We start from the raw sequence: 115,343 nt of genomic DNA, 5'->3' as shown, positions 1-115,343 counted from the left end.
TCCATGACAAATGTGCAGGGATTACGATGTCCGTACATAATGCCTAATACATCATATTTTCCTTGATGATTAGGGTACATAACATAACCGCCCTCTTCCGGAAGATTCTCCACTCCATAAATTTTGGTAGAAATTCTGGCACTTTTCATCAAAGTACGCACAATCTTTAACGCATATACGTACTTATCTCTCTCAGAATATTTCTCTGGATGTTTTGTCATTTTTCGCATGGTTCTTATAAAAGCAGGACCATTTTTTAAGTTTGTAATAATAGCAATTAAAAATCTAAGCATATCTACTCCCTACCTAGGAATAGATTATCAGTTATCAGTATTAAAAGCAAATAACGAGCTTAATGATGCAATTGATAAATTTTATAAAAGTCAGTATCAAAATCTACCACATCCATTTTGTATCCTAATGAATCAAAATAGTCTTCTACCTCACTATCTTCTATTTTTTCCTTTCGAACATAGAGAGTGTAATCATCGTTTTTATCAATCATGGATCCAATATCAGATATGTGATTAGAATCCATCTCCAGGATGTTTGGATGTTCAAAATTTGTCTCGACCTCATAATTTACAACTTCGTAATCAACATCAAGAACAATCGCATCAGTATTTTTGCATGTGGCTTTATATGCCAGTCTGTCAGCTGAATCATATATATAATATGGCTCAATATTTTGATGCCAGTATCCACACATGAATAAAACAAGACAAGTTAATAATACAGCACATATATTTTTATTCTTAATAATAAATATCAATGCCTTATAAATGAAAAATACTATCATAATTGAAAAAATAGGCATAACAGGCATGATATATCGATCTACAAACCAAGGCACCGAGCATGCTGCAATAAAAAAATAGAACAGCGCTGGCACAAAGCTGTAAACCAAAATAACATTTCTTTTTGATACAACCTTTTCCTTAATATTATGACTGTGAATCATGCTATAAGCATAGAACATGACAACAATTACTGATATAAGGATAAAGCAAAGGAACAATTTATTGTTATTAGCAAACATTCCCTTTATAACTGATGTTCTGTAACTGTATATTCTTCTGATAATACTGCCACCAGAAAGATTTCCTGTGACATCATGACCTCTGTCACTGAAAACTACATGCATAAGGAAAAATGGCCATACAATGAGATAAATCACTCCAGTAACCACATTTCCTATAAAGTACTTTTTAATAGATGCCTTTTTCATATACATCACAATAATTGTAATGATAAATAAAGGTACAATATAAAATAGAGCAAAATACTGTGTAAACATAGCCATAAACTCAACTACACAGATTTTTCTAAAGATGTTGGAGCTAAAATCGAAACCAGACTCATACCATGAAATATAAAGATAAACCAACATGATACACCACATGGTAAGTAAGGCATACATTCTGAATAAAGTAGCGCTGTTTATAAATTCAAAGCTAAGGCCATAATACATGGCAGAAATCAAAGCCAACACTCTACTGCCAAAAACCTTAACCGCAATAAGGTACATGAAAATACATGCGACGATTAATGCAAAAATATTAATAATCAAACCTATAGTATAAATACTAAATTTGGGAAATATAGAAGATAATAAATTCAAGCACGTATAATAGAAAGGTGGATGCACATCCCCCGCATTAATAAGATACGCACTAAAAAGATTAAATTTACTACTCTTTGATGCAGTATATTCATCAAGAATTTCAGAATGACTCACCCAAGTGTTTATACCTGATATATCACTTTTGAGCTGAGCCGAATAATCAGAAACAGAACCATTGCGAATAACATCTAAAACAGTACCTATATGGATAACACCATCATTTGCAAACTGGAATGAAATAGCCTCATCAAGGTTCAATCCACATTTTTCTTTAGAAATAAATACGGCGTGCAATAATACAATAACTACACAAATAAATAATACCTGAGATATAATTCTCTCTCGATTTTTCATTGACACATAACTCCCTTAAATTACTAGCTAGGTTATTATATCAATTTATGTAATATTATGAAACTATTAATCGCACAGAAATTAAATATTTCTATAATTCATTATAAGAAGTGTATTCAATCACAATATATTTGCCTGCAGTAATCTTATCCCCATCAATATGATTAAGCTTTTTGATGTTATCAATAAAAGCTTCCTTATCAGAAAACTCAGGAGTCATAAACTGATCTGCAACAGTCCATAATGTGTCACCTGACTGAATCTCATAGCTGGTGTAATATGTATAAACTGGGCGGCTGTTCTCTGCTGCTGCCTTGCTGCTATGAAGCATGAACCCTATGAAAAACGAAACAATAACAGTAGCTACAGCTAACATAATCTTTCTGTTTCTAACTATTCTCTCAGCTTTTGTATTCTTTCTCATGACCTCTCCTCCATCAAAAAGAAAAATATGTTCGAAAACATCTGTTCTGAGTTAAACTATAAGGCACAAACATTCGTTTGTCAACACATTTTTCGAACAAAATTTCGGAAAATGTGTTTGCAAAACTATGTTCCGTATGATACTCTAAATATAGATTAAAAGTGAAAGGAGATTTTCATATGGCATATGGAAAAATATCTGCTAAGCAGCGTGAAATTCTCGAAGTTATAAAAGCTGAAATTTTAAATAGAGGCTATCCACCTACAGTTCGTGAGCTTTGTGATGCATGTAATCTCAAGTCTACATCTTCTGTCCACTCTCATCTTGAGACACTTGAGAAGAACGGCTATATCAAGCGTGATCCTTCAAAGCCACGTGCTATCGAAATCGTAGATGATAGTTTTAATATGGTACGCCGTGAGGTGGTTAATGTTCCTGTGGTAGGAAAGGTTGCTGCTGGTCAGCCACTTTTAGCTATTCAGAATATTTCTGAATACTTCCCTATTCCTGCAGAACACATGCCTAATCAGCAGTCATTCATGTTAAAAGTTCAGGGAGAATCTATGATTAATGCTGGTATCTTGGATGGCGATACCATTTTAGTAAAACAGCAGGATACCGCTAAGAATGGAGATATGGTTGTAGCGCTTGTTGATGACAGTGCCACAGTAAAGACTTTCTATAAAGAAGATGGTCACATTCGTCTTCAGCCAGAAAACGATAATATGGACCCAATCATTGTAGATAATTGTTTAATTCTTGGTAAGGTATTCGGAGTATTCCGCTTCTTCTAAATTGATACAAAAAAGGACGACCCTTTTGGTCGTCCTAAATTTTTATAAATCTTTTGCATCAATTAAGATTCCATCTTTCCAAATTCTCTCTAAATCATAGAATAATCTATCTTCCTCAGAGAAAAGATGAACAATAACATCCTCGTAGTCCATAAGTACCCAGGTACTCTGTCTGTTACCTTCAATTGACTTTGCGTGAATCCCCTGCTCATAGAGTAGTCTATCTACTTCATCCTGCATTGCATTAAGCTGACTCTGGTTAGAAGCTGATGCAACAATGAAATAATCAGCCATAATACTGATATTTGAAATATCAATAGCCTTAACGTCAATTGCTTTTTTATCATCAAGTGCTTTGCAAACAATCTTGGCCATTTCTCTTGCGTCCATAGTTTACCTCTTTTCTTTCATGTACTGTTTGTAGTAATTATATGTATCTACAGTGGTAGGATCTACCATATCAGAATTATTATTCAAATATGCTACAGAATCTTCTAATATCATGTAAACACATTCATCTAAATCCGTATAAGCCACGGACCTAAGAATATCTAGTCTAGGCTGCTTATCTCTTCCTGGTTCAATGTAATCAGCTACAAAGATAATCTCATCCAACAAGTTCATGTTAGGACATCCTGTTGTATGAACTGTAATTGCATGTGCAATCTGAGGATCAAAAACATTATACTTTGTCGAACAAAAATGTGCTCCAACCTTGCCATGAAGTAAATGCGGATATTTTCGTTCAATATCGCTGATTGGAATATTATTGCTTTCGCAAATATTTAAACGCTCTTCATCAGAAATACATTTAGCAGAATCATGAAGCATTCCAGCAACCATTGCTGTATATGCCGGATAATTCCATTTAAGAGCCAGAGCATAGGCTGTGGTAGCAACACCTAATGTATGTATATATCTACCTGGTTTAAGGGCTTTTTTCATCTCCTCTGATAATTTCAAAATGTCATCATAAGAGTAAGTATACTTGCTATAAAGATTATGATTAATAATGTACAGAATAACCTCAGTTCTTAGGCAATCCCTAACCTTTACATCATCATAAAAATCTGCCCTAATTTTTGAAGATGAAATCTCATTAGCTTCATAATCAATGAGACCGAACTCTCCCTCAAATACTTTCCTATATTCGTCTATTACTTTGCTCAGTAAATCAAAATCATCTCCCAGTCTTGGTGCAACCAAAATAGTCGCAGTTTGGGAAATTATTTCAGGATTAACCCAGTCCTTAAAGTTTAACAGACTATCGCTACCCATAATAAAGAATATATCATCCTTAGGATGTTCATTCTTTAATTCTGTCATAGTAATGTAGGAATAGCTTTTACCCGCGCGGTAAATCTCCCTGTCGTCGATAAATAAATCTTTTTCATCTCTTATAGCAAGCTCCACCATTTCCAGTCTGCAAATATCTGCAACAGATTCTGCAGTATTCTTATGTGGTGGAGTGCCTGCAACCAAAAGATATACTTTGTCAAGGTTATACTGTTCAAGTGCAGCCTTAGCTATTTCGATATGTGTGTTGTGAATTGGATTGAATGTCCCGCCATAAATACCAATTCTCATGATGTCTCCTTACTGAGGAAGCTTAATTGTAGGCTTCTTCGCTGCTCTATAAAGAATGATCTTTCTACCGATTACTCTGACAACCTCTGAATGAGTACGCTCAGAAAGAACCTGTGCAATCTCCTTTGGATCATCAAAGCAATTCTTTAAAACATTAATTTTAATAAGCTCTCTTGCCTCGAGCGCCTCATCAACAGCATTTGTATACTCTGGAGTAAGTGAAGCCTTGCCAATCTGTAAGATTGGATTCATATCAGCTGCAAGAGATGATAAATATGCTCTCTGTTTATTAGTCATTTTAATCTCCTAATTACTTGTAATAATCAAACACAAGGCCATACATTCTAACTGTATCACCTTCCTGGATACCCTTTTCCTCAAGTTCCTTTAAGATGCCCTGCTCTTTAAGGAAATTCTGGAAGAACAAGAAGCCCTTCTCAGATTCAAGATTAGTGTAACCAAGCATTTTTTCGATACGAGGACCTTCAACAACATAGTCGCCCTCATCGTTAATCTCAACAGTGTATGGCTCCTCGCTAAATGCACGGATAGTTGGATCAAATTCCTGTTCATAAACGATAAGCTCGTCATCGCAGGTATCAAGAAGTCTTACAACCTCGTAAAGAAGCTCTTTAAGACCTTTACCACTAACTGCAGAAATAGGATAAACCTTTATACCTTTAGGCTCAAATTCAGCTCTTAAGGCTTCTATAACCTCGTTAGATTCTTCACCGATAACATCCATCTTGTTAGCTGCAATAACCTGTGGTTTCTTAAGAAGCTCTGAATCATAGGCTTCAAGCTCTGCTGAGATAGTCTTAATATCCTCAACTGGATCACGACCTTCAACAGAAGCGCCATCAACCATATGTATAATAACCTTTGTACGTTCAATATGGCGAAGGAATTCATGTCCAAGTCCGATTCCCTCTGAAGCGCCCTCGATAAGTCCTGGAATATCAGCAATAACAAATCCGTTTATATCATCAACATCAACAACACCAAGATTTGGAGAAAGTGTTGTAAAATGATAATTTCCAATTTTAGGCTGAGCGTTAGTTACACGTGAAAGGAATGTAGATTTTCCAACATTTGGATATCCAACAAGACCTACATCAGCAATAACCTTAAGCTCAAGAATTACTTCAAGCTCGATGGCATCAACACCTGGCTTAGCGTACTTTGGAGCCTGCATAGTAGATGTAGCAAAATGCTGATTGCCAAGGCCACCCTTACCACCTGGAAGGACAATCTGACGCTTGTTATCACCAGACATATCTGCAATAACTCTTCCACTTTCAGCATCCTTTATAACTGTGCCCTCAGGAACTTTAAGGATAAGATCCTCGCCATTCTTACCATGACAATTATCCTTTCCTCCTTCTTGACCATTTTCAGCAGCAAATTTACGTCTATGACGGTAATCTACTAAAGTATTGAGACCTGGATCAACTTCAAAAATAACGTCGCCACCTTTGCCACCGTCACCACCATTTGGACCACCATTTGGTACATATTTTTCACGGCGGAAGCTAACGTGACCGTCGCCACCTTTACCTGACTTTATAATAATTTTTGCTCTATCAGCAAACATAGATTTCTCCTCAAATTTAAAATTGACCCGACTTACGTAATGTGAGTCGGGTCAAATGATTACTGTTCTACTGGATAGACAGAAGCCTGCTTCTTGTCTCTACCTTTTCTTTCGAAACGAAGTACTCCATCAACTAAAGCAAAAAGTGTATCGTCTCCACCGAGACCTACATTGTTGCCTGGAAGAATCTTTGTACCACGCTGTCTGTAAAGAATATTGCCAGCCTTAACGAACTGACCGTCTGCTCTTTTAGCGCCTAATCTCTTAGACTCTGAATCTCTACCGTTCTTTGTAGAGCCTACACCCTTTTTATGAGCGAAGAACTGAAGGTTCATCTGTAACATGTCTTACACCTCCTTGTATTGTAATGAAATATATTCATCACCGTATTGTTTTTGAATTTCGTCCAAACCTAATATCATAGAATCAAGCAATAGCTTTGATTTATCCGAAATACCATCCGAGAATGCCATGGCCATATAACCACCATCCTCGGCAGCTTCACTAGAAAAAGCATCATCAGTAAACTGTTCAATACTATTAAATGTATTAATAACAAGAACTGATACAGCTGCACAAACAATATCCTGACCGTGATCAGCATATCCTGCGTGACCTTCAAGTGAAACATTAACTATTTCATTATTATGTCTGGAAATTACTACGCTAATCATAATTAGCCGTTAATCTTTTCGATCTTAACCTGTGTAAATGACTGTCTGTGGCCATTCTTCTTATGGTAACCTGTTTTTCTCTTGTACTTGTAAACGATTACCTTCTTACCTCTGCCTTCCTTAACAACAGAAGCCTCAACTGTTGCGCCTGCTACTGTAGGTGCACCAACCTTGAGTTCCTTGTCGCTAACAGCAAGAACCTGATCAAAAGTAACCTTCTCACCAGCCTCAACGCCGAGCTTTTCAATGGTAATGATATCGCCTTCAGAGACTTTGTACTGCTTACCACCTGTTGCAATAATTGCGTACATGGTTTGTTCCTCCTTTTTATCATTACTCGCCAGTTTCGGTGGTGCTTCGGAATGAAACACACTTTAAAAACCACACTGAGCGGCATACTCAAGTATATTAACACAGGATTTTTACTACGTCAATCTAAATTGTTCATAAAACTTAGAAAATTTATATATCCTCTAATCTATCTGATGAACGTCACCAAGATGCTTCTTAAGGTAAGCATCCAATGAAGTCAAATTCTTACCATTTGCTTCTCGAATCTTTTTCACCTCATCCTCAAGACAGTGTCTGCAGGTGCGTCTAAGATCCTCCTCTTCATTCTGTGCAAACCAGTTATTAAACTGCTCATCCAAATCAGCATCCTTGTGAAAGCGAAATTTACTAAGCTGTAATGTAAGCTGAGATGTAGAACGGGTTCTCACCGAATCCTTAGCATCCTCTGTAAGCGTAATTTCAGGAAAATCCTTGTTATACTTAACGATTTCCTCCTCAGCAATTTCCTCTGCCTTTTTTTCTACAACCTGAATGATTTCATTAATATCCATAGCTGCACCCCCGCAGATAAGTGATTAATCCCACAAATTTCTGAAGCCTTCATACTGCCATAAACCTGTATTATTATCTCTGGCAGTTCTCATAAGAGCCTGTAAACAATCATCATGTGCCACAGTAGGCTCATATCTTTTTGCTACTCCATACCCATTCTCCACGATTATAGCATTAACCATTGAATTTTCTATGTTCTGCTCATCAAAGGTGTTAGACACGTCTTCTAACCATACATAAGCCAATGTTCTATCATACTGGTCATCATCATCCACATCATATTCCAAATATAACATATCAGTTTTAGAAAGTAGCTCCTTAGTATAATCGCTTGCCATTACACCATACTCATTGTTACGTTCTTCCTCGGCTGCGACAGATTCCGGAGTATCAATACCAATCATTCGAACACGCTTCTGTTCCCCTAAAGCATCCTCTACAATAATCGTATCTCCATCTACAGTTCTGACGAATTTTACTGCATCCAAATTTGAATCCTCATAACTATTGACACTGTTGTATACCTTCGGACCACTACATCCAATTAAAAAAATGAAGAATAGTATTAAAGTTCTTCGCAATTTCTTATTTTTCATAAATAATTTTTCTCTTTCTGTCTCAATATTAAAGCATTATAGAATTATAGGTGAAAACAATCTTGATCGTGTTATTTCCATTAGACCTAGATTAGTAAAACCATGAATAGTCACATTAGAATAATCATCTTTAAAAGCATCCTTCGCAATTTCTATAAGCTTATCTTCTTCCTTGTTTGATACTTTTAATAAATCAATAATAATTATTCCAGAGATTGAGCGTAATCTAAGTTGCGCCGCAATTTCTTCTAATGCCTGTCGATTTGTTTCCATAGGTGAACCTTTGCCACCATTCTTTCCGGAATTAACATCAATAACGGTCATGGCCTCAGTAGATTCAATAACAATATTTCCACCATTTTTTATATATGCAACTTTTAACGTTACATTATCAAGTAGCTTTGTTAAATCAAACAATTGCCATAAAGAAAATGATTCATCTGTGTAGGCTCTTATGTTTAGATTTTTAGAAATGATTTCGTCTAAATCGGATACTATCTCGCAATCCTTATCCGCAAATTTTTCAATAAAGAAATCTATAAAATCTCTATAACCTGATGTAGAATTATCCTTTATGAAATTGCAGGAATAGGGCTTTGTTCCTTTTTTATCCTGACTAATTTGAACCAAGAACCTATCACTTTGACATACAAGCTTTTTATCTGAATGTCTTTCAATAAAGAAATCCGGCTTTAACTTACGTTTCTCAATAAACCCTTTATCCCCTGTAGAAAGTTTCAATATACAAGCATCAATATCATTTAAAACCTTTTCAACTGTAGCCTCACATACGACACCGACTTTGGTGACGTCAAGATTAAATATATCTAAAGGTTTATCTTTTTCATCAAAAGAAACAAGGAGCCGAAGCTCCTTATCTAAATATATTCCTTTTGTAATTACGCATTTTTTAATGCTCATCACCAATATCTCCTAAAGAAATTAAGGAATCTGGCTCACCAGTAAACATATCCATTCTTCTTATATCAAGTGAAAGCTCATCAAATTCTGGCAATCCGATGAATTCATGGAAAGCCTTAACAACTAATTCTGGCTTAATATTATCTGTGCTACCGCTTGAAAGAAGGAGGTCATATTCTGGTTTACCTTCTTTAATAATTAAATTGAAACGGTAGATAAGAGGCTTTAAATCAAGCTCTCTTTCACCCTTTTTAGTCTTCTTAACAATATTAATGCTAGAAGCTTCATCAAAGAATCTTTCCTTTAAATCGATAATATTATCGATGTAGCAGGCGTCATCCTTTGAATCTTTATAAGTTACAACGTAGCTTGCAGCAGTAACTGCAGACATACATTTTTCAGCGGAATCTGGAAGATATTTGAAACCAATAATCTCAAGGCCTTCAACCATATTATCATTTAAAGCCTTAAGGGCTGATGCAGCATTAACCTTTTCCTTTAAATCAATATCCATGTACTCACCTTCAGAGGTAAGACCTACACCAAGTGGTGCTGCAAATGACATGATCTGATGTGGATTAAAGCCTTCTGAATATCTGATTGGAAGCTCTGATCTTTTAACCGCCTTCTGGAAAAATCTCATAAGGTCCAAATGACCTACATATCTCATTATGCCTGTCTTGGCAAATTTAACTCTAACGCGCATTATGACATACCCCCGATCCAATAATTCCTGCACCACAACCGTTGCAGCTCATTTTACAATTAGGAGTAACCTTAGCGTTCATAGCGTTGTTCCACTCTCTCTTAAGGAAATCCTTAGTAACGTGACAATTAATGAAATCCCATGGTAGAATTTCATCTAAATCACGCTGACGGTATGCATAATAATCTATTGAAATATTATTCTTTTCAAAAGCAGCAAGCCACTTATCGAAATCAAAGTATTCACCCCAGGCATCAAAGAAACATCCGCTCTTATAAGCATCTAAAATAGCTGGGCAAAGACGTCTGTCTCCGCGGGCAAACACACCCTCAAGAACAGTAACATCAGAATGATGCCAGTTATACTTAAGCGACTTCTGATTAAGCTGGGCCTTCATCTCGTCATTAACAACCTTGGCACGACGCAAGTACTCTCCAGCCTCGTACATTGGAGCCCACTGGAATGGAGTAAATGGCTTAGGTACGAAGAATGATGTAGAAATAGTAATCTGGCAACGCCCCTGACGCTGTTCCTTTGGAACAGTATCGTAATAAGCCGCAGCCACCTCATTAGCAAGCTGTGGAATAGCCTTCATATCCTCGTCTGTCTCTGTAGGAAGACCAAGCATAAAGTAGAACTTAACCTTGTTCCAGCCACCCTTAAATGCAAGTGTGGCACCACCGATGATATCTTCTACAGTAAGACCTTTGTTAATTACATTACGCATTCTCTGAGAGCCTGCCTCAGGAGCAAATGTGATACTTGATTTTCTAACATCCTGAACCTTTGACATAACATCAAGAGAAAATGCATCGATTCGTAAAGACGGTAATGAAACATTAACTCCCTCTGATAAGCAATCATCAATAAGGAAATCCATAAGCTCACCAAGAGCATGATAATCACTTGATGAAAGTGAGCTAAGGGAAATCTCCTCGTGACCTGTAGATGCAAGAAGCTCTCTTGCCTGCTCCTTAAGAACGTCTACAGACTTTTCTCTGTTTGGACGGTAAATCATACCAGCCTGACAGAAACGACAGCCTCTGATACAGCCACGCTGAATCTCGAGGACAACTCTGTCCTGAATAGCACGAACGAATGGAATAAGCATCTTTGTAGGATAGCTTGAAGAATCCATATCTTTTACAACCTGACGGTCAATTACAGCTGGAACATCATCATAAATAGGCTTAAAGCTTTCAATTGTTCCATCAGATTCCTTATAAGTAACCTCGTAAAAAGCTGGTACATAAATTCCTGGAATCTTTGCTGCTGCTCTAAGGAAAGACTGACGGTCAAAGCCCTTTGCCTTGTGTTCTTTATATAAGTCGAGAAGAAGTGGATAGCTGGTCTCACCCTCTCCCACGTAAACTAAATCAACAAAATCAGCGATAGGCTCTGGATTAGTGGCACAAGGACCACCCACAATAACGATAGGATCATCGTTTTCACGATCCTTAGACTCTAAAGCCACACCAGCCAAATCAAGAATCTGAAGGATATTGGTGTAGCACATCTCATACTGAAGTGTCATACCAATGAAATCAAAATCCTTGATAGCATCCTGTGATTCTAACGCAAAAAGAGGTATATTACGCTCCTTCATCAGATTATGTAAATCTGGCCATGGCGAATATACCCTTTCACAATATGTATCCTCACGCTTGTTAAGCATATCATAAAGGATAGCTATACCCAGGTGAGACATACCTACTTCGTAGACATCAGGGAAGCACATAGCAAATCTGATGTCTACGTCAGCAGGATTCTTTTTCACACTATTAAATTCGTTGCCGATATAACGTGCAGGCTTGTCAATCTGCATCAAAATATCGTCAGGTAATGCAAGTTTTTTCATATAATAATTTTATCTTTGAGCAAGCTCAGATGTAATATCTTCCCAGGTAACTCCTTTGGCAACCATAAGAACCATCATATGATACAGGAAGTCTGAAATCTCATATTTGGTCTCTTCAGAATCAGGATTCTTGGCTGCAATAACAATCTCTGTAGCCTCTTCACCCACTTTTTTAAGAATCTTATCCAATCCCTTATCAAAAAGATAATTCGTGTATGAACCTTCCTTAGGATTCTTCTGACGGTCAGCAATAACTGCATAAACATCCTCGAATACCTTAAGTGGATTACGCTCAATATACTCCTTTTTTACTATCTCATTGAAGAAGCAGCTAGGTGCACCAGTGTGACATGCCACTCCAACCTGAGAAACTTTCGCCAAAATAGTATCAAAATCACAGTCCGCAGTCAATGACTTGACAAACTGGAAATGTCCGCTTGTCTCACCCTTAACCCAAAGAGACTGTCTTGAACGAGAGTAATATGTCATCTTGCCTGTGCGAATTGTAGTATTGAAGGATTCCTCGTTCATGTACGCAAGCATAAGAACCTCGCCTGTCTGGAAATCCTGAATAACTGTAGGCACAAGTCCATTTGCATCTGGCTTTAAATCTGACCAAGCAAGCTTAGGCTCAAAGTTATCCATCTTAATACCAGAATCAGAAAGCTCGCTCTTCATCTGCATGATATTGAAATTAGTATCATTAATAAACTGTCCAGAAATACCACGGATCTGGTCTGATTTTAGCACCTTAAGTACTTTATCAAGATCATACTCATCTACCTGAGCAATATATGGAATCTCAGTAATGTTCTCCAAGCCTTCTAGAAGAGAAGTGTTCATGATAAGTAACTCATGAATATTGCTTGGAAGAAAATCCTTTGTCTTAAACAGGAAATCAACTGTAGAAAGACTTACCAGCATTTTCTGGGCACCAAATCTGGCACTGGCTTCCTTAATCAGGTCAATGGTCTCAGGCTTTGATCCGTTAAGAATAACCTCTACACATCCAGCATAGAGAAGCTTCTTAACATCCTCGAGACGCTTAATGTTTCCTCCGCCAGCTGTCTTAACCTGTACATTACGGTTAATCTCTCTGATAGCTAGGATGTTTTTCTCATGTTCCTCGTCATCAGTAGATAAATCATAACAAATAATTTTATCTATACCGCTGTCATCATATACTGATGCCAGCTCAAGTACATCCTTTTTTACTTCAAGATCAGTAGGGCTCTTTACCGCCATACCATCCTTGATATAAATAGTGGCAACTATGTTTTTGTGTTCCATGTCAAGTCCTGCTCCTTTAAATTAAATTGAACCCTTTGTTGTCATTGTGGAATTATTAAGTCTTGGGTCAATAGTTGTAGCCTCGTCCAATGCTTTGGCAAATGCCTTAAACATCGCCTCACACATATGATGTGAATTTCCCGGTGTAAGAACCTTAATATGTAAATTCATTCCTGCTGAATAAGAAATAGCATAGAAAAATTCTTTTACCATCTCGGTATCCATGTAACCAATTTTTTCTGTAGGGAATTCAGCTTCAAAAGATAAATATGGTCTGTTACATAAATCCACAGCAACAAGCACTAAAGTCTCGTCCATAGGAAGGATGCAGCTGCCATAACGCTTAATCCCAAGTTTACCCCCGCAGGCTTTTTTGATTGCATTGCCAAGCACTATTCCTGAGTCCTCAATAGTATGATGGCAATCAACCTGTAAATCCCCCTTTATTGATGCAGATAAATCAAAGAGACCATGTCTTGTAAAAGCGTCAAGCATGTGATCAAAAAAGCCAATGCCTGAGCTTACCTGACACTCACCTGAACCATCAATTGAAAAATCGATGGTAATATCTGTTTCTTTAGTTTTTCTGGCAACCTTTGCCCTGCGTTCCTCTGACATAATTTCACCTAATTATTTATAATTCCCACACCTTTAATTATACCGAAAATACGAATTTAATTAAAGGATGGTAAACTACACAAAATGAGCTTTTAATTTTATATAAATTTCCCTTTTATATGATTCTAGATATCTTCAAAACGAACCTTGATTGAGTTTGCGTGTGCTGTAAGCTGCTCGTTGTTAGCGAACTTTACGATATCAGGATATACCGCCTCAAGAGCCTCTTTTGAGTATGAAATAATACTTGATTTCTTAATAAAATCATCCACTGAAAGTGGCGAGAAAAATCTTGCTGTACCGTTAGTAGGAAGTACATGATTTGGTCCTGCAAAATAGTCTCCAAGCGGCTCTGAAGAATACTGTCCAAGGAAAATAGCACCAGCATTTTTCACGTAAGTCATAGTCTCAAAAGGATTAGCTGTCACAATTTCTAAGTGCTCTGATGCGATAGCGTTTACACAGTCAATGGCATCCTTCATATTGTTCGCGACGAGTAAATATCCAAAGTTATCAAGTGACTTTTGAATAATGTCTTTTCTCGAAAGTATATTTACAAATCTCTCAATTTCCTTTTCAACTTCATCAGCCAGCTTTTCCGATGTTGTAACAAGAATGGCAGACGCAAGCTCATCATGCTCTGCCTGCGATAATAAATCGGCAGCTACATATGTAGGATTAGCAGTCTCATCTGCAAGTACTAAAATTTCTGAAGGGCCGGCAATAGAATCGATAGATACATAACCAAATACAGCCTTTTTTGCAAGGGCTACAAAAATATTTCCAGGACCAACAATCTTATCAACCTTTGCAATCGACTTTGTACCAAAAGCCAATGCTGCTATTGCCTGTGCGCCACCACATTTATAAATTACATCTACCCCCGCTTCGTTGGCTGCCACAAGAGTGCTAGGATTAACTTTTCCATTTTTGTCGCATGGGGTTGTCATATAAATAGTTCCAACACCTGCAACTTTGGCAGGCATTACGTTCATCAATACAGATGAAGGATATACTGCTTTTCCTCCTGGAACATACACACCAACCTTAGCAAGAGGTGTTATCTTCTGACCAAGAATTATTCCCTCTTCAGAAGAAAACCAGCTATTTTGCTTTTGCTTTGCATGGTACTTTTCAATGTTTACAAGAGCTTTACGAATAACCTCTATAAGCTCTTGTGGAACAAGATTATAAGCTTCTTCAATCTCCTCTTTTGTAACAACAATATTATTTTCATTTATATCCGCACCATCAAACTTCTTCGTATATGCGAATATTGCCTCATCACCATTTACTCTAACGTTATTTACAATCTCATTAACGGTAGCCTCGTACTCTGTGTACTGGTTTGGGCTACGTTTAAGAAGTGTCTCCAAAATATTATCTATGGTGTTTGCTGTAAGCCTAAGCTTTCTCATTTTCAAGTGCTCCCTTCAGCTTTTCAATAAGCTCTGTAATTCTTTCATATTCCATCTTCATAGACACCTGATTTACTACCATTCTGGCTGAAAGTGGACATACCTCTTCAAGAACCACAAGTCCATTTTCTCTAAGAGTAGAACCCGTCTCTACAATGTCTACGATAACCTCAGAAAGTCCAACAATAGGTGCCAGTTCGATAGAACCATTCAACTTAATAATCTCAACTGTCTGATTTTTTGTGTTATAGAAATGATCCTTTGCAATACGAGGATATTTGCTGGCAACACGGATAAGCTCATGGTGCTTCAATAACTCAGCAGCTTCAGCTGGTCCACAGACACACATTCTGCACTTTCCAAAACCAAGGTCTAATACCTCATAAATATTGCGGTTCTCTTCAAGGATGGTATCCTCTCCAACCACACCGATATCAGCTGCGCCATACTCCACATATGTAGGAACATCAGGACCTTTTGCAAGGAAGAATTTAAGCTTTAAGTCCTCATTTGTGAAGATAAGCTTTCTTGTATCAGGATCTTTCATCTCCTCGCAGGTAATTCCAATACTTTCAAATAAAGCAAGTGTTTGTTTTGCAAGTCGTCCCTTTCCAAGGGCAAAAGTTAAATATCTGTCACTCATATTATTGTCTCTCCAATGCTAACATCAGCTGGTCAACGGTAATAGCAAAGCCAATGGCAGGTGAATCCTTGCCGAATAGGCTAAGTAGGGAGTCATAGCGGCCACCCTTTACAAGTGGTTCACCAACGCCGTAGGCATAACCTGTAAAGATAATGCCTGTATAATATTTGTACTCAGAAATCATTCCAAGCTCGAAGGAGATAAAATCCATCACCTTGTTTTTATTAAGTAACTCATAGAGCTTTGTAAGATACTCTAATGCATCATAAACCTTCTTGTATTTCTTTGCCTTATCCATATAAGGCTTCCATTCTGTAGGCGAATTTAAAATCTTTCCAGTAAGATCAAATAAATCAATAAGGCTTTTTGATACGCCTGCACTTTCAAGTAATTCCTTTGCACCAAAGAAATTCTTGTTTGAAATAAGTCCTACAAGCTTTTCTTCCATGTCCTCTGAAAGATTAGCTGCGTCAATAAGTCCTCGAACAATATCAAAATGACCTACACCAATTTCAAATTCCTTAAGTCCACTTTCTTTTAAAGCGTTGACAACAATGGTAAGAATTTCTGCATCAGCATCTACAGAGCTGTCTCCAATAAACTCACAGCCTGCCTGTGTACTTTCCTTTAAACGTCCCTGAAGGCTATGATAGTTAATAAATACATTTCCCTCATAAGAAAGCTTAACAGCCCCATCTGTGTCAGAAAAATACATTGCTGCAGCTCTTGCAATAGATGGTGTGATATCTGGTCTCAAAACAAGTGTATTTCCATCTCTATCAAAGAACTTAAACATTTCATTAGACTCACATGAACCTACTTCTCTTGAGAATGTATCAAAATATTCAAAGGTAGGTGTGGAAATAGGTGCATAGTTATACTTTTTAAAACATTTTCTAAGATTGTATAAAGTATCAAGTCTACGCTCATACTCACTGTTGTAAATGTCTCGAACACCCTCTGGTGTATGTAAGGTTAAATTTTTCATATTAGTTACCTCATGGGTTGAATTCACTTTAGTCTGCTAATGTAATAAAGTAACAATATCAAAAAACAGCCACAAAGTCAACCTTTGCGACTGCTCAAATCAATATTAATCATATCAAGGTACGGAACCAAAAGGTTTGGCTTTGTCTGAAAGAAGAACTTTTCATCAAGCTCTTCTATCCTAAAGCTCTTCCTTCCTCCCTCTGTCATTCTGTCCCAGAAAGTCTTTAACTGGGCATATGTAAGATAATAATAAATATCTCTTTCACTAAAGAAAATAAGGATAAAGGCAAGCCCATCCTGAGCTTCCCATTTGCCCATGAAATCTATCTGGTGTTGATGAATGTTCTGAAGAGGGAAGGTATCTTTGTTACATTCCTTTGCGTCAAAACAAACGGGAATTCCCTGAATCGCTCCTACATAATCGACAGTAGATTTCTGGTCAAAATACGCCAGTGTAATATGACCCTTTTTATCCATATCGATAGGCGTAATAGGTGTAGGGATTTTCTGAATCAATGCCAAGCCATTCTCTTCATATACCTCATTGGTCTTATTAATAAACTCCTCGAAGGTAGATCCTCGAAGCCCCCTTGATTTAAAAGTAGACATTAAACTCCTCCGGCTCTTTTGCTTCAAAATAGCTTCCGTCCTCAAATTCAATAGAGAAGGCATGAAGAAGCTGAGATTTTACATTAAGCCTTTTGTTTATATTCGCATTTCCGTATTTCATATCACCTAAAATCGGATGACCAATTGATGCCAGGTGTGCTCTAATCTGATGAGTTCTACCAGTAATCAGGTGAATCTCTAAAAGTGTAAGGTCATTATCCAAATGCTTTATAGGACTGTAAACTGTTTTAATTGGCTTTGCATCCTTTTTTTCTTTATCAAGAATCGTAACCTTGTTAGTGGCCTCATCCTTATAAAGGAATCCATCAATGGTCTGTGACTCGGTAATATTTCCAAGAACAATAGCATGATAAAGCTTCTTACAGCTACGCTCCTTTAGAGCCAGACCAAGGTTCTGGGCTGTCTTAAGATTCTTTGCAAAAAGTACAATGCCAGAAGTATTTCTATCAAGTCTGTTGCAGATACTAGGATGAAAATGCTTAAAACTCTCTTCAGAAAGCTGACCCGTTTTTATCATGTAAGAAATAGCCATCTCATTGATAGAAACCTCTCCATCAGAATCCTTCTGTGACTTGATTCCAGATGGCTTATTAATAATAATCATATCCTCGTCCTCATGGACAATATTAATGTTATTAGGCGCCTTGGAAATAGCCCCATACAAAGGATCTGCCTGGGTTGCACCGCTCATCTTTTCAAAGGTCTCATCTGAAAACCAGATTTTAACCACATCACCCGTATTAAGTTTTTCTGAGCCATCAGCCTTTTTATCATTTAAAGTGATATTCTTTTTTCGCAGCATCTTATAGATAAAAGAAGTGCTGGCCTCAGATAAAACTCTCTTTAAATATTTATCAAAACGCTGATTGCTATTTGCGTCGTCTATTCTTAGTTCTTTCATTTGAAGTCTTTTTATTCTTATTATTTTTATTTTCTGTTGGTCTTACATTTTTACCATTAGATTTCTTATTCTGAGCATTTCCTGATTTGTTGGCTGGCTTCTTATCAGAATGATTCTTAGAGAAATCCTTACCCTTTATCTTTCTAGGAGGGATAAGACACTCATCACCAAAACCAATCAAATCCTCTCTGCCGGCCTTCATAAGAGCCTCTTTAACAAGGTCATAATTTTCATGTCTCTTGTACTGGATAAGAGCTCGCTGCATAGCCTTCTCATGCGGATTCTTACATACATAAACAGGCTTCATATCCCTAGGATCTATCTCTGTGTAGTACATGGTAGTAGAAATTGTACTAGGTGTAGGATAAAAATCCTGAACCTGTTCCGGAGACAAATGATGATCACGCAAGTACTCTGCCAAGGCAATAGCATCATCTAGCGTAGAACCCGGGTGAGAACTCATTAAATAAGGCACCAAATACTGCTTTAAACCAAGTTCTTTGTTAATCTTCGCATATTTATCGCAGAAAGCATTATAAACGCTTATATCAGGCTTTCCAAGGTAACTAAGTACATTGTTAGAAATATGCTCTGGCGCTACCTTAAGCTGACCACTGATATGGTATTTGCAAAGATCTCTTAAGAAAGTATCGTCCTTATCGTACATTACATAATCGAAACGCACACCGGAACGAACAAATACTTTCTTTACCCTTGGAAGCTTTCTAAGCTTAGTTAAAAGCTCCACATATTCCTTGTGGCTAACCTGAAGGTTAGGACACTTTGTAGGGAACAAGCACTGTCTATTAGTACAAACACCCTTTTCCATCTGCTTTTTGCAGGATGGATTTCTAAAGTTTGCTGTAGGGCCACCTACGTCATGGATATATCCTTTAAATTCTGGATCCTCGGTGATAAGCTTTGCTTCCTCAATAATAGATTCCTGACTTCTTGACTGGATAATACGACCCTGATGGAAAGTAAGTGCACAGAAGTTACATCCTCCAAAACAGCCTCTATTACTGATGAGAGAAAACTTTACTTCCTTGATAGCAGGAATTCCACCATCCTTCTCGTACATTGGATGATAGGTACGCATATACTCGATAGCATAAACATCGTCCATCTCCTGTCGTGAAAGAGGCTTCTGAGGTGGATTCTGAATAACATACATCGCACCATCATAAGTCTCCACCAATTTCTTAGCTGTGAAGGCATCCGTATTTACGTATTGAGTATAGAAACTTTTTGCATAAGTTTTCTTATCAGCTTTTATATCCTCATAAGATGGCAACATAATTCCGTCCTCAGTAAAGGACTTATCTCTTGTCTTATAGACAGTACCATCAATATAAGTAATATCCCTAACATCCATACCAGATGCAAGACAATCTGCTATCTCAACAACAGAACGTTCTCCCATTCCATAGGAAATGATATCAGCTCCTGAATCAAGAAGGATTGAACGTCTAACCTTATTAGACCAGTAATCATAATGAGCAAGTCTTCTAAGGGATGCTTCGATTCCTCCGATAATAATAGGCTTTGTCTTATAAGTATGTCTAATCAGGTTACAATAAACAATCGTAGCGTAATCCGGTCTAAGTCCAGCCTTGCCTCCTGGAGAATAATTATCGTATTCTCTGTGATGCTTAGAGACACTGTAATGATTAACCATGGAATCCATGTTTCCAGCTGACACAAAGAATCCTAATCTTGGCTCACCAAGAATATTAATTGAATTATCATCTTTCCAGTCAGGCTGAGGGATGATTCCTACGGTATAACCATGTAACTCTAATATTCTACAAATAATTGCAGCTCCAAAAGAAGGATGATCAACATAAGCATCACCGCAGACATATACAAAATCAAGCTGCTCAATGCCTCTTTCCTTCATATCCTTTTTAGAAACTGGTAAAAACTGTTGCATAAATACCTCTTAAATAATTAAGGCATCCAACCTGTGGATGCCCCTAAATTTTGATGATTACTCTTTATTAAAGAACTGATCTGGAATATCAAGTGCTGGAATATCTTCCTCCTCATTTGAATGAGCAGCCTGAATAGCTGGTTCCTCTGGTGTAGCTACAGGCTCAGCTGTCTGGACACTTGCTGGATCAGAATTACCTTCATTAATTGAATCTGGAACAAGTGACGCTCTGTTAGCATCTACAGTATCCAAATATGTCTGCATTGTAGCAAGGAAGGTCTCGTTACGATTTCTAGTAGTCTCAATGGAGTTAGCAAGGATAGTCTGAATATTTGCAAGAAGCTCATCCGTATATGCGATAGCTCCCATACGAATGTTGTTTGCATCCTCAGTAGCTCTGTCAATCTTCTCCTGAGCATTCTTCTGAGCTATAAGAATTACTTCATTTGCCTGAGCATATGCCTGTTGCATAATCTGGTGCTCAGAAACAAGCTCATTAGTCTGAATCTGTGCTTTGCTGATAATCTCATCAGCCTTAGCTTTTGCATCAGCTAAAATCTGCTCTCGATTGGCAATCATGCGCTGATATTTCTTTATCTCATCAGGAGTCTTTGTTCTAAGTTCCTGAATTAAAGATTCTAATTCATCTCTATTAACAACAATTTTGCTTGTTGAAAAAGCTGTTGGCTTACAATCATCAATATAAGCTTCAATCTCGTCGATAATATCTTCTATTTTACTTGCGTTTGGCATGATATTTTACTTCTCCTTGTTTTTTAATTTGGCTTCTATGAGAGGTATAACCTGAGCTGGCACGAATAGGCTGATATCTCCCCCGTAAGACGCAAATTCCTTTGCGACTGTAGAACTCAAATAAGAATACTTTAAAGATGTTGTCATAAACAACGTTTCAAGCTCAGGATACTGAACCTTATTTGACTGAGCTAACTGAATTTCATTTTCAAAATCAGTAACCGCTCTAAGGCCTCTGATAATAACCTGCGCATCTTTTTTCTTAGCGAAATCAACCAATAATCCTTCAAAACACTCAACTTTAACGTTATCTAAATTTTCAGTCAATTCCTTTATCATACTAACACGTTCGTCAATGGAAAACAACGGATTTTTTTGGTTGTTGTTGAGAACGCCAACAATTAATTCATCGCATAATTTACTTGCTCTTTTAATAATATCCAAATGACCAAAAGTAATTGGATCGAAACTTCCTGGATAAATTGCTCTTTTCATTTTACGCCTTCTTCAAAAAAATATGTTTATTAGTCTTATAGACCTTCTCTTTAGTGATTGAATAGCCTAAATCTGAAACATAATCAAATTCTGTTTCTATGCTGGCCTCAACAATAATAACTGTGTTATCAGAAATATAATCTCTGGTAATAAGAGCCTCTAAAACCTGCTTTTCGATAAGCTTATTGTATGGAGGGTCCATAAAAACTATATCAAAACCATCGGCGCATTTTATTCTGCTAAGAGCAGAAAAAACATCTTCATTATAGACTTTTGAACAATCCTCAAACTTAGCCTTAGCTATATTATGATTAATACAGCTAAGAGCCTTCTTATCCTTTTCAACAAATACAGCTTCTTTTGCACCTCTACTAAGTGCCTCTATACCCATCTGACCACTTCCAGAAAACAAATCTAAAAAGCAGCAATCAGGAATATCAAAAGCTATCATATTAAAAAGTGTCTCTTTTATTCTGTCTGAGGTTGGTCTGGTATCAAGTCCTTCTGGAGTCTCAAGAACCATACCTCGTTTACTACCGGATATTATTCTCAAAGTTATTCACCTAATTTATTAATACATTCTGAAAGAAGCTGAAGAGCTTCTTTAGTAGCTGCAGTACGGACTGTGGTTCTGTCACCTTTGAGATGAAGTTCCTTGACGGTACATTCATCATCTCCGTATGCACAGCCAATATAAACAAGACCAACCGGTTTCTTAGGAGAACCGCCACCTGGACCTGCAATTCCTGTAGACGATAAACCAAAATCTGCCTTAGCCTTTTTTCTGACCCCTTTAGCCATCTCTAATGCTGTTTCATAACTGACAGCTCCATGGGCAATAAGTGTGGATTCTTTAACTCCAAGATTTTTCATCTTTGCTTCGTTTGAGTATGTAACATACCCTTCGTTAAAGCAGTCTGAAGCACCTGGAACATCCACTATAGTACTGGCAATCATGCCACCAGTACATGACTCAGCAGTGGCTACAGAGTAGCCACCACCTGACAATGTGCTAATAATAGCATCAACATCCATTATTTCTGCTCCTTAAGCACATCAATATTCTGATAGATATAAATTACAAGGGATAAAATTGTCATGATGAGTGCAACCCATTTGAAGATTTCACCAAGAACAGTAAGCCATCCAAATGGAAGATTTGCTACTAAAATAACAATCATAATCATCTGTGTTGTTGTTTTGATCTTACCAAAAATGTTTGCTGCAATAACAAGACCATTTTCAGCGGCAATAAGTCTGAATCCAGAAATGATAAACTCTCTTGCAATGATAATGATTACATACCATGCAGCGAGCTGCTTTGTCTGGATAAGACAAATCATGGCAGAACAAACAAGAAGCTTGTCTGCAAGTGGATCCATAAACTTTCCAAAGTTTGTTACAAGATTGTATTTACGTGCAATCTTGCCGTCGGCCATATCTGTAAGTGATGCTGCGATAAAGATAAGGTCAGCGATGATTCTAAGTGCTGTGATTTCTGGATTAATAAGCAGAAAGAACACAAAGAATGGGATCATGATAACTCTTAACAGTGTTAATTTGTTTGGTAAATTCATAACGCTACATCTCCTATCAAATCATATTCATCAAAACTTGTAACAGTCACATCAACAAACTGACCGCTTACAAGCTCGGTGTCACTATTAATAAAAATGAAGCCATCTACAGATGGAGTATCTCGATAAGTACGTCCGATAAACACACCATCCTCAGGAAGCTTTCCTTCAACAAATACAGGAATTGTTCTTCCAACATAGTTCTGATTGTTGGACATCGAAATGTCCTTCTGGCAAAGCATAACTTCGTCCTGCCATTTATGCTTTAAGTCTTCGTCTACTTGATTATCCCATGTGGCAGCCACTGTGCCATCTTCCTTTGAATAAGCAAAAGCACCGAGTCTGTCAAACTTCATGTCCTTAATGAACTGAAGAAGCTCCTGATGCATTTCCTCAGTCTCACCTGGGAAACCGCAAATCAAAGTGGTACGAAGTGAAATATCTGGCATTGCTTTTCTTAAACGATCAGCAATATTCATAATATCAGCTTTGTTAGTCTTGCGTCCCATCTTTCTGAGAAGCTCATCATTACAATGCTGAATAGGCATATCTATGTAGTGACAAATCTTTGGCTGAGAAGCCATACACTCTATAAGCTCAGCTGTAATTTCTTCTGGATAAGCATATAAAATACGAATCCATTTAAGGTCTTCTATCTCACAAAGCTTATTCAAAAGCTCTGGTAAAGATTTCTTACCATAAAGGTCCATTCCATAAACTGTGGTCTCCTGTGCAACAAGAATAAGCTCTTTTACACCGTCAGCTACAAGCTGTTTAGCCTCGGCTAAAATCTGCTCCATTGGAACTGAACGATAATCGCCTCTAATATATGGAATGATACAGTAGGTGCATCGTTTGTTACAACCTTCTGCTATTTTAAGATAAGCGAAATGTCCGCCTGTTGTAAGGACTCTTCTTCCGTCCTTTGGAAGACCTGTAAGAGGCTTTTTATAAACAGGCTTTTCGCCATTTTTTTCGAGGACTTTATTAATTGCATTAATCAGCTCATCATAGGAATTTGTTCCAATGATAGCATCTACCTCTGGAAGGTCTGCAATAATCTCATCTGTAAATCTCTGAGCAAGACATCCTGTAACAATAAGTCCCTTGAGATTGCCCGTCTCTTTGTACTGGCCAAGGTCTATAATGTTCTGGATACTCTCCTCCATGGCATCAGCAATGAAAGAACATGTATTTACTACAATGATATCAGCCTCAGCCTCGTCATCACAAATTGTAAATCCCTGCTCCATCAAATCACCAAGCATGTGCTCAGAATCAACCAGGTTTTTATCACAACCAAGAGAAACAAATAAAACTTTCATAAAAATTAGTTATTAACTTCCTCGTTTAAGATTTTGATAGCACCGTCATTAAGCTCATTTACAGCAATTGAAAGTGGCTTATCACCCTTCTGATACTTGATAAGTGGATCTGCTCCGTCGATAATCTGACGTGCACGCTTTGCTGTAGCAGCAACGATTGTATAACGTGAGTTAACTACTGGCTCCTCACCAACCTCAACGTTCTCATTAACCTTTTCCATAAGTTCTACATAAGATGGATGTATCATAATTAATTACTCCTTTCAAACATCTTTAATTCGTTTTTCATATCATTGATGGCTTTAGTATTTCTCGAAACCTTGAAATGTTCAGCCTGAATTATATTATGAACCTGATCTACAGCTTTCTCTAAAGAATCATTTACAATCAGGTAATCATACTGGTCCATATACTGAGATTCCTTGCAGGAAATAGCAAGTCTCTGAGAAATAACCTCAGGAGTCTCAGTGCCTCTGCCAACAAGTCTGTTCTCTAATTCTTTTGCAGAAGGTGGCATTGTAAATAATAACAACGCATCTGGATACATCTCCTTAACCTGGAGAGCTCCCTGAATCTCAATTTCAAGAATAACATCCTTTTTTTGCTCAATAAGCTGTTCTACATAAGCTCGTGGTGTGCCGTAAGAATTACCATTGAAGGTAGCATACTCTAAAAGCTCGTTATTCTTAATCATATCATCAAACTCTTCTCGAGTTTTGAAGAAATATTCTCTGCCGTTCTTTTCTCCAGCACGAATGCCTCTAGTTGTAGCAGAAATTGAAAGATTATAATCATTAGGGTGTGCCTCAAGCAGATGCTTCATAATAGTCCCTTTACCAGCTCCTGAGAAACCAGAAAGAACTATAACAAGCCCTTTATCATGCATCATAATCCGAATCCTCCTTCGTGGAATTTTCTATTATTCTCCCCGCTATTGTATCCGGCATTAAAGCTGATAAAACTACATGCTGGTCACAAACAATTACACATCTTGTACGTCTTCCCTGTGTAGCATCAATAATTGTACCCTTCTCCTTTGCATTAGCGATAATGCGTTTTGCTGGCGCAGAATCTGATGTTACCATGGAAACGATTTTTTTGCTATTAATAATATTTCCAAAACCAATATTTACGAAAGCCATAATTATTCTATATTCTGAATCTGCTCCCTAACTTTTTCTATAAGAGTCTTAAGAGTAATACCAATGTCTGCAATTTCTACATCAGTAGACTTTGAAAGAATGGTATTGGCTTCACGATTGAGCTCCTGTGCAAGGAAATCAAGCTTACGTCCAACCTCTTTATCCAAATCAAATACTGAGCGTGTCTCAGCTACATGACTCTTTAAACGAACCATCTCTTCGTCAATGCAAATCTTATCTGCATATAACACTACTTCCTGAGCGATTCTGTTCTCGTCGATTTTGGTATCCTCTAAAAGCTCATGAACTTTTGTAAGAAGCTTTGTTCTATACTCTTCGATAATCTGAGGACTTCTCGCCTCAAGCTTATCAACCAAAACAAGCATCTCGTCCATCTTAGCAATCAAATCTGCCTCAAGACGATTTCCTTCGGCAATACGAGCTTCGATAAACTGCTTGATACAATCATCAAGTGCTTTAAGTACAAGCTCCTTTAGGCTATCCTCATCAGCCTCCATCTCCTCAAGCTCGATAACATCTGGAAGACGTGAAATGCTGCTAGCCTTCATATCATTATCAACACCAAGCTTTTCAGCCATTGCTGAGATAGATTCATAATACTTTAACGCAATTGCATCATTAATAGATACCTGATAGCAGGCATCTGAATGCTCGTTAAGAGTAATATAAACATCTACTTTTCCCCTGAAAATACTCTCGCTGATTTTATTGCGAACTGTGCTCTCTAAGAAGTTGAGCTTCTTAGGAAGTTTGATATTAAGATCAAGATATCTGTGATTAACAGACTTCATCTCAATGGTGACCCTAGCGTCACTATTTTCGGCAATTCCTTTGCCATAACCTGTCATGCTTCGTACCATGTGAGTCTCCTTTTGGCTATGTATGTCGCAAACTATCCCACATTTACATAGTTGTTTTTAATTATAATTAAAGATACAATAATAGTCAATTATAGATTGAAAGGACTTAGATTTTATGGCACTTGACGGAATTTCTATACACTCATTGGTTCATGAATTTAATGAGAATCTTTTAAATGGAAAAATCAATAAAATATCTCAGCCTGAAAAGGAAGAGCTATTGATTACTATAAATACTCAAAATGGAAACAAGAGACTTTTAATTTCAGCAAACGCTTCTCTCCCATTTATGTACATAACAGCTGATAACAAGCCTGCTCCTGCCACAGCCCCAGGCTTTTGCATGTTACTCAGAAAACATATTGGTGCAGGACGTATTATTGAAATCTCTCAGATGGAATTAGAGCGAGCTGTTCGTTTTAAAATCCAGCACCTTAACGAAATGGGTGATATCACTTTCAAATACCTTTACGTAGAAATCATGGGCAAGCACTCCAATATCATCTTCTGCAATGAAGACAATATGATATTGGATGCTATCAAGCATGTACCTTCATCAGTCAGCTCTGTACGAGAGGTACTTCCAGGACGTGAATATTTCATTCCTGCCCAGGAAGGTAAAATCAATCCACTCACTGTTTCTGAAGATTATTTCAAAAATACCGTTTTAAAGCGAAGTGAATCAATTTTCAGAGCGATAATGTCCTCTTTCATCGGTATCAGCCCTACTATTGCAAACGAAATCTGCTACAGAGCAGGTATTGATTCAGATGCCAGCTGTGCATCACTTTTTGATGAACATAAAGATTCTTTATATAAAAGCTTTTCTGATTTAATGAACGATGTTTCTACAGACAATTACAATTACAACATCATAATGGATGAATTAAAGGGCGAGCCTGTAGAATATGCTCCTGTAATTCTTACTATGTATCAGGACAAGACTCCAAAAAGCTATGACAGCATGTCAGAAGTATTGGTTGAGTTCTATGCTAAGAGAAATCAGTACACCAACATAAGACAAAAATCCTCTGATTTAAGAAAAATCATCTCAAATCACATAGAGCGAGCTTCTAAAAAACTTGATTTACAGCTCAAACAGCTTAAGGACACTGATAAGCGTGATAAATACAAACTTTACGGTGAGCTTCTTCACACCTATGGATACGAAGCCAAACCTCAGGATAAATCAATCACTGTAATAAATTATTACAACAACGAAGAACTAACTATTCCGTTAGATCCAGATTTTTCTGCTTCTGAAAATGCCAAACGATATTTTGATAAATACGCAAAGCTAAAAAGAACAGCCGAAGCTCTTGATACCTATATAGAACAGTCTAAGCAGGAACTGGAGCTTTTAAAATCAATTGAAACTTCACTTAACATCGCTGAAACCGAAACAGATTTAGCAGATATCAGACGAGAGCTTTCCGACCACGGATTCATAAAAAAGCACTCTGGTAACAAAAAAGAAAAAGTCAAGAAGAGCAAGCCACTACATTTTGTCGACGATAATGGCTTTGATATCTACGTTGGAAAGAACAATTATCAAAATGATGAGCTCACCTTCAAATTTGCTACTGGAAACGATTGGTGGTTCCATACAAAAAAGATTCACGGAAGTCATGTTATCGTGAAAACCAATGGTAAAGAGCTGCCTGACAGTTCTTATGAATATGCAGCAGAGCTGGCTGCTTACTACTCTTCTGGAAGAGATACCGATAAAGTAGAAATTGACTATCTCCAAAAGAAGAACGTAAAAAAGCCCGCCAGTGCTGTGGCAGGCTTTGTAGTCTATTACACAAATTATTCGATGGTGGTTTCTCCAACCTTAGAGCACGTAAAACTGATTAGCCAGGAATAAATTCAAGGTGGACCTTAGATTTGGATGGTTGTCCAGTCCAGGGTCCTCTTTTAATATATCGTCTACATCATTAGAGGCCATCTCAAGCTCATCAGCATCCTGATAAATATCAGCAACTCTGAAACTAAATTCTCCACTTTGTCTCACTCCAAACATATCGCCAGGTCCGCGAAGCTTTAAATCCTCTCTGGCAATATAAAAACCATCGTTTGACTTAAGCATTATATTTAGTCTTTCAGACTGCCTATCGTCGGCGCTGCCATTCATAAGAATACAATAGCTCTGGGCATCTCCTCGTCCCACACGGCCTCTCAGCTGATGAAGCGCCGCCAGACCAAATCGATTGGCATTTTCAATCATAATAACAGTTGCATTAGGAACATTTACGCCAACCTCAACAACGGTAGTAGAAACTAAAATCTGAGTCTTATGTTCTGCAAAATCTGACATCACCTGATTCTTCTCAGCAGGTTTCATTTTTCCATGCAAAACACCTATTTCATATTGATCTTTAAAATAGTCCTTCAGCTTCTTACTGTAATCAGTAACATTCTGTGCCTCTGTAGTTTCAGAAACTTCTACTAATGGGCAAATAATATATACCTGGTGCCCCTTTGCAATCTCGTCTGATACAAATTTATAAGCTGTTGGTCTCATACTTTCCTTAATGACGCAGGTTTTAATAGGCAATCTGTTTGCAGGAAGTTCCTTTATCGCCGATACATGCATATTTCCGTACAAAATCATTGCTAACGTTCTAGGAATCGGTGTGGCTGACATTACAACAATATGAGGATGATTTCCCTTGGAAGAAAGCTTATCTCTTTGCTGCACACCAAATCTATGCTGCTCATCTGTAATAACTAAGGCCAGTTCGCCAAAGGTACGGCCTTCAGAAATCAGTGCGTGTGTACCAATAATCAGACAAGCGTCATTTTCGTCAACCAGCTTTTGCATAGCTTTTTTCTCAGAAACCTTCATAGAGCCTGTAAACAATGCTACTGGTATATCCAGCCCTGCTTCTTTAACCCAATTTACAAAGGTTTCATAATGCTGCTTTGCAAGAACTTCTGTTGGTGCCATTATCGCCGCCTGATATCCTGATAAAGCTACATCAAGCATAGCAAGAAAGGCTACTATAGTCTTTCCACTACCAACATCTCCCTGTATAAGTCTTTGAGTCACAAACTCACCTGTAAGGTCAGATAAAATATCCTCTAAAACTTTGGACTGATCATTAGTCAATGCAAACTTCAATCCAGCTCTAAACTCATCTGTTTCTTTATGATGATTAATATCGAATTCGTTTGGAAAGGAAACTGCCCTGTCTTCCTGCAATCTGGAATTAAGGATAATAAAGAACATCTCCTCATATGCAAGGCGTTTTCTGGCAGCCACTAAATCCCCAAAGGTATCTGGAAAATGATAGGTATTTATAGCCTTTGAATAAGACATGAAACCATTCTTTTCCTCTAAGTAATCTGGAAGCCTGTTATCAGGTATCTTACAGTGTACAAGAGCCTCCTTAACAGCCTTAACCACAGTAGTGTTACCAAGTCCCTTAGTAAGAGGATAAATTGGCTGAATCTGTTTTCTAAGATCAACATATTTTTCAGGCTCAAATATAGCAGGCTGAGACATTTTAAAACGCCCCTTATCAAAGATTAATCTGCCATAAAATATATAAACCTTTCCCGGCTCAAAAGTCCCTTTAAGATAATTGGAATTAAACCAAACTAAATCTACAGGAATATCTCCAGAAAAAGCTGTAGCTGAAAGCACATCCATTCTACTTTTCGAACGGAAAGCTTTTGGGGAAGTTTTGATTCTTCCGGAAATACTAATTAATGAATTGACACTATCCTTATCAGGTGTCTGTGGTTCTGGATAAACTAAATATGTACGTGGAAAAAAAAGGAGTATATCCTCAATGGTATATACTCCTAACTTATTTAAATATTTAGCTGTCTTTTCGCCAACGCCTTTAATAGTGTCTACTGGTGACAACATTTCCATTACATTTACTCCACTGAAACAATGTAAGCGTAAACAGCCTGACCACCTTCGGAAATCTCTACCTCAAGATCTGGGTATTTCTCTTCGATTTCCTTACCAAGTGCTTCAGCCTTTTCCTGATCACTGCCTTCACCCCAGTAAATAGATACTACAGCAGAATCTTCAGAAACCATCTCATCGATCATCTCCTTGAAAGCTACAGAAATATCTGCATTTACTGAAAGAAGTCCTGAATCACCCATGCCCATCCAGTCGTCCTTTGTGATTTCCTTATCGTCAATCATAGTGTCACGGACAGCATAAGTAACCTGACCAGTCTTAACATTCTTGATTTCCTCAGTCATGTTAGACTCATTATCCTCAACGCTTGCATCTGCATCGAAGGAAATAAGAGCTGTAATTCCCTGTGGAATAGTCTTTGTAGGGATAACTACAATCTTCTTATCCTCGCAGATTGCTGCAGCCTGATTAGCAGCAAGGATAATATTTTTATTATTAGGTAATACAAATACAGTCTTTGCATTAACCTTTTCTACTGCGCTAAGAATATCATCTGTACTAGGATTCATAGTCTGACCACCTGGAATCATGTAGTCACAACCAAGCTCAGTAAAGATAGATGTGAGACCTTCGCCTGTAGCAATTGAAACAAAGCCCATTTCCTTAGCTGGCTCTGATGGAGCAGCCTTAGGCTCTTCCTTTGTCTCAGAAGCTGCCTCGTCACCAATCTTAATATCACTAACGCTTCCTACTGAAAGCGCCTGAAGCTTAGACTGAATCTCCTTAATCTGATATGTAGCAAGTGGCTTATCAGTCTCAATAACGAACTCAACAGTAGTCTTAACCTTTTCAGCTGTCTTAACAACAACTTCTCCAGCTGCTACTGGCTCGTAATCAACCTCTTTGCCAATAAGAGCATCATAAGCACCCTGAAGTACGCAAACAAGTCCCTGTCCGCCAGAATCTACAACGCCTGCCTGCTTAAGTACAGGAAGCATATCTGGTGTCTTTGCAAGAACATCCTCTGCTTCAGCAATAACAGCCTCAGCAAACTCAACGATATCGTCAGTCTTGCCCTTCATTTCCTGTGCCTTATCAGCTGCACCTCTGGCAACAGTAAGTATTGTACCTTCCTTTGGCTGCATAACAGCCTTGTAAGCTGTCTGTACGGCCTTTTCAAAAGCCTCAGCTAAAATATCAACTGTAACCTCATCGTAATTTCCCATGACCTTTGTAAGACCACGGAAAAGCTGAGATAAAATAACACCTGAATTACCTCTGGCACCACGAAGTGAGCCAGATGAAATAGCCTTTGCAACCGTCTTCATATCTGCATCCTTAAGCTCAGAAACAGCATTTGCTGCAGACATGATAGTCATTGTCATATTGGTACCTGTATCTCCATCAGGTACAGGAAAAACGTTTAATTCATTTATCCACTCTTTTTTAGCTTCGAGATTCTTTGCTCCCGAAAGAAACATCTTTGCTAACAAAGACGCATCGATAGTTTGGATCTCCACTATAATATTGCCTCCTTAGTCGATAACTCTTACGCCCTCAACATATATATTAATCGTATCTACATTTAATCCTGTAAATGATGATACTTTGTACTTAACTGTCTCCATGAGATTCTCAGCTACAGCCTCAATGCTTACACCATAAGAAACGATTACATGGAAATCAAGTAATATAGCGTTATTTTCGTTAATAGTAACGCTGATACCATGATTTAAGTAGTCCTTCTTCAAAAGCTTAACCAAGCCGTCTTTCATATTAACAGCCGCCATACCTACAATACCGAAGCATTCTACAGCAACTGAACCAGCATAGGTCGCAATTACGTCTGTGTCTATAACAATCTTACCAAGTTCTGTTTCCATTTGACCTTGCATAAAACTTAACCTCCAAATTCGCATATTTCTTCATGATGAATAATTATATACTAATCTGAGAAAAAATAAAAGTCACCCTTTCGAGTGACTTTCAATATCGTGTCATGTAAGATTAAGCACGCTCAACCTTGCCAGAACGTAAACAAGAAGTACATACATATAACTTCTTAGGTGTTCCATTCACATTACACTTAACGGACTTCACATTAGACTTCCACATATGATTGGATCTTCTATGAGAATGGCTCACATTGTTACCGAAATGAGCGCCTTTTCCACAAACTGCACATTTTGCCATGATTGCACCTCCTTGTAATATATTTCAAAAACCAAGTTGCCTCTGATTAAGCAACAAATGGATTATAGCAAAGCAAATTAGAAATTGCAATCATTTTTTCCTAAATAAATACTAATTATTGCTAATTTCCCAAATAAGCCTTGAAAACATCAGCTGCCAAAGGGGCCGCATACTTGCTACCATAGCCGGCTCCCTCCATAATAACAGCTATCGCCAGCTTCTTTCCATTATCATTAATTGCGTAGCCAACAAACCATGAATGAGTAATCTTTTTATTTTCAGTATACTCAGCTGTTCCTGTTTTGCCGTATACCTTTAAATCGCCGAAATTCACCTTTTCTGCTGTTCCATCTGTAACAACAGCTTCCATATACTCTTCTAATAGTTCTGCCTCCTTAGAAGACATAATCTGACCATATAAAGCAGGTTCCGTCTCAGAAACCACTTCCCCATCGTCACTAATGATTCTATCCACCAAATAAGGTTCCATTAAGGCTCCATCATTTGCAATGGAAGAAACCAACATACACATATGAAGCGGTGATACGGTAGTTTTGCCCTGACCTATAGCCGTCTGGGCTACAATACTTTCTTTTGTATCTTTATTTATTTTAAATTTGGAGGCTTTAGCCCCGTTCAACATTGTAGGCAGTGATTTATTGAAAAGTAAATCTTCTGCTGTAGACTGGAATATATCCCTATCGAGCTCCACTCCAATTGATGCATAGGCACTATTGCAGGAATTAGAAAAAGCCTTAAGCAAATCTTCTTGTCCATGAGATTTATTACCACTACAGTGAATGGTGTAATCATCCACCAAAAACTTTCCATCACACTTATAAGAAAAATCAGAAGACGAATTACCATCTCTTAAATATGCTAACGTGGTAACAATCTTAAATGTAGACCCTGGCGGATACGCTCCATTGGCGGCTCGATTCAAAAGAGCTGAATCTCCTTTTTCAGTATCATTTATATCATCCCAGTATTTATCGATAGTATTTGGATTGTAGTCAGGTTTTGACACCATGGCAACAACCTTTCCTGTTTCAGGATCTATTGCAATAACGGCACCATCAAACATACCAAGTCCATCATATGCAGCTTTTTGCGCATCATAATTAAGAGTGGTATAAAGGCTGTCTCCCATACTTTTTCTGCCAGTAAGACTGTTATTTATCTGATCACTAAGTGAAATATGTGATTTCAATAAATCAAAAGAATAAGACGACTCCAGCCCAGCCATACCATGACCTACATATCCAACTGCATGTGAAAACAGCCTCTCATCTGGATAAACTCTTACCTCATTTCCTTCGTCATCTTTAGTTGTTTTTGCCATTGCCCTGCCATCAGCAGTATAAATTGGTCCCCTTACAACATCATCCGCAAAAACAGAAAATCTGGAGTTGTAGGAATTATATATAAACTCTCTTGAGTCAAATAACAAAAAGCGCAAAAAATAAACTATCATCGAAATAAAAAGAATTCCAAAAATGACAGCCACCACATATATTTCTTTACGCACTGATTTTTTATTGTGATTATTAGTCATATCTTCTTCGGCCTTTCGCTGTACGCCACAAATCTTCTGAGCATTCAGCTATAAAAAATCCTATAAACATTGATAACAACGAGCTTCCACCATAACTTATAAATGGAAGTGTGACACCAGTAGATGGAATAAACTTAATAACACCACCTATATTAAGCACTGTCTGAATACCAAAAATAACGGCAATACCGCTTACAACCAGCATATAGAAACTGTTGGAACAACTAAATGCCATGTTAAGAATCATAATAGTTGAACACATATAAATAATTATAAGACAGGCCGCTACAACGGCGCCCATTTCTTCTGAAATAGCCGCAAATATAAAATCTGAAACAACAACAGGAATCTTCGCTGGCATACCGTTATTAATTCCAGAGCCCAGCCAACTACCGGTGCCTATCGCAAACAGTGACTGGGAAATTTGATAGCCCTGATTATCTACTACCGAAAGTGGATCCAGCCATGCTACAAATCTTGTCTGAATATGCGGGAATGCATTAAAGGCTATTATTCCTCCAACTATCGCTCCACCTATTTCTAAACCAAGTAAAATATAATTTTTGTAGGCTATAAAAGTAAGGAAAACATAGGCTACAAGGAATATCAATGCTGTTCCCAAATCTTTAGAATGAACAAGCACCAGCACATGAGCCGCAGCTCCTAAAGTAGAAAATAAATAGCCTCTAAAATCCTTGAAGGTAACAATACATCCTGCGATAAAAAACAGATATGTAAGTTTTACTAATTCACTAGGCTGAATACGAATTCCCAAAACATTAAAGGAAAGTCTGGCACCGTATTCCACATTACCTATAAAACTAATAGCAAGCAATGCCATAATTCCTATGACCGCGAACGCCAATAAATAACGGGATATTTCTGGAATTTTTCTAAGAATATAGATAACAGCCACAGCCATAATCAAAGAAAACACGCCATTAATTAGCTGTCTAACTGATTTATCAATATTTAGTCTTTCGATGGCCACAAAGCTGAAGCAAAGCATCAAAAGAACATTATTAATCAGTGCCTTAGAAGCAGGCACTGATAAACTGTTTAATAATATAGCGGTGATAACCAAAAAGCCCAGTTGAAAAACCGCCAAAAGAATAATATTGAAATCTTCCTTTGCAAAATACAAAACAGCAACAGAATTGCAAAGGAATAAAACTATCATTACCGCTTGAATTGTAGTAAGTACACTACTAACCGCCTCACTAAATTTAGGCTCAAAAATCTGAAGCAAATCTATGATAGTAAATATAATAATGTATGAAAGTATAGTAATTCTTGAAAAAGAAGTAATTACGCTAACCACTCTATTCTACGCCTCTTTTTAAATGTCCTTTTGTGTAATCTTCTTTGATATGAACTAATTGATTATTGTTAAAAAAATTATCGTATATACGAAGTATCTCCTGAGTTTCTTTAAAATCTTCAAGAGTGAAATCAAGTCGAAATTCCTTGACTCCAAGATCCAACAAATCAGCTTTCAAATCAAACGCAATATACTTCTTGCTATTATAAATAGTGTTATAACAATAATCGCAGTTACATTTAATTATGTGATTCTCATTCTTTCTGTCTACAAGAGTCACCGTGCCGTTATTTTTCTTGCAGCCTACAGTATTTTTAATAGTGCAGTTGGCTGTAATCATCATCGGAATACGACTGTAAACTATCATCTGAGAATTCGCATTATCTCTATGCTTAAGCTCTTTAAGGGAAAGCTCATAAGAAATGCAATCTCTGTTTAATCCAAGATTTCTATATCCCTTAATGCTTCGATTATTAAAAGTATAAAGTCTATGATCAAGAATTACCTTTTCAAAAGGATATCCCTTCTCTTTTAACCATCCAAGTTCATCAAAAGATGCTGCTATAACTCCTGCAGCTGATTCTGGAATTGAAATATTGGTATATTCTGCTCTTAGGATTGGAGGTAAATAAATATATAAATCTCCATCAAAAAGATTTCTTGCCTCGTTATATAAATTTGTTGGAACAGCTATCGACTTTATAAAATCAAAGCCAATGACCGCTTTAAGCTGTTCAAGGGTAGAAACCGTAACAAAAGTGTCCTGGCTCTGGAAAATATTACCCTTAAAGGACATTTTTTCAAAGTCATTAATTGTTGGCTTAGAAGAATTGCCGGAAATATTAAATAAAAGATTTTCAACAGCTTCCCTTCTGGCATTCTTAATTACTGATACAGGAAGGAAAATATCTTCATCTGCATCAATATCAAGCTTAACTAATTCAAAAGGTGTGTTACCAAGTCCAGCAACTGCCTTTTTAATATCCTCTTCTGTAGTAGGCTTCTTGCTAGCCTTTTCTATTACCTGACCAAAAGCTTCGCCGACCTGTCCATTATTATCGTAAAAACGAACTGAAAATTCTTCACCGAGCAAAGCTTTAACTCTACAATCCACTTTAATTTTTGATGAATTTTCGTAAGCAGGCTCTGTTTCAGTTTTTGTATGTGATGGCGCCTCAAAGGTAATCATATCTGGTCCATTATGCTTGTGCATATATAAATCTGTAAAACCACTACGATTACCGTAATCAAGAAGCTTCTGAATATCCTCCTGGGAAACAGAATAATTACGAGCGCCCTTATATAAATATTCATCTAAATAATGTCTGTAAACACTAACCACTCCTGTAGCATAAGAAAGCTGCTTCATACGTCCCTCAATCTTAAAGGACATAACACCAGCTTCAATCATCTCGGGAAGGTAATTGATTGTGCAGAAATCCTTTGGTGAAAGGATATAATTTCCCTTTTTATTAAGCTTTTTGCCATTTTCATCAAACGCATCATATGGCAAACGGCAAGGCTGTGCGCAGCGGCCTCTATTACCTGAGCGACCACCTATAATAGATGACATAAGACATTGACCTGAATAACAAACGCAAAGAGCTCCGTGAATAAAGCTCTCAATCTCAAGATCAGGGCACATCTCATGTATCTTTGAAATCTCCTGACAAGAAATCTCTCTTGCTGTAACGATACGTGCTGCGCCCAAATCTTCTAATAGCTTTGCACCATATCCTGTACAAGTGCTAACCTGAGTGCTCACGTGAATATGAGTATCTGGAAAATATTCTCTGATAAAATTAAATACACCAAAATCCTGAACTATAAAGGCATCGATTCCATTTTCAACGTATGCACGTAAATATTTATATAAATCGCCTTCAATCTCAGGATTTTTAAGCAATGTATTTACAGTAAGATAAGCCTTTTTCCCACGTATATGAGCGTATTTAATTGCTTCTGCAGCCTCCTCTATAGAGAAGTTCTTAGCGTAAGCTCTGGCGCCAAATAAATCGCCACCGAAATAAACGGCATCCGCTCCCGCATCAACAACTGCTTTAAAAATTTGCAAATCACCTGCTGGTGAAAGTAATTCTAATTGATTCATAAATTTCCTTTACTATTTATAAAAATAAAAACGAGTCCCTATGAAGGGACTCTGATTAGTTGTCTGATAACGAACCTAGAAGAGCATCCTCTAGGGAAGCCTCAAGCTTTGTCTTATGAAGAAGAAGCTCTTTGTTCTCCTTCTCAAGCTTTGCAATAGTCTCTTCTAATGTCTCAGTTTTCAGCTGAGCTGAAATTAAATCATGCTTAAGATTATATATTTCTTTGTCACGAATATCTAAATCTGACTCCAGAGATTCAACCTGTGTTTTGGCTTTGAAGTAGTCGTCAGCAATATTCAGCTCTAGTAATGTTGCTTTAAGGTCAGCTGAAATACGCTTGTATCCATCAATTGAATTAAACTCATCAAGCTTAGAATTGATGTAATTAGCTACGCGCTGAAGGTATTCCTCCTCCTCGTAACCACTTAACGTATATACTTTTCCGCCTATAAGCACCTTTGCGCTTTTTTCGGAAACCATAACGCATCCTCCCGTCAGAATTTCATGTTTAATTATATATTTCTTTAGGCTTAAAAACAAGTATTTTGGCTAGTCTAGATAACATTTTCTGGGACCGGCATATTGAAATGTTCATATGCAACCTTCGTGGCTACTCTGCCCTTTGGCGTGCGAATTATAAGACCATGCTGTAAAAGATATGGTTCATATACATCCTCTATTGTACCTGAATCTTCACCAACTGTAGCGGCAAGATTATCAAGTCCTACTGGACCGCCATTAAAACGCTCAATAATAGCAAGCAGTATATTTCTATCGTTATTATCAAGTCCTAATGTATCTACCTCAAGAGAATCAAGAGTGGCAGAAGCTACCTCCTTTGTAATCTCACCATCATAACGAACCTCCGCATAATCTCTTACGCGCTTTAGGTATCTATTGGCAAGACGAGGAGTTCCTCTAGAACGAAGAGCTATCTGATATGCGCCCTCATAATCTATTGGAGCATTAAGCTTTGCCGCAGAAGCTGTGACAATAGTAGAAAGCTCCTCTGGAGTGTAATAATCCATATGTCCAATGATTCCAAATCGATCTCTAAGAGGTGCAGAAAGAAGTCCCGGTCTTGTAGTAGCACCAATTAAAGTAAATCTAGGAAGCTTTGTGTGAATTGAACGGGCTGTAGTGTCTTTACCCATAACAATATCTACAGCAAAATCCTCCATTGCTGAATAGAGAGTCTCCTCTACAGGCTTTGAAAGACGATGGATTTCATCAATAAATAAGATATCTCCATCCTTAAGAGTCATGAGCACAGCTACAATCTCGCCTGGGATAGTAATAGCTGGGCCAGAGGTAACCTTTATATTAGAACCCATCTCTCCTGCAACAATCCCTGCAAGAGTAGTCTTTCCAAGTCCTGGAGGGCCATATAAAAGCACATGATCCAAGGCATCCCCACGATTCTTTGCAGCCTCAATATAGATTTTCATATTTTCCTTGACCTTAGTCTGTCCGATATAGCCATCAAAAGACTTTGGTCTAAGAGCATTATCATTTACAAGATCTTCATGACTTGCTATTGTTGATGTAATTTGTTTATTTGATAACATTGTAAAACTCCCTGAATTTTTGGTAAAATTCTCTATCCTATAAGAATGACATCTGTTTAAGTGTGTCACTCAAAAGCTGCTCTGTAGTGGTAGACTCGGTGATTGTCATTTTATCGAGAGCACGGGCTGCATTGCTTGCAGAATATCCAAGTGATACCAGTGCTTCAAGAACTTCTTCCTTAACAGAAATAACAGGAATAGAGCTCTTCTTACCTGATAAATCAGAAGTAATCTTAGCTTCAAAGGCACCAATAATATCAACCTTATCCTTGAGATCAATAATGGCACGCTCTGCTGTCTTTTTGCCAATTCCAGGACATGCAGCAAAAGCCTTAGCATCTTCTCCTGCTACAGCAAACTGAATATCACTAACTGTCATGTTACTAAGGATAGCAAGGGCTCCCTTAGGACCAATTCCACTAACTGAAAGAAGAAGCTCAAACATCTTAAGCTCCTCCTTATCATAAAATCCATATAAAGTAAGAGAATCTTCTTTTGGAATGAGCTTTGTATTAAGCTTTACTTCTGAGCCAATATTTGGCAACTGCCTGATTGTACTCATAGATGAGCTAATAGCATAACCCACTCCATTATTCTCTATAATAACAATATTCTCATCAATATCTGAAAGTGTGCCGCGAACGTAAGCAAACATACACTCTCCCCCTTGTTGTTTATTCTGAGATTTCTCCTATGAAGTAGAATCCCTTACAACAGTTTAACCTAACCTTAACGATTTTTCCAATCATAGATTCATCTCCTGGGAAATGAACAGTTACGTTGTTTGCAAGCTTACCTGAAACAAGTGAAGCATCCTGCTCGTTAACCTCTTCTACAAGAACCTCCTGCACAGTTCCCTCTAAAGACTTAACCTTATCATGGCCATGCTTCTGAACAAGGGCAAGAAGTCTGTCGAAACGATCCTTTACAACATCCTCTGGCACCTGATTCTCCATAGCCGCTGCAGGTGTTCCTGTTCTCTTAGAGTAGATGAAGGTAAATGCTGAATCATAGTGAACCTTATCTACTACATCCATAGTATCAAGGAAATCTTCCTCTGTCTCACCAGGGAAACCGACGATGATATCGGTAGTAATTGCTACATCAGGAATACGGGCACGAAGCTTCTCAACCAAGCCAAGATAGTGCTCCTTTGTGTAGCGACGATTCATCTTCTTAAGGATTTCTGTGCTACCTGACTGAAGAGGAAGATGCATGTGATGACAAACCTTATCACATGTAGCCATAGCCTCGATTAATTCATCAGATAAATCCTTTGGATGAGGCGTCATGAAACGAATACGCTTTAATCCCTCGATATCATTTACCATACGAAGAAGGTCTGCGAAAGTAACCTTTTCCTCAAGACCCACACCGTAAGAGTTAACATTCTGTCCAAGAAGCATTACCTCTACAACGCCATCAGCCACAAGACTCTTAATCTCCTCAACGATATCCTCAGGCTTTCTAGAACGTTCACGTCCACGAACATAAGGAACGATACAGTATGAGCAGAAGTTATTGCAGCCAAAGCTGATATTTACACCAGACTTAAATGGGTATTTACGAGAAATTGGAAGGTTCTCTACGATTTTGTCGGTATCCTTCCAGATATCAATAATCATGCCCTTTTTATTGAGAAGTGCTGTAGTAAATAACTCTGCAAATTTATAGAGATTGTGTGTACCAAAAATAAGGTCTACGAACTTGTAATTAGCTTTAAGGTGCTCAATAACTGTAGGCTCCTGCATCATACAACCGCAAAGACCAATCATCATATCCTTATTCTTTTTCTTATAACCGTGAAGGATACCAAGATGACCATAAACCTTATTATTAGCATTCTCACGTACTGTACATGTATTGTAGATGACAAAATCTGCATTCTCATCCTCTGTCTCCACATAACCAATCTGCTTTAAAATACCAAGAAGCTTTTCAGAATCTCTGGCATTCATCTGGCAGCCAAAAGTAGTAACACAGCAAGTAAGCTTACGTCCCTTTTCCTGCTCCTTCTTAGCTACAATCTTCTTTGCTTCCTCAATAAAATAATATTGACGCTCTGGCTCCTGATTTGGAGCATTGTTTAATAAATCTGTAATACTCATTTAAAAATCCTATCTTACTTTCTAATCTGACCATCGCCATAGATGGTGTATTTATAACTTGTTAATGCAAGTAGTCCCATTGGACCTCTTGCATGAAGCTTCTGAGTGCTTATTCCAATCTCAGCACCAAAGCCAAATTCAAATCCATCAGTAAATCTGGTGGAAGCATTTACATAAACACAGGCTGCATCGATTCCACTTAAGAATTTCTCTGCGTTTTCCCTATCATTTGTGATGATAGATTCAGAATGACCTGTATTATATTTATTGATATGGGCGATTGCCTCATCAACATTTGAAACTGTTTTTACAGAGATAATGTAATCCAAATACTCTGTAGCAAAATCCTTTTCTGTAGCTGCATCTGAGCCTTCCATAAAGGCTCTGGATTTCTCATCAGCAAATATCTGCACGCCATGTTCTCTAAGCTTGGAATTCAAAGCTGGAAGAAGTTTTGGCGCTATCTGTTCATTGATTACAAGAGACTCGCAGGCATTGCAAACTCCAATACGCTGAGTCTTAGCATTTTCGATAATGCTAATAGCCATATCAATGTTAGCATCATAATCTACGTAAATATGGCAATTACCTGATCCAGTTTCAATAACTGGAACAGAAGCATTTTCTACTACTGACCTGATAAGACCAGCACCGCCTCTTGGGATGAGCACATCAATGTAATCATTCATGCGCATCATCTGATTAGTAGATTCTCTTGTAGTATCTTCTATAAGTGTTATGGCATCCACTGGAAGACCATTTTCCTTTAAAGAAGCCTTTATTACCTTAACTATAGCTTTATTTGATTCTAATGCGTCACTGCCACCCTTAAGGATAACAGCATTTCCGGTCTTAAAGCAAAGTCCAAAGACATCCGCTGTAACATTAGGTCTGGCCTCGTAAATTACACCTACAACACCAATTGGAACAAGACGCTTTTTTATCTTCAGTCCATTAGGTCGGTCAAATTCTTCAGTAATCTTTCCGATTGGGTCTTCAAGCTCTACAACAACTCTAAGACCATCAGCCATTCCTTTGATACGGCCTTCGTCAAGCTTTAAGCGGTCCAAAAGTCCTTGATTAAGTCCTTTTTTCTCGCCGTTTGCCATATCAATAGCATTGGCACTTATAATTTCAGAGCTGTTTTTCTCAAGTGCGTCTGCCGCGGCAAGAATAGCTTTGTTTTTAACCTCAGTGGAAAGTAGTGCAATCTCGTATTTAGCTTCTTTAGCCTTTGCTGCAAGTTCAATTAATGTCATAGCCTTTTCTCCTTAAGATGCGCCTGTCAGTAACTATAATATCCATTGGAACATCATGCTCCTCTGGGATTATTTCATTATTAATCTGAGAGTTGAAGCAAAGACCAATTTTTGTCACATCACTATTCTGATGGAAAAATCTGTCGTAATATCCCGCTCCATAGCCCAGTCGATTAAGGTTAGTATCAAAAACCAATCCCGGCGTAAATACGACGGTAGCACCATCATTATTATAAACCGGAAGGTCATCATTAGGCTCCATGATGTCGTATGCACCCAGGTGAAAATCTGTAGAAAGATTAGAAACCCTTCTAAAAATCAATTGGTGATTTTCCTTATCAGATACTGGGAAATACAATTCTTTCCCTTTATCTAAAAGATGCTTATACAATAAAAGTACGTCCACCTCTGAGCCAAATGGATAAAAGCATAAAAAAATATTAGCTCTTTCAAAATCAGATTCTAAAAGAGCTTTTAAACTAATAACGATTTGTTGAGATAGGAACTGCCTGTCAAAGGTTGCAATACTATCTCTCATTAATTTGTGTTGTTTTCTAAGATTATTATTATTTTGACTTCTTTCCATATTTTTCGCCAAGGTTTTCTACCTTGCCATTTTCGTCAACAATGTCAATGTTATTGAGCTGCGCACGAACATTTCCTTTGATAGCATCGATATATGCTCTTCTAAGCTTTGCCTGCTCTTCCTTTTCTGCATCAGTAAGACCTTCTGCCTTACTCTTGTGATATAATTCGTTGATTCTTGCAATATCTTTCTCTGTAATCATTTTAATCCTCTAATAAATCTAAGACTCGGACATCATCACGTTTATTAGCGATAAACAATGTGCCCTTATCCTTATTCTCAAAAATACGATGTATATTACCGATGTGTGCTCCGTTAGTAATAACCATATCTGCGCCACTGTAAGTAGCAATCTGAGCTGCTCGAAGCTTCGCAGTCATACCACCTGTACCAACATTTGATGTGCTTTCCTCTGAGGCCATACCCATAACAGCATCCAAGTCCTCAACTATAGGAACAAACTCCGCATCTGGGTTTGTATTAGGATTGTCTGTATAAAGACCATCTATATCTGAAAGCAATATAAGAGTATCAGCCTTAACAAGGGCTGTAACGATAGCTGAAAGGGAATCGTTATCGCCAAACTGAATCTCGTGTGTGGCAACAGTATCATTTTCATTAACAACAGGAATAACGCCAAGTGCAAAGAGCTGCTCGAAGGTGTTACGGGCATTTTCTCTAGACTCTGGGTCAGTCATAGTCTTCTTAGTCATAAGAATCTGACCAGCCCGCTGATTATACTCAGAAAAAAGCTTCTGATAAACCGACATCAAATAAGCCTGCCCAATGGAGGCACAAGCCTGCTTTATAGCCAGGTCCTTAGGACGATCCTTAAGACCAATGGCATAACGACCAACTGCGATGGCACCAGATGAAACAAGACATACATCCTTGCCCTGAGCTCGCAAATCACAAAGTTGTCGAACTAAACGCTCCAGCTTAGTGTAATCAATGTTACCTGTAGCTTCATGTGTAATAGTGGATGAACCAACCTTAACTACAACACGCTTCTTCTTAGTAAAATCATGTCCGTACATAGCGCTTCTCCTATTTATATTCCCCGATATCATACCACTTACCATAACGTTTAGGCAAGAGAAATCAGCGCCATCCTAGTATAACATGCTCCCGCAAGCCAAGTTTATTTTTGGCGCAAAAAACCCTTAGCTTAATTTGCTAAGGGTTTTACGATTTATAAAATTATATGTCTTGGACAAACTTCGGCGCACTTACCACAGCTTGTACACTTGCTTTGGTCGATGTGAGCAAAGAATCCATCTACTGTGATTGCACCAGCCTCACAAGTCTTTTCACACTTGTGACATCCTATACAACCAACCTTGCAGACAGCCATAACATCCTTGCCCTTATCATTATTGTGACAACGAACTGCATGTCCTGCTTCGTAAGGGATAAGCTCGATAAGATGATTTGGACAAGTTTCAACGCACTTACCACAAGCCTTGCAGGCTTCCTTGTCTACTACTGCAACTCCATCGATGATGTGAATTGCATCAAATGGACAAGCCTTTACACAAGAACCAAATCCCATACAACCATAAGAGCAGGCTTTAGGTCCACCACCTGGAACAAAGGCCATTGCTTTACAATCTTCTACTCCAGTGTAATCGTAAAGCTGAGTAGCATGATCACATGTACCATGACACATTACAAAGGCAACCTTACGACCACCTTCCTCTGCCTCAACTCCCATGATTTCTGAAACTAAGGCAGCTACTAGAGCTCCACCGACAGGACAACCATTTACAGGAGCCTCGCCCTTTGCAATTGCAGCTGCAAGACCAGAACATCCGGCATATCCGCAACCACCACAGTTATTTCCTGGAAGTACTGCAAGTACAGCCTCCTCCTTAGGATCAACTGCTACCTTAAATTTTTCAGAAGCGAAACAAAGGAAAAATCCAATAATACAACCGGTAGCGCCAACAATGACTGCTGCCAAAAAAATTCCTGCAATACTCATACGTCAGCCCTCCTTATATTACTCCTGAGAATCCAAGGAATGCCATTGCCATAAGTCCTGCTGTTAAAAGAACTATAGCTGAGCCCTTGAAAGTCTCTGGAATATCGTTGTATTCAATTTTCTCACGAATACCAGCCATGATTACGATGGCAATTGTAAAACCAACAGCAACACCGAAACCATTTATAACTGATTCGAGAATATCGTAGTTGTTAGTTACGTTATTGATGGCTGTGCCAAGAACAGCGCAGTTTGTAGTAATCAAAGGAAGATATACACCAAGTGAATTATAAAGTGATGGCACATTCTTCTTCAAAACCATCTCTACAAACTGAACCAGTGCAGCAATTACAAGGATGAATACAATTGTCTGCATGTATTCAAATCCAGTAGGAGCAAGAATAAATTTGTAAATAAGCGAAGCAACAAAAGACGCTATCGTAATTACGAATATAACTGCTCCTCCCATGCCGGCTGCTGTCTCTACTCTTTTAGAAACACCAAGGAATGGGCAAAGTCCAAGGAACTGAGAAAGAACAACATTATTTACGATTGCTGATGCAACCAATAATAGAACTAAACCTGTAAAATAGCTCATTATTTATCCTCCCCCTTTCCTTCAATATCATCTGCATAAGAAGAATCAGATCCTGATTTTTCTACATCTTCAACATTCTTAGCATTTGCAGTATGCTTTACCTCCTGCTTAACCATCTGTGGCTTTGCCACATCCTTAGGATTAACAGGTGGAAGCTCTTCTACATGATGAACTAATGACTTTCCAGTGCATGCACTTGAAAGTGAACATCCAGAACAGTCACCAGCAAAGCATCCCTGAACAGCTGGCAGTGGCTTGCCTTTTGCTTCCATTCTTTTACGAATAATATTCATTATCGCAACAAGGAAACCAAGTACAAAAAATGCTCCAGGAGCCAAACCAAACAAAGTAATGTGATAATCATTCAAGGCTGCAATATTATTTCCAAAGAATGATCCATTACCTAAGATTTCACGAACCATACCGATAAGGGTAAGTCCAACAGTAAAACCAAGTCCCATACCAATGCCATCAAACATAGATGGTATAACAGGATTCTTTGATGCGTAGCTCTCAGCACGTCCTAAGATAATGCAGTTAACTACAATAAGTGGAATATAGATTCCAAGTGATTCATATAATGAAGGGGTAAAGCCTTCCATTAAGAACTGTACGATTGTAACGAAGGATGCAACAACAACGATGAAGGCTGGCATTCTTACTCTGTCAGGTATGAGATTTCTAAGAGCAGAAATCATCATATTTGATAGTACAAGTACAACAGTTGTAGAAAGACCCATACCGATACCATTGATAGCTGATGTGGTAACAGCAAGTGTTGGACACATACCCAACATCAAAACGAAGGTAGGATTTTCTTTCCAAAGTCCGTTATATAATCTTTCAAGATACTTATTCATTTGCTGCACCTCCTACCAAATAATTGAAGTAGGTAACACCTGCATTTACACCATTTGTTACAGCCTTTGAAGTAATTGTAGCTGCAGAAATGGCATCAACCTCAGAAGATTTAGATGCACCATTTTTTGTAACTGTAAATATCTCTGCTTTTCTATCCACAAACTGTGAAGAGAAAGTACCATCGCCAGTATCTCTGGCTTTCATACCAAGACCAGCGGTCTCAGAAATACTTGTAATAGAATATCCATTAATCACACTTTCATTGGTAATACCCATAGAGAAGGTGATTTTTCCGCCATATCCTGCTGATGAGGTAACAGTGATAATGTATCCAACCTGATTACCATTAACGTCCCAGGCTGTTACACAATTATCAATTGTATCATCAGTATAGCCTGCTTCATGCACTATCTCAGTAGCCTTTTCAGAATCGAATCCCTCTAAAGGCTCATAGGCCTCAGCAGTAGAATAAACTGTCTGATATGCCTTTGTAAGGGCATCCTCCTGAGCTTTTGCTATAGGTGCTTTTGTTATTTCATAAACCAAACCAAGTGCAAAGCCTGCAACAACAGTAATACCTGTAAGAACCAAAGCATCTTTAACTAATTTATTCATTAGCCTTCACCTCCTTTGGTTTTCTCTCACGTTCAATGCCGAAAGCTCTTGGAACAGTAACTCTTTCGATAAGAGGAACAAGAAGGTTGCTAAAGATAATCGCGAAGCTGACTCCTTCTGCACTGTTACCAAAAATTCTGAACAATCCGGTAAGAACACCAAGGCATATACCAAATATCACCTTACCCATAGGTGTAATTGGTGAGGTTACATAATCTGTTGCCATGAAGAAGGCACCAAGCATAAGTCCACCACCACAAAGGTGTGCAACAATGTATGTAGTGTCAAAACCATGACCACCAAATAAAACGATGAATACAACAAAACTTAAAATGTAAACACCAGGAATTGTTAAATCAATTACTCCTAAAAGAATAAGGATAATAGCTCCAATTAAAATACAAAGAGCACTTGTCTCACCGATAGTACCACCTGTACGACCAATAAGCATATCAAGCGTATTAACCAACTCGCCATTTTTGAGACATGCAAGAGGTGTAGCTCCTGCGACACCGTCATACTCAAAATGTGTCATTGTAGCGGCAAAAGAAATAACAAGGAATGCTCTACCACCAAGTGCTGGATTCATAAAGTTCTGTCCCAGACCACCAAACAGCATTTTAACTACAACTATCGCAAATACGGAACCAACTACTGCCTGCCAAACAGGAAGTGTGCTTGGTAAATTAAGTGCAAGTAAAAGGCCAGTAACTGCAGCACTCAAATCCTTGATGGTGCTCTTTTTACCAACTGCCTTTTCAAATAAAAATTCTGAAAGTACACATGTTAGAATACATACTGCAACTAGTAATAATGCTCTAAGGCCAAAATTTATAATACCAAAAATCGTTGTTGGCATAAGGGCAAGGATTACATAAAGCATGATACGGCTTGTATCGTCTTTGGCTCTAACATGTGGAGATGAAGAAACCTTATATAAATTGCTCATGTTTTGCCTTTCCTTTCTACTTTTTTCTCTTATCTGCCAGAACCATCTTCTTCATGGTCTTTATTGCTTGAGCTAAAGGCTGGCGAGCTGGACATACAAAACTGCAGCTACCACATTCGATACACTCAAGACCATACCACTTTTCAAACTGTTCCTTATCACCATGATCAGAAAACTTAGAAAGACGAGAAGGAATAAGATTTTCAGGACAAGCTTCTACACATCTGCCGCAATTAATGCATGCAGTAGTCTCGAACTTAGAAACTTCATCCTCAGATAATGCAACAAGAGCTCCCGATGTTTTTGTAGTAGGTACATCAACATCCATAAGAGCAAAGCCCATCATTGGACCACCTGAAATAAGCTTTTGTGGCTCACGAACATATCCTTCTGCAGCTTCAAGTATTTCCTTGTAGCTTGTACCAATGCAGATACGGAAGTTACGTGGTTCCATGATTGCATCACCTGTGATAGTGAAAATTCTATCCATAACAGGCTTGCCCTCTACTACTGCTGTGTATACAGCATTGATAGTGGCAACATTATCAACGATACAACCTGCATCAGCAGGAAGCTTCTTTGAATTTATCTCTCTACCCGTGCAGGCTTTGATAAGCTGACGCTCACCACCCTGAGGATATTTTGTCATAAGTGGAACTACCTCGAGACGAGGTTCTTTTTCACAGAGCTTTGACAAAGATTCGATAACATCATTCTTATTATCTTCTATTCCAAGAAGTCCCTTTGCTTTTGGAAACAGCTGAAGAATAATCTTCATTCCTGTAATGAGTTTTTCAGGCTCTTCAACCATTGATCTGTAATCAGATGTAAGATATGGCTCACATTCTGCACAGTTTGCAATGATGAACTCAATTTTTTCTGGATTGTTTGGAGAAAGCTTTACGTGAGTAGGAAATCCCGCTCCACCCATACCAACAATTCCAGCGTCCTGAATCTTCTTAATGAGTTCCTCTTTAGAAAGCTTTGTATAGTCATCACAACCTTCAAAGCCTTTCTCAATGAATTTTCCATCGCTTTCAATTACGATGGAGTTTACCATGTCTCCAGTAGGTACTCGCCTAGGCTCAATCGCTTTTATCTTGCCTGATACAGAAGAATAAATAGGTGCAGAAACAAAACCACCCGCATCAGCAATCTTCTGACCTCTAAGTACAGTATCGCCCACTGCAACGCAGGCTACTGCTGGCGCACCAATGTGTTGTGACAATGGATAAACCATTTCTCCCTGTGGCACTAAATCCTTGATAGGCTTTTCCTTTGAAAGTTCCTTGCCGTCATAAGGATGAACACCACCTTTGAATGTCTTAAGGCCCATGTACTTTACCCCTCTTTTGAAAATTTGTTTCATAACACTTAACTAAATTGTATCATTTTGCTGGAAACAAAAGATAATTATTATCATTTATTTTGTATATTTTTAAGTACAAAAATGGTAAAGTAGTTGTGTTGTTTGTGCAAATCATAATAAAAAGGACGCTTTATATGGAAATTATAGAATATAGCTATGACATAGATAATATCAGCTACTCTTTAGATAAATATTTCGATGAGAACACAGTATTTTTCGATATAGAATGTACAGGACTTTCTCCTAGAAAATCCTTCATTTACCTTATCGGATATGCGGTAAGACTTGGAAATAAAATAACTATCACACAGCTTTTAGCAAACAATGAAGCTGAAGAAATAGATGTATTAACAAAGTTTGAAGAAGTACTGGATTGCTACACCACCTTACTGGGCTTTAATTCTACAAGATTTGATGAAGCATTTATCGTAGAAAGATGTAGAAAATATAAGCTCAACACGAAGATTAAAGCTAAGAAACATATAGATATGTATCTTACAACTACAAAGGCAAAATGTCTTTTAGATTTACCAAATTATAAGCAAAAAACTATAGAAGAATTCTTAGGTTTACACCGAGATGACAAATATAACGGTGGCGAATTAATCCCAGTGTATCAGCACTATTCACTTATGGGCGATAAGGAATCAAAAGACCTGATTTTGCTCCATAATTATGAAGATATAAAAGGCATGATATATATTTCAGATATTATGGCATATGCGGATTTACTTAATTCGGATATACGATATGTTAGTCAGGAAAGTGATGGAAATAAGTTGAGATTTGAAATGGAAACCTCTATTAATCTGCCTAACTCCATCAATAAAATTCGTGAATACGGAATGTATATAATAAAAGGTAACCGTATTTACGTTACATTAAATCTATTTAATGGTTCGCTTTTTACCTTCCTGCCAGACCACAGGAACTATTACTATCTCATTAACGAAGATATAATTGTTCCAAGGTCTATTGGTGAAAGCATCGACAAGAACTGTCGCAGACCAGCTCAGAAAAGAGACTGTAAGGTTGCTGCGGAGGGAACATTTTTATCTTTACCAAAGGGTATAGATGTTGGAAGCACCCGCACCTTCCGGGAAACCTACGAATCCAAGGAATCCTTTATTTCCGTAGAGGATATAAGAGAAGATATCTTGCTGAAAATTACCAGATATATGTTAAAGCATTAAAAAAACATCCAGTAGTCGACAATCTCTGAGTTTTACTCAAGCGAAGCTTTCTTCATCTGAGCGGAGTAAAATTCAGGATTGTCGGCGTAACTGGATGTTTTGTAAATTTATTATACTTTCTCGTAATAGAAGGAATATCTTCTCTTATATCCAAGTTCTTTGTAGTCTATTACTTGTTCTGTAGATCCAATGAAAAGGATTCCACCTGTTCTAAGGGATTTGCAGAACTTGTCATAAACCTCTGTTTTAGCCTCATCAGTAAAGTAAATCAATACATTTCGACATACAATCATATCGTAGTTTGTAGGATAAGCATCTCTTAAAAGATTATGTTCCTTAAACTCTACACATTTTTTTACTTCATCACTAATCTGATAAGAACTTCCAACCTGTGTAAAGAATTTCTTCTTCAAATCAGCTGGTACATTAGCAATACTCTTGGCACTGTAAAGTCCTACCTTTGCGGTTGCAATAACCTGTTTATCCAAATCAGTAGCAAAAATCTTAATCTTATTAAGAGGTATATGTTGTGACAGACACATTACTAAAGAGTATGGCTCATCACCTGTAGAACAGGCAGCACTCCAAATTTTAAGGTTCTGTCCTGACTTTTTCATAAGCTCTGGAATAAATTCCTTGCTCATAAGCTCCCATTGCTCCGGGTTTCTGTAAAACTCAGATACATTTATTGTCAGGAAATTTACAAATTCGTCAAAGACTTCCTTGTCATTTTTAAGTAGCATTACATATTCATGATATTCCTTGCACTTATGCTTTGTTACAAGTGAATCGATACGACGGCGCATCTGCTTCTCCTTGTAAGAGCTAAGGTCTATCTTTGTCAAATCATGTACTTCTTTCTTGAATCCTTCGTAATTATCCATATAACACTCCTTAATCGTAAAGATTGCTAATCAAAGATATACATCACCACTTTGAATAGATTCATTATACTGATTATTTGTGTATTTATTGTTATATTTCTACGAAGAAATAAAAAATAAGACCTGGAACTAATCCAGGCCTTATAATAATCAATTTTATTCCTCTGAAGCAGCTACTTCTTCGATGTTAACATCAGCAACCTCAGCCTCGTCAGCCTCAGCTGTCTCTGGCTCAAGAAGCGCCTTCATTGAAAGGCTAATCTTCTTCTCGTCATCGTTGAACTCAACAACCTTTGCCTCGATATCCTGTCCGATTGAAAGTACATCAGAAGGCTTCTCAATACGATCCTTAGAAATCTGAGAAACGTGAAGGAGTGCATCAATACCAGGTGCAAGCTCTACGAAAGCACCGAAGTCCTTCATACGAACAACCTTACCCTTAACAACAGAGCCTACAGCGTACTTATCTGCAGCACCATTCCATGGGTTCTCATTATCAAACTTGCAAGAAAGTGCAATCTTGCCGTCCTTGATTTCCTTAACAAATACCTTAATTGTATCTCCAACATTAAGTGTCTTTGTAGGATTCTCTACACGACCCCAGCTCATCTCTGAGATGTGAAGAAGACCATCAGCACCACCTAAATCGATGAATGCACCAAAGTCCTTAACGTTCTTAACTGTTCCTTCGAATTCCTGTCCAACAGCAATCTTAGACATAAGCTCTTCCTGAGCCTTTGCTCTATCAGCAACAAGAAGTGTCTTTCTGTTACCAATGATTCTACGACGCTTTGGATCGAACTCTGTAATAATAAAGCTAATTTCCTGACCCTGGTACTTTCCAAGATCCTTCTCATATACGTCTGATACGAATGAAGCTGGGATAAATACTCTAGCTTCGTCAACAACAACTGTAAGGCCACCCTTAAGAACCTTATCAACAGTAGCTGTAAGAACTTCACCGTTCTCAAATGCCTCTGCTAATCTCTCATTACCCTTTTCCTGAACAAGTCTCTTGTAAGATAAGAGAACCTGGCCCTCGCCATCATTTACCTTTACAACAATAGCTGAAAGTGGGTCGCCAACCTTAACAACTGTAGTAAGATCTACGTTTGACTCGTTGGTGTACTCAGAACGTGTAATAATACCATCTGACTTGTAACCGATATTTAAAACGATTTCATCAGGCTTAACACTGATAACAGTACCGTCTACGACCTCTCCATTGTGTATAGTTTTAAATGATTCCTCTAGCATTTGTTCAAAACTCATTTCTGACATTTCTTTTGAACCTCCTCGATAATATTGTTTGGGGTGGAAGCCCCTGCTGTAATACCTACACTTTCAATGGAACTAAGGCCAGAAAGCTGCAAATCATCAGCTGTCTGTATATAGTAAGTATCGTTGCATTTTGTTTTGCATATCTCATACAATTTCTGCGTGTTAGAAGAATTCTTACTTCCAATGACTATCATAGCATTTACTTTGGAAGCGATTTCAGCCGCTTCAACCTGTCGCTTATTAGTCGCATCGCATATTGTATTCAAAACAATAATATGATAACCTTTTTGCTTTATAATTTCAACTAATTCTTGAAATTTATTATGATTGAAGGTGGTTTGCGACACAATACAAATACTCGCATGAGTATTAACTGAAAAATCCAAAGCCGCCTTTTCATCAGGGATTACAGTGTAATCTTCGCCGTTAATCCAGCCTACAATCCCTCTAACCTCAGGATGATCTGGGTTTCCGATGATGACAATATGCTCACCATTTTTCGAGTGCTCGTCCACTGCTCTATGAATCTTTTTAACAAAAGGACATGTTGCATCAATAATTGTATGACCCTTTGCTTTTAAATCTTCTTCCACAGCTCTGGTAACACCATGAGAGCGAATGATAACTGTACCTGCAGGATAAACTTCGTTAGAATCCTCCTCCATTACCTTTACACCATTTGCCTCAAAGCCCTTAACAACTTCTTCATTATGAATAATTGGGCCATAAGTATATAAAGGTGCAGCACCTTCACTGATTTGTTTTTCTACAACATCTACTGCTCGCTGAACTCCGAAGCAGAAGCCTGCTGACTTGGCTAAAGTAACTTTCATAAATTACCTCTATTTATTACATAAATTAATAATTGCTTCAACAACCTCATCAATAGTCATATTTGAGCTGTCTACTAAAGATGCATCATCTGCCTGCTTAAGTGGGCTGATTTCTCTGTGACTATCACGATAATCACGTTCCTCAATATCCTTTGCAATCTGATCAAAGTCTGCTTCTAATCCCTTAGCTACAAGCTCGTCATAACGTCTCTTAGCTCTGCACTCTACTGAAGCTGTAAGGAAAACCTTAACATCTGCATTAGGAAGAACTACTGTACCGATATCACGTCCATCCATGATAACATCTGTAGTCTTAGCAAGCTCCTGCTGTAATGCAACAAGCTTTGTTCTTACTGGTCCGTAAACAGATGTAGCGCTGGCCATGTTTCCAACCTCTTCTGTACGAATGAGACCTGTAACATCCTCTCCATTAAGAATTACGTGCTGAGCGCCATCTTCATATTTAATAGAAACGTTAATATCATCAACCACTGAAGAAATCTTTGCCTCATCATCCTTTGCGATATTAGAACGAAGGAAGAATAAAGCCATAGCTCTATACATAGCTCCAGTGTCTACATAAACATATCCTAACTTCTTTGCAATAGCCTTAGCTATTGTAGATTTGCCAGCACCAGCTGGTCCGTCAATTGCAACATTCATTGCCATAATAAATTATCCTCCAAAATCTTATATTGATAACCCGGCCAAATAACCAGTAGACCAGGCAATTTGTAAATTAAAGCCTCCTGTAAAGGCATCTAAATCAAGCACCTCTCCAACGAAGGAAAGACCATTTATATTTTTACATTTTAAGGTAGATGGGTCAATATCTTTCACAGAAACTCCACCCTGTGTCACAATGGCTTCATTGTAATCTCGAAGCCCTGATATTGTGAATGGAAAAGCCTTGAGCAAATCAAGAAGCTGACCTCTCTCTTCCTTTGTGACAGAATTGATTTGACGACTGTCATCAAAATCCATAATCTCAATAAAAACAGGAACCATGGAACTTGGAAGTAACCCTCTAAGCACAGAGCTCAAGTGCTTATTCATGTTTTCATTGAAATCTCTTAAAATTCTGTTTTCAAGCTCCTCTCTTGAAAGAGCTGGCTTTAAATCAACAACAGCTTTTAGACTGCCCTTCTTTTGAAGAGTTTTTCCTATTATAGAGCTGGCAGATAAAACCAAAGGACCACTTACTCCAAAATGAGTAAACAGCATTTCGCCAAAGCTGTCATAAAGCTTTTTCTTTTCATCAAAAATTGTAAGATTAACATTTTTAAGGGCAAGTCCCTGCATAGTAGGAATATACGCTTCTTTTGTATTCAAAGGAACAAGAGCTGGTCTTGTTTCTGTAACATTAAGCCCTGCCTTTTTCGCCCATTTTAAACCATCACCAGTGGAGCCTGTAGTTCTGTAAGATAAACCACCAGTTGCTACCACCACGTGGTCGCAGTCCATCTTAGTACCATCCTTTAAAAGGACACCTGTCACAGTATCCTTATCAATAATAATATCCTGTACTTCGGTATGAAGCTTTACTTTTACTCCATATTCCTTAAGCGCTTTTTCCAAAGCCTTAGTAATATCGCTGGCATGATCAGAAACTGGAAATGCCCTGTTTCCTCTCTCTACCTTTGTAGGTGTACCATTCATCTCAATGAAATCTATCATAGATTCTGGACCAAAGGTATATAACGAGCTATATAGAAACTTTGGATTACTAACTATATTCTTAAAGAAATCCTCTATATCACAAGCATTAGTAAAATTACATCTACCCTTTCCTGTAATATAAATCTTCTTACCTAATTTCTCGTTTTTTTCAAGAAGTGTGACTGTATGCCCACACATCCCCGCAGCATACGCCGCCATCATTCCTGCAGCGCCACCGCCAATAACAATAACATTTGCCATTAAGATTCTCCTGGATAGAACATTTTTATAGAATCATCAACCATATCAATTTCATCATTCTCATAAAACTGATATTCATTCCAGACATTCTCAACCATTTCAAGAGTGTCTGCCACCTGAGCCTGTCGGCGATTACAAAGCTCAACAATAAGAGCATTAATAACAGACAATGGTGCAACCAGCGAATCAACAACTGAATGCATATCACTTTCTGCTATAAGATTGCAGGAGCTGTAAAGGTTCATAGGCGAATGTATAGAATCTGTAATCGTAATTACATTAGCCTGTCGGTTATTTGCAAACTCCAATGCCTTTAAAGTACGCATAGAATATCTAGGGAAAGATATTCCTATAATACAGTCCTCCTCACCAATATGAATCATCTGCTCAAACAGTTCTGATGCAGATGATGTCTGAAGATTAACTACATTATCAAAAATAAGATTTAAATAAAATGATAAAAATGATGCAAGTGGAGCACAGGAACGAATGCCAACTACATATATTCTTCTTGCTTTAAGCAAAGTCTCAACTGCATTGTAAAATGCAGCCTCATCCATGGATTCCATGGTGTTTTTAATCTTCAATGCATCAGAAGAAAGCACCTCACGAAGGACTCCATTTTGTTCGATTCCACCCTTTGTAATCTCTACTCTGTCAGTGGTATTGAGCTTACTTCTAACCATAGCCTCTAATGCCTGCTGGAATTCAGGATAGCCACTGTACCCAATGAATGAAGCAAATCTAACTACAGTAGACTCAGAAATACCAATAATTTCTCCAAGCTTTGCTGCAGTAAGGAATACCGCCTTATCGTAATTATCTATGATGTAATTTGCCAAAAGCTTTTGTCCTTTTGACATTCTTCCATATTTTTCATTAATTTTTGAAATTAAATCTGTTGTTGTAGCCATATCTCACCCTTTATAAATGCAAAATACTCCATTAGAAGTTAATTATAGAGTAAAAAAAAGAGTAATGCAAGAAATCTTGCATTACTCAAAATAGCTTTAATTAAACTGGATAAGCTTTATTTTCCTTATCTGCTTTTGCAGGATCAACCTTTGTCTGCTGAGCTTCACGATACTGGAAGAACTCTGTTGCAACCTTAGGGAAAAGTGCATATGTGAGGACATCCTCATCCTGCTGCTTCCACTGCTTGCATTCCTCCTCAAACTTAGCAAGACCTGGCTCAATCAAATCTGCTGGACGACAAGTAATTGCCTTATCCTTATCAGCACCAAGTGCTTTCTCAACAACCTCTGGATTGAAAGGCTTAACTGTCTGACCGTACTTACCAAGCAAGATATCCTTAGTCTGCTCTGTTACTACCTTGTATCTCTCACCCATAAGTACGTTGAATACAGCCTGTGTACCAACGATCTGAGATGAAGGAGTAACAAGTGGTGGCTCACCAAGATCCTTACGTACACGTGGTACTTCCTCAAGAACCTCACGAAGCTTATCTTCCTTACCCTGCTCCTTTAACTGGCTGATAAGGTTTGAAAGCATACCGCCAGGAACCTGATAACGAAGTGTATTGATGTTAACACCAAGTACCTTTGTAGACATAAGTCCACTCTCGATGCACTCCTCTCTGTATGGTCTGAAGTAATCAGCGATTTCTGAAAGAAGCTCCTGATCAAAGCCTGTAGCATATGGTGTGCCTTCGAAAGCAGCTGCCATAACTTCAGTTGCAGGCTGTGATGTACCAAGTGCGAATGGTGACATAGCACAGTCGATAATATCAGCACCAGCCTCTACAGCCTTCATGTATGTCATTGAAGCTACACCAGATGTGTAGTGTGTATGCATTTCGATAGGAAGTGTTGTAGATTCCTTGAGTGCTGAAACAAGCTCATAGGCCTTAGCAGGAACAAGAAGACCTGCCATATCCTTGATACAGATTGAATCTGCTCCCATATCCTCGATACGTTTTGCAATATCCTTCCAATAATCAAGTGTATAAGCCTCACCAAGTGTATAAGAAAGAGCTACCTGAGCGTGTCCCTTCTCCTTGTTTGTAGCCTTTACAGCTGTCTGAAGGTTTCTGATATCGTTGAGACAGTCGAAAATACGAATGATATCGATACCATTTGCAATTGACTTCTGAACGAAGTACTCAACAACATCATCTGGATACTGGCTGTATCCTAAAATGTTCTGGCCTCTGAAAAGCATCTGAAGCTTTGTGTTCTTGAAGCCATCACGAAGCTTTCTAAGTCTCTCCCAAGGATCTTCCTTAAGGAAACGAAGTGAAGCATCAAATGTAGCACCACCCCAGCACTCTACTGCGTTGTAACCAACCTTATCCATCTTATCTACGATAGGAAGCATCATAGAGGTAGGCATACGAGTTGCAATAAGAGACTGATGTGCATCTCTAAGTATTGTCTCAGTTATTTTAACTGGCTTTGGACTAATATCTGCCATTTATTTTATCCTCCTAGTTTACTAATTGAAGAAGTGCAATATTACACACCAAATATTGCCATGAATACACCGGCTGCAACGGCAGTTCCGATAACACCAGCAACGTTTGGTCCCATAGCATGCATAAGAAGGAAGTTTGTAGGATCCTCTTCTGCACCGACCTTTTGTGAAACACGTGCTGCCATAGGAACAGCAGAAACACCAGCTGAACCGATAAGTGGATTAATCTTACCACCAGTAACGTGGCAAAGAAGCTTACCAAATAATACACCAGCTGCTGTACCGAATACGAAAGCAACAAGACCAAGAACTACGATCTTGAGTGTAGCTGCATTTAAGAATGCCTCAGCAGATGTAGAAGCACCTACTGATGTACCAAGAAGAATAACTACGATGTACATAAGAGCATTGGATGCAGTCTCTGTAAGCTGATTTACAACACCAGACTCCTTGAAAAGGTTACCAAGCATAAGCATACCAACAAGTGGAGCTGTTGTAGGCAAAATCAAACATACAATAATAGTAACAACGATTGGGAAGAGAATCTTCTCAAGCTTAGAAACTGGACGAAGCTGAGCCATCTTAATTGAACGCTCTTCCTTTGTTGTAAGTGCCTTCATAATTGGAGGCTGAATGATTGGAACCAAAGACATATATGAATATGCAGCAACAGCGATTGGTCCCATAAGTGCTGATTGTCCTAATTTACCAGCAAGGAAAATAGATGTAGGTCCATCTGCACCACCGATGATAGATACTGCAGCAGCTGCCTGATCTGAGAATCCAAGAAGGATTGCAAGAAGGTAAGCTGTGAAAATACCAATCTGTGCAGCAGCACCAAGCCAGAAGCTGATTGGATTTGCAATAAGTGGACCGAAATCTGTCATAGCTCCAACACCCATGAAAATAAGTGATGGAAGAATTGAATACTCATCTAAAGTATAGAAATAATAAAGCAAGCCGCCTACTCCATTGGAGGTTTCCTCTGGAGATGCAATGATGTCAGGATAAATGTTTACCAACAACATACCAAAAGCGATTGGTAATAAAAGAAGTGGTTCGTATCCTTTTTTAATTGCAAGGTAAAGGAAAACACAGGCAACCGCTATCATGACAAAGTTTCCCCAGGTCAGATTGAAAAATGCAGTCTGATGAGCCAGGTTTAACAATGTCTCTCCAACGTAACTCATGTGTAATCCTCCTATTAGTTCATAGTTGCGAGTAATGCGCCAGCCTCAACCTGCTGACCTTCGTTGCAGTTGATTGATGCAACAGTACCATCCTGAGGTGCAACAACAGGTGTTTCCATCTTCATAACCTCAAGAACAACAACAGGGTCACCCTTCTTTACAGAAGTACCTGCAGCAGCTGCAATCTTAACAACCTTACCAGCAGCACCTGCCTCAATCTTAACACCACCAGCAGCGCCTGTAGCAACTGGAGCTGGAGCAGCAGCCTTTGGAGCAGCTGCAGGAGTAACTGGAGAAACGCCAGAGCCTCCCTTATCTTCTACAGTAACATCGTATACTGTTCCATTAACAGTGATTGTATAATTTTTCATGGAAATTTCCTCCTAAGTCTAAAATCTTTTCTTGATAGAACGTACTACAAACGAATCTGTAGAAGCTCCTGTGCTTGCAGCGATTGCTGCAGCAATAACAGCAACAAGCTGTAAATCATCTGTTTCATTCTTTACGGATGTAGCAACTGGTGTAGCTGCAGGAGCAGCAACAGCCTGTGGCTCTTCCTTCTTTTCCTTTGCTCTCTTCTCGAGCTTAGGAATAATCTCGAAGCACTTGATTACACCAGACATAACAACAAGCATTGCAAATACAATAAGGATACCCATTACTGTATTTAAAGCAGCCTTCTGCATTGTCTCGCCTAATGTGTAAACTGGCTCGATATCAACTGCTGTAGGACCAGCATCAACATCGTTAGCGTTGTAAACGAATGTTGTCTTTAAATCTCTAACTGTAAAATCAGTAATCATTGTGGCTGTGATTGTCTTACCAGACTTCTCAACCTCAACCTTACCAAAATCAACAAAATCTCCTACCTTAACATCCTTAATATCTTTGTAGCTATCGATAAGACTATCAAAACCTACAAAGCTTGTAGATAAGAACTTTGGAAGACCAGCTTCTTTAACTGCATCGCCATACTGACCAAGTCCGTTAGCCATAAAGTATTCAGTAGCCTGCTCGTACTCAGACTCATCTAAGCTAAGTGCGTAATTCATGTATAGCTTCGCGATAGTGTCGTAAGCTTCTGTATCGTATCCTCCGTAAGTGTTATCTTTCTTGCCGCCACAGGCAACAAGACTAAGAGCAAGGATTAAGGTAGTGAAAACTACTAAAATTCTTTTTTTCATAAATTCACCTTCCTGCTCTTAAAAGAACATTTCAAATCCTGCAATAATGTATTTTCTAGCATCTGCTGTAGAAACGATTCTGTCAATGTGACCGTGAGCTGCAGCTGTAAGTGCACTATCCTGAAGCTGAGCATAATCCTTTTCAATAGCAGCTGCGTCTGTGCCATTTTCGCTTAAGATTCTAGCAGCCTTAGCAGCTTCCATAGCACCAACTGATGCTGTCTCGAAAGCATATACTAAATCTGCGCCAAGTGACTTAGAGTTCATAAGTACATATGGACTACCATAAGCCTGCTTAGTAATAAGATTAATCTTTGGAATGCTTGCATCAACAAATCTCTGTGTCATCTGTGCAAGAGCACGTGGTAAACGCTTCTCCTGGCATACACAAGATTTAAATGCAGCAACATTAGTAATAGAAAGAACTGGGATTTCGTACATATCACAAAGATCAACAAAATCAGCTGCCTTCTCGCAACCAGTTGCAGAAAGGAAAGCCTCTCCGTCAACTTCTCTATTACCTACCACACCAATTGTTACTCCATCAAGCTTCATAAGACCTGTAACCATTTCCTTGGCAAAACCAGCCTTAAGCTCGATGAATTCTCTGTTATCAGCAAGCTCTGTAGCAACTGCTGCTGCGTCGCCTACCTTAGACTCAAGACCTTCTGATGCTCTGTTAAGATCATCTGTAGCCTCTGTAATGTCGTTAGGAATCATTGAGATAACCTGTCTCATAGATGCAACAACCTCTGAAAGAGATCCGTGCATATCTACTGTACCAGCCTCTTCGAACTGGAATGCTGCTGAAGATGAATCGCACTCTTCTGCTCTGTTGCCCTTAATAGCATCTGGAGAGTTATAGAAAAGTGAAGCACCATCAACCATGAATGTGAAATCAGCAAGTGAAGGAAGAACTGAAAGTCCACCACCACAATTTCCTGCTACACACATAAGCTGTGGAATAACACCCTTTACATCAGCTGCTCGCTCGATTACAGAACCAAGAGCTTCAAGAGCATCAAAAGACTCCTGAAGACGAACACCACCACAATCGATAAAACCGATGACAGGAGCACCAACTTTAAGTGCCATGTCATAAAGTGACAGAATCTTCTTAGCATGCATCTCACCAATTGTACCGCCCAAAACCTCGGCATTCTGGCTAAAAACGAACACTAATGTGCCATCCACAAGACCATGACCAATAATAACTCCATCTGATGGTTCTTTCTTTGCATCAAGGTTAAAATCTGTGTTGCGTGACATTACTAATGACTGAAGCTCAACAAAGCTGTTATCATCAAGTAATGCGTTAATTCTAGCCTGAGCTTGACTTAAATCATTACCCATCTCATACCTCCATTTATATAAAATATTTCAAATTTCTCGCAAGTCTAATAATAGTGTATTTTAATTCTGTTTTCAACGTAAATACGTTAAAAAATTGTCATAAAAAACCACCCAAAAATTTGGGTGGTTTTTTGTCGAATTTCACTTGATTTTTTATTATTTTTATATTGTAACTTCTACGTTATTTGCTTCATTTTCAGCCTCGATTTTAAACTCTTCAATCTGAGTCTGTGAAAGCTCTGGAAGTTCATCAATAGATTTCACTCCGAAGGATCTTAAAAACTCTTCAGTAGTACCAAAAAGCATTGGTCTTCCTGGTGCATCAAGACGTCCCAGCTCTGTACAAAGCCCAAACTCTACAAGCTTTGAAACAGCGAAATCACAGGATACTCCTCTGATTTTTTCTATTTCTGATTTTGTAATTGGCTGCTTATAAGCAATAATTGAAAGAGTCTCAAGAAGTACATCTGTAAGTACGTATTTACGTGGCTGCTTTGCAATTCTAATAAGATATTCATAAATTTCAGGATTAGTGCACATCTGATATGCACCATCAATCTCAGTAATTGTAATACCACGCTTGTCAGCTGCATATTTTTCCTTAAGGGAATTAATAGCCTGCACTACCTGCTTTTCATCTATTTCAAGAGCCTTTGCTATTCTGGAAGCCTCAACTGTGCCTCCCATCGCAAACAAAATGCCCTCAACTATATTTTCAATCTCTTTTAATTCCATAATTATTCTCTCCGTAGATATTAGGCTGCGATTCTGGATTCAATCAGAATATCAGTGAAAGTATCTTCCTGGGTGATATTAATCTGACCAGCCTTCATCATCTCTAAAATACAAAGGAAGGTAACAATAACCTCTGTCTTTGAGTGTGCAGCTTCAAGAAGATTTCTAAAGCTGAAGGTGTTATGTGCCTTCGCAAATGCGATAGTCCATTCCATTTTCTGTTCAAGAGAAACCTCTTCCTTTTTTATCTTTCCAAATGTAGAACGGATTGGGTCTCTCCTATTATCCTGACGCTTAAGCACCTGTTGAAAAATATCATTAAGCTTGTTAAGTGTAAGGTCTGCCATAAGCTCTTCCAAATCAACTGGCTGCTGATACTTTAAAACTTCCTCTGGAATAGTAGGTTCCTTGTAGAAAACAAGGCTTGCATCTATCTGTCTGTCTCTAAGCTGATAAGAGATAGTCTTATACATCTTGTACTCTAACAGCTGCTGAACAAGCTCTGCACGTGGATCCTCAGGCTCTTCACCCTCTTCTGTCTTCTCTTCCTGTGGCAATAACATACGACTCTTGATATCAAGAAGTGTGGTAGCCATAAGCAGGAACTCAGACATAACATCTAAGTCGCTGTTGTCCATAGCACGAACATACTCCATATATTGATCTGTAATCTCAACAATAGGGATGTCATAAATATCAACTTTATTCTTATCAATCAGGTGAAGTAATAAGTCCAATGGACCTTCAAAAACCTGAAGCTTAACATTCATTTCCATACATTTTCTCCATAAGGAGCATAAAAAATAGCCCCATACATTTAAGTATGAGACTATTATAATAGACTATATTGTGCAAGTCAATAAACACAAACACTAAATCTTGTGTTTTCAGACTATTTTAAAGAGATTCAAGAGTTTTACGAATTTCAATGATGAAATCCCTTGAATTAAGGACTGCTGGGTTCTCGATTGATGTAATGAGAGCCAAATCCTTTGTCATCTTTCCATCTTCGATAGTCTTGATACAAGCCTTCTCAAGCTTGTCAGCAAATGCAGAAAGCTCTGGTATACTATCAAGCTCACCGCGCTTTCTAAGAGCGCCTGTCCATGCAAAAATTGTAGCTACAGAGTTTGTAGATGTCTCCTCACCCTTAAGATGCTTGTAGTAGTGACGCTGAACTGTTCCGTGAGCAGCCTCGTACTCGTAGTAACCAGCAGGGCTTACAAGAACAGAAGTCATCATAGCAAGTGAACCAAAAGCAGATGAAATCATATCTGACATAACATCACCATCATAGTTCTTACATGCCCAGATGAATCCGCCCTCAGATTTCATTACACGAGCAACCGCATCATCAATAAGGGTATAGAAGTATTCGATACCAGCAGCATCAAAGGCAGCCTTGTACTCCTTATCAAAAATCTCCTGGAATACGTCCTTAAAAGTATGGTCATACTTCTTAGAAATAGTATCCTTTGTAGCAAACCATAAATCCTGCTTTGTATCTAAAGCATATTTAAAGCAGCTATGAGCAAAACTTTCGATTGAATCGTTAAGATTGTGCTGTCCCTGAACTACACCTGGTCCGTTAAAGGTATGAACAAGTGCACGCTCTTCCTTGCCATCCTCAGATGTGTAAACAAGCTCTACCTTACCAGCTGCAGGAATAACCATCTCGGTATTCTTATAAACATCACCATAAGCATGACGGGCAATTGTAATTGGTTTCTTCCATGACTTAACATTTGGGTCAATTCCCTTTACAACGATTGGAGCACGGAATACTGTACCATCAAGGATTGCACGGATAGTGCCATTAGGACTCTTCCACATTTCCTTAAGGTTGTACTCAGTCATACGTGCTGCGTTAGGAGTGATTGTGGCACACTTAACAGCAACTCCATACTTCTTTGTAGCCTCAGCAGACTCAACAGTAACCTTATCATCTGTCTCGTTTCTGTGCTCAAGACCAAGGTCATAGTACTCAGTCTTTAAATCGATGAAAGGAAGAAGAAGCTCGTCCTTAATCATCTGCCAGAGGATGCGTGTCATCTCATCGCCGTCCATCTCTACAAGTGGGGTTGTCATCTGAATTTTGCTCATAACGTATTCTCCTTATCTTATAACTTTATAGAATAAGCCTGCCGCTTTGGCAGGCTTAAACATTATTTAACTACAAGGTTAACAATCTTGTTTGGAACATAGATTTCTTTAACGAGATTCTTACCTTCAATTGCACCCGCAACGGCAGAATCTGCCTTTGCAATTGAAAGAGCCTCATCCTTCTCACATCCGTTAGGAATCTTGATTGTAGCCTTAAGCTTACCATTTACCTGTACAGCGATTTCGATAGTAGACTCAACAATCTTAGCTGGGTCAAACTCTGGCCAAGCTGAAAGTGATACATATCCCTCTCCGCCAAGCTCAGCGTACATTTCCTCACAAAGGTGTGGAGCAAATGGAGCTAAAATCTTAACAAGTAATACAAGATTATCCTTAGTAATATGTCCCTCTGCAATGATATCGTTAAGAAGTCCCATCATAGCTGCGATAGCTGTGTTGTACTTCATAGCCTCGATATCCTCAGAAACCTTTTTAATTGTCTTATGAATTCCTGTCTCGATAGACTCGCTGTTAGCCTCATCAGTAACAATATCTGTAAGACCTGCGAATCTCTCAAGGAATCTCTTACATCCACGAACAGATGCATCTGACCAAGGAGCAGCTGCGCCGTAATCACCCATGAATAATACGTAAGTACGAAGCGTGTCTGCACCGTAAGCATCTACAATATCAAGTGGATCAATAACGTTTCCACGAGACTTAGACATCTTCTGTCCGTCCTCGCCAAGGATCATGCCCTGTGCACTTCTCTTCTTGTATGGCTCTGGAGTATTAACTACACCAAGGTCATAAAGGAAGTGATGCCAGAAACGTGAATAAATCAAGTGGCGTGTAACGTGCTCCATACCACCGTTGTACCAGTCAACTGGCATCCAGTAGTTGAGCTTGTCCATAGCTGCGAGCTCGTTATCATTGTGTGGATCGATGTAACGTAAGAAATACCATGATGAACCAGCCCACTGAGGCATAGTATCAGTCTCTCTCTTAGCGTCAGCGCCACACTTAGGGCACTTGCAGTTTACAAAGCTGTCAATCTTTGCAAGTGGTGACTCTCCGTCTGTACCTGGCTCGAAGTTCTCGAGAACTGGTAACTTAAGTGGAAGCTCCTCAAATGGAACTGCTACATCACCACATGTAGGACAGTGAACGATTGGAATAGGCTCACCCCAGTAACGCTGTCTGTTGAATGCCCAATCCTTCATCTTGAACTGAACACCAGCCTTACCGCAACCAAGCTTTTCAAGCTCCTGAATCATTCTGTCGATTGAGTCCTTCTTGTTGTTAAGACCATTAAGGAACTCAGAGTTAATCATGTTACCTTCGCCTGTGTAAGCTTCCTTAGTAACATCTCCACCCTCGATAACAGGGATAATATCAATACCAAACTTAGTAGCGAAATCCCAGTCACGCTGATCGTGAGCCGGAACTGCCATGATAGCACCAGTACCATAACCCATCATTACATAATCAGAAATGAATACTGGAATCTTCTTGCCTGTAATTGGGTTGATTGCATCGAAGCCCTCAACTCTAACACCAGTCTTGTCCTTAGAAACAAGCTGTGTACGCTCGAACTCAGACTTCTTCTGGCACTCAGCTCTGTAAGCTAAGATAGCATCCATGTTAGAAATCTTGTCTGCATACTCATCGATATATGGATGCTCTGGAGCAATAACCATAAATGTAACACCACAAAGTGTATCTGGTCTTGTAGTGTAAATCTCAAGCTTTTTATCTATACCATCAAGTGTGAAATTAACGAAAGCACCCTTTGACTTACCAATCCAGTTTACCTGCTGCTGCTTGATATTCTCAGGGAAATCTACCTCATCGAGACCCTGAAGAAGCTTATCAGCATACTCTGTAATACGAAGGTACCAAACATCCTTCTCCTTCTGGATTACATCGCTGTCACAGATATCGCACTTACCACCCTGCGAATCCTCATTTGAAAGTACTACCTTACAATGTGGGCAGTAGTTAACAAGAGTCTTATCTCTGAAAACAAGACCCTTCTCGAACATCTTAAGGAAAATCCACTGTGTCCACTTGTAGTAATCCTCCTGAGTAGTGTCGATTGTACGACTATAGTCAAAAGAAAAACCTACGCTCTTAAGCTGTGTAGTGAACTTTTTGATATTGTCATCAGTGATCTTTCTAGGATGTGTATTTGTTTTGATAGCATAGTTCTCTGTAGGAAGACCGAAAGCATCGAAACCGATTGGGAATAATACATTATATCCCTGCATGCGGCGCTTTCTAGAAACTACCTCTACTGAAGAATATGCCTTGATATGTCCAACGTGCATACCTGCACCTGATGGATATGGGAACTCAACCAAGCCGTAGAATTTTGGCTTGTCAGAACCATCAACAGCCTTAAAGATATCATCTTTTTCCCAGGCTGCCTGCCATTTTTTCTCAATTGCTTTAAAATTGTGCTTCATTTTCTCACCTCGAACTTTACTTAACTAAACAAAAATTATAATAAAAGCTGTGTAGTTTTGCAATAAAACTACACAGCAAAATTGGTTTTTATTGAAAATATGCTTAGCGATTAGGCTATCACCGACATCATAGCTAGCATTCCTAAGTTTGTAATATAGGTTCTGCGCTCATCTATGTTCCAGTATTTTTCCTCTACCGGCTTTACATCCAGGTACTCACCATAGTTTAGTGGTGCCACAGATCCATCTGCTACAAAGGGAACCACATATTTTCCTGAAATATCATCTTTATAAACACAAATCCCTGCTTCATCGGGATTATTAATATCTATTGTCTTACTAAATGAAATCAAGTCATCTAAATTTCCAGCCACAGCCTCAAAAAAATACTCTTCAACTTCAGGCTCTGCCTGCTCCGTTACTTCTACATTATATTCAATAATCAATTACATTATCCTCTCGTTCTGAAAAAGTGCTCTGATATAGTAGCACGACTTATGAAATGACTCTACCTGCAATTTTTTCAGTCTGTGAAATATGTAACCGAAAATCTAATATTATAGAAAAAAGACTGATGAAGTAACAACCTCATCAGTCTTTCAAATTTTAAATATTATTCCTCATCTACATCCTTAATCTTATTAGCGCGTCTCTCAACCTCCTTAGCCTGAACATCTGAAGGAACCTGCTCATAGCGAGCTAATTCATAAGAGAATGTACCGTAGCCACCAGTCATTGAACGAAGCTGGGTATCATACCCGTAAAGCTCAGCCATAGGAACTTCAGCCATGACCTCAGTCTTGCCACCTGTTTCTGTAGGATTCATTCCAAGAACACGTCCACGTCTCTTGTTCAAATCCCCCATTACATCACCAGTGTAGCTATCTGGCACTACAACCTTAAGTGTCTCGATTGGCTCAAGAAGGATTGGATTAGCCTTCATGATACCATCCTTGAATGCACCCTTAGCTGCAACCTTGAATGCCATTTCTGAAGAATCAACTGGGTGATAGCTTCCATCATAAAGGTTAGCATGTACACCAACTACAGGATAAGCTGCAAGTGGTCCTGCAAGAACAGCTTCTGAAAGTCCCTTCTCAACAGCTGGGAAATAGTTCTTTGGAACTGCACCACCAACTACAGACTCTGTAAAGTTGTAATGCTCTTCCATATTTCCAGAAGGCTCAAATGTCATCTTAACGTGACCATACTGACCATGACCACCAGTCTGCTTCTTATACTTATACTCTACATCAGCCTTTCCTCTGATTGTCTCTTTGAATGCAATCTTTGGCTGGCTAAGCTCGATGTCTACTTTGTACTTCTCATTAAGCTTCTGAACAAGCATATCGATATGTCTGTCTCCGATACCATAAAGAAGTGACTGACTGTTCTCGCCATCATTAACAGCCTTGATGGTTAAATCCTCAGCACAAAGCTTTGCGAGTGCCTGTGCAATTTTATCTTCATCTCCCTTATTTTTAGCCTTATATCTCTTGTATGTATAAGGAACTGAAAGTGGTGTTCTGATGTAAAGAATTGGATTAGCCTTTGTAGAAAGTGAGTCTGTAGTAGCTACCTTCTGGAGCTTTGAAAGTGCACAGATATCACCTGCGTGAACCTCAGGGACTTCCTCAGCCTTGCTACCTGTTAAGATGTAAAGCTTTCCAATCTTCTCCTCTGTCTCTTTATGCTTGTTATAAAGCAAATCATCCGTCTTAAGAACACCTGAATTAACCTTGATAAGTGAATACTTACCAACGAATGGGTCGACGATTGTCTTAAATACATAAGCACTCTTTGGCTTAGAGAAGTCATAGTTTGCTTCGTAAACTTCATTCGTATTTGCGTTAATTCCTGTAATCTTGCAATCAGCTGGTGATGGAAGATACTTAACAACGTCAGTAAGCATTGTATACTGACCTCTGTTAGTAAGATTTGAACCCATCATAACTGGAACAATATCACCAGAAGCTACGTTTACACGAAGTGCCTGACGGATCTCATCTTCAGAGAACTCTTCGCCACCAAAATATCTATCCATGAATTCCTCTGATGTCTCAGCAACTGATTCCATCAAAGCTTCACGATATTTCTCCAAATATTCCTGATTGTAATCAGGTACATCAGAGTGTTCTACTGTTCCATCAGCCTTCCAGCGCTTGCCGATCTGCTGGATGACATTTACATAGCCAACAAACTCTCCATTTTCTCTAATTGGAAGATGGAAAGGAGCAATCTTCTTTCCGTACAAACTCTGAAGCTCCTCAACGATTTCTCTATAGCTGGCATCATCTATATCCATGTCAGTTACAAATACCATTCTAGGAAGATTAAATTTGTCGCACATCTCCCAAGCTCTCTTTGTACCAACCTCAATTCCGCTTTTACCTGAAATAACAATAATAGCCGCATCTGCTGCCGAAACTGCCTCCTCAGCTTCTCCGACGAAATCAAAATAACCTGGTGTGTCTAGGAAATTAATCTTAGTATCGCCCCAAATGATTGGAACTAAAGAAGTGTAGATAGAAAATTTGTTTTTTGTCTCCAGTTTGTCGTAGTCACTAATGGTATTACCAGCCTCGATAGTGCCTGGCTTGCTGATCTGACCAGCTAGAAAAGCCATTGATTCGATGAGACTGGTTTTGCCCGCCCCGCTGTGACCAAGCAACACAACGTTTCTAATTTTGTCCGTAGTAAATACCTTCATGTGTCTTACCTCCCAATGAGTTATTCGACGCCTTAACCCCGCCGCGCCGTGATGTTATAAAACTTATATATATTATATTTAATATTCAGACTATTTACAACGCATAAATGTGATATTATATAAATATATTTTCGCTTTAAAGTATTAAAGTATCATATGTTTTGGGAGATTTATTTATGAAGACAAAAACTATCGGATTTGTAGGACTAGGACTAATTGGAGGAAGTATCGCAAAAGCGATATTAAACGTATATCCGAATACAAGAATACTGGCTACTGCTTCCAGAGAATCTACAATCGAAGCAGCTTTTGAGGAGCGCCTTATCGACAACAACGGCCTTCTTAAAATTCACCAGTTCGGTCAGTGTGATATCATCTTTCTTTGCAGCCCTGTAAAGATTAACTGCGATTACCTAAAGATGCTTAAAGATGTTGTTAAGCCAGACTGTATTATCACTGATGTAGGTTCTACAAAAGGCGATATCACATCTGTAGCAAGAGAACTCGGTATGACTAATCAGTTTATAGGTGGTCATCCTATGACTGGTTCGGAACTTACAGGACTTGAGCATTCAAACGCACTTCTTCTTGAGAATGCATATTATATCCTTACCGCAGATTCTGAAATGAATCGCGAAACCTACGATGAATTTGCTTCGTATATCGAAAGCCTTGGTGCAATTCCAATCATGCTTACACCTGAGGAGCATGATGACGCCACAGCTGCTGTATCACATCTGCCACACGTCATTGCAGCCTCTCTTGTAAATCTTGTACAGGATACAGATGATGAGCGCTCTATTTGCAAGACTATTGCAGCAGGTGGTTTTAAGGATATAACCAGAATCGCTTCTGGCTCTCCTACCATGTGGCAGCACATTTTCCTTAGCAACAGAGATGCTTTAATTAAACTTATTGATATATACAAAGATAAGTTGGAAGACTTTAGAACTGCTATATTAAAATCCGATGCAGATGAAATTTTACGACTATGGACAAAAGCAAAGGATTACAGAGATTCCATTACAATTCCAGATAATGCTTTACTTCGTTTTTACGAATTATATTGCGACATTGATGATAAACCAGGTACACTTGTAGGAGTTCTTCAGCTACTTGCTGATGCTGATATCAGTGTAAAGAATATCGATATCATTCATAACAGAGAATTTGAACCTGGTGTTCTTCGAATCGAATTCTATACAGATGAAGCTATGAAAAAAGCTCAAACAATTTTGGTACATAATAACTACTATGTAAGACAAAGGACAAATTAATATGCCAATTAATAAAGCAAAAAGTTTAAAAGGTGAAATCAAGGTTCCAGGAGATAAGTCCATCAGCCACCGAGGTGTTATGTTCGGTGCTATTTCCGAGGGTGTCACAGAATTAACTGGATTCCTGGATGGTGCTGACTGTCGCTCCACTATCGGCTGCTTTAAAGCCATGGGAATTGATATCTCTCAGGACAGAGATCATGTTGTGATTCATGGAAAAGGTCTTCATGGACTAAGTGAGCCACAGCAGGTTCTTGATGTAGGAAACAGTGGTACTACTACCCGACTTATATCAGGTATTCTTGCCGGTCAGCCCTTTGTCAGCACCTTAAATGGTGATGAATCCATTCAGAAGCGTCCAATGGGAAGAATCATTACACCTCTTACACAGATGGGCGCCTATATCAAATCAGTAAAGAATAACAACTGTGCACCACTTGAGGTAGGCGGCGTTCCTCTCGCTCCACTTCGCTATGATTCACCTGTAGCCAGTGCTCAGGTAAAATCCTGCGTACTTCTTGCAGGGCTTTATGCTGACGGAATCACCTCTGTCACAGAGCCAGTTGTTTCACGAAATCATACAGAGCTTATGCTTTCAGGTTTTGGCGCCGACATCAAATCAGAAGGTCTTACCGCTACTGTTGTAGGCGGCCCTAAGCTTGTAGGTCAAAAAATAGAGGTCCCAGGTGATATTTCATCAGCTGCCTTCTTTATTGTTGCAGGTCTTATATGTCCTAATGCAGATTTATTAATTAAAAACGTAAATACGAATCCAACCCGCGCAGGCATTATAAAAGTTGCACAGGATATGGGAGGAAATATTGAGCTTCTCAATGAGCGAATTGTAAGCGGTGAACCTGTAGCAGATATTCATGTAACTACAAGCGAGCTTCATGGATGTGAAGTTTCAGGAGATATTATTCCTACACTCATAGACGAGCTTCCAGTTATCGCTGTAATGGCAGCCTGTGCAGCAGGTACTACCGTTATTACGGATGCATCAGAATTAAAAGTAAAAGAAAGCGATAGAATCGCCACAGTCACAGAAAATCTTTCGAATATGGGATGTGACATCACTCCTACTGACGATGGAATGATTATCAATGGTGGCAAGCCTCTGAAAGGAACACTTATTAAAACATATTTAGACCATCGTATCGCTATGGCCTTTGCAATTGCAGGACTTGTGGCAGATGGTGAAACAACTTTCGATAGCGAAGACTGTTGTTGTATTTCATATCCAGATTTCTTTAACACATTAAAGTACCTCACTAATCAATAAGGTTAGTGAGGTACTTTTTTACCAATGAGTCTTATGCTCATCTATAATTTCATATGTTTCAATATTTACAAGATAAAAACCCTTAAGGCTTGCTTCTGCCTGTCCTAAGGAATATCCATTTTCATCAAGAGGCTCTGCTTCAAGTACAATCTCTAAGCAATTATTTCCATTTTCATCTTTTTTTAAGCCATTATCATAGAGATTATATTCGTAATCTTCATCCCTATAAACAGTTCCTCTGACATTTCCCTTTGCAGTATAACTTATAAGTAAATTTGTATAATAGTCTTCAATAATTCCGTTATTCTTAAGGTAGCCCTCAAGGATAATCATTAAATTCATGATATCTATATCATCATAAGGCTCAGAAGATGCATCAATTGAATAAGAATCATCTGAACTATAATCATAGTCATCTGAGCTATAGTCATCATAATCATAGGAATCAATTAATTCCTCATCAGAATCACTCCATCTGGAATCATATCTTTCAAAACAGCATACCAAGTCACTCTTAAATATAAAGCAACCTAGCAGAAAGAAAATTAAAAATAAGATTGTAAATACCTTCTTAGATTGCTTGCCTTTTTTTATTATGGCAACAAGAAGGGAGAATCCAAAGGCATATATCAATGAAACTGATAAGATAGAATCCAATAGGGACAATCCCGTCAAAAACCTTTGAAAATATCTGCCACAGGAAAGATAATTTAAATCCATACCTAAGAAAAAGACACCATAGGATAGTAGCAAAGTAACAATGATGATGGCAAAGGGATTAGCTGTTTTCTGCTTGGCAAGTTTACTCTCATCAAAGTCTTGTTCCCCAGAATTAATCCATTCTTTTACAAGCTCTAAATCATCATTTTTAAAAGATGCAGGAATAAAATCTACAGCCATTCTGCATTTATCTTTATCACCCATCCTTGCATCAGCTACAGCCATTGATCTTAAGAAATTATATTTATTTCCTGGTAGTTTACAAAATACATGCTTGTGGAATAAATAAAGGCCGTAGTCATGAACATCCTTTGGTTCCAATGACAATAGCTTCTTTTTTGTCATATTTGCATAAGCCGAAAGAAGCCCTTCATAAAGTGTTAATATCGATGCAAATAATGCAATATTAAAAACGCCATCGATATATAATCCTAAGTAATCCTTTAGGTAATAATACCCAAGAAACAGAAGCAATCCAAAATACAATAAAGATATTTTGTGAACCAAAAGTACTCTCTTGGCAATCTTCACTCCGACATTTTCTTCATCAAGTGATGTGACATCAAACTCACCTTGTATATAGCAATTCATTTATTTAGTGTCCTCTATTCGCTAAAATTTAGATTTCGAAAATCAACGACACCCCCAAGATTCTTTGTACCATACGAGAATACGCCTATACGATATCCCACAAAAACATCTAATGTAAACTCCATATCAAGCGGTTCTCCGAACTCAATAAAGTCCGTGCCATCTGCAGAATAATAGAAATAGGCCTTATCTTCATTTTCGAAATCAAAGACTATTCTAATCCAAAAATGATTACAATTGAAGCCTTGAATTTCTGAAACATTTTGTCTTATCTCTGTCTTATCTTTTTGAGTGGAAACGATGTAAAATTCACCATTAGATTTTGTTAATCCTATAGTTCCATATTTTCCCATAAAGGCAGCAAGTCCAGCATAATCTCCGCCACGCATTCCAGAAAAATCGCCCTCTATCGTAAATACGGATTTAGGAGTAACAGTTCGCTCTGTCAAAGTGTTTCTGGCATCCATTATTGATGATGCTAGCTGCATATTTTTAAGACGTAAATAGCCAGGACGGTCTGTAAATGACCAGCCCTCCTTTATAGGATTGTGATTCCACTGGAACTGAAGAAGTAATCTGTCGCTGCTATGATTAAAGGAATCACTTGTAACAAGTGGATTTGTAAACACTTCTCTCATAGGTATATCGAATTCTTCAGGAGCTTTCCCATCCTGTCCTATCACAGGCCAGTCATTTTCCCATGTCATAGGAAGCAAATAAGGAATACGTCCTACGGCTCCGTGATCCTGAAAAAACATTGAGTAGCAATTCTTTTCATCAACATCAATAAGAACTCCCTGCGCAATACCACAATTTTTATAACCCATATCATCATCAAAAATGATATGTCTTTCAAAATCTCCATCAAGGCTTGTTCCGCGATAACAAACCTCTCTTCTTCTGCCATTTCCATTACCAATCTCAGGCCACTCAATAAAGCACAGATAAATATATTTCTTTCTTACGTAGGCACGACATCCTTCACAGCGAAGCATAATGCCAGCTTTGTCTGTGGCAAATAACAATCTGTCTGATGTCTCATCCACTCCACTAAAATCATCCAAAATCCTGACAATATGAATATCACCATTTCCATAAACAAGATAAGGCTTATTATCCCAGAACAAGAAACTAGGGTCATGATAAATACCATTTAACTCATATCGATCCCAAAAAGATTTCTCGATATCATCCGAATAATAGATATAAGTCTTCTTCATATCGTTGCACACAAAGCATGAAAAGAATATTCCCCTGTGATAGCAAAGTGTAGTTGCCCACTGGCAAGCTCCGTATGCATTCTTGCCATTCTTTAACTCATATATATCATTATCTTCAATCTTGTCAAAAATGTATGATACTATCTCCCAGTTCTTTAAATCCTTTGAGCGAAGAATTGGTCCTCCTGGGCAAAAGAACATTGTGGTACTGACCATATAATAAAAACCATTAGCCTTAATGACATCCATATCTGGCATGTCCATTTTTAAAAGTGGATTTGTAACTTTCAATTAATATATCTCCCTATTATTTCGTAAATACTCTATCTAGTAAATTGTGATATAAATTTCCATGCCTGTTCACAGGAATGTTCTCTAAATTCATGAACCTGACCGCTTACGCTACCGAAGGCTGTACGACAAACTCCATCCTCGCTGTCATAGTAATTTACAGTCAGTACACTTCCTCTTGAAGGGTCTAGAATCTTTTCAACTCTGTCACCTGAGATACCGTATATACGGTCATCCCAATTTTCTCTGTCAGAGAAATCAACATTAAAATTAATCTTAAGCTTATTAACAGAAGCAGCATATCTGATACGCTCAAGGGATTCCTCGGCCTGAAAAGGAAGCTCAGGAAGCGGCGATTCCTCTCCACCTGAATAAAAAATTGGAACTGATACTGTAGTATTTATACGTGGGTCCCCAAGAGATAAACCAAATGGATTGTTATGTATTGGGAACAAAGCGCTGGCTGGAGCAAGTCCTGCAAAAACCTCAGGATATTCCTGGAACATATCCCAGGTCTTAGCACTTCCCATAGAGAAACCAGCAGCATATATTCTCTTTTCATCCACGTTATATTTCTTCTTTAAATCAGCAATAACCTCCATAGCCTCTGTTGGAGTTACATACTGGTGATTCTCAATTGAAACATATAAGAAGTTGTATTTATGGCAAACCTCCCACCATCCAGAGACAAAGGTAAGGAACATTGAAGAGTCTCCACCACCGTGGTAACCAATCAACATTGGAACAGGTCCATTATCCAAAAGCCCCTTATTGTAATATGCAAAATATCCAACCTTATGAGTCTTTGTGTCCTTATATTTCTTTTCCTTGTGATCCTTTGAAGTGTTAACCTCAGTAAAGCCTGGCTCCTCCACCATATTAAGAGCCTCAAAATCTGGCTCAATTTCGAGATTTCCACACCACATCTTAAACTTCTTTACGAAACTGTAGAAATCAGCTTTATATTCAGCTTTATCCTTAATCAAAACATTTTTAGATTCAGCAAAAGCATCATTAACTTCATCTGTATTTCCTACTGAAAGAATAGCAATATCCTTTCGCTGTACCTCAGGTACGACATTTAATCCTTCCATGGAAATCATTGCTGGTGTAATCTCACCTGGTCCCCATAAATATTCACCCTCAACAGTCTGAAGAAGATTTCTTGCGCAGTAATCAGCTGATTTTCCAAAGCTATATATATCTGTTCTAAACTTAGCGCCTCTGATGAAATATCCCTTGAATTCCTGTGCTATAAAATCATGGAAGGCTGCGATTCCATCCTCATAATCAGGATTCATTTTTACTTCTTCCATTATCTCCTTGTAAAGGTCAACAGAGGCATTATCCCATCCGCCTTCACAAGTAGGATAAATAAAAAGTACACTTGAATCTACGGCTGATGCTATATCAGAAAGACCTGACTCCTTGGCAAAAGCAATAGCCTCCTCCTTTGTGCGCTTATTTTCCTCGAACACCAAAAGTAAAGGTGCTCTAAAACCGTAATTCAAAACCTCGCCATCTATTTCGGTAGATGGAACATAGGCCTTCAAATGAAAATTATTATATGTATGCTCCCAGTATTTATCACCATTATCAAATTTTTCCACATGTGGTCTTGCAAAAATTCCCATAAAAAATCCCCCTTGCTAAAATAGATAAATCTATTCTAGCATCCGGGGGATCCAATAAATACCGATAAAGTTTTAAATAAAGGATGATAAATAATAGAAAAAAGCCTGTCCCATAAAATGAGACAGGCGAAAAATTTTATTTCTTGTTCATACAACAATGCTTATACTTCTTTCCAGAACCGCATGGACATGGATCATTACGTCCAACCTTCTTCTCTGTACGGATGATTGTGTGCATGTTCTTAGCTTCCTTTGTAAGAGCCTTAAGAGTATCTGCATCAAAAATCTTCTCCCACTGTGGAAGACCATAAAGCCAATCAGCCTTAGCATCGATCATGTTCTTGTAAAGCTTTTCCTTATCGAACTTAAGAGAAACTACTGTATCCTCTTCCATTGTGTCGATTGGATTTGGCTCAACAAGTGAATCATTGATTCCATCAAGGAAACCAACCATTGGCATAACTTCAATCTTATATTTCTCAGCAAGCTCTTTAACTGTACCCTTTACCTCTGTATCAGGATCATCAAGAAGCTGCTCGTAAATGCCTTTCTCTAAAAGAAAATAATTCTGCCAGAATCTCTGTAAATCAGCCTGAGACTGGTTCTGATTGTAGGCAATCTTCTGCCACTGTTCAAGTAAACTCATTTTATATTCCTCTCCAATAAAAAAATCAATATCGTGGTAAAAACCACCTTTTGTATTTTAACATAAAAGGCTACCAGAAGGTAGCCCTAAATACTAATCGTAGATAACGCGAACACACTTAATAGGTGTACGGTACATGTAATTTGAAATCTTAATTCCATCACGTCTGTTAGATGCGTGAACAATCTGTCCACCACCAATATAAATAGCTACGTGATTGATACTGCCACCCTTGCCATAGAAGATCAAATCACCAGGCTTTAATTCTGAAGTGCTAATCTTTGTTCCTTCATTAGCCTGTGCTCTTGAAGAATGGCTAAGATATACACCGTACTGTCTCATAATCTGCATTGTGAAACCAGAGCAGTCTACACCGTGTGTAAGGGATGTACCACCCCAAACATAGCGATTACCTACATACTGAAGTGCATTTTCACAGATAGCCATACGAACATCAGAAACACCTGCACCGTAACGAGCCTCAGTAAGAGTCATGGCTGTTTTAAGGGAAAGATCAACGTCTACATATTCTGCACAGACATACCCCTCATCACCATCGACATCTACCTTAATCCACTCATCATCCTGAGTATTATCAAGAATTACTATTTCTTCACCCTCTGCGAGCTGATAGATAATCTCTGACTCGGTATTGCCCTCTGCACGAACTCGAAGACCACCTGTCTTTGCTGTGGCAACGTATTCCGCAAGCTCTACAGCCTTATCCCATGCATCATCACCTGAGATAAGGTACTCAGAACTAACGTAACCTTCTACTTCGCCAGATTTGATATGAGTCCAATCTCCATCTATATCAAGAATCTCGCAAGCAGCCTCCGCTGGGAATTTACCAACAAGCTTTGCGTCAGAAGAAGCTGACTCTCTAATATTAAGATTTCCTTCTGAGACATTACAGATACCGATATTATTATAACCATAAATATCGCCAAGTGACTTAGCAGTCGCAATGGCATTAGAATCAGTAACTGAAATCTCTTCAATAGCTGATAAATCTACAGCTGCAGCAGAAACTGCACCTGCAACTGCAGAAACATTGTCATTAGAATTATTTTTATCTAAATAAGTACGTGTATCTACGCAATAATCAAATAAAAGCGCAGTAGCACATACAAGTGTGAATGCTGAAACAACCCGTTTGTTCATAAAACCTCCAATAGCTAAAAACGAACTTTTAAAAGTATAGCAAGAATTCGAAAATATGTCAATTAAATGTAATATTTTTGTAATATCTATCTGTTATTAAAGTAGCTTTTAGCTTTTGCTTTATCAATATTCATCTGATTTGTAAGCTCCTCTATGGAAGCAAATTTCATCTCAGGTCTAAGGAAGCTTTGGAAGGTAACCTTTACAAATTTTCCATACAGATCCCCGTTGTAATCAAGAATATGTGTCTCGATTCCAACAATATTTTTGTCTGAAACTGATGGCTTGGTGCCAACATTGGTAACACCATGGTAGATTCTTCCATCAAAATCTATTGTAGTAACATATACTCCAAATCTAGGAACCAGCTTTATCTTCTCTGGCATAATGTTGATTGTAGGAATACCGATTGTGTGGCCAAGGTGAGCTCCGTGCACTACCTCGCCCCAAACAAAATATTCATATCCTAACATCTCATTAACAGAAACAATATTGCCTTCTTTAAGCTCTTCCCTAATGTAGGTACTACTAATATCTCTATTGTTCTGTTTGATTTTCTCGATGACCTTATAGTCAAATCCAAGCTCTTTAGAGAGCTCTTTGAGAAGTTCCACATTACCTGCGCCCTTATGACCAAAAGTAAAATCAGGGCCAGATATCATATATTGCATATTGAGATTTGATACCAAAAATTCTATAAAGCTTCTGGCATCCGTCTGCATTAGACGCTCGTCAAAAGGGCACTCGATAAGATAATCGAGGCCATTATTATCAAGCATAAACATACGCTCTTTATTTGTGATCAAACATGGAGTCTGATCCTCTTGTAATAAAAAACGGGGTGAATTGGTAAAAGTGATAAGACAGGATTTTAATCCTTCTTTCTTTTTTGAAATGATATCAGTGGTCAATAGATTATGACCTCTGTGGATACCATCGAATTTTCCAACAGTCACCGCTGTAGGCTCTGATATTTTAGTGTCAAATAAAGAATGTAAATACTCCATAATTATTCCAAAAACATTTTCTCCAAAATAAACTGAGATTCCTCATAAACGTAAATTCCAAGGAATCTGTTATCTGGTAAAAAGATACGATATCTCTCACCATCTTCAAAGCTACTAACTGCCTCTGCAAATACGTTGGCAGCTGGTATCTTTCCGCCGTTAATGGCCTGCTTAAGGGCTTCCTCTGTTGGAATCACAAAAACAGTACCTAAGCCGTCAAAAACTGAGGCTATTGGCAACATTATACCATCTAATTTGCCATTTTTAACTATTCTTTCAATTTCATCTAAAGTTTTTGCATCTGAAATATCAAATTGACTAACTCTGGTGCGCACCAACGACTTCATTGCACAGCCACAACCAAGCACCTCTCCAACATCATGACAAAGAGATCTGATGTAAGTACCCTTGCTACAATGTATCCTGATAGAAACCTCAGGAAGGTTCATTGAAAGAATATCAATACTAAAAATCGTAACAGGACGAGGCTTTCTCTCAACCTCTTTGCCCTCTCTGGCAAGCTCATAAAGCTTTTTACCATTTACCTTTAAGGCAGAATACATAGGTGGAACCTGCATGATATCGCCGACAAAACTAGACAAGGCTTCCTGAACCTGAGCTTCTGTAACATCAACAGACTTTTTTGATAGAATCTTGCCGCTCATATCGTAGGTATCTGTCTCTACACCAAGAAGCATAACACATTCATAAACCTTATCCTTGTCTGTGAGCATATCACAAAGCTTTGTAGCCTTGCCCACACAAACAGGAAGCACACCTGTCGCATCAGGATCAAGTGTGCCCGTATGACCAATTTTCTTTATTTTTAAAATGCCACGAAGCTTGGCAACAACATCAAAGGATGTGAAGCCTGCCTCCTTGTAGACATTGATAATGCCACTATTCATTAGTTAATTCCTAACTCATTAAACTGTTTTTTTACCATATCAACTATCTCTTCGATAATCTTCCATGGCTCTTTTGTACTAACCGAAAATCCTGCTGCCTTCTTGTGTCCACCACCGCCATATGTGCCAGTGATAACAGTAAGATCCACATCTCCTGTTGCTCTTGTACTGCCCTTATAATCACCATCTTCAAGCTCATAAAGGAATACAGCTACTTCAACACCTGTAGTATCACGAAGCTGCTGAACAATACCCTCTAAATGCTTGCTCTGTGCGCCATATTCTGCCATATCCTCTGCTGTAATAACTGCAGCGATAATCTTACCATCTTCATAAGTCTTACAGTTAAGCAATGCTTTTCCAAGCATTCTATTCTGTATCATGGTCTTGGCATAATAGGTATCAGTACAAATCTTAGAGTAATCAATACCTTTTGTCATAAGGAAGCCTGCAGCATCCATTGTGGATTCTGTAGTGCAGGAATACTGAAATACACCTGTATCATGGATAATACCCGTATAAAGACATTCTGCTATGTCCTTAGTGATTTTATCCTTACCAAACTGATTATATACAAGCTCACAGGTAGAGCTGTCATCAGGAATAATATAACTAAACTCGGCAAAACCACCGTTTGTCATATGATGATCGATACAAACAGTGTGAGTAGCCTTCTCAAAAAATGGGAAAACATCTCCGAGTCTAGCGCCATCGCTACAATCTAAAGCGATGAATAAATCAAATTTCTTGTCTGCTGAAACAGTGTGAATGTCTTCAATCTTATCAGCATTTTTGAAAAACTTAAAAATATTTGGAATCGGATCGAGATAGACATGAACTTCTATCTGAGGGTAGTAAGTGACTACATAATTGTACATAGCCATGCATGAGCCAACACAGTCACCATCTGGACGAATGTGGCCACTGATTCCTACCACCTTTGAATTTGATAAAAGTTCATTAAAGTTGTCTATCATAGTCCGTCTCCTTTTACTCTTCTTCTTTTGCATGAAGAGGTGCATTCACCTCATCAATAAGTTTGCTCATCTTTGCAGCGTAAGCAATTGACTGGTCGCTTACGAATGTAATCTCAGGTGTGTTTCTGAGATTGATTCTGTGAGCTAGCTCACGGCGAATGAAGCCGGCAGAGCTCTTAAGGCCTTCAATAGTCTTCTTAACTGCCTCATCATCCCCGAGAACTGAAATATATGCCTTGCAAGTCTTTAAGTCTGGGGCAACCTCCACAGATACCACCGATGTAACTGGTGATATACGTGGATCCTTTACCTCAAGACGAATGATATTGCTAAGCTCTCGCATAACTTCCTCGTTGATGCGGGTATTTTTAACTGAATTTTTTCTCATTATCTAGGTACCTCAACCATAATGTAGGCCTCGATGATATCCATTTCCTGAACATCATTGAAGTCTTCAATAACAAGACCACACTCGAAGTTTGTCTTAACTTCCTTAACGTCATCCTTGAATCTCTTAAGAGAACCAAGCTTTCCTTCGTGAATAAGATTTCCTTCACGTGTGACACGAACCATACAATCTCTCTGGAAGTAACCATCTGTTACATATGAACCAGCGATATTACCTACGCCTGAAGCCTTGAAGATCTGACGAACCTCTGCATGACCGATAACCTTCTCCTCGAAGATTGGATCAAGCATACCCTTCATAGCAGACTCAACATCGTTGATTGCATCGTAAATTACCTTGTAGAGACGAAGGTCTACGCCTTCTCTGTCGGCTGTCATCTTAGCCTGTGGATCAACACGAACGTTGAAACCGATGATGATAGCATTTGAAGCAGATGCAAGAACTACGTCTGACTCATTGATTGTACCAACACCACCATGGATTGTCTTAACAACAACTTCCTCATTAGAAAGCTTCTCGAGTGACTGCTTAACAGCCTCAACAGAACCCTGAACATCAGCCTTAACGATAATGTCGAGCTCCTTAAGATTTCCTGACTCGATCTCGCTGAAGAGTGCATCAAGAGACATCTTAGACTTAGTCTGCTCAACGAGCTTGTTCTTGTGCTCTGCAACGAAAGTATCAGCAAATGAGTGAGCTTCCTTCTCAGAATCAAATGACATTAATACTTCACCAGCATTTGGGACCTCAGAAAGACCAAGAATCTCAACTGGAACTGAAGGGCCAGCACTCTTAACACGTGCGCCTGTATCATCAAGCATAGCTCTTACCTTACCATAGCAGCTACCGCAGGCAACAGGATCACCAACGTGAAGTGTACCCTTCTGAACAAGTACTGTAGCAACAGCACCACGCCCCTTATCAAGCTGTGCCTCGATAACAAGACCACGAGCCTTACGGTTAGGGTTAGCCTTTAGCTCAAGTACCTCCGCTGTAAGAAGAATCATCTCAAGAAGGTTGTCGATACCTTCCTTTGTGTGAGCAGATACTGGACAGAATACTGTACTTCCGCCCCAATCCTCAGGAATGAGCTGGTACTCAGAAAGCTCCTGCTTAACTCTGTCGATATTTGCATTAGGCTTATCAATCTTGTTGATTGCAACAATGATTTCGATGCCAGCAGCCTTAGCATGGTTGATAGCTTCTACTGTCTGAGGCATAACACCGTCGTCAGCAGCAACTACAAGAATAGCGATATCTGTAGAGTTAGCACCACGCATACGCATTGCAGTGAAGGCCTCATGACCTGGTGTATCAAGGAATGTAATATCCTGATTGTTAATTGAAACTGTATAAGCACCGATGTGCTGTGTGATACCACCAGCCTCACGGTCTGTAACCTTTGTATCACGGATAGCATCAAGAAGTGATGTCTTACCATGATCTACGTGACCCATTACGCAGACAACAGGTGGACGTGATGGGTAGCTTGATGTATCCTCTTCCTCTTCCTTAAGAAGCTCAGCGATAACATCAACCTTTTCCTCTTCCTCGCAGATGCAGTTGAACTCAAGAGCGATTTCTGAAGCTTCCTCGAAATCTACCTCCTGGTTAACTGTAACCATCTTGCCCTTCATGAAGAGTGTCTTAACAACTGCAGATGACTGAACCTTCATCTTATCAGCAAGATCCTTGATAGTAATTCTATCTGGAATTGTGATAGTAAGAACCTCATCCATATTACGCTCTGGGGCCTTTGGAGCATTGTTCTTTTTCTTCTTTCCACCATTCTTCTCAAGATTGATGTAACGCTCCTGCTTCTTGCCGCCTAAGTTGTTATCTCTATCGTTGTTTCCGTTCTTCTTTTTCTTGTCGTCACGACGTCCGCCCTTAGCATTTGAAGAAGGTGCCATATCTGGAGCAGAATTCTGTGATGGACGAGAATTTCTGTCACCACGGTTATCTGGTCTAGCTGGTCTGTCACCTCTGTCGTTTCTATCATTTCTTTCAGGACGCTTTCCAGCTGGCTTATCACCTCTTGCTGGTCTGTCGTTATTATCTCTATTTGGACGCTCCTGTCTATTGTCGCGTCTTTCATTTCTCTCTGGACGATCGTTTCTATCCTGACGCTCAGGACGTTCCTTTCTTACTGGACGCTCCTGTACTTCCTCAGCTGAGTTCTTCTTTGATACGAACTCTGTATCCTGAGACTGAGCACTAGCTCTCTGTGATGGACGAACACCATCAGCAAATGTACGAGGTCTGATTGGGCCTCTTGGCTGTGCTGGTGCCTGAGCCTTCTTCTGTCCATTGTTATCTCTGTTTTCGTTTCTTGAAGAATCAGAGCCTGGGCGTCTTCTTCTGTCATCACGGTCACGAGTAACTACGAACACGTTTTTCTTTTTCTTTACAGGATTTCCATCCTTGTCTACTGCAGGACGTGCCTTCTTTACAGGATTTCCATCCTTGTCTACAGCATGAGCCTGCTTTGGTGCAGCCTTCTTTTCGTCCTTTGGTGCAAACTTAGCTCTAACCTTAGCAGCCATATCATCTTCAATGCCGCTCTGAGCTTTTGCTTCTATACCATTAGCTTCGAGAAAAGCAATGACGTCCTTGCTTTCCTTACCAAGTTCTTTGGCTAATTCATGTACTTTAATTTTTGCCATCTAATATCCTCCTCATCTACTTCAGTATCTTATCTAGAATGCTTAAGGATAAATTTTCATCGCACACTACTATGGATGCCCGATATTCTTTACCAATTGCATGACCTAAAGATTCTTTGGTTCCATATTCTACGTATTTAACATCGTAGAACTCACAGGAATTTGAAAATGATTTCTTAGTATTGGCTGATGCATCTGTTGCAACAATACACAGACTGCCCAGACCTTCTTTAATGGCCTGCTCGCATGCGAATTCTCCACTAACGAGACGGCCAGCCTTCATGGCCATACTAATCATATTAAGACCTTTATCTACTGCCATTTTCTAACTCCATTTTTATGCTGTTAATCACCTCATCTGAAACTGGTGTTTTAAATGCTCTGTTAAACGACTTTTTCTTTTCAGCAAGTGCAACACATTGTTCGTTTTTACATACCCATGCGCCTCTGCCCTGAGCCTTCTGGCTTAAATCAAGCTGAACTTTTCCATCGACTCTGGCAACTCTGAAAAGCTGGTCCTTAGGAACCATCTGTCCACAGGCTACACATTTTCTAAGAGGTAATGTTTTATCAATCATTTACTCTTCCTCTGAAGACTCTTCTGAATCAGACTCCTCGTACTCCTCTTCGTACTCAGCATCCTCATCGTAGTACTCTTCCTCATCATAGTACTCGTCATCCTCATAATCCTCTTCATAATCAAGGAAGTCACCAGCCTCTTTAGCCTGTGTCTCACTCTTGATATCAATCTTGAAGCCTGTAAGACGAGCTGCAAGACGAGCATTCTGACCTTCCTTACCGATAGCAAGTGAAAGCTGATAATCTGGAACAACTACACGAGCTGTCTTCTCATCTGCATCAGCGATAACTGCAACAACCTTTGCAGGTGAAAGTGCATTCTCGATGAGGTAAGCAGGATTCTCATCCCACTCAACAATATCAATCTTCTCACCACGAAGCTCATTAACGATAGCGTTTACACGAGCACCGTTCTGACCAACACAAGCTCCTACTGGATCAACATCCTCATCATTTGACCAAACAGCAATCTTTGTACGGCTGCCAGCCTCACGTGAGATTGACTTAATCTCAACGATACCATCTCTAACCTCAGAAACCTCTTCCTCAAAAAGCTTCTTAACAAGCTCTGGATGTGTACGTGATACAAGAATACGTGGTCCCTTGTTAGATGTCTTAACCTCAACAATGTATACCTTAATACGGTCCTGTGGCTTGTAGTACTCGCCCTTAACCTGCTCAGACTCTGAAAGGAAGCCCTCAAGCTTGCCAAGGTTAACGTGGATATTGTTTCCTGAGAAACGTGTAACAACACCAGTAACTACCTTGTGCTGAAGCTCGTAGTACTCCTCGAAAAGAACCTTACGCTCTTCCTCACGAATCTTCTGTGTGATTGTGTTCTTAGCTGCTGTAGCTGCGATACGACCAAAGTCCTTTGACTTAACCTCGATACGTGCGATATCGCCTACCTGTAACTTTCCATCAAGGTTCTGTGCCTCTGTAAGAGAAATCTCCTCAACAGGATCCATAACCTCATCAACTACTGTCTTAGCAAGATATACGTGATACTCGCCAGTAGCTCTGTCGATTTCAACTGATGCATTATCAGCCTTTCCATAATTGTTCTTACATGCAATGAGAAGCGAATTCTCGATAGTCTCGATTAAAACATCCATGCTGATATTTTTCTCTTTTGCAAGGTCTGTAAGAGCTTCCCAAAAATCATTTGTATTTGCTGCCATATTTCCTCCTATATTCACTAAAAATCTATTGATAATCTGACTTGTGCAACATCTGCTCTGTTAAATACTTCTGTGCCATCCTCGAACTCAATTGTAAGAGTGTCCTTATCAAAGGCCTTGAGAGCCCCTGTAAATTCCTTGGCACCATTAACAGGCTTGTAGGTTTTAATATCTACATCAAGTCCTATAGCTTTTTCAAAATGCTTATCTTTCTTAAGAATACGACCAAGACCTGGTGAGCTAACTTCAAATATGTAACCTTCGTTACCACCAATCTGTGGCTCTGCGTCAAGTAACTCGTTCATGCGACGACTAACATCAACGCAATCATCAATTGTGATTCCACCTTCCTTATCGATGTAGGCTCTAAGATAATAATCTGCGCCCTCTTTAACGTATTCAACGTCGTAGAGCTCGAAGCCTAACTCGTCAAGAATAGGAGTAATCAATTCTTCCGTACGTTTTTCGTAATCGGTGTGTTTTGACATAACGTCCTCCTTATTCAGTTGTAAGACTGCATTAACCAGGCATCCTACCTGATTAATATAGTTGGAAAAGAACATAAACAAAGAGAGAGCAAAAATTGCTCTCTCTTCAGTCGCTCTCTTCAATAACAATGCTATTATATCAGAAAATCCGATATTTGCAAGCATTTTGGACATTTTTAATAATTAGTGGTGGAAAAGTCTAAGTCCTGTAAATGACATAACCATATTATATTTATTACATGTCTCGATAACATTATCATCTCTTACTGAGCCACCTGGCTGTGCAACATACTGTACACCTGACTTATGAGCTCTTTCAATGTTGTCACCAAATGGGAAGAAGGCGTCACTTCCTACAGATACTCCTGTAAGCTTATCAAGCCATGCACGCTTTTCTGCTCTTGTAAACTCACTTGGTCTTGTCTTGAAAGTCTTCTGCCATACATCATCACCAATTACATCTTCAAATTCATCTCCGATGTAAAGATCGATGGCATTATCTCTGTCGGCTCTCTTAATTCCATCTACAAAATCTAGATTAAGAACCTTTGGCGCCTGACGAAGCCACCAGTTATCAGCCTTCTGTCCTGCAAGTCTTGTGCAGTGAATACGTGACTGCTGACCAGCACCGATACCAATTGCCTGTCCATCCTTTACATAGCATACTGAGTTTGACTGTGTGTACTTAAGAGTAATCATTGCAATAGCAAGATCTATCTTTGCCTGTTCAGTAAGCTCCTTATTATCAGTAACAATATTAGAGAAGAAATCATCGTTAATCACCAATTCATTTCTGCCCTGCTCAAAAGTGATACCAAATACTTCCTTGCGCTCGAGCTGCTTTGGAACATAATTTGGATCAATCTTGATAACAGCATAATTTCCGTTCTTTTTTGCTTTTAAGATTTCAAGTGCCTCTGGCTCATAGCCCGGAGCGATAACACCGTCAGAAACTTCTCTCTTAATAAGCTTAGCTGTTGCTACATCACATACATCTGAAAGAGAAATGAAATCACCGAAGGAAGACATTCTATCTGCACCTCTTGCTCTTGCGTAAGCATTTGCAAGTGGAGTGAATTCCATATCTAAATCATCACACCAGTAGATTTTTCTTTCTACATCTGAAAGAGGAAGTCCCACAGCAGCACCTGCTGGTGAAACGTGCTTAAAAGATGTTGCAGCTGGAAGACCTGTAGCCTTCTTAAGCTCTGACACAAGCTGCCAACCATTAAAAGCATCAAGGAAATTGATATAGCCTGGCTTTCCGCTTAATACTTCAATTGGAAGTTCCCCCTCTTCCATATAAATACGAGATGGCTTCTGATTAGGGTTACAACCATACTTTAATTCCAATTCTTTCATAGCATTATTCTCCTATTTTCTAATATTCTTATTTATGATACGGGTTTCCTTTGCACCTGTGGCAATATCAATGTAACGTACGAAAAGAGAAACCTTATTATCAGCATTGAGGTTAGACCAAATCATATCGGTAAACTCATCGATATTTCCTGAAATTTCAATTGGTGTAGGCTCGCCTTCATAGGAAGGTAGTGGATTTCCATCGCCCATATAAGTGTGAATAAAACGACCTGAACCGGCCTTAGGATTAGAATAATCAAAGGTGTATCTATTACATGAATCAGAATCACCCATGTTAGATTTAAGAATTGACATCATATAAGAAAACTGTCCGTTTTCGAGGTGAAGAAGACCTGAAATACGAGGTGTGAAATTAGGGCCATCCGGCTCAAACTCTCTTCTTCTAAGTGTCTGTTCAAATGTCTCACCAGACTTCATGTACTCATAGATGGTATCAGTCTGATCTCCGTTTGTAACTATGGTGTCGCAACCGAGTACTCGAACTGGTGCATAGATAATGAGACTTGGGTCAGTAAGCTTTGAAGGGTCGAATGCCTCTGTACGAATGCCCTCGCCTTCCTCAACAAATACTCTGTTTCTAGAATTTTCAGAACGTCCCATAATAAAATAGGCAGTGACAGCCTTGGTTCCATCTGACGATCTACCAATGACAATGCCTCTGCCTGGGTAACTGGTTTCTGATAATTCTTTTGCTAAAGATTTAACTACCATGGGTTCCTCCTTAAAATGCAATTTCCGAGCAAAATTATAACCGAACCCACAAACCATGTCCACTATAAAATTTTACGTAATTTGATCAAATTTACTTACAATGTCATCTGCAGATAATGAATAAGAACCGCTGCTTGTATACGACTTCTTACCAGTAATATCTGCAAGTGAGGTACTTGCATAAGAATTAGTCATAGATGCCTTTGTAGCAATCTGATATGCATAACTACCTGTTCCGCTGAACAAATCTTTCACATAAGACATTGTAGCCTTATTTTTCAAGAAATCCTCATCAACGTTCAAATGATTTTTGCTATCAATGGTAATACCTGCCTTGCCTAAGGTAGATGCAGCCTTTTGTGAGGTAGTAACCATGGCAGCCACCTGAGTAAGGACACCCATTCCTTCAGCTTCCTGACCACTATCTACAAGGTCATTATAGGCTTTTGCAAAACTATTTATAGCATTATAGATTTTATCTCTATCGTAATCCTTGGTAACCTTACCGTCAGCGTCTTCTGTCTCTACCTGTTCCCAAATAGAATTCTTACCCTTTGCAAGTAATGTATCTGTAGCTTTGTTAAGGGCAGAAGCATCATTTCTGATACCGCTTAAATCTGATATCTTCTCTTTTGACTTTACCCTGGAATCAGATTTCAGATTTCCCTCAGAATCATATTTGGCATAGTAAGACTTAACCAGCTTTCCGTATGAACCTGATCTAATTTGTGCGAGATTATTTATTGATGCTTCCAAGCCACCAAAAATAGAGCTTGAGCTGTTAGATGAACCGCCAAACAATGAATAAATAGATTCACTTCCAAAAGAATTAATAGTTAAAGACATAAACATCACTCCTTTGAATATAAACCTGAACATCCTGTTCCCATCATGTCTATAGTTACCATTATAATACTATAATAATGTGTAAAAACTGTTAATTCTATAACCGCACTGGTATGTTATTGTCCCTTAAATACCTCTTGAGGTCTAAAATCTCCATTTCCCTATAATGAAACAAAGATGCAGCAAGAGCAGCCTCTGCGCCGCCTACGGTAAGAGCATCTTTAAAATGTTCCATTGTTCCTGCACCACCGGAGGCAATGACGGGAATATTTACTGCAGAGGAAATAGCCTTTGTAAGCTCTAAATCAAAGCCAGCCTTTGTTCCGTCCTGATCCATGGAAGTAAGAAGAATCTCACCAGCTCCAAGCTTTTCAACCTTAGTGGCCCACTCTACTGCATCAATTCCGCAATCTAATCGTCCACCATGCTTATAAATATTGAAGCCGCTTCCATCTGCTCTTCTTTTAGCATCAATGGCAACAACCACACACTGACTTCCGAATTTGTCAGCTGCATCCGCAACAAGCTGTGGATTATCAATAGCTGCTGAATTGACTGCGATTTTATCAGCGCCTTCTCTGAGAAGAGCTTTAAAATCCTCTACAGTGCGAATACCTCCACCTACTGTAAATGGAATAAATACCTGCTCTGCAACACGGCGAACCATATCAACTACTGTATTTCTATGGTCAGAAGAAGCTGTGATATCCAAAAATACAACTTCATCTGCACCTGCTTTATCGTAGGCCGCTGCGATTTCTACTGGATCTCCCGCGTCTCTTAAGTTAACGAAGTTAACACCTTTAACCACACGCCCGTCTTTTACATCTAAACAAGGAATAATTCTTTTTGTGAACATGGGAAGCCTCCTATAATTTTGCGAAATTCTTAAGTATCTGAAGTCCCACTGTGGAAGACTTTTCTGGGTGGAACTGGCAGGCAAAAATATTGTCCTTTTCCACTGAAGCATGAATATGACAACCATACTCTGTGGTGGCCTTAACTATAGAAGGATCAGCTGCCTCAAGATAATATGAATGAACAAAATATACAAAGCTGCCCTCGTCAATTCCTTCGAAAAGCTTTCCCTTATTAGGAAAGTCTAAAGAATTCCATCCAATATGTGGAACCTTGATTCCTGGTTTATCAGGAATTCTCTTAACAACTCCATCCAGGAGGTGAAGACCTTCTACTCCAGGAGATTCCTCGCTTGATTCAAATAAAAGCTGAAGTCCAAGGCAAATTCCAATAAAAGGTTTGCCACTTTCAACATAATCTTTAATGGCCTTATCCAAATCATATTTTTTTAGATGCTCCATAGCATCAGCAAAAGAGCCAACTCCTGGTAACACCAAGCGGTCGGCTCTTTCAATCACACTAAAATCCCTGGTGAGGCTAGTCTCCTCACCAAGGATTCCAAATGCTTTTTCTACACTTTTAATATTTCCTGCATCGTAATCAAGTATTGCTATCATGTGTCCGGTAACCCTAGCTTTCTAAGCACTTTTCTAAGTTCGATTGTATAATAATGTCGGTTTGGTTGCTTATAAATAGCCATGGCCTCATCCACAGATAGACCAAAATCTTTCTCAAGCTCTGCAATGATGCTGGTACCAAAGGCATCATACTCATCAGCGATGCCATATTCAACAGCATCATCCTTATATTTTTCGTATCTGCCAAGTCCCTTTAATAAAGAATCTAGTGCGTAGTTATACATACCGTAATTCATAAAGGTAGTATACTCATCCTGACACTGTTGTAAGTCTGCCAGAGTTCTTGACTGATTTCTAAGAAGCTCTACCTTTTCATCAGTTTTGAAATCAAAACCGTTAAGCTTCTCGTAAGCAGCTATGTAATTACCCTGATCAAACAATTCTCTTGCCTGAGACATATGACGCTTCAAACCCGTGAAGGTCATTCCAACCAATACAACACCAATTATTGATATAGATAATACCAAAAATGTTGCAATAATGGAAATAGGAATTTTAGGAGATGTGTCAGGTTCTTTCTCTTTCTTCGGTTTTTTAGGTTTTGGCTCCTTCTTAGGCTTTTCTTTCTTACCTTTTTCCTTCTTAGCTGCTTCCTTTTCTTTCTTTGCAGCTTCCTTAGCAGCTTTCTTTTCTTCCTTCTCTCGTTTCTTCTTTGCTTTAGGATCCTCTGGTACGCCACCCTCTGGGATTATTGGATTACCTTCCTCATCATAGGTAATCTCAACTGTTGCTGCAGCAGCCGCGGCAGCCTCTGCCTCCGCTTCAGCAATTTCATCCTCATCAGGAGCACCAAAGATAATAAGAGCCAGCTTCTGTAGGAATGGATTAGGTTTCTTTTCGCCCTTTTCCTTTTTCTTCTTCTCTTTTTTCTTCTTTTTATCCTTCTTGCCTCCGTCACCTGCAGGCTCCTCTGATGCAGCTTCTGCTGATTCATCAATTTCACCTGCCTCAGAGGCTCCTTCTTCACCACCTGTTAGCAGTGACTGAATATCCATCAGGTCTTCATCCTCACCCTCAAGGATATTATCTAAATCTAAATCTCCTTCTCCGGAAAGATCAGGTTCTTCGCCTTCTCCATATTCAGCCTCGTCCAGAGCATCCATTTCATCAGGCATAAACTCCTTCAGGGATTCATCTAAAGGTTCTTCCTCTCCGGAATCATCCACCGCATCATCCAGTGAGAATCCAAAATCATCCTCATCCTCAGCTTCTTCCGAATTCTCTTCAGAATCACCAGCTTCGCCAGCTTCCTCGTCATCGTCAGATTCCTCTATAAACTGGGATAAATCTATATCGTCATCATCAGGAAGCTTTAGTTCTTCACCATCATCTTCTGAACCCTCTGGGTCATTATCTTCAGCAGGACTTGTTTCAGGCTCATCTTCTGCAGCTTCTTCTATAAGCTCTGGAAAAGCCTCTGGCAGTTCTTCTGCCTCTGGTTCTACTGTGACTGAATCAGCCTCCTCAAGCTTTTTCGCTTCAGTGCTGACCACATTGTCAATATCATTTAAAAGTTTATCTACTACATCCTCGTTATCTAATGTAGCTCCTGTATTTTCAAATAGCTGTTCTTCGTTATCAATTTCCTGTTCGAACTCGGAAATGAATAAATCCACATCCTCTTGTCCCAGTTCTTCTTCAAATTTGCGCAAAAAATCCTCCTCAGAAAGAATTTTCCTGAGGTAAGGGTGTGAGCTTTTACCTTTTGTTTGCTGAACGTCAATTCCTGTTGCTGTAAAGAAGTCTTCATCAGGTGCTACCTGCTGTCGGTTCTCAACAAATTCCTGTTGCTTTCTCTCGGCATTTTCTTCGACCTGTTCAGCATCAGTCTTAGCCTTGTTTATTGAATTTAATAGTCCATCTAAGTAGTCCTCAGCCTGAGACATCTTAAATCCTCCCAATATATTTAAAATAAGGGGTATGCTTGGCATACCCCTAAGATTTTAAATTCTAATGACTGTTACGAGCATCCTCGTACTTAGCAACCAAATCATCTACTACCGCGATAAGCTTACCAATTTCTGGCTTTGTAAGCTGTGCATCAGCTCCAAGGCTTTCACCCTTGCGCCTGATTTCGTCATTAATCAGAGATGAGAATATGATAAGCGGAATATTCTTCATTGTCTCATTCTCTTTTACTAACTTACAAAGTCTGTGACCATCCATAAGAGGCATCTCGATATCAGTGATGATAAGGTGTACATCCTGAAGTACTGTGCCATTCTTATGCATCTCAACCAGCTTGTCCCAGCCTTCCTGGCCATTCATATTTACGATAAGATTTGTATAACCAGCCTTCTTCAAGCACTCAACGATAAGCTTTGAAAGAAGTGGTGAATCCTCACAAAGAAGGATAGGTGATTTGCTTCGATCACGTGTCTCGTAATCATCCATTTCTGAAACCTTAAGACCAGTCTCAGGATTGATATCTGTAACAATCTTCTCGAAATCGAGAATAACTACTAATCTATCATCAAGTTTAATAACACCTGTTGAAACACCAGATTCATCAGATGAAATTGTAGCATCTGGTTTAATGATATCTTCCCATGATACACGGTGAATACCGAGAACCTCGTCTACATGGAATGCTGTATTTAAACTGTTAAAGTTTGTGATTATAAAGAGACCATCGTTTTCAGGTTCATCCTGAATATTTAAACACTTGCGAAGAGAGATGACAGAAATCATAATATCTCTTGGCATGAAAATTCCTTCAATGCAAGGATGTGCATTAGGCAATGGAGTTACCTGCTGGTATAACAAAATTTCCCTAATCTTGGCAACGTTGATTCCATAGAAATTCTTGCCAACCTTGAACTCAAGGACCTCTAGTTCGTTAGTACCTGATTCCAATAAAATATTAGTATCCATGCAAATCTCCTCTCATTTAAATCAAAAAATGATTTATAATGGTTTTACTTCTGCCCCTCTGGTAGCACCATCACTGGTTACATAAAGCTCAACCGATGATATATTTTCAACAGCCGAATTGCTAAAGGAAAAAACAATCACAAAGGTTTTCTTCTCTTTACCAGACATCGTTCCTTTATAGGAAGATAAATCATTTGGCAGCATAGTAATTTGAGCCTTGTTCTTTTCCCCTCCATTGAGGGATAAACTATATGTCCTGCCGGAATACTGACTAAAATCAACCGTTCCATCAGTAGTATTCACAGCATCAATATACAAAGTTAAATATTTCTTTCCACTTGCCGGTTTCATATAGAAACTAGAAGTCTTGAAATCACTGGAAACATCAAATTTTGAACAGGTGAATTCAACTCCTGAAATGTCTACGGCGTTGGTAAAGGAATATCCAGCCTCAACAGAAACATCCTCCTGAGCCTGTTCTTCTGCACCTTCCTGTGCTTCAGAATCCTCACCAGGTTCGCCTTCTGGAGGAATCACTTCCCCAGTTTCAGGATCAATTGTCTCCCCTGTGTCCGCTTCCTCTAACGCCTCGTCATCAGCCTGTTCTTCATCAGGTTCATAATCCTCATCCAATTCTCCCTTTTTTACGCGGGCATTTGCGATTCCAATCACCTGATTTTTGTTAAATTTCGCAACCGCTTTCGAAGCATATAAGCTTATTATAGCCTCTTCCTCACTGGTCATTTCATATAGCTGTTCTCCACAACCAGTGGCAAATAGAGAAAAACACAACACAGAAATCATTAAAAAAATTCTGTTAGTTTTCATGCCTTCTCCTAAAAAATACACTAATCATTAATGGTATATTAGCATTAAAATGTGTATTCTTCAATGTGAAAAATCAGAAAATTCTATGAATTTTCTTTGATTTTTGTGTCTTTTACCAAAGATAACTCAAACCAAAATTCAACTCCGTCAGGAACGTTCTCAACACCGAATTTTTCGTGCAATAAATCCATAGTAGCTTTAACTACAGAAAGACCTATTCCACTGCCACCATATTCACGGCTTCTGGCCTTATCAGCCTTGTAGAACTTCTCCCAAATATGCTTTATATCCTTCTTTCCGATATTATTGCCTGAATTGAATACAATAATGCGAACCTTTCCTCTTTTTACAAAATCGTAACGTACAGTGACGATATTTTCATTAAGCACATAATGAATAGCATTGCTTACAAAATTAGTGACTACCTGTTCAACCAAGAACTCATCTGCATGAACGTAGCAGTCCTGCTTATTTATAAACTCGTAATTAATATTCTGGGCCTCAAAATTGATTCTGTTACTGTCAATGACACTATCAATCATTTCAGTCACATTAAAATCAACCATATCAAGATTCATCTGACCAGCTTCAAGCTGATTAAGGATAAGCATCTCTCTAACGAGGCGGTTCATCTTATTTGCCTCATCAATGATAATATCCAGATAAATCTTTCTGCTGACCTCATCATCCATGATGCCTTCCTGAAGACCTTCAGCATATCCCTGAATAAGAGCAATAGGAGTCTTTAACTCGTGAGAAACATTAGAAACGAATTCCTTTCGCATGTTCTCAGTCTCTTCCTTCAACTCCAAATCGTGCTTCAGGTTTTCATTAGCAAGTCTAAGCTGTTCGATAGCTCTCTTTAGAGTCGTAGACATCTCATTGACATGCTCGCCAAGATCATCCATTTCGTTATAAAGCCTCTGAGGATGATAGGTTGCTTCAAAATCAAAGTTTGAAATTCTCTTTGTAATATTAATAAGCTTAAATAATGGCTTGGTAAATTTAGCGATAAAGTATCTTCCAACAAGAACACTAATAATAGAATCTATGAAAATCATAGTTAAGAAAAACTTGTTGGTAATAGATGCAGTCTGCTCCAATGCAGAAGCTGTAGCCTTGATAAAAACAATGTTTCCATCAGGCAAAACTCCAATTAATACAAGAAATGTATCATCAAACTCTGAAAATTGCTGTTTGAAAATCTTGTAGTTTTCTGTAGTTTTAATAAGCTCATTATTGGCATCATTTGAAAGCAAAGAATAATTAAGTTGATTGATTAAAAGATCTGAATCAACTGAAGATGTTAAAAGAGATTGTCCGTCAGCACCTGTGACAACAGCTGCTACGTTAAATTGTTCAAACAATGCTATATTTTCGGGGAGATATTCACTATTGTACAATCTCCCGTTTTCACATTTTTCGGAAAGGATTGAAAAAAGCTCTTTCATATCCTTCCTCTTTTCATAAATATAATAATCGCCTAAAAAGCAGGATGTTAGGATGCTAACAACTATTAAAGATGTTAGTACTATCAATCCTAACAAACCTACAATTTGGCGATTAATTTTACTAGGCTTTTGCGTCAACTTCAAATTTATACCCCATGCCCCAAATAGTCTTGATGTAATTTCCCTTGTCGTCTAACTTGCTACGAAGCTTTTTAACGTGAGTATCGATTGTTCTTGCGTCTCCGAAATAATCATAGTCCCATACGTGATTAAGAATCTTTTCTCTAGAAAGCGCAATTCCTTCATTATTGATGAAATAATAAAGGAGCTCAAATTCCTTAACCGATAGCTCTACAGGGTTACCATCATTTGTGGCAACATGAGCATCAACATCCAACTGGATACCGCCTGCCTCAACAACTTTCTTGCCAAGAGAATCATCTGTACTTCTACGAAGAACAGCATTAACTCTTGCCATAAGAATCTTAGGTGAAAATGGTTTGTTGATGTATTCGTCAGCTCCGAGCTCGAAGCCATTAAGCACATCATTCTCTTCACCCTTAGCTGTAAGCATAAGAACAGGAATAGATGAAGTTTCTCTGATTTCTTTCAATACAGCGAAACCGTCAACCTTTGGCATCATGACGTCTAAAATGATAAGCGAAATTTCACTATCCATGTAGAACATATCAAGAGCCTGTTCACCGTTTTCTGCTTCTACAACTTCATAATCTTCTCTTACTAAATAGTCCCTGATAAGTTTTCTCATTCGGCTTTCATCATCAGCCACAAGAATTTTGTTTTTCGACATAACACCAACCCCATCCTTGAATTATATTATTAGTTACCTTCTATACCACTGACTTCAGCCTCCCTAGCATCAAGCTCAGCCTCACGTTCATTGAGCTCGCGCTCTCGCTCGTCAAGCTGCTGTTTCCAAGAAGAATACTCGTCAGTAATAGCCTCTTTGTAATTAAGTATTGTCGGGCTGTTAATAGTTGAACTGACAATGAACATGCCCAACACACAAAGTAGTAAAGTAAAAACACATACAATCAAAAAGCTGTTTACCAACCTAAGCTTTCTGATTACCCCAGAAGAATCTTCTGTATCGACCGTACTTTTTTTATCGGTCTTTTCTTTTATTAGTTTAGTGAGTTTCTTGGCTCTTTTTTCTTTAACCCTTTTTTCTTTGGCAGGCTCTTCCTTTGGCTGCTCCTCTGCCTTTTCCACAGTAGCCTTTACTGCAGGTGCAGGTTTCTCAGGTGGATTTTGCTTCGGCGGTGCCTGCGGCTTTGGGGCCTCTTGCTCCTCCACAGCATAGATTGGCGGAATCTGGTCTTCATCAAAAGCTCCTGTCGCAACCAAATTCTGCCTAAGCTGATTAAGAAAACCCATGCCTATCTGAGTAGAAAAAAGCTTCTGCGAAATAATCTTTTTATATATCTTGAGAACCTCCTGCTCATCAGCAGTCTTCATTTGCCCAAGAATATACTCGACGGCTTTAAGCTCCTTAGCAGCTTTTTTAGCACTATTCTCATCGTTAAAGATATATCCACCAATGTTATATTTAGCCATATCTTTCTCTCACTATATGATATGTATATAGTTATTTTAGCAATTTGTAATTAAAAAATCTATCTTTATTCGTTATTTTTGTTTATTTATTCTGACAAGTCCTAAAATTGAGACAATAACTCCCACAAATGTAACAAATGTAGCAAAATACAAAGATGCTGAAACTCCAAGTAAATTTATTATCATTCCGCCCAAAACACTGCCTATTAAACTGCTTATAGACATTGCAATTGTAACGAAGGCCTGTCCCTTAACTGCATCCTTCTCAGGCATAATCTCATCCACAAAATGAACGGATGCTGGAATAAACAATGCAAATGCCAGTGATTGAAACAGCATACTGAAATAAAGCATTCCAATAGAAGTGGCGATTGCTGTAAAGAATATCTTCAAAAGATAAAATATTCCGGATACAGCAAGCAGGCGTTTTGAACCAAATTTATCTCTAAGCACAGAGAAGAAAATCATGGCTGGCAATTCTACAATTGCCTGTAAAGCTAAAAGACCACCATTGGTAGCCTCATTACCACCAACATTAACAGTAATCTGATATAGGAAGTTATTCACTACAATGTGTCCAAAGAAAATACAAACAACACCTATAAGATAAATAAAAAACATTTTGTATTTAATTACAAAATTGCGTAGACCCTTGTATTCAAAACCGTCACTCTTCTTCTCCGCTAGGGGATCAAACACCTCTTTTGAAGTTTTGCCTTCATCCTTTAGTTCCTTGTAAATCCATGTAACGATTCCCGTAAACAAGATTGAAACAAGGAAGCCAAATAGCGGTGCTGCCTTAACAGAAACTGTCTTCATGAAGAATCCAACTATCAGACTCATCAAAAAGAAGAAGAAAGAACCAGACGCTCTGGCAACTCCGTAATTCATTCTGTAGCCCTGTCTTTGAATGTAAAAATTCAGGGCATTTAAAAATGGCTGAATAATTGTAGCGAGCATCGCTCCAATTAAGAAGGTCACGCTGATAAGAAACCCCTTATGGACAGCCGAAAAAGCTACAAGTAAATCTAAAATACTCAAACCACCGAGAATTATTAGAACATCTAAAACATTGAAATTAGTAGAATTGTCTGTGGCTACAGAAACAACCTGCTGAACAATCGCAGCAAATAAATAAGCTAACGCAAAGAGCAATCCGATTGCAAAAGTCGAATATCCTCTGTTTGAAAGATAGGCACTACCCATACTTATGGCGCAGCAAACAATCATCCAATACATACCCTGGGCAAGAGTATATAGGGTATTTAGTCTAAACTCCTTGGACTTTTCGAACATTTCAATCATGAAGTCACTCCTTTCAAGCCTTTATCTTTGTGCTAGAACTTGTCCCACATAGTTTATCAACGGATTTAATAATCTCCTGAATTTCAGGGAGATAATGCTCATGTCTGGTCATAAGCCTGTCAATTTCATCTCTCTCTTCCTGAACGATTCTGCGATGATCCTCAAGTCTGTCTCTAATTTTCTTTCTTCTTACAACAAGCCTGTGCCTGCAATCTGACATATCCTGCTTATCTATCAATGCATTTACCTGATTAAGCCAAATCTTGTCATCCGCCAAACCAATGCTTCCCAAGATTCTTTCAAGCTTATCGTTGTAAAATTCCAAATCATCATTATTTTGTATATATCTCTGCTGGTCACGTACCTTATCCTGATACTGCTCCCAAACATACTGAAGCTCAGCGGCTGTTTTTACAAAATATTTGTCCTTTGAATATTCAATACTATTAGTTACATTAACGTACTTCATTCGTTCTACGTTAAGCATGCTAATAGCCTGATTCAGTCGTATGAGTGCTGCTCTGGATTCTTTATTTATAGTATTTTGACGAAGGAAAATTACAAAACCACTAACCGCACAAATGAAAAGCACTGCATAAATCCAAATGGACATGTCCGCTCCCACTGCATTGTACATAACGTACAGCAAAATAAGTAAAGTGGTAAAAGATGTAAGAACAGCTATGGCCATACGTTTAAAGAGACGCCCCTGAGCAATCAGTTCTTCTCTTTCAATCTCCCAACGGCTCTTTTCACCTTCCAGGTAAGAAAGGCTTCTTTTAAGCTTAGACTGATATATTTCATCAGAGGCAAACCTGTTTATAATTTCAGGCATATCCTCTTCCTCGTCGGCAATTACAGAGAATTGCTCATCCGTAATGTTTCTTGTAATAGCTCTCGCCTCAAGGATATTCTGCTCCAATTCGCAAATACGTATAGCTGTATTTCTCAAATCCTTTGCAGTATCCTTTGGAAGATTCTCTATGGCCTTTATATCATGAAGATATCTGGTAACAATTCTATATTCCATTTTTTGGCGCTCCATTGCCTTGGTAGATGCAATGATTTGCTCACAGGAATCCAGAATATAGTGTTCCAGCTTCTTAGGGTCTTCCCAACTGTCTATGCCTTCGATTTGAGTGTAGACTCTGTTAAAAGCATCATCAATCTTTGCGGCCCTGATTTCTCTTTTGTTTTTTCGTTTTGTAAAAAATCCCATAGTAAAATCTCCCCAACAATTACTAAATTATATTTTACAATACTTAATATACTCGTCTTTCCAGCTATTTACTACACTGCTAACAGCATTAACTGTTCCTTCCCTCTTATAATCGTCATTTATCAACTCATTAACAGCTCTGTCAAATTCCAGGATATTTTCATTTGCTGTGGCAGTTGAAACTGTTTTTAGCACCTGATCCACATCTTCTTTTGAAACAAGATACTTTGTAACGTACTGATCAAAGGCTAACTTGTCCTTTGCACATCTTGCTGCATAAAGCAGACAATACAGGCTCTGCTTCTTTTGATTTCTTTTATAAGCCTCATCAAAGCATTTCATAGCCTCTGAGAAAAAGAATAATCGAGAAAATGCACAACCCAAATTATGATAAACATCTCCCTCAACTACCTTTGGCATATTCTTTGCTACATCGTCTGCCAAAAGAGTCTCGTACTCGTAAATCGCATCAACAAGCTTATCCTTTGCCATAAGTCTGTCAGCTCTCATCTTCTTTCTTTCAGCTTCTGACTTGTTCTCGAAGGTAGATATAATAGCAAGAATATCCTTAATCTCTTTGTTGGAAGCATAGCCATTGGAGCCCAGAATATGACCAATAAAAATGTGAAGTGGTGCATTATTCTGCACAAGTCCCTGTAACTCAGCTGCAAGCTTTGGCTGTTTTAACTCCCTGCCAATCCAATTACAAAGCTCTGGGCTCATCAATTTAGATGAAAGCAGATATACATTGTTAAGGATATAGTAGCTAAGCTCCTCCAAAGAATAAACATTAAGGGAAGCTTCTTCGATATAGTATGGCGTTGCAGATAACGCATTTTGACAGTAAATTAATGTGCTCATATATACCTACTCAGTTGTAATAGTGTGTTCCCAGCTCTTGCCTGAAGCTGGTGATATCTCTCCAAATCCAAGATCTGTAATAGTAATTGAAACTGCCACATCTGAAACAGGGCGTGCTTCAATACGAAGACGTGTAGTTCTGTTTTCTCTCTTTGGCATATCTGTAAGTTCCAAAACCTCAGAATGTGCTTCTCTCGATTCTGGACGCTGAATAAAAAATTCTATTTCAGGCTCTCCATCAAGGATAACCTCACATTCACCCTTTACATCGTACCAGCTTTCACCGGCGTCAATAAGAGTGAAAAACTTCATAACGTTGTTTTCTAATATTTTGATTGAAAGATTAAGCTTTAGGTCGTTATCTCCAATGTAGATGAAAGGCCAATCTCTCTTTCCATCTTTTATATAACCGCCGTAGCAGGCTCCCTTTGAATAAAGATTCTTTCCAAGAAATACCTTTCTACCCTTACAAAGATGTGAAAGGCTTACCTTCATCCACTCACCATCAAAACCATCTCCAACAAGATATACTGATGAGTAAAGAGAACTGCCAAAGGTATCAGAAATAACCTGATCAAAAAGCTCATCCCTGTTATCAGTGATTTCACCATGATTGATTACATTTAAAGAAATCATCTGAGGACGTGTAGTCTGATTGCGGTGAAGTGTGCAAGAAACCATATTTGTACCACTGTAATCAAACAATGCAACATTATATAAAAAGAGCTCTGGTTTCTGAGAAAGGGCGTAATAATAAAAACATTCGCTTCTATCTATAAGCATTACATGGTTCTGGTCTATGCCAATCTTCGAAGCCACGTAGTTCATCAGTTCCATAACTTCTAAATTAATCTGCTGAACACATATAACAAGCTTCTCTACGTCACTTAGAGCTGCCATTGGCCCTGGGATAGAAAAAAGCTTTTTGAAAAAGATAACCAGTAAATCTCTGGCTCCATAATTTTCAGAATCAATTACTACCTGTCCATCTCTTAACGCAAGATTAAAAAGCTCCTCCACAAGAACAGCTTCCTTTAATCTGCTCATTCTAATGGCTTCCTCACCAAAGAACCATTGTCCCATACCTATTCTCTTTGCAAGCACAGTTGGGATAGAGTAATTTTCCTCGCCAAGAATGGTGCTTATTGTAGCAGGCTCTTCCATATTCGAATTGTAAATGCTAAGCACTGTATTCCTTGAACTAATGTCAATTCCTACATATGCACCTTCTGATATTCCCATAATACTCCTTAAATAGTTGAAAATAGTTCTCTGGTAACAGCATCAAGCCCCTGATAAATCTTTACATCCTCTGCCAGCTCATAAACCTCGTTATAAAGGCTGTGACGAGATATTTTATTCATCAAAGCATATCTGCCCTCAGTCTGTTCCAGCTCATCGCTCAGTACGAAGGTGTTTGCCTGAAGAGGCTCGTCAGAAACATCCTCACGATAAATTTCGTACTTAAGCTCATCACCATAGAATAATATGAACTGTTTTACATAAAGACCATCGTACATTTCAATCATATCCTCAGTGACCGCTGGTGCACCATTAATTGAATATGTAATATCAACAGCCTTTCTCTTGTCTGTGTTGAATTCTATAAAGTGCTTGTCATAAAGATGATATTTAACCTTAAGCTTCTCATCGCACTTTGCGAAGAATCCAAAGTACTGATTGCGAAGGATTGCATCTGCCAAAAGAATATCCAGCATGTTGTAATCCTCTTCATCTAAATCAGTACCTGTGCAAAGATATTTTAAAAGGGCGATTCGCATACTTTCTGATACATTAAGCCCCTTCTTAAATCTGTTGTAAATGTAGGCGAAAATCTTCTCTGGAGTGTCCGCCTGATTAGCAAGATAATCGTGAGCCTGATAATTTAAGAAGGCTTCCACAACCATCTTGTTATTTTTACGTGATACGTAAGTATCAAACACATCCATAATCTCTGGGCAAAGGAAATCTCTGTAGAGTGCCTGTGTGATTATTCTCTCGCCAAATTCCACTACATCCTCACCCTTTTCAAAAGCGCTATTATAGATTTTTAGCATTAAGTCTGTAGGTCCCACAAAGAACTTCACAAGGTAACGAATCATATCAGTATGAATGTAGCCCTGTGAAATCAGTCCTGCTGTGAAAAGAATCAGGAAATCCTCTGATTTTTCAGGTTCTTTGTTAATCATAAACTGGCAAAGCTTTGTGGCTGCAGCAGGCTTTAGTAAGGAAGAATTAGTATGCCTAAGCATATAAAAGGCTTCCTCATACTTACTTCTAAGAATAAAGACCTCAAGCACAGACGCAATAACCTCTGCACTCAGCGCTTTTAGATCTGCCTCCTGCATAAAGTGCTTTTCCAAAAATGCTTCTCTGTTATTGAAACGAAGAATCTCTATTAGCTTTGGATAAATAGTATCAAGATACTCTGCGGATATCTGCTTTGATTCCATGATAAGCTCTGCAGCTTCTGCATCGACAGATGAATAATCCTTTGTTCCACTACCGTTTGCAAATCTCATTAATGCATAGGTAAGGTTAAGCGGACACAACTCTTTTAGCTTTTCTGTGTATCCGTCGGTGTTAATGATATCCTCTGTAAAATATGCATCATCATCCACAAACAAATATCCATTATTATCCTCGAAAAGAACCACACCCTTGCTGCCAATATAATTAATATAGGCTTTGTGGTCTGATATGTTGGCAATGGTAGGTGCCTTAAACTCTTCCTGATAGAGAAATACACGTCTGATATCAGGGTTAATAACTGCCAGCTTTTTCTTAAAAGATAACTCAGAAATAAGTCTTGCAACTTCCTTATCAAAAATACCAAGTTCCAAAAGGCGCTGGTAACATACCGCCAAATTGTCATCCAAACGACCAAGCTTAAGCTGCTCTAACGCAAAGGCTTCTATAGCACTTTCATAATGCTCGTAGGTGTCATAATCCTCATCCTTGTGAAGGATAATGTTGGCGTAAAGCAAAGCTCTTTTATCGTAGGATAAGTTACTGTTATATTTGAAAAACATAGTAAGAAGCTGTGGCAGCTTATCTACTGAGTAAGCTGGCAGAGCCTCCATATATGCCTCAAAAATTCCTGACACATGAAGATTAACCTCAATAGCCATGCCAAACCATTTCAAAAATTCTGGCTCAACATAAGGCGCCTTTAACAAATAAGTGACAATAGCTAAAAGCAGCTTCATGTCTGGATAAACTTCGTAGCATTCATCCAAAATAGGCAATACCTTTGGATTATAATTTTTCTCTGTCTCAAGAAGATGAATCATCTGAATGGCCATATCTTTAGTGATAGCCTTTTTCTTCTTAGCCCAGTTCAAAACCTTAATAGTAAGCTCATCAAAAGATGAAATCAGGTATGGATCCTGTAGGAAAATATAGTATGCCTCTATATACAAAAGAGGTGTATCCCAGCCAGCCTCCACCCACTTAGAAATCTCTCTGAGCTTGGCTGTAGGATTCTTAATATATTCCTTTCGAAGGAACAACAGGAACCAGAAAATATGAACATCATCCCTGTGCTCTTTAAAAATACCCTCAATATTTTCAGTAAGACGATCTACATAATCCTCTTCTCGCTCGATAAGTGTGCATACATAAAGAAGGAAGGCCCACTCTCTGCTGCCCTTATCTTCTATGCTGCGCTTTAAATCCTGAATAATCCATAAAGCTTCCTGCTTTTGATTATTAGTAACATATAAAAATGCTTTTACCAAAAGAATAAAATTATCATTAACCGACTCCTCTGGAAGACTGTTAACAATCTCTAAGGTGTCAGCACACCACTGACTGGTGGTAACCCTGCGCAATCGAAAATCTTCGTATAAACGAAATGCCTGCAAAAGCTTTTTGTTCTGAGCAAACTCCTCTGATTCTAAAGAAACACCCTCTTTGTCGGATGTGGCAAGGACAGTAATCTCTTTGTGGATATCACGATAATCAAAGGAAATCTTTGCGAAGTTAATACCTGCGTGCATTTTATCCTTATGGATGTAGTAGCTCATATTGAAAATAGAACCAAGGAAGAAATCTCCTGTAATATGTTCCTTTTCAACAGATATGAAATCCGCATCGCAGGTAACGGAAATATCTATAAAGCCCCATGTAGAACGGCTAATCTCTATTTCGCCCTTAACATTACTATCAACCTCATAGTAGGAATCCTGACGCTCCTGTAAATCGAATGTCATCTTCGTTTTGAGTCCAATAGAAACCAAAAATTCATCTACATTGACAGCTGCGATAGGTGCAGCTTTAAAGCCTCTGTAAAGAAGCTTGGTACGTTTATCCTGATCCGAAATAAATTCTGCGAATCTGTCTGAATAAAATAAAGAAACAGCTTCTGCAAAATGATTTTGTGCAAAATCTGCATATTCCTGAAGGGAACGAATCTGTCCAGTGCTGCATAACAATGGACGCTTTACGTAAGTAATGGAAAATGGAAGCTTCTTTTCCATTCCCACAGTGACAATAATAAAATTACCCTTGAGACACTCTGCTGCTTTGTAATTGTAATCGTCCACAAGATAATCTATGCGAACACTGACACCATCAAACCATGGATTGGTAATTCGTACATACGGATTATCACAGTAAACAACACCTCTGGCCTTAACATCATTTGTACTCTTAAAATATATGCTGCCCGAAAAGGCATCATTAATAAAGCAGGTTTCTTCTATCTGCTCTGATTCAAACTCAATATTTGGTTTTAAGTCGTCGAATTTATCTTCGGAAATACGATAGATTCTTTTTCTCAAAACATTCTCCTCTTTTATCATGTGGGTAATACTAACCCAAGCATATTATTTATTAGTATAGCACAACATATAGTGTTTTCAAACTTATTGGGTAACAAAAATATGGATAAAATACAGACTCAGTGCTATTATATAAGGCAAGAAAATTTTAACCTTTAAGGAGGCTTTCAATGATAAAGCACAAGGATCATTTTCATGGAAGTGATTTAGAAAAAATAGAGCAGATTTATGGCATCAAAAAAGAGGACATCATTAGCTTTTCTGCAAATGTTAATCCCCTTGGAATATCTCCTAAGCTTAAGGATGGAATCGTAGCAAATATCGACTGCATCACATCATATCCAGACAGAGATTATGTAGAGCTAAGAAAATGCATTGCGGAATACTGTAATACAGAGACAGAAAACATCATCGTAGGAAATGGTTCCACAGAGCTTATTTCTCTATTTATCCAGATTGAAAAGCCTACAAAAGCTTTGATTCTCGGACCAACCTATTCAGAATATGAAAGAGAAATCGCCCTTGGTGGTGGAAAGAGCATCTACTATCCTCTTCGTGAAGAAAATGATTTTGTTTTAGATGTAGACCATTTCATCAGCAAGCTTACAGAAGATATTGATATGCTTGTTATCTGCAATCCTAACAACCCTACTGGAACAGCAATCAATAATCATGATATGCGAAAGATTCTTGATGCATGTAAGGAATGCGATATCTTTGTTATGGTGGATGAGACTTATGTTGAATTTGCTGAGAACATCAATGAGGTTTCTTCTGTAACTCTTACACGCACTTATTCAAACATTGCAATCCTTCGAGGCACTTCAAAGTTCTTTGCTGCCCCTGGTCTTCGTCTTGGTTATGCAATCTGTTCCAACACAGATTTGATGCAGACAATCAACCAGAGAAAGGACCCTTGGACAATTAACTCCATCGCAGTGGTTGCTGGAAAGCTTATGTTCTCAGATAAAGAATATATCGAAAAGACTCGTAATCTTATTGCGACTGAAAGAAATCGTTTATACGATATTTTTGAAAAGAGCTCTCGTTTCAAGGCATATTGGCCACATGGCAACTTCATGCTTCTTCGCATCTTAGAAGACGGCCTTACCAGCCAGGAGCTCTTTGACAGATGTATCAAAGAGGGCCTCATGATTCGTGACTGTTCTACTTTCCCATATCTGGGCGAGAATTACATTCGCTTCTGTTTCATGAATCCAGAAGATAATGATAGACTTGCTGCTCTTCTTTTGAAGTAGATAATATTTGAGCCTGCGGTGCCGCAGGCTCTTTTTAATCATATGTAATCACTTTTGCCATGTCTAACTCTCTCCTTTTACAATATATAAATACATTTTGCTCCATAGATTCGCTTAACGCTTTGTTCTCCTGTCGAGTCTGTTAATCGGTCCAATGTTTGTGTCCTCTGTACTTGTATAAGGGTATTATACTAAATCGATAATTTCCTTAAAGCTATTTATTTTATATTCTGCCTTGTCATAACTGCTAGCACTACCTATTCCTATGCTGTGAAATCCACCAGCTACTGCTGCGTCAATTCCAGCTTCGGCATCTTCAACAACAAAACAATTTTCATTCCTTAATTGAAGAATACCGGCAGCCTTAATGAAAACCTCTGGATTAGGCTTTGACTGAGAAATTATTGTTCCATCAGATATCCCATCAAAGAAATCCAAAAGACCAATGCGGCTTAAAATCAACTTAGTGTTTTGGGATGATGAACCAATAGCAAGCTTTAAACCTTTTGCTCTAAGTGCATTTAAAGTATCAATCACCTCTGACGATACATCCCTTTCTGTCATTGATGACAAAAGCTCTTTATATAAATCATTTTTCTTTGTCATCATCTCAAGCTTTTCTTCATCTGAATACTGCCTGTCAGCTTTCTCCAGAATTATCTCCAGGCTGGCAGCTCTGGAAACACCACGAAGTCTTTCATTTATTTTTCTATCAAAATAAATCCCCTCATGGTCAGCCATTTTCTTCCAGGCCTGATAATGATATTCATCAGTGCTGCAAATAACACCATCTAAATCAAATATAATTCCCTTGATTTCCATTTTATATATAGTCCTTTCCACATAGTGGGTCTACCGGGCTGATTCCCTTGAAGCTTGAGCGGCCCATAAGTTTATCAATACAAGCAGTAACAAATTCCTCATTGCCACTATAAGTATTGATATATGTTTTCATCATTGGTGCATCAAACAGATGATATGGGTATGCTGTAGAAACCATAAGCATAGGAATTTCGCTGGCATGCCATGGAGCGTCATCTCCCAGTCCAAACAATACGTTCCAGTTTAGTCTGAGTGTTGTATTATTTGATGCATTCTCCATGTTGCATACATACAGATATAAATCATAATCAGCCTTCATATCTGCAACGCTTCTGTACATTTCATTCATAAGAGCCTGCTTTTCTGGAGTCATTCTGCTTGGATCTGCAAAATCCATTACAGAAATTCGAGTACGTCTGTCTCTAACCTTGACTTCAAAGCCTTCTTCTTCTAGTTTTTCCTTCCACATCTTTACAAAATCGCTATTTGGATCATCATTTCTATCGATAACATTCAAATAAATGCGCTTATATTTTTTTGCAGAAAGTGGAAGTAAACTTTCCTCATCTCTTACGAGTGTGATAGCCTTATCTGCAACTTCCTTAGCCATCTTTCTATGCTCTTCACAACCTACTACAGCCAAAGCATCTTTGCCTGGCACAAGAGTTCCTTCTGCCTGCTTTTTGTGAAGACCTAAAGAAGCCTTTGTAGCAAGTATTCTAAGAACTGCTTCGTCTAATCTTTCTTCCTTAAGGATTCCATTTTTCACACCATTCATAAGGAATCCATAATCCTCTTCTAAGCTCTTATTGAAAAGAATCATGTCACATCCATTTTGGATAGCAGTAGGAATTGCAAGTTCCCTCTTCATAGCAGCTGTAAATCCAACCATAGGTGTAGCATCTGTAGAAATCAAGCCATTAAATCCCAGCTGCTGTCTAAGCAATTTGGTAAGTAATTCATAAGACAATGATGCAGGAAGTAACTGTTTTTCTCTTGAAGCACCATTATCGTATTTACGAACATAGGCAGGGCAAGCTATATGGCCAACCATAACTGTCTTAGCCCCCTTATCAATGAGTGACTTATATACATATCCAAAGGTCTCATCCCATTCCTCTACAGAAAGGCTATTTATGCTTGTAAGAATATGTTGATCTCGCTCATCGATACCATCTCCTGGGAAATGTTTGATAGCAACTGCCACATTATTCTCATCAGCACCATCCATGTACCTAGAAGCAAAGTCAACCACCATCTGTGGATTGTCTCCAAATGTTCTTACATTTGTAATTGGATTGTGAAACTCCTTGTTAATATCAACGATTGGTGCAAAAGACCAATTCATACCAAGAGCTGCACCTTCTTTGCAGGCCACATATCCCATTTTGTAGCCATATTCGCTATCTGCTGTTGCAGCTACTGCCATAGGCTTTCCAAAGGATGTTCCCTCAAAAGCCAAACCATCTCCTCCTGCCTCAGTATTGGCAGCAAGAAGAAGTGGAACCTTGGCGATTGATTGAATTTTTCTGTGAGTGTTCTGTATCTCCTCGGCTCTGCCACTTCGATACATCATACCCCCTACCTTTATATCTCCTACAATGTGGTTGAGGACTCCATCATCACTGCTGAATCCCATTGGACAGAATACCTGTCCACACTTATCCTCGAGTGACATCTCGCTAAAAGTAGATTCAATCCACTCTACAGCCTCATCATCTAAATAAAAGGGATTTCCCTTAAAATCTATCTTTGACATTTATAACCTCGTTAATTACAAAAATATTTTCTTAAGAAATATGTTGGGCCACAGCTCCATGCGTGACAATAGCTGTTAACTATTGTTCCGCCATAAGGAGACTCATTTGGATTCTTAGGATTGTACAATTCCCAGAATGTATCTGCCCCTTCCTTAAGCATTCCACCCCAGTATTCTTCCATTTCCTTTAAAGCCTGATTCTTTTCACCAATCATAATCAAAGCTTCTATAAAGTTATGGAACATGTATGGTGTAACCATTGTTAGAGCACTTTCTTCCTGACGCAAACGCTCAATAAGCTTAACAGCGCCATTTCCTTCTACAGCTCCACCAAGAATCATCCATACCTGAGATGCATAGGATACCTGTCGGTCTGTACCAGAAACATATAGCTTCTTTTCCTCATCAAATAAAAAGCTATTAGCTGCTGATTTTAATTTGAGATAATCCTGGGCATACTCTTCTTCTGCCATTACATCTCCTGTAATCTGAGCAAGCTCAATTGCTGCCTCCAAAGCATAAAGGAATATTCCCTGGGCACTAGCCTGCTTGTTAAGCATGAGGTTCCAATCTACAAAGCACCAACCTAGCTTTTCGGAATCCCTTACAACATAGTTTTCATCAAGATTTTCTTTTGCCAGTTCAATTTGTCTTTTACATACATGCCACAAATCATTTACAGCCGAATCATCTCCTGTTTGTCTGTAATAGTCCAATAATGTATTAATAAAAAACAATGAGTAATCAAACATGAAAGTGTCATCCACCTCTGGCTCTGGTTCAAGGAATATGCATGCTCCCACTCTATCCTCATCGTTCGTAAGAGCCCCAAAAAGATACAGGCACTCCTTTACTAAATCGTAATTACGATATGTCTCATAATTAGCCAATGCTTGCATTCTTAAATCGCCAATCCAAAGACGTCTATCTCTCTTTGGTCCATCTTCAAAAACCAGCTGCATACAATCATGAAGAGTTTTGATAGCAACTCTATCAAGATCCTTGTGTAACTGATTATCAGAATTAAGTGGAACAAGCTTAGAATCGTCAGCTGAAGATTCGCTAGTGCACACCACATTGTCCAAATAAAGCTTGAATTTATCACTTATATCTAAAACTTCAATTTTTACATATCTAAATGAATATCTTCTTTCTAGTGACACTCTTGATGGAATAACATCTACGTGAATCTGTTCCTCCTCAATCCATGATGCACTTATCCATCCTTTGTATTCAGCAGGATTCTCGTATAACTCGATTTCTCTTTCTGCAAAATGAATTTTGAGAAAAGCAGGTGCATCGGCATGAGAACCGACAGATTTCAAATCGAAAGCTAATCTTCCCACCTGATGATCACCAAAATCTATTATTATGCTATCTCCCTTTGAAAGATACTTGCACTCAGTCATATTTACAGGAGTTATATCCTTATAAATTAGCTTTGGCAATAAGCCTAAAGCTGTTTTCAATAATTTTTCATTTCTCATCTTTTAAATAATCTCTTTATCACGTTTATATTGTTTAAATAAATCAAAAATACCACTAGAAGTACGGCATTTATAATTGATTGCATAGAAGCAGTTACTTGATTTGAAAAAACAGCAAATGTGGAATTCAAAAGTGACATACAAACTGCTGCAAGCAAGAATCCCATCTTTTCATTGCAGTACTGGCTGATATATCCACCAATAAACATTGGAAGAAATGCTGTAAACATGATTGCAATACTTCCGAAGTTTAGCTGTCCACCATTGATTGTTGTGTTTCTTGCAGCATTTAAGAAGCCTACAAGTCCCATTAATGCTCCGCATATTCCATAGCAGATCAGCGCATTTTTCACTTCGTTAATACCAGTGTTTATTGAAACCTTCTGTCCACTTTTCAGAGCTGCGTAATCATATCCGAATGTTGTCTTTTCAAATACAACAACCATAAATATGAGCACCACAAGAATGATAATAAATGCATAAACCCAAGTATTAGCAAAAGCGGACATAGATGAATTCTGTACCTCTTTCATAAGGTATTTTCCACTTGTGATTGTGTACATGATTCCCTCGTAAATAAGAGTCACACCAAGTGATGTGATAATAGGTGGTAAACGCAGTGCAACGTAGATAGCTCCTGAGATTAATCCCAATAAGCATCCCACAGCTACTGTTACAATAAGCATCATCACTGCAGAGCCCTTTCCACCAGCAAGAGCTGAATATGTTATTTCAGCTCCAATTACTGATGAAAGCGCTGCCATTGAACCAAGTGAAAAATCAAATCGTCCACTATTTAGATTTATAGAAAGAGCCATTGTTGTAATCATGACAATTGCTGTGTAAACAACAAAATTATCAAAACTCTTTGCATTTGTAATAATATTTTGTCCCTGTGTAAGGCAAAGTCCCTCAAGTATTGCTGCTACTAAAACGGGTATTGCCAATGAATGTATTATCTTCTTAAGGGTGCTCATAATTGCCTCCAAAAAACTATTTTGACTCTACAAGAGCCTTTACATCATCATAAGTAACTGCATCACCGATGATTGTATCAAGTGATTCCTTATCAAAAATTGGTGTATCTCCGTTGTCTGTTACATAATATTCGTTGAATGAATCAACATCTGTTGCTACAAGGTATCCCTGGCTTAATGAAACTGCATTTCCATCATTGTCACGGATTACATTTCCATTTACTGCATTCATAACAAGTGCAAATACAGGTCCAATTGATGAAGAATACTTACCAGCAAGATATGTAAGTGTTCCATTTGTCATAGAATCCAAATTCATTTCTGTAAATGAATCAATATCAGCAAACTGAATATCATTCTGAGCTAATGTCTGAGCAAAGAATGTTGTAGCCATACCAACTGATAAGAAAGCTTCTGGAGCCTTCTGGATTGCCGCATTAAGCTCATCTGTAGTTGTATCACCATATCCCTGAAGATATGCAACTACCTCTACATCACCTTCAATCTTTGATGGATCAACAGCCTGGTCTCCAAAAATCTGACCAATCATGCCGTTCATATCATCTGTTCCACCGTATGTATCACCAAGTCCTGCAATGATTCCTGCTGCACGATATACATGCATTGGGTTTGGAATGAATGCACCGTAAATTGCAACTGTGCTAATTCCCTGTTCCTTATAATACTCGCCCATAGCCTTTCCAGCTTCAAACTCTGTTTCGTTTGATGGTCCAATCTGGCCTACAAAGTATTCATATCCCTTGTACTGTTCGTACTGCTCATCATCAAGAACACCAGATGCAATTGCATAGTAAACACCATATTCTTCACATGTCTCAATCTGCTGTGCTCTATCTGAGCTTGAAAGAGAAATGATTGCGTCATATCCCTTAGATGCAAACTTCTCAATTGCAGCCTTCTCATCTTCTGCACTTTCAAGAGCATCTGTATATTCGAAAGTAACGTCATAGTTGTTCTGAATATACTCTTCATAATAGTTTCTGAAACCAAGAGCTTCCTCACCACTTACATCAGCTACTAGGACACCAATTTTAACCCCGTCCTTTGATGCAGATGCTGTGTCATTAGAATTTCCGCATCCTGCCAAAACACCAGCGCTCATTACACCAACAAGTGCTAAGCTAATGAGTTTTGCAAATCTTTTTTTCATCTTCAAATCCCTCCATAATTAACCATTATTTCTAACTGCTAAAGCAGTTGGTACCTTTATCTTGGCAATGCCTGAGTACGGTAGTTCATACTTGTTATGTATACAACTGCCATAAAGAATAAAGCAGATATCACCTGAGTAATTCCATATGCCGCGCTACTATCAATAACAATTTCCAAAATGTCGTTCAGTAGCATGTAGGAAAATCCACCAACCAAGGCTGCATAGATTTTTGAACGAGGGCCACCTGAAATAGGCATTCCTCCAAATACAATTGCAATAAAAATATTCATTCCAATGCTTGATGCTGTTTGTGTTGTAACTGATGGTGTATAGGTAAGAGTAAGAAATGCCCCGAGACCTACACCAATTCCTGCCATCGTAAATGCGATAATTGTATACTTGTTTGCTTTAATTCCTGTAAGTGAAGCACATAGTGGATTACCACCTATAAACTTCATTCTTCTACCAGTTTTTGTTAACTGGAAAACATAGAAACAAACTGCAAAATATATAATTAAGAGCATTGCTTTAAATCCGATTCCTGAATAAGGCTTTACAACGCTTGAAGGAATACTGATTCCACCGAGAGCACCACCATCTGTTGTAATAATCTGAGATGCTATTGCAGACAAAACTGACATCATAGCAACAGTTGTTACGAATGCAGGTATGTTAAATACTGATGCCAAAACTGAATTAAACAATGAGCATGCAATACCTGTTGCAAACAAAACAAGAATCATAAGCGCAAGGCTTTCTGTCTTGTTGTAAACTGTAACACCAAGGGTCGCTGCAAAAAGAGTAGATGCACCAAGGCTGATATCAAATGTTCCTAAGGTATAAATAAAAATTGCTCCTGTTGCTACAACCGCAAGAACTACCGCCTCGTTGAAAACGATTTGTAAATACATATCAAGCCTATAGCCGTATGTTTGAATAACTCCGCAAAAGATAAAAAACAAAGCAATAAGCGCTACCAATGGCAATGTAGCTATAAGCATTTGAGTATTTTTGAATTTCTTAAGTTTACTCACAGCGTACCTCCTATATCATGTAGCCAATAACGTCTGCTTCAGACAAATCTTTGCTACGATTGAATTCTTTTGTTATTTCTCCGTCCTTCATAATCAGGACTCTATCGCTCATTCCCAACAATTCTGGAAGCTCTTCACTTATCATAAGAATTGCTTTTCCCTGTTTTTTAAGCTTTATCATCAACTGGTACATAGCCTGTTTTACGCCGATGTCAACGCCACGTGTTGGACAATCTAGAATGAGAATTTCACTGTCGCATCCGATCCATTTTCCAAAAACAACCTTCTGCTTGTTTCCACCAGATAACTGGCTCACCTGCTGATTCATGTCGCTACACTTTATGGAAAGATCATTAACCTGTTTCTGCACATAATCCTTCTCATTCTTTTCTGTAATCATGCCAGCGTTATTTTTGAAAATATTCATTCCTGCAATAGCGATGTTGTCTTTAATGCTGGCTTCCAAACAAAGGGACTTTGTATCTCTGTCCTTTGATACATATCCAATCTTTTGAGATACAGCATTATGACAGCTTTTGATTTCCTTGCCAGATTCTGTAATCACCTGTCCACCATCAAGTTCCAATGCTCCGAAAAGAGCTTCCCCTAAATAGTGCATTCCACATGTTGAAAGGCC

At 38.6% G+C, this 115,343-nt stretch carries 114 protein-coding genes (2 of these 114 cut by a window edge); 6 read left to right on the top strand and 108 right to left on the bottom strand.

Features of this window, described 5'->3' with window-relative positions; translation table 11 throughout:
- The 3 genes from BMZ41_RS00890 to BMZ41_RS00880 all read right to left on the bottom strand — a co-directional run.
- Nucleotides 1-293 carry the beginning of a lysophospholipid acyltransferase family protein gene (locus BMZ41_RS00890; protein WP_090526412.1) on the bottom strand. 457 nt of this gene lie to the left of the window's left edge, so only the first 293 of its 750 coding nucleotides appear in the window; it begins with the start codon at nucleotides 291-293; the stop codon falls past the left edge of the window.
- 59 nt (nucleotides 294-352) lie between these two features.
- Nucleotides 353-1,978 carry a glycosyltransferase family protein gene (locus tag BMZ41_RS00885; protein WP_090526411.1) on the bottom strand — a complete coding sequence of 542 codons (1,626 nt, stop codon included), beginning with the start codon at nucleotides 1,976-1,978 and terminating at the stop codon, nucleotides 353-355.
- A gap of 91 nt (nucleotides 1,979-2,069) precedes the next feature.
- Complete coding sequence (locus tag BMZ41_RS00880) at nucleotides 2,070-2,402, bottom strand: LysM peptidoglycan-binding domain-containing protein (protein ID WP_090526409.1); 333 nt, start codon at nucleotides 2,400-2,402, stop codon at nucleotides 2,070-2,072.
- A 179-nt stretch (nucleotides 2,403-2,581) separates the two neighbouring features.
- On the opposite strand from BMZ41_RS00880, the gene lexA reads away from it, so the two are divergent.
- Nucleotides 2,582-3,196, top strand: coding sequence for a transcriptional repressor LexA (lexA, locus tag BMZ41_RS00875; protein ID WP_090166497.1), 615 nt, complete (start codon nucleotides 2,582-2,584; stop codon nucleotides 3,194-3,196).
- Between the two features lie 42 nt (nucleotides 3,197-3,238).
- On the opposite strand, the gene rsfS is transcribed toward lexA, so the two are convergent.
- The 30 genes from rsfS to BMZ41_RS00725 form a co-directional block, all read right to left on the bottom strand.
- On the bottom strand, nucleotides 3,239-3,586 hold the full coding sequence (rsfS, locus tag BMZ41_RS00870; protein ID WP_028247078.1) for a ribosome silencing factor: 348 nt from the start codon (nucleotides 3,584-3,586) through the stop codon (nucleotides 3,239-3,241).
- Nucleotides 3,587-3,589: 3 nt separating this feature from the next.
- A complete protein-coding gene (nadD, locus tag BMZ41_RS00865; protein WP_090526407.1) occupies nucleotides 3,590-4,783 on the bottom strand; it encodes a nicotinate (nicotinamide) nucleotide adenylyltransferase in 1,194 nt (397 codons plus the stop codon).
- Nucleotides 4,784-4,792: 9 nt separating this feature from the next.
- On the bottom strand, nucleotides 4,793-5,080 hold the full coding sequence (locus tag BMZ41_RS00860; protein ID WP_090526405.1) for a YhbY family RNA-binding protein: 288 nt from the start codon (nucleotides 5,078-5,080) through the stop codon (nucleotides 4,793-4,795).
- Nucleotides 5,081-5,093: 13 nt separating this feature from the next.
- Nucleotides 5,094-6,377, bottom strand: a complete 1,284-nt coding sequence (gene obgE / locus BMZ41_RS00855) for a GTPase ObgE (RefSeq protein ID WP_090166501.1) — start codon at nucleotides 6,375-6,377, stop codon at nucleotides 5,094-5,096.
- Between the two features lie 59 nt (nucleotides 6,378-6,436).
- On the bottom strand, nucleotides 6,437-6,721 hold the full coding sequence (rpmA, locus tag BMZ41_RS00850; RefSeq protein ID WP_015549701.1) for a 50S ribosomal protein L27: 285 nt from the start codon (nucleotides 6,719-6,721) through the stop codon (nucleotides 6,437-6,439).
- 3 nt (nucleotides 6,722-6,724) lie between these two features.
- Complete coding sequence (locus BMZ41_RS00845) at nucleotides 6,725-7,051, bottom strand: ribosomal-processing cysteine protease Prp (protein WP_090526403.1); 327 nt, start codon at nucleotides 7,049-7,051, stop codon at nucleotides 6,725-6,727.
- A gap of 2 nt (nucleotides 7,052-7,053) precedes the next feature.
- A complete protein-coding gene (gene rplU, locus BMZ41_RS00840; RefSeq protein ID WP_072918564.1) occupies nucleotides 7,054-7,362 on the bottom strand; it encodes a 50S ribosomal protein L21 in 309 nt (102 codons plus the stop codon).
- Nucleotides 7,363-7,524: 162 nt separating this feature from the next.
- On the bottom strand, nucleotides 7,525-7,893 hold the full coding sequence (locus BMZ41_RS00835) for a hypothetical protein (RefSeq protein WP_090166505.1): 369 nt from the start codon (nucleotides 7,891-7,893) through the stop codon (nucleotides 7,525-7,527).
- A 24-nt stretch (nucleotides 7,894-7,917) separates the two neighbouring features.
- Nucleotides 7,918-8,382, bottom strand: coding sequence for a thermonuclease family protein (locus BMZ41_RS00830; RefSeq protein WP_177184126.1), 465 nt, complete (start codon nucleotides 8,380-8,382; stop codon nucleotides 7,918-7,920).
- Between the two features lie 144 nt (nucleotides 8,383-8,526).
- Nucleotides 8,527-9,411 carry a ribonuclease E/G gene (locus BMZ41_RS00825; protein ID WP_090166510.1) on the bottom strand — a complete coding sequence of 295 codons (885 nt, stop codon included), beginning with the start codon at nucleotides 9,409-9,411 and terminating at the stop codon, nucleotides 8,527-8,529.
- Nucleotides 9,401-10,117 (bottom strand): TIGR03936 family radical SAM-associated protein, encoded by a 717-nt coding sequence (locus BMZ41_RS00820; protein WP_090526398.1) that lies wholly within the window; start codon nucleotides 10,115-10,117, stop codon nucleotides 9,401-9,403. Before BMZ41_RS00820 ends, BMZ41_RS00825 begins: the two co-directional genes overlap by 11 nt.
- On the bottom strand, nucleotides 10,107-11,975 hold the full coding sequence (locus BMZ41_RS00815) for a TIGR03960 family B12-binding radical SAM protein (RefSeq protein ID WP_072918575.1): 1,869 nt from the start codon (nucleotides 11,973-11,975) through the stop codon (nucleotides 10,107-10,109). Before BMZ41_RS00815 ends, BMZ41_RS00820 begins: the two co-directional genes overlap by 11 nt.
- Before the next feature lie 9 nt (nucleotides 11,976-11,984).
- On the bottom strand, nucleotides 11,985-13,265 hold the full coding sequence (gene hisIE, locus BMZ41_RS00810) for a bifunctional phosphoribosyl-AMP cyclohydrolase/phosphoribosyl-ATP diphosphatase HisIE (RefSeq protein ID WP_090526396.1): 1,281 nt from the start codon (nucleotides 13,263-13,265) through the stop codon (nucleotides 11,985-11,987).
- Between the two features lie 21 nt (nucleotides 13,266-13,286).
- Entirely contained in the window at nucleotides 13,287-13,883 is a 597-nt protein-coding gene (hisB, locus tag BMZ41_RS00805; RefSeq protein ID WP_090526394.1) for an imidazoleglycerol-phosphate dehydratase HisB, read from the bottom strand.
- 125 nt (nucleotides 13,884-14,008) lie between these two features.
- Entirely contained in the window at nucleotides 14,009-15,301 is a 1,293-nt protein-coding gene (gene hisD, locus BMZ41_RS00800; protein WP_090526393.1) for a histidinol dehydrogenase, read from the bottom strand.
- Entirely contained in the window at nucleotides 15,288-15,944 is a 657-nt protein-coding gene (gene hisG, locus BMZ41_RS00795; RefSeq protein ID WP_090166521.1) for an ATP phosphoribosyltransferase, read from the bottom strand. The genes hisD and hisG overlap by 14 nt, the downstream gene beginning before the upstream one ends.
- A 1-nt stretch (nucleotide 15,945) precedes the next feature.
- Nucleotides 15,946-16,932, bottom strand: coding sequence for an ATP phosphoribosyltransferase regulatory subunit (gene hisZ, locus BMZ41_RS00790; RefSeq protein ID WP_090526391.1), 987 nt, complete (start codon nucleotides 16,930-16,932; stop codon nucleotides 15,946-15,948).
- Between the two features lie 77 nt (nucleotides 16,933-17,009).
- Complete coding sequence (locus BMZ41_RS00785; RefSeq protein WP_090526389.1) at nucleotides 17,010-17,543, bottom strand: Holliday junction resolvase RecU; 534 nt, start codon at nucleotides 17,541-17,543, stop codon at nucleotides 17,010-17,012.
- Nucleotides 17,530-18,465 carry an RluA family pseudouridine synthase gene (locus tag BMZ41_RS00780; protein WP_090526387.1) on the bottom strand — a complete coding sequence of 312 codons (936 nt, stop codon included), beginning with the start codon at nucleotides 18,463-18,465 and terminating at the stop codon, nucleotides 17,530-17,532. Before BMZ41_RS00780 ends, BMZ41_RS00785 begins: the two co-directional genes overlap by 14 nt.
- Nucleotides 18,434-20,398: a YgiQ family radical SAM protein gene (locus BMZ41_RS00775; protein WP_090526386.1), complete on the bottom strand. Its 1,965-nt coding sequence runs from the start codon at nucleotides 20,396-20,398 to the stop codon at nucleotides 18,434-18,436. The genes BMZ41_RS00780 and BMZ41_RS00775 overlap by 32 nt, the downstream gene beginning before the upstream one ends.
- 57 nt (nucleotides 20,399-20,455) lie before the next feature.
- Complete coding sequence (locus BMZ41_RS00770; RefSeq protein WP_090166532.1) at nucleotides 20,456-21,151, bottom strand: ATPase; 696 nt, start codon at nucleotides 21,149-21,151, stop codon at nucleotides 20,456-20,458.
- 6 nt (nucleotides 21,152-21,157) lie between these two features.
- A complete protein-coding gene (coaD, locus tag BMZ41_RS00765; protein ID WP_090166534.1) occupies nucleotides 21,158-21,646 on the bottom strand; it encodes a pantetheine-phosphate adenylyltransferase in 489 nt (162 codons plus the stop codon).
- Nucleotide 21,647: 1 nt separating this feature from the next.
- Nucleotides 21,648-22,199 carry a 16S rRNA (guanine(966)-N(2))-methyltransferase RsmD gene (gene rsmD, locus BMZ41_RS00760; protein WP_090166536.1) on the bottom strand — a complete coding sequence of 184 codons (552 nt, stop codon included), beginning with the start codon at nucleotides 22,197-22,199 and terminating at the stop codon, nucleotides 21,648-21,650.
- Between the two features lie 2 nt (nucleotides 22,200-22,201).
- Nucleotides 22,202-22,681: a CinA family protein gene (locus BMZ41_RS00755; RefSeq protein ID WP_090166538.1), complete on the bottom strand. Its 480-nt coding sequence runs from the start codon at nucleotides 22,679-22,681 to the stop codon at nucleotides 22,202-22,204.
- The gene (pgsA, locus tag BMZ41_RS00750) at nucleotides 22,681-23,223 is read right to left on the bottom strand and encodes a CDP-diacylglycerol--glycerol-3-phosphate 3-phosphatidyltransferase (protein ID WP_090166540.1); all 543 of its coding nucleotides are present in this window, start codon (nucleotides 23,221-23,223) and stop codon (nucleotides 22,681-22,683) included. Before pgsA ends, BMZ41_RS00755 begins: the two co-directional genes overlap by 1 nt.
- Nucleotides 23,220-24,548 (bottom strand): 30S ribosomal protein S12 methylthiotransferase RimO, encoded by a 1,329-nt coding sequence (rimO, locus tag BMZ41_RS00745; RefSeq protein ID WP_090526384.1) that lies wholly within the window; start codon nucleotides 24,546-24,548, stop codon nucleotides 23,220-23,222. Before rimO ends, pgsA begins: the two co-directional genes overlap by 4 nt.
- A gap of 5 nt (nucleotides 24,549-24,553) precedes the next feature.
- Nucleotides 24,554-24,796: a DNA-directed RNA polymerase subunit omega gene (rpoZ, locus tag BMZ41_RS00740; RefSeq protein WP_028247100.1), complete on the bottom strand. Its 243-nt coding sequence runs from the start codon at nucleotides 24,794-24,796 to the stop codon at nucleotides 24,554-24,556.
- Nucleotides 24,797-24,798: 2 nt separating this feature from the next.
- Entirely contained in the window at nucleotides 24,799-25,434 is a 636-nt protein-coding gene (gene gmk, locus BMZ41_RS00735; RefSeq protein ID WP_090166773.1) for a guanylate kinase, read from the bottom strand.
- Nucleotides 25,427-25,690, bottom strand: coding sequence for a DUF370 domain-containing protein (locus BMZ41_RS00730; RefSeq protein ID WP_330386123.1), 264 nt, complete (start codon nucleotides 25,688-25,690; stop codon nucleotides 25,427-25,429). The genes gmk and BMZ41_RS00730 overlap by 8 nt, the downstream gene beginning before the upstream one ends.
- 2 nt (nucleotides 25,691-25,692) lie before the next feature.
- Entirely contained in the window at nucleotides 25,693-26,571 is an 879-nt protein-coding gene (locus BMZ41_RS00725) for a YicC/YloC family endoribonuclease (RefSeq protein WP_177184125.1), read from the bottom strand.
- A gap of 115 nt (nucleotides 26,572-26,686) precedes the next feature.
- On the opposite strand from BMZ41_RS00725, the gene BMZ41_RS00720 reads away from it, so the two are divergent.
- Nucleotides 26,687-28,438: an Rqc2 family fibronectin-binding protein gene (locus BMZ41_RS00720; protein ID WP_090526382.1), complete on the top strand. Its 1,752-nt coding sequence runs from the start codon at nucleotides 26,687-26,689 to the stop codon at nucleotides 28,436-28,438.
- Here BMZ41_RS00720 and recG read toward each other — a convergent pair.
- From recG to rsxC, 21 genes are all read right to left on the bottom strand, one after another.
- A complete protein-coding gene (gene recG, locus BMZ41_RS00715; protein ID WP_090526380.1) occupies nucleotides 28,406-30,454 on the bottom strand; it encodes an ATP-dependent DNA helicase RecG in 2,049 nt (682 codons plus the stop codon). The two genes, BMZ41_RS00720 and recG, sit on opposite strands and share 33 nt — an antisense overlap.
- A gap of 5 nt (nucleotides 30,455-30,459) precedes the next feature.
- Nucleotides 30,460-31,974, bottom strand: coding sequence for a DAK2 domain-containing protein (locus BMZ41_RS00710; protein WP_090166552.1), 1,515 nt, complete (start codon nucleotides 31,972-31,974; stop codon nucleotides 30,460-30,462).
- A 15-nt stretch (nucleotides 31,975-31,989) separates the two neighbouring features.
- On the bottom strand, nucleotides 31,990-32,349 hold the full coding sequence (locus BMZ41_RS00705) for an Asp23/Gls24 family envelope stress response protein (protein WP_090166554.1): 360 nt from the start codon (nucleotides 32,347-32,349) through the stop codon (nucleotides 31,990-31,992).
- A 112-nt stretch (nucleotides 32,350-32,461) separates the two neighbouring features.
- The gene (rpmB, locus tag BMZ41_RS00700; RefSeq protein WP_015549663.1) at nucleotides 32,462-32,647 is read right to left on the bottom strand and encodes a 50S ribosomal protein L28; all 186 of its coding nucleotides are present in this window, start codon (nucleotides 32,645-32,647) and stop codon (nucleotides 32,462-32,464) included.
- A 121-nt stretch (nucleotides 32,648-32,768) separates the two neighbouring features.
- A complete protein-coding gene (locus BMZ41_RS00695) occupies nucleotides 32,769-34,202 on the bottom strand; it encodes a peptidoglycan D,D-transpeptidase FtsI family protein (protein WP_090526378.1) in 1,434 nt (477 codons plus the stop codon).
- The gene (locus BMZ41_RS00690; protein WP_090526376.1) at nucleotides 34,195-35,523 is read right to left on the bottom strand and encodes an FtsW/RodA/SpoVE family cell cycle protein; all 1,329 of its coding nucleotides are present in this window, start codon (nucleotides 35,521-35,523) and stop codon (nucleotides 34,195-34,197) included. The genes BMZ41_RS00695 and BMZ41_RS00690 overlap by 8 nt, the downstream gene beginning before the upstream one ends.
- 1 nt (nucleotide 35,524) lies before the next feature.
- On the bottom strand, nucleotides 35,525-37,633 hold the full coding sequence (locus BMZ41_RS00685) for a peptidase U32 family protein (protein ID WP_090526374.1): 2,109 nt from the start codon (nucleotides 37,631-37,633) through the stop codon (nucleotides 35,525-35,527).
- Nucleotides 37,634-37,688: 55 nt separating this feature from the next.
- The gene (gene zapA / locus BMZ41_RS00680) at nucleotides 37,689-38,114 is read right to left on the bottom strand and encodes a cell division protein ZapA (RefSeq protein WP_090166562.1); all 426 of its coding nucleotides are present in this window, start codon (nucleotides 38,112-38,114) and stop codon (nucleotides 37,689-37,691) included.
- A gap of 74 nt (nucleotides 38,115-38,188) precedes the next feature.
- Entirely contained in the window at nucleotides 38,189-39,202 is a 1,014-nt protein-coding gene (gene ruvB / locus BMZ41_RS00675; RefSeq protein ID WP_090166564.1) for a Holliday junction branch migration DNA helicase RuvB, read from the bottom strand.
- A 37-nt stretch (nucleotides 39,203-39,239) separates the two neighbouring features.
- Nucleotides 39,240-39,857: a Holliday junction branch migration protein RuvA gene (gene ruvA, locus BMZ41_RS00670; protein WP_090166566.1), complete on the bottom strand. Its 618-nt coding sequence runs from the start codon at nucleotides 39,855-39,857 to the stop codon at nucleotides 39,240-39,242.
- A 19-nt stretch (nucleotides 39,858-39,876) separates the two neighbouring features.
- The gene (miaB, locus tag BMZ41_RS00665) at nucleotides 39,877-41,310 is read right to left on the bottom strand and encodes a tRNA (N6-isopentenyl adenosine(37)-C2)-methylthiotransferase MiaB (protein WP_090526372.1); all 1,434 of its coding nucleotides are present in this window, start codon (nucleotides 41,308-41,310) and stop codon (nucleotides 39,877-39,879) included.
- A gap of 14 nt (nucleotides 41,311-41,324) precedes the next feature.
- Nucleotides 41,325-42,569: a glutamate-5-semialdehyde dehydrogenase gene (locus tag BMZ41_RS00660; protein WP_090526370.1), complete on the bottom strand. Its 1,245-nt coding sequence runs from the start codon at nucleotides 42,567-42,569 to the stop codon at nucleotides 41,325-41,327.
- Nucleotides 42,556-43,155 carry a 5-formyltetrahydrofolate cyclo-ligase gene (locus BMZ41_RS00655; RefSeq protein ID WP_090526368.1) on the bottom strand — a complete coding sequence of 200 codons (600 nt, stop codon included), beginning with the start codon at nucleotides 43,153-43,155 and terminating at the stop codon, nucleotides 42,556-42,558. The genes BMZ41_RS00660 and BMZ41_RS00655 overlap by 14 nt, the downstream gene beginning before the upstream one ends.
- Nucleotides 43,136-43,357, bottom strand: a complete 222-nt coding sequence (locus BMZ41_RS00650; protein WP_176754442.1) for a DUF896 domain-containing protein — start codon at nucleotides 43,355-43,357, stop codon at nucleotides 43,136-43,138. Before BMZ41_RS00650 ends, BMZ41_RS00655 begins: the two co-directional genes overlap by 20 nt.
- A gap of 1 nt (nucleotide 43,358) precedes the next feature.
- On the bottom strand, nucleotides 43,359-44,192 hold the full coding sequence (gene proB, locus BMZ41_RS00645) for a glutamate 5-kinase (protein ID WP_090526366.1): 834 nt from the start codon (nucleotides 44,190-44,192) through the stop codon (nucleotides 43,359-43,361).
- Nucleotides 44,193-44,347: 155 nt separating this feature from the next.
- Nucleotides 44,348-45,139, bottom strand: coding sequence for an RnfABCDGE type electron transport complex subunit B (locus tag BMZ41_RS00640; RefSeq protein WP_090526364.1), 792 nt, complete (start codon nucleotides 45,137-45,139; stop codon nucleotides 44,348-44,350).
- A gap of 13 nt (nucleotides 45,140-45,152) precedes the next feature.
- Nucleotides 45,153-45,737, bottom strand: coding sequence for an electron transport complex subunit RsxA (rsxA, locus tag BMZ41_RS00635; RefSeq protein ID WP_090526362.1), 585 nt, complete (start codon nucleotides 45,735-45,737; stop codon nucleotides 45,153-45,155).
- On the bottom strand, nucleotides 45,737-46,597 hold the full coding sequence (gene rsxE / locus BMZ41_RS00630) for an electron transport complex subunit RsxE (protein WP_090166578.1): 861 nt from the start codon (nucleotides 46,595-46,597) through the stop codon (nucleotides 45,737-45,739). Before rsxE ends, rsxA begins: the two co-directional genes overlap by 1 nt.
- Nucleotides 46,590-47,213 (bottom strand): RnfABCDGE type electron transport complex subunit G, encoded by a 624-nt coding sequence (locus BMZ41_RS00625; RefSeq protein ID WP_090166580.1) that lies wholly within the window; start codon nucleotides 47,211-47,213, stop codon nucleotides 46,590-46,592. The genes rsxE and BMZ41_RS00625 overlap by 8 nt, the downstream gene beginning before the upstream one ends.
- A complete protein-coding gene (locus BMZ41_RS00620) occupies nucleotides 47,206-48,162 on the bottom strand; it encodes an RnfABCDGE type electron transport complex subunit D (protein ID WP_090166581.1) in 957 nt (318 codons plus the stop codon). Before BMZ41_RS00620 ends, BMZ41_RS00625 begins: the two co-directional genes overlap by 8 nt.
- A 16-nt stretch (nucleotides 48,163-48,178) precedes the next feature.
- A complete protein-coding gene (rsxC, locus tag BMZ41_RS00615; RefSeq protein ID WP_090526360.1) occupies nucleotides 48,179-49,498 on the bottom strand; it encodes an electron transport complex subunit RsxC in 1,320 nt (439 codons plus the stop codon).
- A 167-nt stretch (nucleotides 49,499-49,665) separates the two neighbouring features.
- Between rsxC and BMZ41_RS00610 the strand changes: the two genes are divergently transcribed.
- Nucleotides 49,666-50,724: a ribonuclease H-like domain-containing protein gene (locus tag BMZ41_RS00610; protein WP_090526358.1), complete on the top strand. Its 1,059-nt coding sequence runs from the start codon at nucleotides 49,666-49,668 to the stop codon at nucleotides 50,722-50,724.
- A gap of 110 nt (nucleotides 50,725-50,834) precedes the next feature.
- Here BMZ41_RS00610 and BMZ41_RS00605 read toward each other — a convergent pair whose 3' ends face one another.
- From BMZ41_RS00605 to BMZ41_RS00525, 17 genes are all read right to left on the bottom strand, one after another.
- The gene (locus BMZ41_RS00605; RefSeq protein ID WP_090166587.1) at nucleotides 50,835-51,608 is read right to left on the bottom strand and encodes a CheR family methyltransferase; all 774 of its coding nucleotides are present in this window, start codon (nucleotides 51,606-51,608) and stop codon (nucleotides 50,835-50,837) included.
- 156 nt (nucleotides 51,609-51,764) lie between these two features.
- On the bottom strand, nucleotides 51,765-52,889 hold the full coding sequence (gene rpsA, locus BMZ41_RS00600) for a 30S ribosomal protein S1 (protein ID WP_090166589.1): 1,125 nt from the start codon (nucleotides 52,887-52,889) through the stop codon (nucleotides 51,765-51,767).
- Nucleotides 52,877-53,722, bottom strand: coding sequence for a 4-hydroxy-3-methylbut-2-enyl diphosphate reductase (gene ispH, locus BMZ41_RS00595; protein WP_090526357.1), 846 nt, complete (start codon nucleotides 53,720-53,722; stop codon nucleotides 52,877-52,879). Before ispH ends, rpsA begins: the two co-directional genes overlap by 13 nt.
- Nucleotides 53,723-53,731: 9 nt before the next feature.
- A complete protein-coding gene (gene cmk / locus BMZ41_RS00590; protein ID WP_330386124.1) occupies nucleotides 53,732-54,391 on the bottom strand; it encodes a (d)CMP kinase in 660 nt (219 codons plus the stop codon).
- Between the two features lie 21 nt (nucleotides 54,392-54,412).
- Nucleotides 54,413-55,642: a BaiN/RdsA family NAD(P)/FAD-dependent oxidoreductase gene (locus tag BMZ41_RS00585; protein ID WP_090166595.1), complete on the bottom strand. Its 1,230-nt coding sequence runs from the start codon at nucleotides 55,640-55,642 to the stop codon at nucleotides 54,413-54,415.
- Entirely contained in the window at nucleotides 55,642-56,556 is a 915-nt protein-coding gene (locus BMZ41_RS00580) for a MurR/RpiR family transcriptional regulator (RefSeq protein ID WP_090166598.1), read from the bottom strand. Before BMZ41_RS00580 ends, BMZ41_RS00585 begins: the two co-directional genes overlap by 1 nt.
- A 100-nt stretch (nucleotides 56,557-56,656) precedes the next feature.
- Nucleotides 56,657-58,075: an oxaloacetate decarboxylase subunit alpha gene (locus BMZ41_RS00575; protein WP_090526355.1), complete on the bottom strand. Its 1,419-nt coding sequence runs from the start codon at nucleotides 58,073-58,075 to the stop codon at nucleotides 56,657-56,659.
- 41 nt (nucleotides 58,076-58,116) lie between these two features.
- A complete protein-coding gene (locus tag BMZ41_RS00570; RefSeq protein ID WP_090166602.1) occupies nucleotides 58,117-59,265 on the bottom strand; it encodes a sodium ion-translocating decarboxylase subunit beta in 1,149 nt (382 codons plus the stop codon).
- A gap of 14 nt (nucleotides 59,266-59,279) precedes the next feature.
- Nucleotides 59,280-59,636, bottom strand: coding sequence for a biotin/lipoyl-containing protein (locus tag BMZ41_RS00565; RefSeq protein ID WP_090166604.1), 357 nt, complete (start codon nucleotides 59,634-59,636; stop codon nucleotides 59,280-59,282).
- Nucleotides 59,637-59,654: 18 nt separating this feature from the next.
- The gene (locus BMZ41_RS00560) at nucleotides 59,655-60,449 is read right to left on the bottom strand and encodes an OadG family transporter subunit (RefSeq protein WP_090526352.1); all 795 of its coding nucleotides are present in this window, start codon (nucleotides 60,447-60,449) and stop codon (nucleotides 59,655-59,657) included.
- Between the two features lie 18 nt (nucleotides 60,450-60,467).
- A complete protein-coding gene (locus tag BMZ41_RS00555) occupies nucleotides 60,468-61,802 on the bottom strand; it encodes a carboxyl transferase domain-containing protein (protein WP_090166608.1) in 1,335 nt (444 codons plus the stop codon).
- A gap of 162 nt (nucleotides 61,803-61,964) precedes the next feature.
- Nucleotides 61,965-62,537: an SMC-Scp complex subunit ScpB gene (gene scpB / locus BMZ41_RS00550; RefSeq protein WP_090166610.1), complete on the bottom strand. Its 573-nt coding sequence runs from the start codon at nucleotides 62,535-62,537 to the stop codon at nucleotides 61,965-61,967.
- 20 nt (nucleotides 62,538-62,557) lie between these two features.
- Nucleotides 62,558-63,313 carry a segregation and condensation protein A gene (locus BMZ41_RS00545; RefSeq protein WP_090166612.1) on the bottom strand — a complete coding sequence of 252 codons (756 nt, stop codon included), beginning with the start codon at nucleotides 63,311-63,313 and terminating at the stop codon, nucleotides 62,558-62,560.
- A 121-nt stretch (nucleotides 63,314-63,434) separates the two neighbouring features.
- On the bottom strand, nucleotides 63,435-64,640 hold the full coding sequence (locus BMZ41_RS00540; RefSeq protein ID WP_090526350.1) for an NADP-dependent isocitrate dehydrogenase: 1,206 nt from the start codon (nucleotides 64,638-64,640) through the stop codon (nucleotides 63,435-63,437).
- Nucleotides 64,641-64,702: 62 nt separating this feature from the next.
- Nucleotides 64,703-67,108 (bottom strand): leucine--tRNA ligase, encoded by a 2,406-nt coding sequence (leuS, locus tag BMZ41_RS00535; RefSeq protein WP_090526348.1) that lies wholly within the window; start codon nucleotides 67,106-67,108, stop codon nucleotides 64,703-64,705.
- A gap of 110 nt (nucleotides 67,109-67,218) precedes the next feature.
- Complete coding sequence (locus BMZ41_RS00530) at nucleotides 67,219-67,554, bottom strand: hypothetical protein (RefSeq protein ID WP_090526346.1); 336 nt, start codon at nucleotides 67,552-67,554, stop codon at nucleotides 67,219-67,221.
- Between the two features lie 167 nt (nucleotides 67,555-67,721).
- Nucleotides 67,722-69,818, bottom strand: coding sequence for an elongation factor G (locus tag BMZ41_RS00525; protein WP_090526344.1), 2,097 nt, complete (start codon nucleotides 69,816-69,818; stop codon nucleotides 67,722-67,724).
- A 176-nt stretch (nucleotides 69,819-69,994) separates the two neighbouring features.
- Between BMZ41_RS00525 and BMZ41_RS00520 the strand changes: the two genes are divergently transcribed.
- Nucleotides 69,995-71,095 carry a prephenate dehydrogenase gene (locus BMZ41_RS00520; RefSeq protein ID WP_090526342.1) on the top strand — a complete coding sequence of 367 codons (1,101 nt, stop codon included), beginning with the start codon at nucleotides 69,995-69,997 and terminating at the stop codon, nucleotides 71,093-71,095.
- Between the two features lies 1 nt (nucleotide 71,096).
- Nucleotides 71,097-72,377 carry a 3-phosphoshikimate 1-carboxyvinyltransferase gene (aroA, locus tag BMZ41_RS00515; protein ID WP_090526340.1) on the top strand — a complete coding sequence of 427 codons (1,281 nt, stop codon included), beginning with the start codon at nucleotides 71,097-71,099 and terminating at the stop codon, nucleotides 72,375-72,377.
- Between the two features lie 18 nt (nucleotides 72,378-72,395).
- Here the strand turns inward: aroA and BMZ41_RS00510 are convergent, their stop codons facing one another.
- From BMZ41_RS00510 to BMZ41_RS00365, 30 genes are all read right to left on the bottom strand, one after another.
- Nucleotides 72,396-73,688 (bottom strand): hypothetical protein, encoded by a 1,293-nt coding sequence (locus tag BMZ41_RS00510; protein ID WP_090526338.1) that lies wholly within the window; start codon nucleotides 73,686-73,688, stop codon nucleotides 72,396-72,398.
- A 14-nt stretch (nucleotides 73,689-73,702) separates the two neighbouring features.
- The gene (locus BMZ41_RS00505) at nucleotides 73,703-75,199 is read right to left on the bottom strand and encodes a glycoside hydrolase family 43 protein (protein WP_090526336.1); all 1,497 of its coding nucleotides are present in this window, start codon (nucleotides 75,197-75,199) and stop codon (nucleotides 73,703-73,705) included.
- A 32-nt stretch (nucleotides 75,200-75,231) separates the two neighbouring features.
- Nucleotides 75,232-76,833: an alpha/beta hydrolase family protein gene (locus BMZ41_RS00500; protein ID WP_090526335.1), complete on the bottom strand. Its 1,602-nt coding sequence runs from the start codon at nucleotides 76,831-76,833 to the stop codon at nucleotides 75,232-75,234.
- A gap of 136 nt (nucleotides 76,834-76,969) precedes the next feature.
- Entirely contained in the window at nucleotides 76,970-77,479 is a 510-nt protein-coding gene (locus BMZ41_RS00495; RefSeq protein WP_090166633.1) for an SEC-C metal-binding domain-containing protein, read from the bottom strand.
- A 93-nt stretch (nucleotides 77,480-77,572) separates the two neighbouring features.
- A complete protein-coding gene (locus BMZ41_RS00490; RefSeq protein WP_090526333.1) occupies nucleotides 77,573-78,643 on the bottom strand; it encodes a C40 family peptidase in 1,071 nt (356 codons plus the stop codon).
- 86 nt (nucleotides 78,644-78,729) lie between these two features.
- Nucleotides 78,730-79,650 (bottom strand): bifunctional riboflavin kinase/FAD synthetase, encoded by a 921-nt coding sequence (locus BMZ41_RS00485; protein ID WP_090526332.1) that lies wholly within the window; start codon nucleotides 79,648-79,650, stop codon nucleotides 78,730-78,732.
- Between the two features lie 2 nt (nucleotides 79,651-79,652).
- The gene (truB, locus tag BMZ41_RS00480) at nucleotides 79,653-80,558 is read right to left on the bottom strand and encodes a tRNA pseudouridine(55) synthase TruB (protein WP_090166639.1); all 906 of its coding nucleotides are present in this window, start codon (nucleotides 80,556-80,558) and stop codon (nucleotides 79,653-79,655) included.
- Complete coding sequence (locus tag BMZ41_RS00475; protein ID WP_090166641.1) at nucleotides 80,558-81,535, bottom strand: DHH family phosphoesterase; 978 nt, start codon at nucleotides 81,533-81,535, stop codon at nucleotides 80,558-80,560. Before BMZ41_RS00475 ends, truB begins: the two co-directional genes overlap by 1 nt.
- A gap of 13 nt (nucleotides 81,536-81,548) precedes the next feature.
- Nucleotides 81,549-81,923 (bottom strand): 30S ribosome-binding factor RbfA, encoded by a 375-nt coding sequence (rbfA, locus tag BMZ41_RS00470; protein WP_072912484.1) that lies wholly within the window; start codon nucleotides 81,921-81,923, stop codon nucleotides 81,549-81,551.
- On the bottom strand, nucleotides 81,923-84,610 hold the full coding sequence (infB, locus tag BMZ41_RS00465) for a translation initiation factor IF-2 (RefSeq protein WP_090526330.1): 2,688 nt from the start codon (nucleotides 84,608-84,610) through the stop codon (nucleotides 81,923-81,925). The genes rbfA and infB overlap by 1 nt, the downstream gene beginning before the upstream one ends.
- Before the next feature lie 16 nt (nucleotides 84,611-84,626).
- Nucleotides 84,627-84,932: a L7Ae/L30e/S12e/Gadd45 family ribosomal protein gene (locus tag BMZ41_RS00460; protein WP_090166645.1), complete on the bottom strand. Its 306-nt coding sequence runs from the start codon at nucleotides 84,930-84,932 to the stop codon at nucleotides 84,627-84,629.
- A complete protein-coding gene (rnpM, locus tag BMZ41_RS00455; protein ID WP_090166647.1) occupies nucleotides 84,919-85,188 on the bottom strand; it encodes an RNase P modulator RnpM in 270 nt (89 codons plus the stop codon). Before rnpM ends, BMZ41_RS00460 begins: the two co-directional genes overlap by 14 nt.
- Nucleotides 85,189-86,370: a transcription termination factor NusA gene (nusA, locus tag BMZ41_RS00450; protein ID WP_090166649.1), complete on the bottom strand. Its 1,182-nt coding sequence runs from the start codon at nucleotides 86,368-86,370 to the stop codon at nucleotides 85,189-85,191.
- 17 nt (nucleotides 86,371-86,387) lie between these two features.
- Nucleotides 86,388-86,858: a ribosome maturation factor RimP gene (rimP, locus tag BMZ41_RS00445; RefSeq protein WP_072912469.1), complete on the bottom strand. Its 471-nt coding sequence runs from the start codon at nucleotides 86,856-86,858 to the stop codon at nucleotides 86,388-86,390.
- Between the two features lie 183 nt (nucleotides 86,859-87,041).
- Nucleotides 87,042-88,220 carry a phosphoribosylaminoimidazolecarboxamide formyltransferase gene (locus BMZ41_RS00440; protein ID WP_090526327.1) on the bottom strand — a complete coding sequence of 393 codons (1,179 nt, stop codon included), beginning with the start codon at nucleotides 88,218-88,220 and terminating at the stop codon, nucleotides 87,042-87,044.
- A 12-nt stretch (nucleotides 88,221-88,232) separates the two neighbouring features.
- Nucleotides 88,233-88,952: an IMP cyclohydrolase gene (locus tag BMZ41_RS00435; RefSeq protein WP_090166653.1), complete on the bottom strand. Its 720-nt coding sequence runs from the start codon at nucleotides 88,950-88,952 to the stop codon at nucleotides 88,233-88,235.
- 72 nt (nucleotides 88,953-89,024) lie between these two features.
- Nucleotides 89,025-89,798 carry a hypothetical protein gene (locus BMZ41_RS00430; RefSeq protein WP_090526325.1) on the bottom strand — a complete coding sequence of 258 codons (774 nt, stop codon included), beginning with the start codon at nucleotides 89,796-89,798 and terminating at the stop codon, nucleotides 89,025-89,027.
- A 97-nt stretch (nucleotides 89,799-89,895) separates the two neighbouring features.
- The gene (hisF, locus tag BMZ41_RS00425; protein ID WP_090526323.1) at nucleotides 89,896-90,657 is read right to left on the bottom strand and encodes an imidazole glycerol phosphate synthase subunit HisF; all 762 of its coding nucleotides are present in this window, start codon (nucleotides 90,655-90,657) and stop codon (nucleotides 89,896-89,898) included.
- A 10-nt stretch (nucleotides 90,658-90,667) separates the two neighbouring features.
- Nucleotides 90,668-91,273 (bottom strand): imidazole glycerol phosphate synthase subunit HisH, encoded by a 606-nt coding sequence (gene hisH, locus BMZ41_RS00420; protein ID WP_090166659.1) that lies wholly within the window; start codon nucleotides 91,271-91,273, stop codon nucleotides 90,668-90,670.
- Nucleotides 91,270-93,180, bottom strand: coding sequence for an ICP22 family protein (locus BMZ41_RS00415; RefSeq protein ID WP_090526321.1), 1,911 nt, complete (start codon nucleotides 93,178-93,180; stop codon nucleotides 91,270-91,272). The genes hisH and BMZ41_RS00415 overlap by 4 nt, the downstream gene beginning before the upstream one ends.
- Nucleotides 93,181-93,244: 64 nt before the next feature.
- Nucleotides 93,245-94,168 carry a chemotaxis protein gene (locus BMZ41_RS00410; RefSeq protein ID WP_090166663.1) on the bottom strand — a complete coding sequence of 308 codons (924 nt, stop codon included), beginning with the start codon at nucleotides 94,166-94,168 and terminating at the stop codon, nucleotides 93,245-93,247.
- 33 nt (nucleotides 94,169-94,201) lie between these two features.
- Complete coding sequence (locus BMZ41_RS00405; protein WP_090166665.1) at nucleotides 94,202-94,996, bottom strand: hypothetical protein; 795 nt, start codon at nucleotides 94,994-94,996, stop codon at nucleotides 94,202-94,204.
- 83 nt (nucleotides 94,997-95,079) lie between these two features.
- Entirely contained in the window at nucleotides 95,080-96,447 is a 1,368-nt protein-coding gene (locus tag BMZ41_RS00400; protein WP_090166667.1) for a sensor histidine kinase, read from the bottom strand.
- A 121-nt stretch (nucleotides 96,448-96,568) separates the two neighbouring features.
- Complete coding sequence (locus tag BMZ41_RS00395) at nucleotides 96,569-97,258, bottom strand: response regulator transcription factor (RefSeq protein ID WP_015549599.1); 690 nt, start codon at nucleotides 97,256-97,258, stop codon at nucleotides 96,569-96,571.
- Between the two features lie 29 nt (nucleotides 97,259-97,287).
- Nucleotides 97,288-98,025, bottom strand: a complete 738-nt coding sequence (locus tag BMZ41_RS00390) for a hypothetical protein (RefSeq protein ID WP_090526319.1) — start codon at nucleotides 98,023-98,025, stop codon at nucleotides 97,288-97,290.
- A gap of 72 nt (nucleotides 98,026-98,097) precedes the next feature.
- Entirely contained in the window at nucleotides 98,098-99,330 is a 1,233-nt protein-coding gene (locus BMZ41_RS00385; protein WP_090166673.1) for an MFS transporter, read from the bottom strand.
- Between the two features lie 13 nt (nucleotides 99,331-99,343).
- On the bottom strand, nucleotides 99,344-100,549 hold the full coding sequence (locus BMZ41_RS00380) for a hypothetical protein (protein ID WP_090166675.1): 1,206 nt from the start codon (nucleotides 100,547-100,549) through the stop codon (nucleotides 99,344-99,346).
- A 27-nt stretch (nucleotides 100,550-100,576) separates the two neighbouring features.
- Entirely contained in the window at nucleotides 100,577-101,410 is an 834-nt protein-coding gene (locus tag BMZ41_RS00375; RefSeq protein ID WP_090526317.1) for a hypothetical protein, read from the bottom strand.
- 6 nt (nucleotides 101,411-101,416) lie between these two features.
- Entirely contained in the window at nucleotides 101,417-102,652 is a 1,236-nt protein-coding gene (locus BMZ41_RS00370) for a DUF5716 family protein (RefSeq protein ID WP_090166678.1), read from the bottom strand.
- Between the two features lie 8 nt (nucleotides 102,653-102,660).
- Nucleotides 102,661-106,194 (bottom strand): DUF5717 family protein, encoded by a 3,534-nt coding sequence (locus BMZ41_RS00365; RefSeq protein ID WP_090526315.1) that lies wholly within the window; start codon nucleotides 106,192-106,194, stop codon nucleotides 102,661-102,663.
- 170 nt (nucleotides 106,195-106,364) lie between these two features.
- On the opposite strand from BMZ41_RS00365, the gene BMZ41_RS00360 reads away from it, so the two are divergent.
- The gene (locus BMZ41_RS00360) at nucleotides 106,365-107,453 is read left to right on the top strand and encodes a pyridoxal phosphate-dependent aminotransferase (protein ID WP_090526313.1); all 1,089 of its coding nucleotides are present in this window, start codon (nucleotides 106,365-106,367) and stop codon (nucleotides 107,451-107,453) included.
- A 186-nt stretch (nucleotides 107,454-107,639) separates the two neighbouring features.
- On the opposite strand, the gene pgmB is transcribed toward BMZ41_RS00360, so the two are convergent.
- The 7 genes in view from pgmB to BMZ41_RS00325 are tightly spaced (at most 56 nt apart) and all read right to left on the bottom strand, a layout consistent with a single transcriptional unit that may run on beyond the window.
- Nucleotides 107,640-108,275, bottom strand: coding sequence for a beta-phosphoglucomutase (gene pgmB / locus BMZ41_RS00355; RefSeq protein WP_090526311.1), 636 nt, complete (start codon nucleotides 108,273-108,275; stop codon nucleotides 107,640-107,642).
- A gap of 1 nt (nucleotide 108,276) precedes the next feature.
- Nucleotides 108,277-110,034 carry a glycoside hydrolase family 3 protein gene (locus BMZ41_RS00350; protein ID WP_028247874.1) on the bottom strand — a complete coding sequence of 586 codons (1,758 nt, stop codon included), beginning with the start codon at nucleotides 110,032-110,034 and terminating at the stop codon, nucleotides 108,277-108,279.
- A gap of 11 nt (nucleotides 110,035-110,045) precedes the next feature.
- Nucleotides 110,046-111,521, bottom strand: coding sequence for an alpha-L-rhamnosidase-related protein (locus BMZ41_RS00345; protein ID WP_090526309.1), 1,476 nt, complete (start codon nucleotides 111,519-111,521; stop codon nucleotides 110,046-110,048).
- The gene (locus tag BMZ41_RS00340) at nucleotides 111,518-112,498 is read right to left on the bottom strand and encodes an ABC transporter permease (protein WP_090166697.1); all 981 of its coding nucleotides are present in this window, start codon (nucleotides 112,496-112,498) and stop codon (nucleotides 111,518-111,520) included. The genes BMZ41_RS00345 and BMZ41_RS00340 overlap by 4 nt, the downstream gene beginning before the upstream one ends.
- Before the next feature lie 16 nt (nucleotides 112,499-112,514).
- On the bottom strand, nucleotides 112,515-113,669 hold the full coding sequence (locus BMZ41_RS00335; RefSeq protein ID WP_090526307.1) for a type 1 periplasmic-binding domain-containing protein: 1,155 nt from the start codon (nucleotides 113,667-113,669) through the stop codon (nucleotides 112,515-112,517).
- A 56-nt stretch (nucleotides 113,670-113,725) separates the two neighbouring features.
- Complete coding sequence (locus tag BMZ41_RS00330; RefSeq protein ID WP_242870611.1) at nucleotides 113,726-114,706, bottom strand: ABC transporter permease; 981 nt, start codon at nucleotides 114,704-114,706, stop codon at nucleotides 113,726-113,728.
- A 10-nt stretch (nucleotides 114,707-114,716) separates the two neighbouring features.
- Nucleotides 114,717-115,343: the end of a sugar ABC transporter ATP-binding protein gene (locus BMZ41_RS00325; RefSeq protein WP_090526304.1), read on the bottom strand. It continues 882 nt past the right edge of the window; 627 of the gene's 1,509 nt are visible here — the last part of the coding sequence; its start codon lies beyond the right edge, outside the window; it ends in the stop codon at nucleotides 114,717-114,719.

Source organism: Pseudobutyrivibrio sp. UC1225, assembly GCF_900115215.1.
In the GTDB taxonomy this organism is placed as follows: domain Bacteria; phylum Bacillota; class Clostridia; order Lachnospirales; family Lachnospiraceae; genus Pseudobutyrivibrio.
The sequence above is the reverse complement of the archived record's forward strand: the minus strand, read 5'-3'. Positions and strand labels throughout refer to the sequence as shown.

What these genes read in the sequence shown, in the direction of transcription:
- BMZ41_RS00885 (WP_090526411.1), bottom strand. Translation starts at nt 1,978, where the DNA reads ATGAAAAATCGAGAGAGAATTATATCTCAGGTATTATTTATTTGTGTA.
- BMZ41_RS00880 (WP_090526409.1), bottom strand. Translation starts at nt 2,402, where the DNA reads ATGAGAAAGAATACAAAAGCTGAGAGAATAGTTAGAAACAGAAAGATT.
- lexA (WP_090166497.1), top strand. Translation starts at nt 2,582, where the DNA reads ATGGCATATGGAAAAATATCTGCTAAGCAGCGTGAAATTCTCGAAGTT.
- rsfS (WP_028247078.1), bottom strand. Translation starts at nt 3,586, where the DNA reads ATGGACGCAAGAGAAATGGCCAAGATTGTTTGCAAAGCACTTGATGAT.
- nadD (WP_090526407.1), bottom strand. Translation starts at nt 4,783, where the DNA reads ATGAGAATTGGTATTTATGGCGGGACATTCAATCCAATTCACAACACA.
- BMZ41_RS00860 (WP_090526405.1), bottom strand. Translation starts at nt 5,080, where the DNA reads ATGACTAATAAACAGAGAGCATATTTATCATCTCTTGCAGCTGATATG.
- obgE (WP_090166501.1), bottom strand. Translation starts at nt 6,377, where the DNA reads ATGTTTGCTGATAGAGCAAAAATTATTATAAAGTCAGGTAAAGGTGGC.
- rpmA (WP_015549701.1), bottom strand. Translation starts at nt 6,721, where the DNA reads ATGTTACAGATGAACCTTCAGTTCTTCGCTCATAAAAAGGGTGTAGGC.
- BMZ41_RS00845 (WP_090526403.1), bottom strand. Translation starts at nt 7,051, where the DNA reads ATGATTAGCGTAGTAATTTCCAGACATAATAATGAAATAGTTAATGTT.
- rplU (WP_072918564.1), bottom strand. Translation starts at nt 7,362, where the DNA reads ATGTACGCAATTATTGCAACAGGTGGTAAGCAGTACAAAGTCTCTGAA.
- BMZ41_RS00835 (WP_090166505.1), bottom strand. Translation starts at nt 7,893, where the DNA reads ATGGATATTAATGAAATCATTCAGGTTGTAGAAAAAAAGGCAGAGGAA.
- BMZ41_RS00825 (WP_090166510.1), bottom strand. Translation starts at nt 9,411, where the DNA reads ATGAGCATTAAAAAATGCGTAATTACAAAAGGAATATATTTAGATAAG.
- BMZ41_RS00820 (WP_090526398.1), bottom strand. Translation starts at nt 10,117, where the DNA reads ATGCGCGTTAGAGTTAAATTTGCCAAGACAGGCATAATGAGATATGTA.
- BMZ41_RS00815 (WP_072918575.1), bottom strand. Translation starts at nt 11,975, where the DNA reads ATGAAAAAACTTGCATTACCTGACGATATTTTGATGCAGATTGACAAG.
- hisIE (WP_090526396.1), bottom strand. Translation starts at nt 13,265, where the DNA reads ATGGAACACAAAAACATAGTTGCCACTATTTATATCAAGGATGGTATG.
- hisB (WP_090526394.1), bottom strand. Translation starts at nt 13,883, where the DNA reads ATGTCAGAGGAACGCAGGGCAAAGGTTGCCAGAAAAACTAAAGAAACA.
- hisD (WP_090526393.1), bottom strand. Translation starts at nt 15,301, where the DNA reads ATGAGAAAGCTTAGGCTTACAGCAAACACCATAGATAATATTTTGGAG.
- hisG (WP_090166521.1), bottom strand. Translation starts at nt 15,944, where the DNA reads ATGAGTGACAGATATTTAACTTTTGCCCTTGGAAAGGGACGACTTGCA.
- hisZ (WP_090526391.1), bottom strand. Translation starts at nt 16,932, where the DNA reads ATGAAAAATTTAACCTTACATACACCAGAGGGTGTTCGAGACATTTAC.
- BMZ41_RS00785 (WP_090526389.1), bottom strand. Translation starts at nt 17,543, where the DNA reads ATGTCTACTTTTAAATCAAGGGGGCTTCGAGGATCTACCTTCGAGGAG.
- BMZ41_RS00780 (WP_090526387.1), bottom strand. Translation starts at nt 18,465, where the DNA reads ATGAAAGAACTAAGAATAGACGACGCAAATAGCAATCAGCGTTTTGAT.
- BMZ41_RS00775 (WP_090526386.1), bottom strand. Translation starts at nt 20,398, where the DNA reads ATGCAACAGTTTTTACCAGTTTCTAAAAAGGATATGAAGGAAAGAGGC.
- BMZ41_RS00770 (WP_090166532.1), bottom strand. Translation starts at nt 21,151, where the DNA reads ATGCCAAACGCAAGTAAAATAGAAGATATTATCGACGAGATTGAAGCT.
- coaD (WP_090166534.1), bottom strand. Translation starts at nt 21,646, where the DNA reads ATGAAAAGAGCAATTTATCCAGGAAGTTTCGATCCAATTACTTTTGGT.
- BMZ41_RS00755 (WP_090166538.1), bottom strand. Translation starts at nt 22,681, where the DNA reads ATGGATGTTGATGCTATTATTAGCACATTGTCAGGTGGTGGCTACTCT.
- pgsA (WP_090166540.1), bottom strand. Translation starts at nt 23,223, where the DNA reads ATGAATTTACCAAACAAATTAACACTGTTAAGAGTTATCATGATCCCA.
- rimO (WP_090526384.1), bottom strand. Translation starts at nt 24,548, where the DNA reads ATGAAAGTTTTATTTGTTTCTCTTGGTTGTGATAAAAACCTGGTTGAT.
- rpoZ (WP_028247100.1), bottom strand. Translation starts at nt 24,796, where the DNA reads ATGATACATCCATCTTATGTAGAACTTATGGAAAAGGTTAATGAGAAC.
- gmk (WP_090166773.1), bottom strand. Translation starts at nt 25,434, where the DNA reads ATGCATGATAAAGGGCTTGTTATAGTTCTTTCTGGTTTCTCAGGAGCT.
- BMZ41_RS00730 (WP_330386123.1), bottom strand. Translation starts at nt 25,690, where the DNA reads ATGGCTTTCGTAAATATTGGTTTTGGAAATATTATTAATAGCAAAAAA.
- BMZ41_RS00725 (WP_177184125.1), bottom strand. Translation starts at nt 26,571, where the DNA reads ATGGTACGAAGCATGACAGGTTATGGCAAAGGAATTGCCGAAAATAGT.
- BMZ41_RS00720 (WP_090526382.1), top strand. Translation starts at nt 26,687, where the DNA reads ATGGCACTTGACGGAATTTCTATACACTCATTGGTTCATGAATTTAAT.
- recG (WP_090526380.1), bottom strand. Translation starts at nt 30,454, where the DNA reads ATGGAAATGTTGTCACCAGTAGACACTATTAAAGGCGTTGGCGAAAAG.
- BMZ41_RS00705 (WP_090166554.1), bottom strand. Translation starts at nt 32,349, where the DNA reads ATGCAAGGTCAAATGGAAACAGAACTTGGTAAGATTGTTATAGACACA.
- rpmB (WP_015549663.1), bottom strand. Translation starts at nt 32,647, where the DNA reads ATGGCAAAATGTGCAGTTTGTGGAAAAGGCGCTCATTTCGGTAACAAT.
- BMZ41_RS00695 (WP_090526378.1), bottom strand. Translation starts at nt 34,202, where the DNA reads ATGACTAATAATCACAATAAAAAATCAGTGCGTAAAGAAATATATGTG.
- BMZ41_RS00685 (WP_090526374.1), bottom strand. Translation starts at nt 37,633, where the DNA reads ATGAATCAATTAGAATTACTTTCACCAGCAGGTGATTTGCAAATTTTT.
- zapA (WP_090166562.1), bottom strand. Translation starts at nt 38,114, where the DNA reads ATGGTTTCCGAAAAAAGCGCAAAGGTGCTTATAGGCGGAAAAGTATAT.
- ruvB (WP_090166564.1), bottom strand. Translation starts at nt 39,202, where the DNA reads ATGTTATCAAATAAACAAATTACATCAACAATAGCAAGTCATGAAGAT.
- ruvA (WP_090166566.1), bottom strand. Translation starts at nt 39,857, where the DNA reads ATGTTTGCTTACGTTCGCGGCACACTTTCAGATATTGATGAGAATATT.
- miaB (WP_090526372.1), bottom strand. Translation starts at nt 41,310, where the DNA reads ATGAGTATTACAGATTTATTAAACAATGCTCCAAATCAGGAGCCAGAG.
- BMZ41_RS00660 (WP_090526370.1), bottom strand. Translation starts at nt 42,569, where the DNA reads ATGACATTAATTGAACTTGCAGCAAAGGCTAAAGAAGCTAAATACGAG.
- BMZ41_RS00655 (WP_090526368.1), bottom strand. Translation starts at nt 43,155, where the DNA reads ATGGAAAGAAGTCAAAATAATAATAATCTTAGAAAACAACACAAATTA.
- BMZ41_RS00650 (WP_176754442.1), bottom strand. Translation starts at nt 43,357, where the DNA reads ATGATTACAGAGAAAGATATTGCAAGAATCAACGAATTATATCACAAG.
- proB (WP_090526366.1), bottom strand. Translation starts at nt 44,192, where the DNA reads ATGTACGGACATGATTTTACTAAGAAGAAGCGTGTTGTAGTTAAGGTT.
- BMZ41_RS00640 (WP_090526364.1), bottom strand. Translation starts at nt 45,139, where the DNA reads ATGAGTATTGCAGGAATTTTTTTGGCAGCAGTCATTGTTGGCGCTACC.
- rsxA (WP_090526362.1), bottom strand. Translation starts at nt 45,737, where the DNA reads ATGAGCTATTTTACAGGTTTAGTTCTATTATTGGTTGCATCAGCAATC.
- rsxE (WP_090166578.1), bottom strand. Translation starts at nt 46,597, where the DNA reads ATGAATAAGTATCTTGAAAGATTATATAACGGACTTTGGAAAGAAAAT.
- BMZ41_RS00625 (WP_090166580.1), bottom strand. Translation starts at nt 47,213, where the DNA reads ATGAATAAATTAGTTAAAGATGCTTTGGTTCTTACAGGTATTACTGTT.
- BMZ41_RS00620 (WP_090166581.1), bottom strand. Translation starts at nt 48,162, where the DNA reads ATGAGCAATTTATATAAGGTTTCTTCATCTCCACATGTTAGAGCCAAA.
- rsxC (WP_090526360.1), bottom strand. Translation starts at nt 49,498, where the DNA reads ATGGGCCTTAAGACATTCAAAGGTGGTGTTCATCCTTATGACGGCAAG.
- BMZ41_RS00610 (WP_090526358.1), top strand. Translation starts at nt 49,666, where the DNA reads ATGGAAATTATAGAATATAGCTATGACATAGATAATATCAGCTACTCT.
- BMZ41_RS00605 (WP_090166587.1), bottom strand. Translation starts at nt 51,608, where the DNA reads ATGGATAATTACGAAGGATTCAAGAAAGAAGTACATGATTTGACAAAG.
- rpsA (WP_090166589.1), bottom strand. Translation starts at nt 52,889, where the DNA reads ATGTCAGAAATGAGTTTTGAACAAATGCTAGAGGAATCATTTAAAACT.
- ispH (WP_090526357.1), bottom strand. Translation starts at nt 53,722, where the DNA reads ATGAAAGTTACTTTAGCCAAGTCAGCAGGCTTCTGCTTCGGAGTTCAG.
- cmk (WP_330386124.1), bottom strand. Translation starts at nt 54,391, where the DNA reads ATGGCAATGAATGTTGCAATTGACGGACCAGCTGGTGCTGGCAAATCT.
- BMZ41_RS00585 (WP_090166595.1), bottom strand. Translation starts at nt 55,642, where the DNA reads ATGGCAAATGTTATTGTTATTGGCGGTGGCGCTGCAGGAATGATGGCG.
- BMZ41_RS00580 (WP_090166598.1), bottom strand. Translation starts at nt 56,556, where the DNA reads ATGGCTACAACAACAGATTTAATTTCAAAAATTAATGAAAAATATGGA.
- BMZ41_RS00575 (WP_090526355.1), bottom strand. Translation starts at nt 58,075, where the DNA reads ATGGCAGATATTAGTCCAAAGCCAGTTAAAATAACTGAGACAATACTT.
- BMZ41_RS00570 (WP_090166602.1), bottom strand. Translation starts at nt 59,265, where the DNA reads ATGAGTTACGTTGGAGAGACATTGTTAAACCTGGCTCATCAGACTGCA.
- BMZ41_RS00565 (WP_090166604.1), bottom strand. Translation starts at nt 59,636, where the DNA reads ATGAAAAATTATACAATCACTGTTAATGGAACAGTATACGATGTTACT.
- BMZ41_RS00560 (WP_090526352.1), bottom strand. Translation starts at nt 60,449, where the DNA reads ATGAAAAAAAGAATTTTAGTAGTTTTCACTACCTTAATCCTTGCTCTT.
- BMZ41_RS00555 (WP_090166608.1), bottom strand. Translation starts at nt 61,802, where the DNA reads ATGGGTAATGATTTAAGTCAAGCTCAGGCTAGAATTAACGCATTACTT.
- scpB (WP_090166610.1), bottom strand. Translation starts at nt 62,537, where the DNA reads ATGGAATTAAAAGAGATTGAAAATATAGTTGAGGGCATTTTGTTTGCG.
- BMZ41_RS00545 (WP_090166612.1), bottom strand. Translation starts at nt 63,313, where the DNA reads ATGGAAATGAATGTTAAGCTTCAGGTTTTTGAAGGTCCATTGGACTTA.
- BMZ41_RS00540 (WP_090526350.1), bottom strand. Translation starts at nt 64,640, where the DNA reads ATGAGCAAAATTCAGATGACAACCCCACTTGTAGAGATGGACGGCGAT.
- leuS (WP_090526348.1), bottom strand. Translation starts at nt 67,108, where the DNA reads ATGAAGCACAATTTTAAAGCAATTGAGAAAAAATGGCAGGCAGCCTGG.
- BMZ41_RS00525 (WP_090526344.1), bottom strand. Translation starts at nt 69,818, where the DNA reads ATGAAGGTATTTACTACGGACAAAATTAGAAACGTTGTGTTGCTTGGT.
- BMZ41_RS00520 (WP_090526342.1), top strand. Translation starts at nt 69,995, where the DNA reads ATGAAGACAAAAACTATCGGATTTGTAGGACTAGGACTAATTGGAGGA.
- aroA (WP_090526340.1), top strand. Translation starts at nt 71,097, where the DNA reads ATGCCAATTAATAAAGCAAAAAGTTTAAAAGGTGAAATCAAGGTTCCA.
- BMZ41_RS00510 (WP_090526338.1), bottom strand. Translation starts at nt 73,688, where the DNA reads ATGAATTGCTATATACAAGGTGAGTTTGATGTCACATCACTTGATGAA.
- BMZ41_RS00500 (WP_090526335.1), bottom strand. Translation starts at nt 76,833, where the DNA reads ATGGGAATTTTTGCAAGACCACATGTGGAAAAATTTGATAATGGTGAT.
- BMZ41_RS00495 (WP_090166633.1), bottom strand. Translation starts at nt 77,479, where the DNA reads ATGAGTTTACTTGAACAGTGGCAGAAGATTGCCTACAATCAGAACCAG.
- BMZ41_RS00490 (WP_090526333.1), bottom strand. Translation starts at nt 78,643, where the DNA reads ATGAACAAACGGGTTGTTTCAGCATTCACACTTGTATGTGCTACTGCG.
- BMZ41_RS00485 (WP_090526332.1), bottom strand. Translation starts at nt 79,650, where the DNA reads ATGGAGTATTTACATTCTTTATTTGACACTAAAATATCAGAGCCTACA.
- truB (WP_090166639.1), bottom strand. Translation starts at nt 80,558, where the DNA reads ATGAATAGTGGCATTATCAATGTCTACAAGGAGGCAGGCTTCACATCC.
- BMZ41_RS00475 (WP_090166641.1), bottom strand. Translation starts at nt 81,535, where the DNA reads ATGATAGACAACTTTAATGAACTTTTATCAAATTCAAAGGTGGTAGGA.
- rbfA (WP_072912484.1), bottom strand. Translation starts at nt 81,923, where the DNA reads ATGAGAAAAAATTCAGTTAAAAATACCCGCATCAACGAGGAAGTTATG.
- infB (WP_090526330.1), bottom strand. Translation starts at nt 84,610, where the DNA reads ATGGCAAAAATTAAAGTACATGAATTAGCCAAAGAACTTGGTAAGGAA.
- BMZ41_RS00460 (WP_090166645.1), bottom strand. Translation starts at nt 84,932, where the DNA reads ATGGCAGTAGATAAAGGTCTTAATATGATTAGTATGGCCATGAAGGCT.
- rnpM (WP_090166647.1), bottom strand. Translation starts at nt 85,188, where the DNA reads ATGATTGATAAAACATTACCTCTTAGAAAATGTGTAGCCTGTGGACAG.
- nusA (WP_090166649.1), bottom strand. Translation starts at nt 86,370, where the DNA reads ATGGCAGCAAATACAAATGATTTTTGGGAAGCTCTTACAGACCTTGCA.
- rimP (WP_072912469.1), bottom strand. Translation starts at nt 86,858, where the DNA reads ATGTCAAAACACACCGATTACGAAAAACGTACGGAAGAATTGATTACT.
- BMZ41_RS00440 (WP_090526327.1), bottom strand. Translation starts at nt 88,220, where the DNA reads ATGAAAGAATTGGAATTAAAGTATGGTTGTAACCCTAATCAGAAGCCA.
- BMZ41_RS00435 (WP_090166653.1), bottom strand. Translation starts at nt 88,952, where the DNA reads ATGGTAGTTAAATCTTTAGCAAAAGAATTATCAGAAACCAGTTACCCA.
- BMZ41_RS00430 (WP_090526325.1), bottom strand. Translation starts at nt 89,798, where the DNA reads ATGTCTTTAACTATTAATTCTTTTGGAAGTGAATCTATTTATTCATTG.
- hisF (WP_090526323.1), bottom strand. Translation starts at nt 90,657, where the DNA reads ATGTTCACAAAAAGAATTATTCCTTGTTTAGATGTAAAAGACGGGCGT.
- hisH (WP_090166659.1), bottom strand. Translation starts at nt 91,273, where the DNA reads ATGATAGCAATACTTGATTACGATGCAGGAAATATTAAAAGTGTAGAA.
- BMZ41_RS00415 (WP_090526321.1), bottom strand. Translation starts at nt 93,180, where the DNA reads ATGTCTCAGGCTGAGGACTACTTAGATGGACTATTAAATTCAATAAAC.
- BMZ41_RS00410 (WP_090166663.1), bottom strand. Translation starts at nt 94,168, where the DNA reads ATGGATACTAATATTTTATTGGAATCAGGTACTAACGAACTAGAGGTC.
- BMZ41_RS00405 (WP_090166665.1), bottom strand. Translation starts at nt 94,996, where the DNA reads ATGAAAACTAACAGAATTTTTTTAATGATTTCTGTGTTGTGTTTTTCT.
- BMZ41_RS00400 (WP_090166667.1), bottom strand. Translation starts at nt 96,447, where the DNA reads ATGAAAGAGCTTTTTTCAATCCTTTCCGAAAAATGTGAAAACGGGAGA.
- BMZ41_RS00395 (WP_015549599.1), bottom strand. Translation starts at nt 97,258, where the DNA reads ATGTCGAAAAACAAAATTCTTGTGGCTGATGATGAAAGCCGAATGAGA.
- BMZ41_RS00390 (WP_090526319.1), bottom strand. Translation starts at nt 98,025, where the DNA reads ATGGCTAAATATAACATTGGTGGATATATCTTTAACGATGAGAATAGT.
- BMZ41_RS00385 (WP_090166673.1), bottom strand. Translation starts at nt 99,330, where the DNA reads ATGATTGAAATGTTCGAAAAGTCCAAGGAGTTTAGACTAAATACCCTA.
- BMZ41_RS00380 (WP_090166675.1), bottom strand. Translation starts at nt 100,549, where the DNA reads ATGGGATTTTTTACAAAACGAAAAAACAAAAGAGAAATCAGGGCCGCA.
- BMZ41_RS00375 (WP_090526317.1), bottom strand. Translation starts at nt 101,410, where the DNA reads ATGAGCACATTAATTTACTGTCAAAATGCGTTATCTGCAACGCCATAC.
- BMZ41_RS00370 (WP_090166678.1), bottom strand. Translation starts at nt 102,652, where the DNA reads ATGGGAATATCAGAAGGTGCATATGTAGGAATTGACATTAGTTCAAGG.
- BMZ41_RS00360 (WP_090526313.1), top strand. Translation starts at nt 106,365, where the DNA reads ATGATAAAGCACAAGGATCATTTTCATGGAAGTGATTTAGAAAAAATA.
- pgmB (WP_090526311.1), bottom strand. Translation starts at nt 108,275, where the DNA reads ATGGAAATCAAGGGAATTATATTTGATTTAGATGGTGTTATTTGCAGC.
- BMZ41_RS00350 (WP_028247874.1), bottom strand. Translation starts at nt 110,034, where the DNA reads ATGTCAAAGATAGATTTTAAGGGAAATCCCTTTTATTTAGATGATGAG.
- BMZ41_RS00345 (WP_090526309.1), bottom strand. Translation starts at nt 111,521, where the DNA reads ATGAGAAATGAAAAATTATTGAAAACAGCTTTAGGCTTATTGCCAAAG.
- BMZ41_RS00340 (WP_090166697.1), bottom strand. Translation starts at nt 112,498, where the DNA reads ATGAGCACCCTTAAGAAGATAATACATTCATTGGCAATACCCGTTTTA.
- BMZ41_RS00335 (WP_090526307.1), bottom strand. Translation starts at nt 113,669, where the DNA reads ATGAAAAAAAGATTTGCAAAACTCATTAGCTTAGCACTTGTTGGTGTA.